This is a genomic window from Campylobacter concisus (assembly GCF_050447445.1).
Classification (GTDB): Bacteria; Campylobacterota; Campylobacteria; order Campylobacterales; family Campylobacteraceae; genus Campylobacter_A; species Campylobacter_A concisus_BI.
This window is the reverse complement of sequence record NZ_JALMFW010000001.1, coordinates 1-115343: the sequence shown is the minus strand read 5'-3', so window position 1 is coordinate 115343 and position 115343 is coordinate 1. Positions and strand designations below refer to the sequence as shown.

General features: G+C 37.3%; 107 protein-coding genes, 1 tRNA gene and 1 pseudogene (1 of these 109 running past the window's edge). 31 read left to right on the top strand and 78 right to left on the bottom strand.

Annotated features, from left to right (window positions below; genetic code table 11):
* From MTT30_RS00545 to ileS, 6 genes are all read right to left on the bottom strand, one after another.
* A protein-coding gene (locus tag MTT30_RS00545) for a carbon-nitrogen hydrolase family protein (RefSeq protein ID WP_429800624.1) crosses the window boundary here: on the bottom strand, positions 1 to 322 show its start. 473 nt of this gene lie to the left of the window's left edge; 322 of the gene's 795 nt are visible here — the first part of the coding sequence; its start codon is at positions 320 to 322; the stop codon falls past the left edge of the window.
* Positions 315 to 506, bottom strand: coding sequence for an exodeoxyribonuclease VII small subunit (gene xseB, locus MTT30_RS00540; RefSeq protein WP_004317712.1), 192 nt, complete (start codon positions 504 to 506; stop codon positions 315 to 317). Before xseB ends, MTT30_RS00545 begins: the two co-directional genes overlap by 8 nt.
* 3 nt (positions 507 to 509) lie before the next feature.
* Entirely contained in the window at positions 510 to 1616 is a 1107-nt protein-coding gene (gene metX / locus MTT30_RS00535) for a homoserine O-acetyltransferase MetX (protein ID WP_429800623.1), read from the bottom strand.
* A complete protein-coding gene (guaB, locus tag MTT30_RS00530) occupies positions 1616 to 3064 on the bottom strand; it encodes an IMP dehydrogenase (RefSeq protein WP_429800622.1) in 1449 nt (482 codons plus the stop codon). The genes metX and guaB overlap by 1 nt, the downstream gene beginning before the upstream one ends.
* Positions 3065 to 3068: 4 nt before the next feature.
* Positions 3069 to 4427, bottom strand: coding sequence for an Asp-tRNA(Asn)/Glu-tRNA(Gln) amidotransferase subunit GatA (gene gatA, locus MTT30_RS00525; protein WP_429800621.1), 1359 nt, complete (start codon positions 4425 to 4427; stop codon positions 3069 to 3071).
* Positions 4428 to 4526: 99 nt separating this feature from the next.
* Entirely contained in the window at positions 4527 to 7283 is a 2757-nt protein-coding gene (gene ileS / locus MTT30_RS00520) for an isoleucine--tRNA ligase (protein WP_429800620.1), read from the bottom strand.
* 95 nt (positions 7284 to 7378) lie between these two features.
* On the opposite strand from ileS, the gene MTT30_RS00515 reads away from it, so the two are divergent.
* From MTT30_RS00515 to MTT30_RS00505, 3 genes are all read left to right on the top strand, one after another.
* Entirely contained in the window at positions 7379 to 8476 is a 1098-nt protein-coding gene (locus MTT30_RS00515) for a CinA family protein (protein ID WP_429800619.1), read from the top strand.
* A gap of 89 nt (positions 8477 to 8565) precedes the next feature.
* Complete coding sequence (locus MTT30_RS00510) at positions 8566 to 8781, top strand: hypothetical protein (RefSeq protein WP_429800618.1); 216 nt, start codon at positions 8566 to 8568, stop codon at positions 8779 to 8781.
* A 155-nt stretch (positions 8782 to 8936) separates the two neighbouring features.
* The gene (locus MTT30_RS00505) at positions 8937 to 9098 is read left to right on the top strand and encodes a hypothetical protein (protein ID WP_429800617.1); all 162 of its coding nucleotides are present in this window, start codon (positions 8937 to 8939) and stop codon (positions 9096 to 9098) included.
* On the opposite strand, the gene MTT30_RS00500 is transcribed toward MTT30_RS00505, so the two are convergent.
* The 15 genes from MTT30_RS00500 to MTT30_RS00430 all read right to left on the bottom strand — a co-directional run bounded on the left by MTT30_RS00500 (position 9088) and on the right by MTT30_RS00430 (position 24749).
* Positions 9088 to 9753 carry a hypothetical protein gene (locus MTT30_RS00500; RefSeq protein ID WP_429800616.1) on the bottom strand — a complete coding sequence of 222 codons (666 nt, stop codon included), beginning with the start codon at positions 9751 to 9753 and terminating at the stop codon, positions 9088 to 9090. The genes MTT30_RS00505 and MTT30_RS00500 overlap by 11 nt on opposite strands.
* Positions 9734 to 10414: a sulfate ABC transporter ATP-binding protein gene (locus MTT30_RS00495; protein WP_314540026.1), complete on the bottom strand. Its 681-nt coding sequence runs from the start codon at positions 10412 to 10414 to the stop codon at positions 9734 to 9736. The genes MTT30_RS00500 and MTT30_RS00495 overlap by 20 nt, the downstream gene beginning before the upstream one ends.
* A 65-nt stretch (positions 10415 to 10479) precedes the next feature.
* Positions 10480 to 11334, bottom strand: coding sequence for a TPM domain-containing protein (locus MTT30_RS00490; protein ID WP_429800615.1), 855 nt, complete (start codon positions 11332 to 11334; stop codon positions 10480 to 10482).
* A complete protein-coding gene (locus MTT30_RS00485) occupies positions 11331 to 11927 on the bottom strand; it encodes a LemA family protein (RefSeq protein ID WP_158333369.1) in 597 nt (198 codons plus the stop codon). The genes MTT30_RS00490 and MTT30_RS00485 overlap by 4 nt, the downstream gene beginning before the upstream one ends.
* Before the next feature lie 100 nt (positions 11928 to 12027).
* On the bottom strand, positions 12028 to 17061 hold the full coding sequence (locus MTT30_RS00480) for a retention module-containing protein (protein WP_429800614.1): 5034 nt from the start codon (positions 17059 to 17061) through the stop codon (positions 12028 to 12030).
* Positions 17062 to 17555: 494 nt separating this feature from the next.
* Positions 17556 to 17646, bottom strand: a tRNA-Ser gene (locus MTT30_RS00475).
* A gap of 143 nt (positions 17647 to 17789) precedes the next feature.
* Positions 17790 to 18032, bottom strand: a complete 243-nt coding sequence (locus tag MTT30_RS00470) for a helix-hairpin-helix domain-containing protein (protein ID WP_149724622.1) — start codon at positions 18030 to 18032, stop codon at positions 17790 to 17792.
* Positions 18033 to 18133: 101 nt separating this feature from the next.
* A complete protein-coding gene (gene pyrF / locus MTT30_RS00465; RefSeq protein WP_429800613.1) occupies positions 18134 to 18814 on the bottom strand; it encodes an orotidine-5'-phosphate decarboxylase in 681 nt (226 codons plus the stop codon).
* The gene (gene nusB, locus MTT30_RS00460; protein ID WP_087585156.1) at positions 18811 to 19206 is read right to left on the bottom strand and encodes a transcription antitermination factor NusB; all 396 of its coding nucleotides are present in this window, start codon (positions 19204 to 19206) and stop codon (positions 18811 to 18813) included. The genes pyrF and nusB overlap by 4 nt, the downstream gene beginning before the upstream one ends.
* A 1-nt stretch (position 19207) precedes the next feature.
* Positions 19208 to 19678 (bottom strand): 6,7-dimethyl-8-ribityllumazine synthase, encoded by a 471-nt coding sequence (gene ribH, locus MTT30_RS00455; RefSeq protein ID WP_429800612.1) that lies wholly within the window; start codon positions 19676 to 19678, stop codon positions 19208 to 19210.
* A gap of 53 nt (positions 19679 to 19731) precedes the next feature.
* Positions 19732 to 22164, bottom strand: coding sequence for a TonB-dependent hemoglobin/transferrin/lactoferrin family receptor (locus MTT30_RS00450; protein ID WP_429800611.1), 2433 nt, complete (start codon positions 22162 to 22164; stop codon positions 19732 to 19734).
* A gap of 238 nt (positions 22165 to 22402) precedes the next feature.
* Positions 22403 to 22726: a DMT family transporter gene (locus MTT30_RS00445; protein ID WP_429800610.1), complete on the bottom strand. Its 324-nt coding sequence runs from the start codon at positions 22724 to 22726 to the stop codon at positions 22403 to 22405.
* Positions 22723 to 23052, bottom strand: a complete 330-nt coding sequence (locus MTT30_RS00440) for a DMT family transporter (RefSeq protein WP_429800609.1) — start codon at positions 23050 to 23052, stop codon at positions 22723 to 22725. Before MTT30_RS00440 ends, MTT30_RS00445 begins: the two co-directional genes overlap by 4 nt.
* Positions 23042 to 23848, bottom strand: coding sequence for a 3-deoxy-8-phosphooctulonate synthase (gene kdsA, locus MTT30_RS00435; RefSeq protein ID WP_429800608.1), 807 nt, complete (start codon positions 23846 to 23848; stop codon positions 23042 to 23044). The genes MTT30_RS00440 and kdsA overlap by 11 nt, the downstream gene beginning before the upstream one ends.
* 10 nt (positions 23849 to 23858) lie before the next feature.
* On the bottom strand, positions 23859 to 24749 hold the full coding sequence (locus tag MTT30_RS00430) for a DMT family transporter (protein WP_429800607.1): 891 nt from the start codon (positions 24747 to 24749) through the stop codon (positions 23859 to 23861).
* A 152-nt stretch (positions 24750 to 24901) separates the two neighbouring features.
* Here MTT30_RS00430 and der point away from each other — a divergent pair, with 152 nt between their 5' ends.
* From der to MTT30_RS00400, 6 genes are all read left to right on the top strand, one after another.
* A complete protein-coding gene (gene der / locus MTT30_RS00425) occupies positions 24902 to 26290 on the top strand; it encodes a ribosome biogenesis GTPase Der (RefSeq protein WP_429800606.1) in 1389 nt (462 codons plus the stop codon).
* Entirely contained in the window at positions 26271 to 26792 is a 522-nt protein-coding gene (locus MTT30_RS00420) for a shikimate kinase (RefSeq protein ID WP_054196151.1), read from the top strand. The genes der and MTT30_RS00420 overlap by 20 nt, the downstream gene beginning before the upstream one ends.
* A gap of 564 nt (positions 26793 to 27356) precedes the next feature.
* A complete protein-coding gene (trpS, locus tag MTT30_RS00415; protein WP_429800605.1) occupies positions 27357 to 28319 on the top strand; it encodes a tryptophan--tRNA ligase in 963 nt (320 codons plus the stop codon).
* 12 nt (positions 28320 to 28331) lie between these two features.
* Positions 28332 to 28772: a copper resistance protein CopD gene (locus MTT30_RS00410; RefSeq protein WP_429800604.1), complete on the top strand. Its 441-nt coding sequence runs from the start codon at positions 28332 to 28334 to the stop codon at positions 28770 to 28772.
* A gap of 9 nt (positions 28773 to 28781) precedes the next feature.
* Entirely contained in the window at positions 28782 to 30026 is a 1245-nt protein-coding gene (gene serS / locus MTT30_RS00405) for a serine--tRNA ligase (RefSeq protein WP_429800603.1), read from the top strand.
* A complete protein-coding gene (locus MTT30_RS00400; RefSeq protein ID WP_429800602.1) occupies positions 30026 to 32398 on the top strand; it encodes a tetratricopeptide repeat protein in 2373 nt (790 codons plus the stop codon). The genes serS and MTT30_RS00400 overlap by 1 nt, the downstream gene beginning before the upstream one ends.
* A gap of 44 nt (positions 32399 to 32442) precedes the next feature.
* Here MTT30_RS00400 and MTT30_RS00395 read toward each other — a convergent pair whose 3' ends face one another.
* The 15 genes and pseudogenes from MTT30_RS00395 to selA form a co-directional block, all read right to left on the bottom strand.
* On the bottom strand, positions 32443 to 33690 hold the full coding sequence (locus tag MTT30_RS00395; protein WP_429800601.1) for a DUF2920 family protein: 1248 nt from the start codon (positions 33688 to 33690) through the stop codon (positions 32443 to 32445).
* Between the two features lie 29 nt (positions 33691 to 33719).
* Positions 33720 to 34295 (bottom strand): hypothetical protein, encoded by a 576-nt coding sequence (locus MTT30_RS00390; RefSeq protein WP_429800600.1) that lies wholly within the window; start codon positions 34293 to 34295, stop codon positions 33720 to 33722.
* 8 nt (positions 34296 to 34303) lie between these two features.
* The gene (locus MTT30_RS00385; RefSeq protein ID WP_021090806.1) at positions 34304 to 34798 is read right to left on the bottom strand and encodes a TlpA family protein disulfide reductase; all 495 of its coding nucleotides are present in this window, start codon (positions 34796 to 34798) and stop codon (positions 34304 to 34306) included.
* Positions 34788 to 35477 (bottom strand): ABC transporter ATP-binding protein, encoded by a 690-nt coding sequence (locus MTT30_RS00380; RefSeq protein WP_054196145.1) that lies wholly within the window; start codon positions 35475 to 35477, stop codon positions 34788 to 34790. Before MTT30_RS00380 ends, MTT30_RS00385 begins: the two co-directional genes overlap by 11 nt.
* Before the next feature lies 1 nt (position 35478).
* Positions 35479 to 36621 (bottom strand): ABC transporter permease, encoded by a 1143-nt coding sequence (locus MTT30_RS00375; protein WP_429800599.1) that lies wholly within the window; start codon positions 36619 to 36621, stop codon positions 35479 to 35481.
* Positions 36608 to 37900, bottom strand: coding sequence for an ABC transporter permease (locus tag MTT30_RS00370; protein ID WP_429800598.1), 1293 nt, complete (start codon positions 37898 to 37900; stop codon positions 36608 to 36610). The genes MTT30_RS00375 and MTT30_RS00370 overlap by 14 nt, the downstream gene beginning before the upstream one ends.
* A complete protein-coding gene (locus MTT30_RS00365; protein ID WP_429800597.1) occupies positions 37897 to 39276 on the bottom strand; it encodes a Fe-S-containing protein in 1380 nt (459 codons plus the stop codon). The genes MTT30_RS00370 and MTT30_RS00365 overlap by 4 nt, the downstream gene beginning before the upstream one ends.
* 50 nt (positions 39277 to 39326) lie before the next feature.
* Positions 39327 to 39848 (bottom strand): iron transporter, encoded by a 522-nt coding sequence (locus MTT30_RS00360; protein ID WP_084041674.1) that lies wholly within the window; start codon positions 39846 to 39848, stop codon positions 39327 to 39329.
* Positions 39849 to 39868: 20 nt separating this feature from the next.
* Positions 39869 to 41809: an FTR1 family iron permease gene (locus MTT30_RS00355; protein WP_149717299.1), complete on the bottom strand. Its 1941-nt coding sequence runs from the start codon at positions 41807 to 41809 to the stop codon at positions 39869 to 39871.
* A gap of 267 nt (positions 41810 to 42076) precedes the next feature.
* A complete protein-coding gene (gene fdh3B, locus MTT30_RS00350) occupies positions 42077 to 42637 on the bottom strand; it encodes a formate dehydrogenase FDH3 subunit beta (protein WP_149717298.1) in 561 nt (186 codons plus the stop codon).
* Positions 42638 to 42717: 80 nt separating this feature from the next.
* A pseudogene (locus MTT30_RS00345) lies at positions 42718 to 45624 on the bottom strand (formate dehydrogenase subunit alpha); the annotation flags it as partial.
* A gap of 11 nt (positions 45625 to 45635) precedes the next feature.
* Positions 45636 to 45842: a twin-arginine translocation signal domain-containing protein gene (locus tag MTT30_RS00340; protein ID WP_009294906.1), complete on the bottom strand. Its 207-nt coding sequence runs from the start codon at positions 45840 to 45842 to the stop codon at positions 45636 to 45638.
* 304 nt (positions 45843 to 46146) lie between these two features.
* Positions 46147 to 46887 carry a histidine kinase gene (locus MTT30_RS00335; protein WP_429800596.1) on the bottom strand — a complete coding sequence of 247 codons (741 nt, stop codon included), beginning with the start codon at positions 46885 to 46887 and terminating at the stop codon, positions 46147 to 46149.
* Between the two features lie 53 nt (positions 46888 to 46940).
* On the bottom strand, positions 46941 to 48761 hold the full coding sequence (gene selB / locus MTT30_RS00330; protein ID WP_429800595.1) for a selenocysteine-specific translation elongation factor: 1821 nt from the start codon (positions 48759 to 48761) through the stop codon (positions 46941 to 46943).
* Positions 48758 to 50083 (bottom strand): L-seryl-tRNA(Sec) selenium transferase, encoded by a 1326-nt coding sequence (gene selA, locus MTT30_RS00325; RefSeq protein WP_429800594.1) that lies wholly within the window; start codon positions 50081 to 50083, stop codon positions 48758 to 48760. Before selA ends, selB begins: the two co-directional genes overlap by 4 nt.
* 154 nt (positions 50084 to 50237) lie before the next feature.
* Between selA and MTT30_RS00320 the strand changes: the two genes are divergently transcribed.
* The 3 genes from MTT30_RS00320 (at position 50238) to MTT30_RS00310 (ending at position 53028) form a co-directional block, all read left to right on the top strand.
* The gene (locus tag MTT30_RS00320; protein WP_429800593.1) at positions 50238 to 51911 is read left to right on the top strand and encodes a 4Fe-4S binding protein; all 1674 of its coding nucleotides are present in this window, start codon (positions 50238 to 50240) and stop codon (positions 51909 to 51911) included.
* On the top strand, positions 51904 to 52617 hold the full coding sequence (locus MTT30_RS00315) for a formate dehydrogenase-specific chaperone (protein WP_429800592.1): 714 nt from the start codon (positions 51904 to 51906) through the stop codon (positions 52615 to 52617). Before MTT30_RS00320 ends, MTT30_RS00315 begins: the two co-directional genes overlap by 8 nt.
* Before the next feature lie 99 nt (positions 52618 to 52716).
* Entirely contained in the window at positions 52717 to 53028 is a 312-nt protein-coding gene (locus tag MTT30_RS00310; RefSeq protein WP_307772223.1) for a DUF6803 family protein, read from the top strand.
* Between the two features lie 41 nt (positions 53029 to 53069).
* Here MTT30_RS00310 and MTT30_RS00305 read toward each other — a convergent pair whose 3' ends face one another.
* The 6 genes from MTT30_RS00305 to gltX all read right to left on the bottom strand — a co-directional run bounded on the left by MTT30_RS00305 (position 53070) and on the right by gltX (position 57872).
* A complete protein-coding gene (locus tag MTT30_RS00305; protein WP_429800591.1) occupies positions 53070 to 53750 on the bottom strand; it encodes an MqnA/MqnD/SBP family protein in 681 nt (226 codons plus the stop codon).
* Positions 53747 to 54019: a barstar family protein gene (locus MTT30_RS00300; RefSeq protein ID WP_429800590.1), complete on the bottom strand. Its 273-nt coding sequence runs from the start codon at positions 54017 to 54019 to the stop codon at positions 53747 to 53749. The genes MTT30_RS00305 and MTT30_RS00300 overlap by 4 nt, the downstream gene beginning before the upstream one ends.
* A complete protein-coding gene (locus MTT30_RS00295; protein WP_429800589.1) occupies positions 54016 to 54522 on the bottom strand; it encodes a ribonuclease domain-containing protein in 507 nt (168 codons plus the stop codon). The genes MTT30_RS00300 and MTT30_RS00295 overlap by 4 nt, the downstream gene beginning before the upstream one ends.
* Before the next feature lie 9 nt (positions 54523 to 54531).
* Positions 54532 to 55158 carry a uracil phosphoribosyltransferase gene (gene upp, locus MTT30_RS00290; RefSeq protein ID WP_429800588.1) on the bottom strand — a complete coding sequence of 209 codons (627 nt, stop codon included), beginning with the start codon at positions 55156 to 55158 and terminating at the stop codon, positions 54532 to 54534.
* An 84-nt stretch (positions 55159 to 55242) separates the two neighbouring features.
* A complete protein-coding gene (locus tag MTT30_RS00285; RefSeq protein ID WP_087585442.1) occupies positions 55243 to 56496 on the bottom strand; it encodes a malic enzyme-like NAD(P)-binding protein in 1254 nt (417 codons plus the stop codon).
* The gene (gene gltX / locus MTT30_RS00280) at positions 56493 to 57872 is read right to left on the bottom strand and encodes a glutamate--tRNA ligase (RefSeq protein WP_429800587.1); all 1380 of its coding nucleotides are present in this window, start codon (positions 57870 to 57872) and stop codon (positions 56493 to 56495) included. The genes MTT30_RS00285 and gltX overlap by 4 nt, the downstream gene beginning before the upstream one ends.
* A gap of 70 nt (positions 57873 to 57942) precedes the next feature.
* Here gltX and MTT30_RS00275 point away from each other — a divergent pair, with 70 nt between their 5' ends.
* Positions 57943 to 58773: a peptidylprolyl isomerase gene (locus MTT30_RS00275; protein ID WP_429800586.1), complete on the top strand. Its 831-nt coding sequence runs from the start codon at positions 57943 to 57945 to the stop codon at positions 58771 to 58773.
* 92 nt (positions 58774 to 58865) lie between these two features.
* Here the strand turns inward: MTT30_RS00275 and MTT30_RS00270 are convergent, their stop codons facing one another.
* On the bottom strand, positions 58866 to 60461 hold the full coding sequence (locus MTT30_RS00270; RefSeq protein WP_429800585.1) for a TonB-dependent receptor: 1596 nt from the start codon (positions 60459 to 60461) through the stop codon (positions 58866 to 58868).
* A 120-nt stretch (positions 60462 to 60581) separates the two neighbouring features.
* A complete protein-coding gene (locus MTT30_RS00265) occupies positions 60582 to 60962 on the bottom strand; it encodes a TonB-dependent receptor plug domain-containing protein (protein ID WP_429800584.1) in 381 nt (126 codons plus the stop codon).
* 507 nt (positions 60963 to 61469) lie between these two features.
* Here MTT30_RS00265 and MTT30_RS00260 point away from each other — a divergent pair.
* Both MTT30_RS00260 and MTT30_RS00255 read left to right on the top strand, forming a co-directional pair.
* Positions 61470 to 63776 carry a TonB-dependent siderophore receptor gene (locus tag MTT30_RS00260; protein ID WP_429800583.1) on the top strand — a complete coding sequence of 769 codons (2307 nt, stop codon included), beginning with the start codon at positions 61470 to 61472 and terminating at the stop codon, positions 63774 to 63776.
* 53 nt (positions 63777 to 63829) lie between these two features.
* Positions 63830 to 65485 carry an ABC transporter ATP-binding protein/permease gene (locus tag MTT30_RS00255; RefSeq protein WP_429800582.1) on the top strand — a complete coding sequence of 552 codons (1656 nt, stop codon included), beginning with the start codon at positions 63830 to 63832 and terminating at the stop codon, positions 65483 to 65485.
* Between the two features lie 29 nt (positions 65486 to 65514).
* On the opposite strand, the gene yedE is transcribed toward MTT30_RS00255, so the two are convergent.
* Positions 65515 to 66573 carry a YedE family putative selenium transporter gene (gene yedE / locus MTT30_RS00250; protein ID WP_429800581.1) on the bottom strand — a complete coding sequence of 353 codons (1059 nt, stop codon included), beginning with the start codon at positions 66571 to 66573 and terminating at the stop codon, positions 65515 to 65517.
* Between the two features lie 135 nt (positions 66574 to 66708).
* Between yedE and MTT30_RS00245 the strand changes: the two genes are divergently transcribed.
* Positions 66709 to 67908: a molybdopterin molybdotransferase MoeA gene (locus tag MTT30_RS00245; RefSeq protein ID WP_429800580.1), complete on the top strand. Its 1200-nt coding sequence runs from the start codon at positions 66709 to 66711 to the stop codon at positions 67906 to 67908.
* 18 nt (positions 67909 to 67926) lie between these two features.
* Positions 67927 to 68928, top strand: coding sequence for a TerC/Alx family metal homeostasis membrane protein (locus tag MTT30_RS00240; RefSeq protein ID WP_429800579.1), 1002 nt, complete (start codon positions 67927 to 67929; stop codon positions 68926 to 68928).
* Positions 68929 to 69049: 121 nt separating this feature from the next.
* Here the strand turns inward: MTT30_RS00240 and MTT30_RS00235 are convergent, their stop codons facing one another.
* The 9 genes from MTT30_RS00235 to MTT30_RS00195 all read right to left on the bottom strand — a co-directional run bounded on the left by MTT30_RS00235 (position 69050) and on the right by MTT30_RS00195 (position 79833).
* Positions 69050 to 69613: a MotE family protein gene (locus tag MTT30_RS00235; RefSeq protein WP_429800578.1), complete on the bottom strand. Its 564-nt coding sequence runs from the start codon at positions 69611 to 69613 to the stop codon at positions 69050 to 69052.
* Positions 69613 to 70035, bottom strand: a complete 423-nt coding sequence (locus MTT30_RS00230) for a flagellar export protein FliJ (protein WP_429800577.1) — start codon at positions 70033 to 70035, stop codon at positions 69613 to 69615. The genes MTT30_RS00235 and MTT30_RS00230 overlap by 1 nt, the downstream gene beginning before the upstream one ends.
* Complete coding sequence (locus MTT30_RS00225; RefSeq protein ID WP_429800576.1) at positions 70032 to 71282, bottom strand: adenylosuccinate synthase; 1251 nt, start codon at positions 71280 to 71282, stop codon at positions 70032 to 70034. The genes MTT30_RS00230 and MTT30_RS00225 overlap by 4 nt, the downstream gene beginning before the upstream one ends.
* A gap of 2 nt (positions 71283 to 71284) precedes the next feature.
* Positions 71285 to 72151, bottom strand: coding sequence for an ATP phosphoribosyltransferase regulatory subunit (locus MTT30_RS00220; RefSeq protein ID WP_021090725.1), 867 nt, complete (start codon positions 72149 to 72151; stop codon positions 71285 to 71287).
* Positions 72151 to 76245 carry a diguanylate cyclase domain-containing protein gene (locus tag MTT30_RS00215; protein ID WP_429800575.1) on the bottom strand — a complete coding sequence of 1365 codons (4095 nt, stop codon included), beginning with the start codon at positions 76243 to 76245 and terminating at the stop codon, positions 72151 to 72153. Before MTT30_RS00215 ends, MTT30_RS00220 begins: the two co-directional genes overlap by 1 nt.
* Before the next feature lie 146 nt (positions 76246 to 76391).
* Positions 76392 to 77021: an NAD(P)H-dependent oxidoreductase gene (locus MTT30_RS00210; RefSeq protein WP_429800574.1), complete on the bottom strand. Its 630-nt coding sequence runs from the start codon at positions 77019 to 77021 to the stop codon at positions 76392 to 76394.
* 94 nt (positions 77022 to 77115) lie between these two features.
* Positions 77116 to 78138, bottom strand: a complete 1023-nt coding sequence (selD, locus tag MTT30_RS00205) for a selenide, water dikinase SelD (RefSeq protein ID WP_429800573.1) — start codon at positions 78136 to 78138, stop codon at positions 77116 to 77118.
* Entirely contained in the window at positions 78135 to 78734 is a 600-nt protein-coding gene (yedF, locus tag MTT30_RS00200; RefSeq protein WP_107709236.1) for a sulfurtransferase-like selenium metabolism protein YedF, read from the bottom strand. Before yedF ends, selD begins: the two co-directional genes overlap by 4 nt.
* Positions 78735 to 78885: 151 nt before the next feature.
* On the bottom strand, positions 78886 to 79833 hold the full coding sequence (locus tag MTT30_RS00195; RefSeq protein WP_429800572.1) for a formate dehydrogenase subunit gamma: 948 nt from the start codon (positions 79831 to 79833) through the stop codon (positions 78886 to 78888).
* 341 nt (positions 79834 to 80174) lie between these two features.
* Between MTT30_RS00195 and MTT30_RS00190 the strand changes: the two genes are divergently transcribed.
* Positions 80175 to 80558 (top strand): DJ-1/PfpI family protein, encoded by a 384-nt coding sequence (locus MTT30_RS00190; RefSeq protein ID WP_429800571.1) that lies wholly within the window; start codon positions 80175 to 80177, stop codon positions 80556 to 80558.
* Positions 80559 to 80842: 284 nt separating this feature from the next.
* On the opposite strand, the gene nspC is transcribed toward MTT30_RS00190, so the two are convergent.
* On the bottom strand, positions 80843 to 81982 hold the full coding sequence (gene nspC / locus MTT30_RS00185) for a carboxynorspermidine decarboxylase (protein WP_429800570.1): 1140 nt from the start codon (positions 81980 to 81982) through the stop codon (positions 80843 to 80845).
* A gap of 83 nt (positions 81983 to 82065) precedes the next feature.
* Between nspC and MTT30_RS00180 the strand changes: the two genes are divergently transcribed.
* The 9 genes from MTT30_RS00180 (at position 82066) to MTT30_RS00140 (ending at position 89505) form a co-directional block, all read left to right on the top strand.
* Positions 82066 to 82287 (top strand): MoaD/ThiS family protein, encoded by a 222-nt coding sequence (locus tag MTT30_RS00180; RefSeq protein ID WP_429800569.1) that lies wholly within the window; start codon positions 82066 to 82068, stop codon positions 82285 to 82287.
* Between the two features lies 1 nt (position 82288).
* Entirely contained in the window at positions 82289 to 82723 is a 435-nt protein-coding gene (locus MTT30_RS00175; protein WP_149717986.1) for a molybdopterin synthase catalytic subunit, read from the top strand.
* Positions 82724 to 82735: 12 nt separating this feature from the next.
* A complete protein-coding gene (locus tag MTT30_RS00170) occupies positions 82736 to 83197 on the top strand; it encodes a molybdate transport repressor (protein ID WP_429800568.1) in 462 nt (153 codons plus the stop codon).
* 241 nt (positions 83198 to 83438) lie between these two features.
* Positions 83439 to 85289, top strand: a complete 1851-nt coding sequence (locus tag MTT30_RS00165; protein ID WP_429800567.1) for a TonB-dependent receptor domain-containing protein — start codon at positions 83439 to 83441, stop codon at positions 85287 to 85289.
* Positions 85290 to 85300: 11 nt separating this feature from the next.
* Entirely contained in the window at positions 85301 to 86266 is a 966-nt protein-coding gene (locus MTT30_RS00160; protein ID WP_429800566.1) for an ABC transporter substrate-binding protein, read from the top strand.
* Positions 86263 to 87060, top strand: a complete 798-nt coding sequence (locus tag MTT30_RS00155; RefSeq protein ID WP_103624604.1) for an ABC transporter permease — start codon at positions 86263 to 86265, stop codon at positions 87058 to 87060. Before MTT30_RS00160 ends, MTT30_RS00155 begins: the two co-directional genes overlap by 4 nt.
* A complete protein-coding gene (locus MTT30_RS00150; RefSeq protein ID WP_429800565.1) occupies positions 87060 to 87749 on the top strand; it encodes an ABC transporter ATP-binding protein in 690 nt (229 codons plus the stop codon). The genes MTT30_RS00155 and MTT30_RS00150 overlap by 1 nt, the downstream gene beginning before the upstream one ends.
* Positions 87742 to 88848 (top strand): NnrS family protein, encoded by a 1107-nt coding sequence (locus MTT30_RS00145; RefSeq protein ID WP_429800564.1) that lies wholly within the window; start codon positions 87742 to 87744, stop codon positions 88846 to 88848. Before MTT30_RS00150 ends, MTT30_RS00145 begins: the two co-directional genes overlap by 8 nt.
* Before the next feature lie 111 nt (positions 88849 to 88959).
* On the top strand, positions 88960 to 89505 hold the full coding sequence (locus MTT30_RS00140; RefSeq protein ID WP_429800563.1) for a hypothetical protein: 546 nt from the start codon (positions 88960 to 88962) through the stop codon (positions 89503 to 89505).
* Positions 89506 to 90235: 730 nt separating this feature from the next.
* Here MTT30_RS00140 and MTT30_RS00135 read toward each other — a convergent pair.
* Together MTT30_RS00135 and MTT30_RS00130 are read right to left on the bottom strand one after the other, a co-directional pair.
* Positions 90236 to 91360, bottom strand: coding sequence for a toll/interleukin-1 receptor domain-containing protein (locus MTT30_RS00135; protein ID WP_429800562.1), 1125 nt, complete (start codon positions 91358 to 91360; stop codon positions 90236 to 90238).
* 60 nt (positions 91361 to 91420) lie between these two features.
* Positions 91421 to 92635, bottom strand: a complete 1215-nt coding sequence (locus MTT30_RS00130) for a saccharopine dehydrogenase family protein (RefSeq protein WP_429800561.1) — start codon at positions 92633 to 92635, stop codon at positions 91421 to 91423.
* A gap of 94 nt (positions 92636 to 92729) precedes the next feature.
* Here MTT30_RS00130 and MTT30_RS00125 point away from each other — a divergent pair, with 94 nt between their 5' ends.
* On the top strand, positions 92730 to 93452 hold the full coding sequence (locus MTT30_RS00125) for a tetratricopeptide repeat protein (RefSeq protein ID WP_085657816.1): 723 nt from the start codon (positions 92730 to 92732) through the stop codon (positions 93450 to 93452).
* On the opposite strand, the gene MTT30_RS00120 is transcribed toward MTT30_RS00125, so the two are convergent.
* Positions 93445 to 94086 (bottom strand): non-canonical purine NTP pyrophosphatase, encoded by a 642-nt coding sequence (locus MTT30_RS00120; RefSeq protein WP_429800560.1) that lies wholly within the window; start codon positions 94084 to 94086, stop codon positions 93445 to 93447. The genes MTT30_RS00125 and MTT30_RS00120 overlap by 8 nt on opposite strands.
* A 113-nt stretch (positions 94087 to 94199) precedes the next feature.
* On the opposite strand from MTT30_RS00120, the gene MTT30_RS00115 reads away from it, so the two are divergent.
* Entirely contained in the window at positions 94200 to 95501 is a 1302-nt protein-coding gene (locus MTT30_RS00115) for an MFS transporter (protein WP_429800559.1), read from the top strand.
* Positions 95498 to 96634, top strand: coding sequence for an NAD(P)/FAD-dependent oxidoreductase (locus tag MTT30_RS00110; protein ID WP_429800558.1), 1137 nt, complete (start codon positions 95498 to 95500; stop codon positions 96632 to 96634). The genes MTT30_RS00115 and MTT30_RS00110 overlap by 4 nt, the downstream gene beginning before the upstream one ends.
* A gap of 230 nt (positions 96635 to 96864) precedes the next feature.
* Here MTT30_RS00110 and MTT30_RS00105 read toward each other — a convergent pair whose 3' ends face one another.
* The 6 genes from MTT30_RS00105 to MTT30_RS00080 form a co-directional block, all read right to left on the bottom strand.
* Complete coding sequence (locus MTT30_RS00105; RefSeq protein ID WP_429800557.1) at positions 96865 to 97503, bottom strand: HAD family hydrolase; 639 nt, start codon at positions 97501 to 97503, stop codon at positions 96865 to 96867.
* 74 nt (positions 97504 to 97577) lie between these two features.
* Positions 97578 to 98594, bottom strand: coding sequence for an OmpA family protein (locus MTT30_RS00100; RefSeq protein WP_084041636.1), 1017 nt, complete (start codon positions 98592 to 98594; stop codon positions 97578 to 97580).
* 153 nt (positions 98595 to 98747) lie between these two features.
* Entirely contained in the window at positions 98748 to 99137 is a 390-nt protein-coding gene (rpsI, locus tag MTT30_RS00095) for a 30S ribosomal protein S9 (RefSeq protein ID WP_021084780.1), read from the bottom strand.
* Between the two features lie 2 nt (positions 99138 to 99139).
* On the bottom strand, positions 99140 to 99568 hold the full coding sequence (gene rplM / locus MTT30_RS00090; protein ID WP_002939292.1) for a 50S ribosomal protein L13: 429 nt from the start codon (positions 99566 to 99568) through the stop codon (positions 99140 to 99142).
* 80 nt (positions 99569 to 99648) lie between these two features.
* Positions 99649 to 102468 carry a RecB-like helicase gene (locus MTT30_RS00085; protein ID WP_429800556.1) on the bottom strand — a complete coding sequence of 940 codons (2820 nt, stop codon included), beginning with the start codon at positions 102466 to 102468 and terminating at the stop codon, positions 99649 to 99651.
* Positions 102465 to 104810, bottom strand: a complete 2346-nt coding sequence (locus MTT30_RS00080) for a PD-(D/E)XK nuclease family protein (RefSeq protein WP_429800555.1) — start codon at positions 104808 to 104810, stop codon at positions 102465 to 102467. Before MTT30_RS00080 ends, MTT30_RS00085 begins: the two co-directional genes overlap by 4 nt.
* Positions 104811 to 104961: 151 nt before the next feature.
* On the opposite strand from MTT30_RS00080, the gene MTT30_RS00075 reads away from it, so the two are divergent.
* Complete coding sequence (locus MTT30_RS00075; RefSeq protein WP_429800554.1) at positions 104962 to 105549, top strand: flavin reductase; 588 nt, start codon at positions 104962 to 104964, stop codon at positions 105547 to 105549.
* A 123-nt stretch (positions 105550 to 105672) separates the two neighbouring features.
* On the opposite strand, the gene MTT30_RS00070 is transcribed toward MTT30_RS00075, so the two are convergent.
* From MTT30_RS00070 to MTT30_RS00005, 14 genes are all read right to left on the bottom strand, one after another.
* Positions 105673 to 106143 carry a FixH family protein gene (locus MTT30_RS00070; protein ID WP_429800553.1) on the bottom strand — a complete coding sequence of 157 codons (471 nt, stop codon included), beginning with the start codon at positions 106141 to 106143 and terminating at the stop codon, positions 105673 to 105675.
* A complete protein-coding gene (locus MTT30_RS00065; protein ID WP_103651220.1) occupies positions 106136 to 106705 on the bottom strand; it encodes a hypothetical protein in 570 nt (189 codons plus the stop codon). Before MTT30_RS00065 ends, MTT30_RS00070 begins: the two co-directional genes overlap by 8 nt.
* Positions 106706 to 106811: 106 nt before the next feature.
* Entirely contained in the window at positions 106812 to 107024 is a 213-nt protein-coding gene (locus tag MTT30_RS00060) for a DUF4006 family protein (RefSeq protein WP_021090794.1), read from the bottom strand.
* Positions 107024 to 107887 (bottom strand): cbb3-type cytochrome c oxidase N-terminal domain-containing protein, encoded by an 864-nt coding sequence (locus MTT30_RS00055; protein WP_087578301.1) that lies wholly within the window; start codon positions 107885 to 107887, stop codon positions 107024 to 107026. Before MTT30_RS00055 ends, MTT30_RS00060 begins: the two co-directional genes overlap by 1 nt.
* Positions 107875 to 108087, bottom strand: coding sequence for a cytochrome c oxidase, cbb3-type, CcoQ subunit (locus MTT30_RS00050; RefSeq protein WP_081004420.1), 213 nt, complete (start codon positions 108085 to 108087; stop codon positions 107875 to 107877). Before MTT30_RS00050 ends, MTT30_RS00055 begins: the two co-directional genes overlap by 13 nt.
* A 6-nt stretch (positions 108088 to 108093) precedes the next feature.
* Positions 108094 to 108759 (bottom strand): cytochrome-c oxidase, cbb3-type subunit II, encoded by a 666-nt coding sequence (gene ccoO, locus MTT30_RS00045; protein WP_429800552.1) that lies wholly within the window; start codon positions 108757 to 108759, stop codon positions 108094 to 108096.
* On the bottom strand, positions 108759 to 110246 hold the full coding sequence (gene ccoN, locus MTT30_RS00040) for a cytochrome-c oxidase, cbb3-type subunit I (protein WP_035167282.1): 1488 nt from the start codon (positions 110244 to 110246) through the stop codon (positions 108759 to 108761). Before ccoN ends, ccoO begins: the two co-directional genes overlap by 1 nt.
* Positions 110247 to 110338: 92 nt before the next feature.
* The gene (locus MTT30_RS00035; protein ID WP_021090989.1) at positions 110339 to 111022 is read right to left on the bottom strand and encodes a response regulator transcription factor; all 684 of its coding nucleotides are present in this window, start codon (positions 111020 to 111022) and stop codon (positions 110339 to 110341) included.
* Between the two features lie 81 nt (positions 111023 to 111103).
* The gene (locus MTT30_RS00030; RefSeq protein WP_429800551.1) at positions 111104 to 111769 is read right to left on the bottom strand and encodes a sulfite exporter TauE/SafE family protein; all 666 of its coding nucleotides are present in this window, start codon (positions 111767 to 111769) and stop codon (positions 111104 to 111106) included.
* Position 111770: 1 nt separating this feature from the next.
* Positions 111771 to 112889 (bottom strand): glutamine-hydrolyzing carbamoyl-phosphate synthase small subunit, encoded by a 1119-nt coding sequence (gene carA / locus MTT30_RS00025; RefSeq protein WP_429800550.1) that lies wholly within the window; start codon positions 112887 to 112889, stop codon positions 111771 to 111773.
* Positions 112889 to 113440 (bottom strand): DUF507 family protein, encoded by a 552-nt coding sequence (locus tag MTT30_RS00020; protein ID WP_087578297.1) that lies wholly within the window; start codon positions 113438 to 113440, stop codon positions 112889 to 112891. The genes carA and MTT30_RS00020 overlap by 1 nt, the downstream gene beginning before the upstream one ends.
* Positions 113441 to 113489: 49 nt before the next feature.
* Positions 113490 to 113930, bottom strand: a complete 441-nt coding sequence (locus MTT30_RS00015) for an isoleucyl-tRNA synthetase (protein ID WP_429800549.1) — start codon at positions 113928 to 113930, stop codon at positions 113490 to 113492.
* 286 nt (positions 113931 to 114216) lie between these two features.
* Positions 114217 to 115020: a DNA-methyltransferase gene (locus MTT30_RS00010; protein WP_429800548.1), complete on the bottom strand. Its 804-nt coding sequence runs from the start codon at positions 115018 to 115020 to the stop codon at positions 114217 to 114219.
* Positions 115013 to 115343: DpnII family type II restriction endonuclease (locus MTT30_RS00005; protein ID WP_429800547.1), on the bottom strand; the 331-nt coding region annotated here is incomplete at its 5' end. The genes MTT30_RS00005 and MTT30_RS00010, both read right to left, overlap by 8 nt.

Below are 115343 nucleotides of genomic sequence, written 5' to 3'. Positions count from 1 at the left end.
GCTGATCATATAGCTTTACTTGTGTTGAGGTAAATTTAGCTAGACTTTTAAAAATTTCCTTGCCTTTTAGATTTACAATGGGTGCAACGATATTTAGATCATACTTTTTTGCCATTGCAAAAAGAGCCTCTTTTTTGCGCTCGCTTTGCTCTTTTATAAGGCTTTTTGGCATGCTAATGAGCTCTTTAAAAAAACTATTTAGCACATATTCACCAAGCACAACAAGTCTTGCATTTTCGTCCGCACAAATTTTTAGATAATAATCAAGCCTTGCCTCGCTTAGCGGCTGAGTTGGTAGCTGAAGAGCACAAATTCTACTCATCGTCCACCTGCTTTATACTAAGTTTTGCATTTTCTAAAATTTCTCTTGCTTCATTTAAGAGCTTTTTGCCCTGCTCATGCAGCTTTATGCTGTTTTCTAGGCTCACATCATCTTTGTTTAGATCGTTTAAAATTTTATCTGCTAGGGCTAATTTTTCTTCAAAGCTTTGCTCTTTTTGCTCCATTCTCTATCCTTTTAATATATTTTTTATATATCCATCAAATTTTTCTATCTCGACCAAAAATGCGTCGTGGCCGTAGTTGCTATCTATCTCAACAAAATTTGTCTTTGCGCCTCGACCCATTTCGCAAAGTGCGTCATAAATTTCTCTCATGCAGCTTGGTGGAAAGAGCAGATCGCCTTTAAAAGCGACTAGATGCAAATTTGCTTTGATCGGCGCAAGGGCGTCTTTTAGGTTGTCATAGTGTCTTGTGCAGTCAAAGATATTCATCATCTTCACGATGTATAGGTAGCTTAGCGGATCAAACCTCTTTGGGAAGTTGTAGCCGTTGTACTCCATATAGCGGTCCACCTGAAAGCGCCCAAAAAGCTCATAAAGACCGTCAGTTTCTACGTAGTTTCGTCCAAATTTCTCATCCATGCTATCAGGGCTTAAGAAGCTGATATGCCCTGCCATTCTGCCAAAAGCCATACCTTTTAGCCCATTTTTTCTTATAAATTCTGCGTCATATTCGCCATTTTTGAAATTTTCATCGTTTAAAATGGCTTCGATGGCTATTTTGTTAAAAGCTATCGCCCAAGGCTTAGTCTGATAGGTGCTTGCAAGCATGATGATATCTTGCGCAAATTCTGGAAACTCGATAGCGTAGCAAAGTGCTTGCATACCGCCAAGACTGCCACCTATCACGGCTCTTGCTCTTGTGATGCCTAGCTCGCTAAATAACCTCATTTGCGCCTTTACTACGTCGCTTATGGCAAGGACTGGGAAATTTAGCCTATACTCTTTACCACTGCTTCTATCTACACTTAGTGGCGAAGTCGAGCCAAAGCATGAGCCTAAGATATTTACGCAAATAACGTAAAATTTATCGGTATCAACAGCTTTTTTGCTGCCTATTAGCCCATCCCACCAGCCAGCTTTCTCATCGCCTGCGTAGGTGCCAGCAGCATGGTGTGAGCCAGTTAGGGCGTGGCAGATCACGATAACGTTGCTTTTATCGGAATTTAACGTGCCGTAAGTCTCATAAATAAGCTTAAAATTTGATAGCATACGGCCACTCTCAAGATAGAGTGGCTCGTTAAATTTAATAGTTCTAGTTTGCAGGTCTAACACTAATTAACTTTGTAGTTTGGTGCCTCGTGAGTAATAACTACGTCGTGAACGTGGCTCTCTTTTAGTCCTGCGCTTGTTATCTCGACAAATTCAGCTCTTTCTTGAAGAGTTGGGATATCTTTTGCACCGACATAGCCCATAGCGCTTCTTAGGCCGCCTATTAGCTGATGTATCACATCTTTTATGCTACCAGCAAATGGCACACGACCCTCGATACCTTCAGGCACAAGCTTGTCTTGAGCGGTGCCTTCTTGGAAGTAGCGATCCGAGCTACCCTTTGTCATAGCGCCTATTGAGCCCATGCCGCGATATACTTTGTACTGGCGACCCTGAAATGTTATAAGCTCGCCTGGGCTCTCCTCGCAACCTGCAAGCAAGCTTCCCGCCATAACGCAAGCTGCCCCTGCTGCAAGGGCTTTTGCCACGTCGCCTGAGTATTTTAAACCACCATCTGCGATAACTGGGATGCCATATTTTGCTGCTTCGCTTGCGCAGTCGTCAATGGCAGAAATTTGCGGTACACCAACACCAGCAACGATCCTTGTGGTGCATATTGATCCTGGTCCAATACCTACTTTTATGCCGTCCGCTCCTGCTTCTGCTAGGTCTTTTACAGCCGCTGGGTTTGCAATATTGCCAGCTACGACATCAACTTTGAATTTTGCCTTTACCTCTCTTAAAGTATCGATAATACCCTTTGAGTGGCCGTGAGCCGAATCGATAACGATGACGTCTACGCCAGCATCAACTAGTGCTTTAGCACGCTCTATCTGACCCACACCAATAGCCGCAGCCACGCGAAGTCTGCCGTAGCTGTCTTTGTTTGCGTTTGGATACTCTTTGCGTTTTTTTAGATCTTTTATGGTGATAAGCCCGTCAAGTCTGCCATCTTTATCAACGATAGGTAGCTTCTCAACCCTATTTTGAGAGAAAATTTTCTCCGCATCATCAAGTGTGCAGCCCTTTGGTGCAGTGATAAGCGGTGCTTTTGTCATGCGGTCTTTTACCAAAGTGCTCATATTTGTTTCAAATCTAAGATCTCGATTTGTTAAAATTCCTATTAGTTTGCGGTCCTTATCTATAACTGGAACGCCTGAAATATGAAGATCTGACATAAGGCTTAAAGCTTCAGCCACGGTCGCTTCTGGATTTATAAAGATAGGATCGATGATGACGCCACTTTCGCTTTTCTTGACACGTTTGACCTCTTTTGCTTGGCTTTCGATGTCCATATTTTTGTGGATGACACCGATACCACCGAGCCTTGCCATCATGATAGCAGTTCTATGCTCAGTCACCGTATCCATCGCAGCAGAGACGATCGGGATATTTAGCGTGACGTTTTTGCTGATCCTGGTTTTTACATCAACTTGCTTTGGCAAAATTTCAGAGTATTGCGGCACAAGAAGCACATCCTCAAAAGTTAAAGCTCTCTTTACTATCTTCATATTTTTATCCTTTTATTAAATTTTCTAGGCTCTTAGCACCATTTATCAAGGTCTGTTCGTCCCACGCTTTTGCGATGAGCTGGGCGCTCACGTTTAAATTTTGATCATCTTTTCCAACTGGCACAGAGATAGCTGGTAGGCCTGCTAAATTTACGCTAATCGTGTAGATATCGCTTAGATAGGCTTGAAGCGGATCGCTGTGTGCTCCAAATTTATAAGCTGTGCTTGGAGCAACTGGCATGAATATGAGATCATTTTCTTCTAAAATTTTCTCGTACTGAGCTTTTATATGCGCTCTTGCTTTTTGCGCTTTGATGTAGTAAGCATCGTAATATCCGCTACTTAGCACGAATGTACCAAGCAAAATTCTTCTTTTTACCTCTTCGCCAAAGCCCTCTGAGCGTGAATTTACATATAGCTCTTTTAAATTTTTAGCATCTGCGCGTCTGCCATATCTTATGCCATCATAGCGGCTTAAATTTGCGCTTGCCTCTGCGGTTGCGATGATGTAGTAGGCTGCGACGTCATATTTTGAGTCTTCAAAATTTGTGTAAGTTACGCTGTGTCCGTGTGATTTTAGCTTTTCTATAGCTAAATTTAAAGCAGCTTTTGTCTGCTCGCTTGCGTTTTCGACGTAGTTTTTTACAACGCAAATTTTTAGTTTCTTCTCGCTATCTATCTTGTCACTAATGCTCACAAACGGTACATCTGCACTTGTACTATCTCTTTCGTCATGCCCAGCGATCACGTCATATAAAATGGCTGCATCTTCTACATTTTGAGCGATAGGTCCTATTTGATCAAGGCTGCTTGAGTAAGCACCAAGACCGTATCTGCTCACTCTGCCGTAGGTTGGCTTAAATCCCACACATCCACAAAATGCCGCTGGTTGGCGGATCGAGCCACCAGTATCGCTACCAAGTGCTGCTACTGCAATGCCAGCTGCAACTGCTGCTGCCGAACCGCCGCTACTGCCGCCTGGGACGTGAGCGTGATTTAGTGGGTTTAGTGTTTTGCCGTAAAATGAGCTCTCAGTCGTGCTTCCCATCGCAAATTCATCCATATTTGTACGGCCAAATGGAGCTAAATTTTTATCAAGTAGCTTTTCGATGACAGTTGCGCTATAAGGTGCTACGTAGCCTTGTAAAATTTTTGAGGCACTTGTTACATTCCAGCCTTTTACTTGGATGTTGTCTTTTATAGCGATAGGCACACCCTCGCCTAGTTTTGCGATATCCAAATTTGCTAGCTGCTCGACATAAGCACCAAGCTCTTTTTCTTTTATTATCTTAGCCTCAAGCTCAGCTCTTAAATTTTTTATCTCTTCAGCTGAAAATTTTAAAGCTTCTTTTAAAGTTACCACTATTTTTATCCTTTAAATTTATTAACCAAAAATATGCCAAACAAGCTAACAACGACCACTACAGCGATAGTTATCGCTATGATAGTTGCGCTTACTGGCTCACTTAGCACTTATGACCTCTTCGCATCTTGGGCAAAGTGCGTCTTCTTTGCTAGCGTTAAATTTCCAGCATCTTGGGCATTTATGAAGCTCACTTGCCATGATCTTAAATTTATCACCCTCGAGCTCAAACTCAACTAGTGGCTCTCTATCATCGTAAGGTCTAACTGAGCTTACCATATAAAGATCAGCCACTTCGCGCTCGTCGTAGCTTGTGATGTTGTGGTTGGTGGTCTCCAGGCTTAGCTCTAGAGTTGATTTTATCTTCTTGTCTTTTTTAAGAACGTCCACGATCTCGTTAAATTTCTCCCTGCTGGCAAAAAGCAGCTCATCTTCAAAGCTAAGGTCAAACTTGATCGGCTCATAGACTAAGTCAAATGCGTCTTTTGCCTCGCCTTTGATGATCTTTGGAGCATAGTCCATCACCTCATCGACTGTGTAAGTAAGTGTTGGAGCGATGAGTGGAAGCAATGTCTTTGTGATGATTGCCATTGTGCTTTGAGCTGATCTTCTTCTTGGGGTGTCTTTTGCGTCGCAGTAGAGTCTATCTTTGCAAACATCAAGATATACGCCGCTAAGATCGGCTGATAGGAAATTTAAAAGGATATTAAAGCCCTTTGAAAAGTCGTAGTTTCTAAAGCAAGCGCTTGCCTCGTCAAAAACTTTTTTAGCGCGTGCTAGTATCCATTTATCAAGGATGTTAAACTCCGTATTTAAGCTCTCAAGGTCATTTACGTTTGCTAGCAAGAAGCGTATAGTGTTGCGGATTTTGCGGTACTGCTCACTTATTTGTTTTAATATATCTTCACTTATTTTTAGGTCACTTGAATAATCACTCATGCCAACCCAAAGGCGCAAAATTTCGATGCCGTGAGTTTTAGCTACGTCTTGTGGAGCGATGACGTTGCCCTTGCTCTTACTCATCTTCTCGCCCTTAGCATCGACGGTAAAGCCATGAGTTAGTATGCTCTCATAAGGTGCGTGAGAATTTACAGCTGTGCTTACTAGAAGCGAGCTTTGAAACCAGCCTCTGTGCTGATCTGAGCCCTCAAGATACATGCTTGCAGGGTATTTGCCAGCGTCGTAGTTGTCGCTTTGCAAGACCGCATGCCATGTCGAGCCACTATCAAACCAAACGTCAAGGATATCCATCACTTTTTCTAAATTTTCAGCCTTGTATTTTGAGCCTTTTGGCAAGAGCTCATCAACACTTAGCGCCCACCACGCATCAGCACCCTTTTCTTTAAATATGGCTGTGATGTGGTCTAAAATTTCACTATCAAATATAACTTCTTTTGTCGCTTTGTCTCTGAAAAACGCGATCGGCACGCCCCAGTCACGCTGACGAGAGATACACCAGTCTGGGCGATTTTCTATCATCGAGCCTATTCTTTTTATGCCCACGCTTGGGTAAAATTTAACCTTTTCAAGCTCTTTTAGCGCTGTTTGTCTAAGCGTTTTGCCACCTAGTTTTGGCTCGTCCATAGCTATAAACCACTGCTTTGTAGCTCTATAAATGACAGGCTTATGTGTTCTCCAGCAAAATGGATAAGAATGTCTAAATTTAGTGACGCTAAGTAAATTTTTGCCAAGTAGCTCTAAAATTTTCTCATTTGCTTTAAAGATGTGCATACCGACAAACTCGTCTACCACGTCGCTTCTAAATAGTCCGTGGTGCTTCAAGCTCTCATCGTAGCAGCCACCATCATCAACCGGCATTAAAATTTCGCTAAAGCCATATTTTAAGCAAACGTAGTAGTCGTCCTCGCCGTGTCCTGGAGCTGTGTGAACAAGTCCAGTGCCGCCGTCCATCATAACGTGATCGCCTAGTAAAAATTTAGATTGTCTGCCGTTTAGCGGATTTATCGCGTGCGTGTTTTCAAGCAGGCTTGCTTTAAACTCTTTTTTGACCCCACCCTTGCTTAGGCCGCTCTCTACGATACTCTCAAGCAGAGGCCTTGCAAAGATCAAATTTTCAGCCGTTAGGACGTAAATTTCATCTGGATTTAGGCTTATAGCTTGATTTGCTGGAAGTGTCCAAGGCGTGGTCGTCCAGATGACTGCGCTCGCCTCTTTTACGCCAAGCTTTTCTAGCGCGTCGTTATCAAGCTCAAAGGCTACGTAAATAGAGTAGTCCTCTTTCTCCTCGTACTCGACCTCAGCTTCAGCCAACGCTGATCTAGCGGCCCAGCTCCAGTAAACCGGTTTGCTTCTCTCTATCAAAAGGCCTTTTTTAGCGATCTCACAAAGTGCTTTGTAGATGTCAGCTTCAAACTCAAATTTCATCGTCATGTATGGATTTTCAAAGTCGCCGATGATGCCAAGAGTCTTAAACTCGTCACGCTGAATATCTATAAATTCTCTCGCATGCTGCCTGCAAAGCTCCCTGATCTCGACCTTGCTAAGCTCTTTTTTCTTATCGCCAAGCTTAACTTCTACTTGCTGCTCGATCGGCAAGCCGTGGCAGTCCCAGCCTGGCACGTAGCGGACGTTTTCGCCGTAAAAATAGTGCGTTTTTGTGATGATATCTTTTAAAATTTTATTTAATGCGTGGCCGATGTGTAGGTGTCCGTTTGCATACGGAGGGCCGTCGTGGATGTTGAAGCTTTTAGCCGCATTTTGGCGGTTTTTCTTCATTTTTTCGTAAACCTTGCGCTCTTCGTACCATGATTTTAGTCTTTGTGGTTCATTTTGTGGGAGATTTCCGCGCATCGGGAAATTTGTCTCTGGGAGTAAAAGTGTCTCTTTGTAGTCCATTTTTTACCTTGATTTTAAAATTTGCTAATTTTACACCTGTGCTGGTTAAATCACACTGAAAAATAGTATAATGAGGCAAAAAAAGGAGCTTAAAAATGAGACAAAGTATCTTGATAATAGGCGAAGATCTTGAGATAAATAGAGAATTTCTAAACTACATTTTTCAAAGCTACGAGGATCATTTTGGTGAGCTTGGAGTGGTCAGTTTTGCTCCAAAAAATAGCAAAGAGCTACCTTTTATCATCGAAAATTTATCAAAAGATTACGACTTTGTAAGCATTTTTGGCTCGGATGAAAATTTTGCCATCGCCGCAAAGATCGTAGCGACGCTAACTGGGGGCTCACTAGAACTAAAAGACAGCACAACGCTTGCACTTAAAGATAGCTTAGACTACTCAAAAAATAGCTTTTTAGCTAGCCTAAATAACGCCCAGATAAATCTCATAAAAGCTAATCCAAATGAAGATCTAGGCGAGTTTTTAATCGAGTATGAGCCTGATTTTAGCTACTTTCACCTAATGGACATCGACGCAGATAGCGCGAGGATCCTCATGCTGCCACTTGCTAAAACTTATGAAGTCGATATCACTCTTGCACAGATCCTGCCAAATTTGATACTAGTAAGGGCAAAAAGCAATAAATTTGGCCAGATCGAGAGCTTTTTACAGGGAGTAAAAACGCTATTTTCGCAAAAATTTATCCCACAAAAAGACGTGATAGAATTTGTGGCAAAGAAGCTTATGCAAAAGGGGCTTAAAATTTCATTTGCCGAGTCTTGCACGGCTGGGCTGGCGGCAGCTAAATTTGCAAGATATGGCGGCATCTCAGCCAGCTTTGATGGCTCGCTAGTAACCTACGCAAATCACATAAAGCACGAGTGGCTGGGCGTTGAGGATGAAATTTTAGAAACTTACGGAGCCGTGAGCGAGTCTTGCGTAAAAGCGATGATAAAAGGCACACTAAGTACGACAAATGCGGACTTTGCGCTTGCTATTAGCGGTATCGCTGGACCGGGCGGGGGCACAGCTAGCAAGCCAGTTGGCACAGTATATGTCGCAGCTGGCGATAGAAACGGCAACATCGAGGTTGAAAGGCTTCTTTTAAAAGGAGATCGCAACTACATAAGAGAGCAAAGCGTGCTAAGCGCCTATCTATGCCTACTTTGCCTAAAAAGCGAGATATTTTTCGCGTAAATTTTGCCTTTTTAAAAATTGTACTAAATTTAACGGCGATATTCACAATAAAATATCAAGAATAAAAAGCCAAATTTGGGAGGCTAAAGATGTTTAAAAAGATATTGTTTCTCGCCGTTGGTGCGTTATTTGCATTTGGTGCTATAGCTCAAGCAGGCGAGATAAAAGCAAGCAACTTGCCTTTGGACACGTTGACGCAAAATTTTGGTGGATATGCCGATAAAGAGAGTAAAAAAGTTATCACAAAAGATAGACAAGAGCTCATAAAATACGCGACTATGTCATCTATGTGGATAACCTCATAGACCTTAGCGAAGGCAATATCCCGCAAAATGGCAAGAGCGAGGGTTAGATAAATTTATAAGCGAAATTAGCAGTGGTGAGTTTAGCTCTTATGCCAAATTTATGCAAGCTTAAGGCGCCTCATGCCGTGCAAATTTAGTAAGCCATAAGTGTATTTTTGAAAGCGGAAAATAAAGGTTTTAAAAAGGGCAGCGTTTGCAAAAAACTAGACAAATCGCTATTTAAGCTGCCATATAAATTTGATCTCATTTCAGCCTCAAACGTCCAAAACAAGGTAAATAAAAACGTAGCTACAGGCGAACTAGCCGCTACAAGATAAAAAAACAAAGCCCCAAGCAAGACAAAACGCTGGCACATAGCCCATATATCAGCACGCAAAGGCTAACGCTTAGTCCAAAGACGCTAAGAGCGGCGGTCTGGCTAAAAGAAAGAGTAAAAAACGAGATAAAACTCGTGATAAATGCGCAAAATATCCCATAAATTCGCTCTTTTTCACTAAGGCTCTCATTTAGCGCAAATATCATGTAATCAATCCCAACAGCACTTGCAAGTATGAGTCCAAAGACACCAAAAATGCTTAAATTTACACCAAAAATGGCAAAGATAAAGAGCGTAAGAAGCACCCTAAAGATGATGATGCCCATCACTAGTACCGATACAGCCGCGCTAAAATAAAACCACAGCAGCAAAAATGCGACAACAAGAGCTGCTATTTTTAGCTTTAGAGCAAGCTCTTTTGCCTGAGTTAAGCTCTCATTTAGCGAGTCAGTAAAATTTAGGCTATGAGAAAGACAGATTTTACCTCGCATCTTTGCTTTAAATTTTAAGTAGCGAGATATTTTAAATGAGTTTTGTTTTATTAAATTTGGATATTTTTTTACTCTTCTGCGATCTTTTTTATTTAGCATTTTTGGACTAAATTTCTCACCGCAAAAGCTGATTAAAAGATGAATTTCACCCCTTTTTATAGGCATTTAATCTCTTTTTATAATTTTCATCAAACTCTAATGCTTTTTCAAACTCAGCAGTAAATGCTCTAAGACAATCATTTTTTTGCTGGTTTTCATCGCCAAATGATCTAATACGTGACGTAAAAGTAATCTTATCTTTTCTAAGATCAGCCTCTTTTAGATCAAAACTTAAATTGCTCATTTTGCTATTTAAGATATGCAAGGCACATTTTCTTGGCCCAAAGATAAAATTTTGCCCGTTTAAGGGTTTTAGGCTTCTTACTAAAATGCCACCATAAAGCGATGGCTCGCTTTTAAAGGATATGTCAAAGCCAAAGTTGTGAAAGTAAATCTCTCCTGCCTCACACTGCCTTTTGTAGGTATTTGCGTCAAAACAAGTATAAATTTCAAGCTCGCTAAATTTATACTCTTTGCCAGAAACAATTAAAACTTTACTTTGCATAAGCTCGCATAAAAAGCTCTGAAATTTCTTATCAAAAAACTCTTTAAAACCAGCAGCCTCAACTATCTCTTGCTTTATATTTTTATCTAGAATTTTAAAGTTATTTTGTTTGAGCAGATCAAATTTTTCTTTATCAAAATGACTTTGCTCTAAAAATTTACTAAGCACTGCCATCAGATCAAATTTAGAAAAATGGCTTTTAAGTAGCTCGCCAGCTAGCATCTTTGCTCCTAATTTTTTTATATTTTAAAGGGTTTGAGCTTTACAAACTAATCTTTGATAAGAATTTACCAGCTGCCACTTGCTCCGCCTCCGCCAAAACCGCCTCCGCCGCCACTAAAGCCACCACCTCTTGAACTGCTTGAATGGCCGCTGCCACTGCTATTTGAGTCTGATCTATCGCGCCTAAAGTCACTGTGTGTATTTTTGCTTTGAGTATTTTTTTTAAAGGCATTTTTTAAAATAATAAAAAATATTACAAACACAACGGCAAAGACAATGAAGTAATTTTGCACGCCAAAAAATTGCTCAAATACCGTAGATATCAGTCCTGCAAAACACGCGCTAAAGCCAATTCGCATAAAAAATTTACCTAAAAAGCCAGAGACAAAACACGAGATCATGCCAGCAAAAAAGGCAACTAGTCCAAATGGTATCTCTTCATCATCACTCATGCTTTCAAATTCTTCGCCACTAGCTACCTTTATGATGGCTCTTATGCCATCTATCACACCGCCGCCCATATCTCCTTGCTTAAATTTAGGCACTATCACATCATTTATGATCTGGCTTGATATAGCGTCAGTTAGCACACCTTCAAGCCCATAGCCAACTTCTATACGTACTTTTCTCTCGTTTGGAGCGATTATTAAAAGCACTCCATTGCTGCTTTGTTTTTGTCCAAGCTTGTAGCCTCTAACTACCTCAAGAGAGATCTCTTCTATGCTTTTATTTTCTAGTGATTTAAGAGTCACGATAGCAATTTGTGTCGTACTATTTTGCTCGTAATTTTGCACTAAGTTTAAAAGCTCAGCTTTCTCATTTTTAGAGAAAATTTGAGCCTCGTCATTTATCTGCTCGTTAAAATTTATGGCAAAACAAAAGCAAAATGTAAAAAATAAAAGAGCAAAAATTTTCTTCATCTTTTCTCAAATGAAACTTTTGGATTTATCTTCTCTTCGCTACTTATTTCAAGATTTTGTTTTGGCTTTAGCTCAGGATAAAAAGTACTTGCTATAAATTTATTTGGAAAGCTTCTAAGGGCTACGTTATACTCTTTTACAGCTTCGATATAATCATGCATTGCCACGCTTATGCGGTTTTGCGTACCTTCAAGCTGACTCTGAAGAGATAAGAAATTTTGATTTGCTTTTAGCTCTGGATAGTTCTCACTAACTGCCATAAGCCTGCCAAGTGCCAAGCCAAATGAGCTTTGTGCTGTCATAAATTCTTTCATCTTAGCTTCATCGCTAAGACCACTTGCATCAACGCTTACTTGCATGCTCTTGCTTCTAGCATTTGCCACATCTTCAAAAATTTTTTGCTCATGAGCTGCGTAGCCTTTTACAGTTTCAACCAAATTTGGTACAAGTTCGGCTCTTCTTTTATATTGATTTAACACCTGCGACCACTTTGCATTTACATTTTCATCAAGTGCAACAAATAAATTTATATACTTAAAAGCACCAAAAGCAAGTGCAGCAATAACTATAATAACGGATATTAAATTTTTCATATTTTCTCCTTTAAGGAGCAAATATTAGTAAAACAAGACTTAAAAAATAATGTGAGTTTGAGTTTGAAATGAGTGCGAATTTACGCACTCATTTTGGGGATTAAAGATCGGTGTGGATTTTGTCGTCTATTTGGATATGGATAGTTTTGCCATTTACTTGATCTATACTTGAATAGCCTTTAAATCCAGCAGTATCATATGAATGATCTGCTGTCCATTTATGAACTAGATCAACTTTTGTGATTTTATTGCCATTAGCATCAACATCACCACCTTTTATCTTGAGCACAGTGTCAGGATTATCAGTGATATCAAGGATGTTTTGTGCATTAAATTTGATCTTTGTTTCTCCTTTAAGCTCAAGGTTTTCAAAGCTTTCCACTTTTGAATCAAGATTAGCAATGCCTCTAAGATCAACTATTTGCTTATCAAACACCAAAGTATCATGACCTTCGCCACCTTTCATATCTTTGCTTGCGTCAAATTTAACCGTATAGTTTTCAACGCCTATATGAAGTGGTTTATAAGGCTCATAAGATTTAGACTCTAAGCCATCTGAATCCGAGGTCTTAAGAGTAGCTTTGACTTCCAAATCATAAGCTGATCTAGCATTAATATCTAATGATTGCTCGAATACACCTTTTGTTATATCTTCAGCCGATAAAGTATGTGTTGCAGTCTTGGTTAGTGCATGGTGGTTGTCTGGATCAGTGTATTTAAACTCTACCGTATCTCCATTTCTAGCATCTTCATTAAGATAAACTTTAACCGTAGTAGATCTCTCACCACTTTCTGAGGTTTTTATATCTTTATTAAACATGATACCTCTTATAGCATCGATCTCAGCATGTGCTGTATCGCTTACTGTTTTGCTCTCACCAAATGTGTCAGTTAGAGTAACTTCAGCTTTTGTTTCTTTATCAACTGCGATAGTAGCATTGAGATCAAGTGGTTTATCTCTATCAAGCGTTTGTTGAGAATTATCATCTAAATTTTTTAGTGTAATTTTTCCGTTTACATCTTTTCCCATAACTTCATAATGTTTAGTTAAGATAGACCCATTAGGATTTGTTATCTTAACATCTATCTTATCGCCAGCTATAACGCTTCCTGGAATAGAAACATAAACCTTTGAAATTTTACTACCTGACTCATCTCTTGAGATAATGCCATTATCATTTTTATCAGCAACTATGCTTACACTTAATCCCGCTTCACTTAAAGGTGCAAGTTTAGCTTTTGCTTCGCTACTGGTTGTAGTCTCAGCACCATTTGTTATAGTAGCTACTGCACTAGTTTCACGACCCGGAAGCATAGCAACGCCAGGAATTTTTATAGTGTTATTTTCTAGTTCATGTGGAGTATGAGTAGTATCACTATCATCTGTTAATGAAATTTTACCATTAGCAGTTTTTGACACTGTATAAGTTATGGTTCTAGACCCTGTTGTGCCATTAGCTTGAGGTTCTTTTATTGTTACTGCTACCTTATCGCCATTTGTGACATTATGTGGCACCTGAACACTTATAATTGTCTTTTTTATATCATTGTCCAAAATAGCTTCATCTCTGTCTATTACATTGTCTCTACTTGCATTATCTTCAACAAATTCAATCTTTAAATTTTTAGTATCTACTGACTCCAATGTAGCTTTAGCTGTCTTTGTTACTCCATTTATAGTAGCTTCAACCACTGCTGGATGATCTTTATCTATATGAACATCAGAAATTTTTAGCTTATTATCTGTTGGAAGTAATTCAGTGTGATTATCTGGAAATTTTAGAGTAATGCGATTGCCGACATTTGAAACAATAGTATATTCTTGTTCTGCTCCACCATTTACCTTGACTTTTATAATATCGCCACTATTTACAGTGGTTGGGATTTGAAGTATTGCCGAAGTGGTATTTAAATTTCCATCCTTCATAGCTTCATCTCTACTTAGAACTCCGTTTCTATCTTTATCCTCATCAATAAATAGCCTAAAGCCTGTTCCAGAACCGCTACCTTGAGCATCAAGCGTAATATCGCTATTTGTCTCAACCTTATCAGCGCCAGTATTATCAGTAACCTTGGCATTAATGATAGTTTTATGATCTTCTGCTAAGCCAAGTGTGTATTTGACCACCTTATTGCTATCAGCATCATCGGTAATATCAAGCTCTTCACTACCATTTTTGGCTATTAATTTGCCGTTATTGTCTTTTACTATCTCATATGTCTTGGTCGTTTTATTATTTGGTGTGTCTTCGTTGTGTGACTCTACTATTAATTTATCACCTAAAACAAAATTTGAAGGAAGCTTGATAGTTGCTATAGTAGTCGCTCCAGTTGCCTCTGCACTACCCAAAATACCATCATTATTGGTATCTTTTTCAAAAGTTATCTCCATGTCTTCATGAAGCTTTTCAAGAGTATTATGATTTTGTGCTTCAGCTTTTTTACCACCGCTTGCATCGGTAGTCTCAGTAGTTACATTGATGGTCTTGCCAGCAATGATCTCTACGCCAGGAATTTCTATCTCATTTTTATCACTTGCAGTTATAGAAGTATGAGTAGAAGTATCTTCTAGTATGATTTTACCGCTTGGATCTCTACCTGTAACCTTATAAGTTTTAGGTGAAGTGCCATTATCTATTTTTATAGTTACCACATCACCAGCTATAACGTTATTTGGCACTTTTACTACTACTGTCGTTTTGTGTAGGTCACCATCTGGGTCCTTACTCTCTGCTCTCGTTAAAGATACGTTACGGTCAGCATCCTCTTTGAAATATACTGCCATATCGTTTATATTTGAGATAGTAACCGTGCTTGTATCTTCTGCATGCTGAATACCATCTTTATCTTTTATCTCAGCTGTTACTTTAGTTTCTAGACCAGTTGCTGTTTTAATGCCAGAAATTTTAAAGCTTCTACCATCTGTATCTGTATCTATTTTATTGCCATCGCTATCTTTTACAAAGAACTTACCATTATTATCTTTTCCAATAGTATATTTTATTTCTCTAGCAGTAGCCTCATTTGGCTCTTTTATAGTTACAGTTAGTTTATCTCCACTTACTGCATTTTTAGGAAGCTTTATAGTGACTGTTGTGCTATTAAGATCATGATCACTCATAGCTTGCTCTCTGCTCATACTCCTAGTGCCATTAGCCTCTCCAAAGATAACTTCAGGTTTTTTTACATGCTCTAAACTAGCCGATACTTCTGACTCATTTATGGATGTATGTCTATTTGGATTTAAATTTGTAACTTTGGCCTTAATAGTCGTATCTTCTCCATGCTTTAGTTGGATACCAGAAACATCAATGGTATATTTATTGTCACCTGATTTTATAGGTGTTAAAACATTAGAAGTTCCGTTTTCTGTTACACTAGTCACAGCACCTTTACTATCCATATGTATAGTAAATTCTCTTGTATAAGTTTTAGATGGATTATTTACAGGATCATCAGGATCAGGTCCAGTAATAGTTAGCGTAAGCTTATCGCCATTATCAATTTTATTTGGCAGAGTAATCCTTGCTGTGGTTTTATTTACTTCATTGTCATCAGTACTTTCTTGTCTTGAAATTTCATGAAGAGTCTTTTCTTCTGGTAATGTCATTTCTAAATTTCTACCAATAGGCATTACACTATCTTGATCTGACTCTTCACTTTTTCGAACATTGTTTTTATCTACCACATGAGCACTAGCTGATGTTCTTACATCTGGAAATATCGGAAGAGATGTATTTACTTTTTGATTATCAATCATCTCTTGTGTAAGAGAAATTTCTTTTGTTGTATCTTGCTTAGTTAGTGGATCGGTATAAGTTATAACGATTTTATCGCCAATAACTACATCTTTTGGTAGAGTTATTTCTACTGTTGTGCTTCTAAAGTCGTTATCTTGCTTATTTTCATTATCATATAGATAGATATTATCATCTGTATCTTCAGTAAATTTCAAAGTCGGTTTTACATCAAGAGTAGTAGAGTCGCTTGCAGCTGCACTTCTCATCGTATTTGTGCTATCTGCTACGTAAGCTTCTACTTTTGAAGGCTTGCCATGTTCAACTGGCATATTGTCTATCTTATATCCATTGTCTATTATGTTTTGATTGATAGTTACATTTTTAGACTCGGTTGTTCCATCAGGTTTTGTCAAAGTCACATGAAGCACATCTCCTACAATCACATCTTTTACAGTTATAAGTACTGGAGTTTCATTTAATTTGCCATCTTTAGCATTTTCAGTATATGTTAATAGATTATTATCAGGGCTGTTATCTTCTGTAAATTTAACCTCTGGAGCACTAAAGCCACTTGAAGTTACGCTATCTTCACTTCTACCACTAACATTTCCTTGAAAATTTGTAATAGTTGCATCAACTTTTGAAATTTTGCCAGTCTGTATTGGTGCATCAAACTGATAACCATTGCTTATGATAGTTGGAGTGATAGGAATTGTTTTATTTTCAGTATTACCATCTGGCTTAGTTATAGTGATATTTAGTATATCTCCGGCCCTTACTGTGCCATCATTTGGAATTGTAATAAGAACTTTTGATGTATTTAAATTTGTATCACGTGCATGCTCAACCCTACTTAAAGTACCATCGTTATTAAGATCGCTTATAAAAGTTACAAGAGGATTGCTTGGGATTATAGTATCATCTCCGCCATTGTATCCGCTTATTGGGCTGTCGTATGATGCAAAAGCTCTGTTTGTATCACTTAAATTTCTATATGTTGCATTAACGTTTGAGTAGTGACCGCCCTCAGCAAATTTAGCATCACCTAGGCTAACACCATCTCCACCACCAGCAGCAGTGTTTCCACCAGCAGCAGTCTCTTCAAGTTTTGTTAAATCTCCACCATTTAAAATAGCATTTTGCAAATCACTAATATCTGCCAAACCTTCCGCGCCTATGGTGCTTTGATTTAAAGCAAGCGTATCATTGCCTACAATCGTAATCTCTTTTCCATTATTTGAAACGATTGTTATTTTATCAGCTGCATCACTTGTCTTGATGCTCTCTCCCATATAAAGGATGTCGCCTACTTTTAGCTCTCTCTCATTTCCGTTTTGATCGATAGCAACTGCCTTGCCACTAATAAATTTTACTACTCCAGCTTCTTTAGCCAAGATTACTCCTTATTATTTTTTGTATTATTTAAATTTTTAAGTAATTATATACTATCTTTATAAGATATAACTTTATATGAGAAATTTTATCTTTTAAGAAAAAAATATATTAATTAAATATATAAATTCCAAATGTCAATAGTTTGTAAAAAGCGAATTCTGAGCTTTTATCAAAAAATAGCTTTTTGATTGTCAATATAATTAATCAAGCAAAATATAATGCTTTTTATAATAAAAACTTAATTTAAGATATTTTTAATTAGTTTGAAACAACAATATAACCAAAAAAATCATATTTTTTAAAAAATGTGTGATCACTATAAAATTTTTACTTATAAATTTCACAAAAAATCATCAGTCTAAAATCTACAAACTTATAGTTAAGTTTTACTAGGTAAGCAATTTTCTAACGCGGAAATAATTTAATTTTATATAAAGATATTCAAAAAATAATATGAAATAATAATAAAAAATTTATGATTATTTATAAGCAGTGGCGGACAGAGAGGGATTTGAACCCTCGAGCCCCGATTAAGAGCTGCACCCTTAGCAGGGGTGTGGTTTCAGCCGCTCACCCATCTGTCCATAAAAAAGAAATCGCATTATAATTGAATGCTGCTGATATCTTGCTTAAATTTGCATTTTCGCGCCTGCCACTCTCCCATAGAAAAATAGCCGTGCAAAACTACTCAAATTTAAACGACTCGCCACAAGTCAAATTTGTAAATTTAATCCTTCCAAAGCCACCATTTTAGTTTTGCTTTGTCTGGGTGCGGCGTATTTGCATAGTAGCAAACCATACGGTAAACATAGAGGATACACCTATCACTGCCACGTCCGAGCGCCTTTGTGCGCTCAAACATCTCGTCTGGATCCGCGCCCTTTAATGAAGCAATGTCTGTGTAGCCGAGCGCCAGCAGATCGGCCTGCGTCGCTTCGCCGACATAGGGGATTTTCTTAAAATCACTCAAATTTAGCTCTCCACTTCGCTTTGATGTCGTCTTCACGCAACATTTTGTAAAAATTTTAACATAGAAGCTCTGATTAAAACAACTTTAGACAAACTCAAATATTAAATTTGCTCCAAAATTCGTTCACAAATTTCTCTTGGATTTGCATTTTCATAAATCGGCCTGCCAACAACTATAAAGTCACTATCCTCTTGTTTTGAACTTACTAAATTTGCTACTCTTTTTTGATCTCCAGCGCTCTCGCCAAAAGGCCTAACGCCAGGGCAAAGAGTGATAAATTTCTCATTTGTTACATCTTTGATGAGTTTGCTTTCAAAAACAGAACAGACCATTCCATCAAGTCCTGATTTAAAGCTCATCTGGCTAAATTTTCTAACTGAGCGAGCAAGCGTATCGTTATAAACCATTTCAAATTCACTCTCGTTAAAGCTAGTCAGTGCCGATACTGCGAGCACCAAAGGACGGTTCCCAAGACCAGCTAGCCTATCCATAACTGTCTTCATCGCGTGCTCACCAGCGCTAGCATGCACATTTATCATATCTACGCCGATTTTTGAGACTACTTCAGCAGCATCTGCCATCGTATTTGGTATGTCATAAAGTTTTAGATCGAGGAAAATTTTAAAACCTTCAATCCCTTTTAGCTCTTCTATAAATTTTGCCCCATCCCTAAGGTAGCTTCTAAGCCCTACTTTTAGCCAAAGATCAAGCCCTTTTAGCTCTCTAGCAAGAGCCAAATTCTCTTCACGGCTAGCCATATCAAGTGCAACACAGAGCCTCACAGATCGTCCTTTAGCTTATCAAGTACGCCATTTATAAATTTTGGCGCCTGATCACTTCCAAGTTCTTTCGCAAGCTCGATCGCTTCGTTTATGATGACAGCCTTATCAGTTTGGCTAAATTTCATCTCATAAAGCCCAAGTCTAAGAATGGCAAGCTCAGTCGCACCAACTTTGCTAAAATCGCCGTCTTTTAGATATGGCTTTAAAATTTCATCTAGTTTTTCTTTGTTTGCGAGCACCTCTTTAAAAGTCTGCTGCGCCTCATGTTTACGCTCGTTTCTTATCTTTTTCTCTTCTAGAAATTCCTCTTCAAATGCAGCGGTTACCGGATTTATCTCATTTGAGTAGAGCAGCGAAACGACGGCCTGCCTAACCTGATGACGAGTCGCCATTTCACGCCTCCAAATTTTTATATAAGTTTAGCATCTCTATCACGCCCGTCATCGCTTCAAAGCCCTTGTTTCCGGCCTTTGAGCCAGCTCGCTCGATGGCTTGCTCGATGTTATCTACCGTTAGCACGCCAAATGTCACCGGTTTGCCGTATTTTAGCGTGACGTTTGCGATGCCCTTGGTAGTCTCGGCGCTAACATAGTCAAAGTGAGGCGTAGAGCCGCGGATCACCGCTCCCACGCAGCAAACGGCGTCAAATTTACCGCTGGCTAGCGCCTTTTCTAGCGCCATCGGTATCTCAAACGCACCCGGCACCAAAATGAGGCTCAAATTCGCCTCGTCGCCGCCGTGACGCAAAAACGCGTCCCTCGCGCCCTCGACCAGCCTATCGGTGATGATGTGGTTAAACCTCGCGCCCACTATGGCGACCTTCTCGCCACCTTTTAGAGCCAAATTTCCTTCGATTATTTTCATTAATTTCTCCTTAGATTTTTGCCTAGTTTATCAAAATCTTATTTAAACTAAAGCTAATATCTAATCTCAAAAGAAACGCTAAAATTTCTACCAGGAGCAGTATATCGCTCAAGTCCGGTACCATCAAATTTAACATAGCTTTGGTTACCGTTATATCTAAGCTGTCTTAAATTTTCCCAAGTGGAATACTCTTTGTTAAAAATATTAAACACGCCTGCATTGATGCTGAAATTTTTACTGATCTTATAACCCATAGTTAAGTCAAAGACAAAATAGCTTTTACTTAGGAATTTATGTGCTTCTGGCTGAGTTGTACCAGTCACTTTACCTGTATCTCTATCAACGATTATCTGAGAAAAATTTGGTGGTATTTTTGAAACCGCATCTTTTGCTTTTTTAGCTACTACAAATTTGCTAGTTAATAAGAGATCAAATTTATTATCACTATACCCAAGTCCAGCTATTGCAGTAAACGGCTGAATAGCCATAAGTGAAGTCCCGTCATTTTTTTTGCCCCGCGCATAAGTCGCCTTTAAGCTTGCATATAAATTTTTATTTAAATTTAGCGCATCACCATTTACACGCGAATTTAGTTCCAAACCTTTGACGGTTGCCCTACCAACATTTACATGCTTAAAGTCGAGACTTTTTTTACTGTATTTTTTTACAAGCTCCCATGTATCAAAATCAAGTTCTTCTATCTCATCAATACCAACATCATAATCAGTATCAATAAAATCTCTATATTTAGAATAAAAAGCACTAAGAGCAAATGCATAACTCTGACCTGATGACAATAAACTTACCTCATGATTAAAGGCTTTTTCTGGTTTTAACTCTAAATTTCTAACATATCTTGTACTATCCCTAGGCGTATCAAAATACATCTCCTCGACTCTTGGTGCACGAAAACCAGTACTAAACGCATAGTTAATGCTCACATTGTTATTTATATTATATTCAGCTCCTGCATTGTAAGTAATAGCTTTAAATTTGCTATTTTTAAGATATGGCGTAGTCAACATTTTATATCCTGCACCAGAGGCAATATTTGCTTGCTCTGGTTTATAGACATATCTATCAAGCCTAACTCCATAGTTTAGACTTAAGGCTTCATTTAAACTCATATCGTCACCCAAAAAAACATATTCAAGAGTGCTTTTTACTGGCTGAGCAAAGGTTACGTCCGTTGCTTTAACCGGCTTAAAAGGATTTGCTGGATCTACGATAAAACCGCTAGCGCTCCATTTTGTATTAAAACTTTGTCTAAGTTGTAAATTTCTATTTTTAAAGGTAGAGATGTGTCTGCCAAGACCAAAACTCAATATGTGAGAAAATTTACCTGCATTAATGTCGCCACTCATGCCGCTTATATCGAACTGTTTTTTGTCTTGAAAAAATTCATAGCTATCTTTTTGATCAAAACTTGAGTTGTATTGCATATCGTTTGGATAGTTTGCATGATATCTTGTGAAATTTGACCTCTGCTGCACTCTTTGCTTATAAAAGCTTATCTTTAAATTACTTAGTAAAGCATCATGGTCTGGCACAAACTCATAGTAAATTCCATATCTTTTGTAAGGGATGCTATCTCTTGTTTGCTTTCTATTAAGTGTTGCGGTGCTATTACTCTTCTCTTCGGTAAAATAGTTTTGCCTAAAGTCTTCATAGGATGTATTTAAAAAATGTGAGTCAAACCTATAGCCAAATTTCATCAAATTTGAGTGCGTGCGAAATCTCACATCATCAGGCAAAATTCTACCAAAAGAGCAAAGTTCTGGGTACTTTTCTGCTAAATATGAACCCTCCACACTGGTTCCCATTCCACAAAATGGCACATCATCTAACTTGCCGCTGTAAAAATTCTTTGTCTGTTTACCACGCTTATACGTATGCTGAAACAGTGCTTCGATACCGCCTGCTTTTACGCCTGCACCTGCAACTTGCCTAAATTCACTATTTTTTGATGCATATGCGCTTTTGCTATAAAAACCAACATTTTGTCCATCCCTTACAAAGTCATCAACATTTTTTGTCTGCATACTAACGCTACCACCGATCGCACCGCTACCTTTGTTTAATGAATTTGCACCTTTTACAAATTCTACACTGCTTATGTTTTCAAGCTCGGTGCTGTTTCGGTTGCCATTTAATATCCCTAAAATATTGTAAGAGCGGGGCATAAAACTCTCAACGGCTTCCATTCCGTCTATTTTTAAAGAAACCCTATCGCTATCTACACCTCGTATGGCATACCCATTATTTCCGCTTCTACCGCCTTCTGTAACAGTTACGCCAGTTTCGTTTCGCACAAGATCTCGCTCGGAGAAAATTTGACCCTTTTTTAACTCGCTTTTGCTAAGCTCTGTCTTTTTCGTTGAAATACCACTTGCACTTACTACAACACCTTCTAATAGCACGTCTTGGGATGAAAAGACAAAGCTGGACGCCACACCAGAGATAAACAAAATTCTACAAATTTGCACAATGTCTCCTTAAATTTGAAAAATAACTTGAAAGTGTAGTGTTATTTATATAAATTTATTTTGAATTTAAAAATCAATATTTCAAAAAACAATATTTAGTATGAAAACTTTTAAAAATTGGTTTTGATATTATTTTTTTTAGAATATATTAAGTAAATAAATTTTGAAGTTATATATTTTAAAAATCTGTCTTTATCTTGCCAAATTAACTTAATATTTATGCTTCTAAATTTAGCACTTAAGCGATCTTTAACATCGCCGCGCTAATGATGATGAGCGATAAAAAGAGGGCTTTTTCTAAATTTACCTTTTCGTTGTTAAATACCACGCCAACCAGCACCGCCCCAACAGCTCCGATGCCCGTCCAGATCGCGTACGCTACCGACATCGGCATCGCCTGCATCGCGTAGCTCAAAAGCCAAAGCGAAATGGCGAAATTTGCGACCAAAATCAAAAAATTCGCCACCTTTTTCACGCCGAAGCTTTTTTGAAATTTGGTTAGAAAAAACACGCCCGAGACCTCGCAGAACCCGGCCGTCAAAAGAGCCAAAACATGCGTCAAGATTTTAGCCTTTTTAATCCCAGCACGCCCGCGATCAGTGTCACTATGAAAAATAGCCGCAACAAATCCGGTGTCTGGCCGCTTGCGCGAAATTCGCTCACGATCTCGGCGATCACGACGAAAAACGCCCCAAGCCCCACAAACACGGTGTATGTAATACTAATGGGCAAATATTTCATCGCCATGATAAAGGACGTGAAGCTAACGCAAACTAGCATCGCAGTGAGTGCGATCTCTGGCGCGCTTGATGCGTGCTTTAGCCCATACGCCCAGCCGCACTCGGCGACCGCGCCGCCTAATACCCACAAAAAGCCTTTAGTTTGCATCGCCTAGGGCGTCTTTTATCTTAAAAATTTGAGCGATATTTGCGTCTAGTTCGTCCAAATTTAGCATATTCGGCCCGTCGCAAAGCGCCTCGCAAGGATTTACGTGCGTCTCATAAAAAAATCCATCCACGCCCGCAGCTGCCGCGGCTCGCGCTAGGTACGGCACAAATTTCGCATCTCCGCCGCTTTTCTCGCCAAGGGCTGATGGCATCTGCACGCTGTGAGTAGCGTCGAAAATCACGGGCGCAAATTCTCTCATCAGCACCAAATTTCGCATATCTACGACTAAATTTCCGTAGCCAAAGGTACTACCTCGCTCGGTTAGCCACACACCGTTTTGTTTGGCGACCTCGTATCCATCGCCCTTTACGCCGCGCGTTTCTAGCACTTTTTTAACAGAGTGCTTCATCGCAGAGGCTGCCAAAAACTGCCCTTTTTTGATATTTACCACGGCTTTTGTCTTAGCCGCAGCGACAAGTAGATCGGTCTGGCGACACAAAAACGCAGGTATTTGCAGTACGTCCGCCACCTCGCCCACGGGCCCAGCCTGATAGCTCTCGTGGATATCGGTCAAAATTTTAAAACCGAATTCCTTTTTTACCTTGGCTAAAATTTCGCATCCTTTTTCAAGTCCGGGTCCGCGAAACGAGCTTATACTCGTGCGATTTGCCTTGTCAAAGCTTGATTTGAAATAAAAATCTATCCGCTTATCTTCGTTAAATTTAACCAGCCTTTTTGCCACGTCAAAAACGAGCTGTTCGCTCTCGATGACGCAAGGCCCTGCTATTAGTATCATTTTTTCTCCTTTATTTTTCTCTCACAACTAAAATTCCACTCACTACAACAAGCACGATGCCCATAAGTGCTAGGTGATTTGGCAACGCATCGCCCATAAAATAGCCAATTATCAGCGTAAAGATGACGTCCGCGTAGCTAACCGCAGCGATCACGCCCGCCTTTTTACCAACCGCAAATGCCTTTGTCATAAAAGCCTGAAAATAGTAACCACTAAGTCCCATTAACAAAATAAAAACAATGTTATTCCAACTTGGCATACTAAATTTTGAAAACAAAAAATCAAGTGGCTCGTAAGTAAAAATTTCTGCCAAACCCATACAAATAAGCGGTAAAAACGAACCCCAAAGCATGAAGCTTAACACAATAATATTTGTGCCGTAACTTTTGTTTAGCTCCTTTACACTTGTGTATGCGATCGCCGCACCAAGGCCACTCCAAACACCGATAATATCAGTCTTGCTTATGCCTAAATTTGGCTGGATGACAAGCAAAATTCCACCAAATCCCAAAAATACAGCAAACCAGCCAAGTGAGCTTAGACGCTCTTTGAAAATAAAAGCTGCGAGGATGGCTGTAAAGATTGGATTTGTCTTTTGAAATGTAAAAGCTGTGGCCAAATTTACATGAGCGACATTGTAAAAAAAAGCAAAAAGTGCGACCGTGCCCACAAAACCACGAAACATCAGTAAGAAAAAATGTCCGCCGGCTTGCTTAAATGGAAATCTATAAATGGCATAAATGACGATAAAAAGACCTATTAAATTTCTAAAAAATACAACTTCGATAGATGGCATATCCTTGCTAAGATACTTTGCAAATGCGCCAGTAACAGCAAACATAAAGCAAGCAAAGAGCATATAAAAAATGCCAAGATGCGAAATATAAAACCTTTTTAACATCACAAGACCTTTAAATTTAAAGTAGCCATTTTAATGAAAAGTGGCTTAAATTTTGGTTGATTTTTTCTTTTATTTTGGCGCTTTTAAGCAAATTTTTATACTTTATATAAGTCAAAAATTTGTATAATCAGCCATCACGAAAAGGACAAAATTTGCAAAAAGTAATATTAGTAGGCAAGCCAAATGTCGGCAAAAGCTCACTTTTTAACCGCTTAGCTGGTCGTCGTATCGCTATAACAAGCGATGTTAGCGGCACGACAAGAGATACGAACAAAGCTAAGATCGAGGTTGAGGGTAAAGAGTGCATATTAATCGACAGTGGCGGCCTTGATGATAGTAGCGAGCTTTTTAAAAATGTAAAAGCAAAGACCTTGGCAGAGGCTAGAAATTCAGACGTCATCTTATACATGGTCGATGGCAAAATGATGCCAGATGACGAGGATAGAGCCATTTTTTACGAGCTTAGCAAGCTAAATTTACCAATCGCTCTAGTCATCAATAAAATAGACAGCAAAAAAGATGAGCAAAGGGAGTGGGAATTTGTAAGCTTTGGCGCGAAAAATTCCTTTGGAATTTCTGTAAGCCACAACACAGGCATAGATGAGCTTAGCATGTGGTTAGCAAAGCACTTAGAAAACAAAGTGCAGATAAAGGCCGATACGAGCGAAGATTTTGATAATTTTTTAGAAAACTATAACGACGAGGGCGAGCTAAGCGACGAGATAGACTACGAGAACAAAAACATCAGAGTTGGCATCATAGGCCGCGTAAATGTCGGCAAAAGCTCACTTCTGAACGCACTTGTAAAAGAGAGTCGCGCCGTTGTTAGCGACGTGGCAGGCACTACGATCGACCCAGTAAATGAAATTTATGAGCATGATGGCAGGGTTTTTGAATTTGTCGATACTGCTGGTATTAGAAAGCGTGGCAAGATCGAGGGCATCGAGAGATACGCGCTAAATAGAACTGAGAAAATTTTAGAAGAGACAGACGTTGCACTACTTGTACTTGATAGCTCTGAGCCACTAACCGAGCTTGATGAGCGTATCGCTGGTATCGCCTCTAAATTTGAGCTCGGCGTCATCATCGTGCTAAACAAATGGGATAAAAACAGCGAAGAATTTGACGAGCTTTGCAAAGAGATAAAAGATAGGTTTAAATTTCTCTCATACGCACCGATCATTAGCGTTTCGGCACTTGGTGGCAAAAGAGTGCATAAAATTTACCCACTCATAGTTGAAATTTATAAAAACTACACCCAAAAAATCCAAACTTCAAAGCTAAACGAAGTGATCGGCGAAGCGACCAAGGCACACCCACTGCCACGAGATAAAGGCAGAGTTGTGAAAATTTACTACGCAGTGCAGTTTAAGACTGCACCCATCATGATAGCGCTTATCATGAACCGCCCAAAATGCCTGCACTTTAGCTACAAACGCTACCTAACAAACAAGCTTAGAGAGAGTTTTAATCTAACTGGCGTGCCTATCGTGCTAATCCCTAAGAAACGTGGAGAGAGCGATGAAAACAAAGAACAATAATATCGTTTTGATAGGATTTATGGGCGTTGGCAAGGGCACGACTGCAAGGGCGTTAAGCAAGGCGCTAAAGACGATGAACCTTGACTGCGACGACCTACTGGAGAGCTCACAAAACATGAAGATAAAGGCTATCTTTGAAGAGTACGGAGAGGAGCATTTTAGGCAGCTTGAAAAGGATCTGGCTAAATTTCTAGCAACAAATGTCAAAAATGCAATCATCTCAACTGGCGGAGGCTTTGCGAAGGTTAAAAATTTAAAGAAAATTGGCACCGTGATCTATCTAAAAGCAAGCTTTGATGCGATCATGCAAAGGCTAAAAAATAGCAAAAATAGCGAGAAAAAGCTCGCCAAACGTCCACTTTTAAGCGATCTAAAAAGAGCTGAGGCGTTACATCTGGAGCGAGAGGAGCTTTATGAGAAAAAGGCTGATTACATCGTCGAAGTCGAGGGTAAAACTCCAAAGCAGATCGTAAAAGAGATAAGGATGCTTTTAAAAATTTAGTTGTAAAGTAGCGTGATTGCTGCTTGCAACGATAAATTTTTAAGATCAGGCTAGATGGCTATCTGGCGTGGTGTTAAAATTTGAAATGTTTGAGCTAAATTTAACGTTTTGTAGTTAGAAATTTTAGCGAAGTATCGTAAGATGATTTTTTTGCTTCACTTTGTTCGCAACGCTAAAGCGACGAGAGTTGTGTGATAAAAATTTTAAGATTAAGCTAGACTAAAAAGTCTAACCTGATGTTAAATTTTAAACGTTTTGGCAAAGATTTTTTATTTAGGCGAGGCAAAATTTTGTTTTTAAGCGAAGGCTAGACACATGGTCTGCTAGTTAAATTTTAAGATTAGATTAGATACAAAAACTCTAATGTAACGTTAAAATTTAAAAAGTATTTTTAGCGAAGTATCGTGAGATGATTTTTTGCTTCTCTTTGTTCGCAACGCTAAAGCGACGAGAGTTGTGTAGAAATTTTAAGCCGAGGCTAGACACATAGTCTGCCGAAAGCTTAAAATTTTAAATCTCTATCAAAAGCGCTCACGAGAAAAAGCCAAAATTTGAAAGGATAAGATGAGAGTATTAACCGGCCTCCAACCCTCCGGCAAACTACACCTTGGCAACTATTTTGCCTCGATAAAGCAGATGGTTGATATGCAAGAGCAAAATGAGATGTTTATGTTTATAGCAAACTACCACGCGATGACAAGCCTTAGCGAGGCCAAAGCCCTAAAGCAAAACACTTTTGAGGCTGCGTGTGCGTTTTTGGCACTTGGGTTCGATCCAAATAAAAGTATATTTTGGGTGCAAAGTGACGTTAAAGACGTTCTTGAGCTTTACTGGGTGCTAAGTCAGCACACGCCTATGGGGCTTCTTGAGCGCGCACATAGTTACAAAGACAAAGTCGCAAAAGGCCTTAGTTCGCACCACGGACTCTTTAGCTATCCAGTTTTGATGGCAGCTGACATTTTGCTTTATAATGCGCAGGTCGTGCCTGTAGGCAAGGATCAGATCCAGCACGTAGAAATCGCACGTGATATAGCTATTAAATTTAACAACGAGCATGGAGAAATTTTTACATTGCCTGAGGCCAAGATCGATGAAAATGTCGCCACCGTGCCTGGTACAAACGGCGAAAAGATGAGCAAAAGCTATGGCAATACAATCGACATCTTTGCCGATGCTAAAACGCTTAAAAAGCAAATTTCTAGCATCGTGACAGATGGCACGCCACTTGAAGAGCCAAAGCAGTGGCAAAACTGCAACGTCTATAATATCGCCAAACTTTTCTTAGACGAGAGTGGACAAAAAGAGCTTCAAGCTAGATATGAGCGTGGTGGCGAGGGTCATGGGCACTTTAAAGCTTATCTAAATGAGCTTATTTGGGACTATTTTAAAGATGCGAGAGAGAAATTTGAGCATTATCAAAATAATCCTGGCGAAGTATCTGAAATTTTAGAAATAGGAGCCAAAAAGGCAAGTAATGTTGCTCAAACAACAATAAAAAAAGTTCGTGAAGCAGTCGGAATTTATTAATAAAGGAAAAATATGCAAAATTTATATCCATACGCACAGATAGTTCATCTTTTTTGTGCAATCATCTTTGTTGGTTACCTCTTTTTTGATGTAATCATTTTTAAGGCAGCTTATAAAAAAATGCCACCTGAGCTTGCTCAAAAGGCAAAACAAGCTATCGGTTCAGTTGCTATTAAGATAATGCCACTTTGTATCTTGCTTTTGGTATTAACTGGAGGCATGATGATGAGTAACTGGGTCGGATCAAAGGCTGGTGGCTACTTTGAGACAAATTTACAAATCATTTTTATGATCAAATTTTTCTTAGCAATGCTAATCGTAGCTGCGGTTATAACAAATTTAAGCTGCAAATTTATATTTAAACGTCCTAGCCCACTTGGCAACATTCACCCATTTGCGCTAACAGCGGCAGTTTTTATCGTACTTTTTGCAAAAGTTATGTTTATGGTTTAAGGATGCGGAATGATTAATTTAAAACTACTCGAGACAAATTACGATGAATTTGTAAAAAAACTTGAGGGCAAAAATGTAAAAGCTGGGCTACTTGACGAGCTTTTACAAACTTTTAACGAGCTAAAACAAAAGCGCAAAGCACTTGAAAATTTCCAAGCGATCCAAAACTCAAAGAGTAAAGAGCTTGGCATAAAGGCAAGGGCTGGCGAAGATGTAAGCGAGCTAAAAAATGAGCTAAATTTAAACAAAGCTGCCCTTGCTGACGCTGATGAGATCGTTAAACAATATGAAGAAAAGCTTGAGCAAATTTCATTTAACGTGCCAAATATCACCGACGATGACGTGCCATTTGGTAAGGACGAGGACGATAATGTCTGCATAAAAACGGTGCTTGAGCCAACTAAATTTAGCTTTACACCAAAAGAGCACTGGGAGCTAGGTGAGAGCCTTGGTTGGCTTGACTTTGAAAGGGGCGCAAAGCTCTCAGGATCTCGCTTTACCGTGCTTCGTGGCATGGGAGCAAGGCTAAGTAGAGCGCTTGTTAATTACATGATCGACTTTAATAGCTCACGTGGCTTCGAGCTTGTAAATGTCCCTTATCTAGTAAGTTCAAATACACTTTTTGGTACTGGTCAGCTGCCTAAATTTGAAGAAGATCTTTACAAAGTGCGCGACGAGGACCTTTATCTCATCCCGACTAGCGAAGTACCTGTGACAAATTTATACAATGACACGATCATTGAAGCTGAGCAGTTACCTATAAAGATGACTTGCTACTCAGCATGCTTCCGCCAAGAGGCAGGCTCAGCAGGACGTGACACTAGAGGTATGATCCGCCAGCACCAGTTTGAAAAGGTCGAGCTGGTAAGCATCACAAAGCCTGATCAAAGCGAAGACGTGCTAAATGAAATGGTAGCGTGCGCAAGTAATCTACTAACTAGCCTTGGGCTTCCTCACCGCCATATGCTTCTTTGCAGTGGCGACCTTGGCTTTAGCGCGGCAAAGACGATAGACCTTGAGGTTTGGTTGCCTGGTCAAGGTAAATATAGAGAGATTAGCTCTATTTCCAACACTCGTGATTTTCAAGCAAGGCGTGCAAAAATTCGCTTTAAAGATGGCAAGAAAAATATGCTTGTAAATACACTAAATGGCTCAAGTCTAGCTGTGGGCAGGACTCTTATTGCTATCATGGAAAACTATCAAAAAGCAGATGGCACTATCGAAATTCCAGAAGTTCTTAAGAGGTATATGTAGTGGCTGAAGAAGAGGTTGTAGTTTTAAAACCACCTGGCGAGCAAGCAGAGCAGGAAGCACCTGAAGAGGCAAAAACCGAAGCGCCTGAAGAGATCGTCTCACTTGAGAGTATCGCAAGTGAGGGTGTGCTGCAAGACGAGAGCATCCCGGAGCCAATCCCTGTAAAAAAGAGCAATAAAAAGCTCTTTATAATAGCAGGCGTGGTCGCTCTAGTGCTTATTATCTTGATAGTGGTTTTGCTAGTTATCTTGCTAAAGAAAGACAAAAAAGAGAACATAGATGCTGCAAGTATCGTAAAAAATATAGAAAACAACTACCAAACGCAAAATTTTGGCGCTTCAAAGATCGATGAAATGATAAATAAAGCCAATCAGCTTTATGAGCGTGGCAATAAATTTGAGGCGTTAAAAATTTATGAAAACGTAGCTGTTTATAACCAGTCTCTCTCAAACTACAACCTCGGTGTTTCGCAGATGAAACAAGAAAGATGTGATGAGGCGATCATATCTTTTAATAAAGCAATAACTGATAGAGAAAACACGGCGGTTAGTGCGATAAACGCTGCTATTTGCTCACTTGAGCTAAATAACACTAAAAATTTTAACTACTATATAGGACTTGCTGATTCATTTTTGCAGTATGAAAACAACTCGCCACTTTATAGCTATTACTACGCGCTTATAAACTATTATAAAGGCAACTATTACGAGGCGCTTCAAGCACTTTCTCATCCAAATACCGCAGATTATAAAAATGAATATGCGTATTTAAGTGCAAAAATTTTATCACTTCTTGGAGATGATGAGAGAGCAATAGCCAAACTTGAGAGCCAAAAGGCGTTTAAGGCCGACTTCACGCTAGCACAGCTCTATGCAAGACTTGGCAAATACGACAAGGCAAGGGATTATTTAACAAAAGCTTCTAAGAATACGCCAAATATCGATCTTATCAAGATGACTGAGGCACTAATTGATCTAAAAACTGCTGACTACGGCGACGCGGCTGCATTTATCAAAGATGTTTACGACTACAACGCTTCTTTGCCAAGCAAAATTTACAAGATAAAAACGATACTAAAGCCTGATCTTTTTGATGTCAGCCTAGCTCAGGCATACTTTAGCGATGATATGTTTTTTGATAGAACAAGGCGCTATGAGACGCTTTTTTACTTCGCACCTTACAAGGTCTTTGATGCAAAACAGAGTATTGAGCAGATAAGAAAAGGCGGTGTTAGCGTCTTTTTAGACGATACATCAGCAGCAAATGACTATCTTAGCCAAAGTGCAGCTGCTTCAAAAGTAAATGCAAAACTTAGCGAAGCTATCGCAAAAGCACTAAGCTACCGCTTAAAAGAAGCGAATAAAGAGTTTGAAGAGCTAGCTAGCACTTATCCAAATCACTCTATCTTACAATACAACCTCGCCCTAAGTTACGCTCAGCTTGGAAATTTTAGCCTTGCTGCAAAGCACTTCATAGCAAGCTACCACCAGGATGTAAATAACCATCTTGCAGGTATTTTTGGGGCGATTTGTCTAGATATAAATAGAAATTTAAACCCAAAACTCATTGAAGAGATAGGCGAAAATTTAGAAAACGATAAGAGTTTAAAGCCTGTAAATTTATATGCCTCGCTTCTAAGCCTTGTTAGCGGCAACCAAAGTGCGATGATAAGGTGGCTTGAAGAGCCAAAAGAGCAGACAATGCTAAATTTAGCCTTTGATATCATCATCGCAAAAGTAACAAACAATGATGAGCTAATGGCAAAGAAAGCTGATGAACTACTAAAAATTTTGCCAAATGATATTATTGCAAATATCTTAAATTTCATCTCGAAAAACAAAGAGCAAAATGTCAAAGAGTATGCAAAAGCGATACAAATTCACTTTAATGGCAAGCAGCTTGATTCAAACGCTTTCTATCACGGTGCTGATATCATCAAAAAACAATACATCAAGCTACTTCAAATTTCGGGCTTACTTACAAGAGAGCGTGATAAATTAAGAGCTGAGCTAAAAAATACTCCAAAGAATATAAATTTAATCCAAACTCTGGCCTATGTCGATATCTTTACAAACGATTTTGAAGAAAGTTATAAACTTTACAATCAGGCAATCGATGAGTTTAAAGTAAATGACGCTAGCACATTATTTTTAGCATCTGTGGCTGCAACAGGAGCTGGAAAAGTATCAAACGCGATCGCACTTTTAGAGCTAACAAAACTAAATGATGCTAATGCTATCGAAAATAGAATAGCTCTTGGCCTAATGTATCAGCAGATAGATAATATAAAAGCAGCTCTTATACAATACAGCAAAATAGGAAATGTTGAGTATGAAAGCGAATTTTACGACTTTGAGATAGATAATGACTGATAAAAACCAGGTCTTTATGCGCCTAGTTTTAACTATTTTAAATACTAAGCAATATCTAAAATTTCAAGATTTATTTGATCTAAGACTTCACTAAATTTATAGATCGTATCGCCGCATTTATACTCAATACTCTTGCTGCTCTTCTTGTTTTTTTGAGATAAAATTTTCTCCATCATACTGGGAAGCTCTTTTTGTAAAAGTAGTTTATAAGACATCCCCATTCCATGCGTTAGAGACTTTATAAATTTGCCATCAACCTCACTCTCATCTTTTATCATATGTAGTGTTGCGTCAAATTTAAGTTTCTTAAGAGCCTCGTAAAGCTCGGTTTTATCCTTTGCTGGAGCTATTTCTTTATCGCAAATACAGTGATAGCTCACGTAAATTGGCTTTTCATAGCCGCTTTGAACATTTAAATGATCTAAATTTAGGATGTTTCTTATTTTCTTTCTTGCGTCACTAAAATAATACGGTGAACTTTTATTAAGAGTCCAATAAGTTTTATCACAGAAGTAAAGATTTAAATTTTTATATAAAACTCTAGTGCCACAGCCAGCAAATCTAGTAAAGTCAATCTCTTTACCAAAACCAATAAGTCGCCACAAAAATATAGCATAAGAGCTATTATCTATCACGGCATCAACTAGCCATGGAGCAATCTTAGCACACATGTGTGCCAAATATCCACCATGTGAGCTACCTACCATTATGACTGGTAGATACTCAAACCTACCATTATTTATATATTTTTTTGTATAAAGTAGAGCATTTAGCACGTCTAGTGCTTGCATAAGACCAAAATTTTGATATTCGTTTTTTATTGGCATCATAGTTATGCTAATATCTAAGCTAAAATCACATGGCAAGACTCCACTCTCTTTTTGCATAGTGATCTCTTCGCTAAGGCTTTTAAGCAAAACACAAGTTTTATCATAATTATTAACTATTTTTAAATCAATAGGTAATGTTATACCAATCTTTGCTAGCTCCCTTATTAATATTGATCGATCTATATCATCAAGTCCAAATTTCGCCCCAAGCTGTGGGCGGTTGCCTATGCAGTGATAATCCACGCTAATGCATGCAACATCATAAGTCTCTGCCATAGTCCGAATAAGATTAGCTCTATATCCAAGGTCAGAGTCTTCTCCAAGCCCAGGGATAATTACCAAAAGAGCTTTTGCATCCTTGGCATTGTCATAACAGGAATAAAAGGAGAGAGGAGAGCTTCTTTTTATACCAAGTTCAATATCATCACAAGATAAAATTTCATAGCTTTCATCAACTAGCATTTAAATCCTTTTAAATTTACTAATTTCTCCTATTTTTGCGAGACATTATAAAAAAAGCTAACGATCTGTTTTGCTAGGCGTTCTTTAAAAAACGGCCAAATGTAGCTTGGCGAATAGACATTGCCAGCTTGCATAAGTGAGATATTTGTCGCCTTTTCGCCACCATTTTTTGGACGCACTAGCACGCTTACTTGCATATGATAAGTATAGCTATTCGTACTAAAATCATCATCGTAATAGCCAAATGGGAAAAACATCGAGTAGCCAAAACCAAAGCTTGGTCTACCAAAGCCATATCCCATGCCCATTGAAAATCTAGGATCTCTTTTTATTATCCTAGAAAAGCTTTGCACATCACCAAGGATGATGAAATCGGCGTTTTTGATATTTGGCTCGTTTCTAAAGCCAGCCTTTGCAAACTCGCTTAAAATTTCAGCATTTACATCTTGTCCAGTCGCACTATTTTTAAAATTTACATAGACGCTTTTATTTGTTTCATTAAGCGTAAAAAATATAGGCTCGCTCGTTTTGACCGAGATGTTTGGAGTGCTACTAGCACATCCAACAAAAAATACCGCTAAGACAAATAAAAAGAAATTTTTCATATTCACTCCTACAAGAGCGATCTTATAGCACTTTCAAGTACGCTTTTTGGTGTAAGACCGATAAATTTTGATCGCATCTTACCATCTTTATCAAAAAAATAGATAACTGGCACGCCCATGACGCCACCAACTGCCTTGCTAAAGTAATCAACTGAAACCTTGTCGCTCGTAGTTTTAAAGGTGATGTTGTGCTCTTTTAAAAGCTCAATATCTTTATCAAAGCCTTTACTAGGTCCTAAAACACCAATGAATTGAACCTCTTTACCATACTCTTTTTCAAGCGTATTTAGATCAGGTATAGCGGCCTTGCACACTCCGCAGTCAGTGCCAAAGAAAAATAGCATATATGGCTTATCGCCTATCTTTAGCCTCTTTTCTGTTGGAAAAAACTGCGTATCAATGCCACTTGAGTCATTTAGCGTAATGTGATGCTTCTCATACTGCTTGACGCAGCCCATAACTAGGGCTGAAACTAGACATAAAAATAAAATTTTATATCTCATTTGGTACCTTTGGGTTTTCAATAGTGCGAATTTTCTCTAATTTGCCATGTCTTAGATAGACAATCTTATCACCATACTCGCCAAGATCAGGGTTGTGAGTTACTAGAAGAATAGTTTTTCCATCTTTCCTTAGCTTGCAAAATAGATCAAGTATAACTCTTTCATTTGCTTCATCAAGGTTACCAGTTGGCTCATCTGCTATTAAAATTTCAGGATCGTTTATGAGCGAGCGTGCGATACAAAGGCGTTGTTGCTCACCACCACTTAGCTGACTTGGTCTGTGTGTTAGTCTGTGAGAAAGACCAACTGCCTCAAGTGCCTTTTTAGCGTCCTCTTCATCAACTGAGCTGTGATAGTACTGAGCGATCATCACATTTTCAAGTGCGCTAAGATATGGCACTAAGTGAAACTGCTGAAAAATAAGACCGATCTTTTCACGTCTAAATTTAAGCGTATCATCGGCATTTAGATTGCTCGCGTCATCCCCACCGAGCATATAAGTACCACTGCTTGGAGTATCCATTAGAGAAAGGATATTTACAAGCGTACTCTTACCACTACCACTTGGTCCCATTACGCTGACCCACTCACCTTTTTTAACCTCAAAATTTATATCATCAAGTGCTTTAACATCGCCAAAAATTTTACAAATATTTTTTAATTCTAGTGCATTTTGCATATCATTCTCCTCTTAATGTATCTGCCATTTTATTATTAAGTGCCCGTTTGATCGGATAAAATGCTGCGATCGCTGCAAATAAAAGCGATATTATCACAGCTACTGGGATGCTTAAAATTCTAAAATCAATACTAGAATCAAATATCGCATAACCTAAAATTTGAGCTAGTAAATATCCTAAAAATGCACCAACTAATGCTGAGATGAGTGCTGTCACAAATGTCTCAAAGCCAAATAGCTTTAGTACATCTTTTTTGCTTGCACCTATGGCTCTTAGAAGTGCGATCTCCTTTGAGCGAGAGAGCAAGATAGCACTAAGCGTTGTGTTTACGCACATTGAAGTAATGAGCAAAATAACAAGGCTAACAAGTGCCATTAATAGCTTGATCTTTTCCAAGATATAGCCCTCAGACTTTGAGACCTTTGCCACTGGTTTTGCAGCTATTTCTTCATTGCTTATAGTCTTTGCAAGCGATGTTATCTCATCAAAGTTACCAAGCACAACAGCTTCAGCATAGTTTATTTTGCCAGCTTTATTTGAAATTTTTTGGGCCAAAGATAGTGACGTGATCAAAAGAGCATCCTCTTTGTCACCACTTGCAACTACGCCTTTTATCTTTACATTTATGCTCTCATTTGAGCCAATGGCACGAATTTCTATATCATCGCCTGCTTTAAAGCCAGCCTGACGAGCTAGATCGACGCCTATTAGCACGTTTTTATCGTCAAAATCGACATTTATCATCCCTCCATCTCTAACATCTAAAAATGGTTTAACTTTTTTTAGATTGCTAAATTTTGTTCCCATGACGATAGCGTTTGTTGGACCGATATTTGCCTGAGCAAAGAGATAACCGCTCTCACCAAGAAGCTTGTCTTTTGGCACTTTAGCGATCATTTCATTGTAAGTTTTTTCACTCATATCATCACTTGTCGCCATATCTTTTGGAGCAAAGATCATATTTGCACCATAAGTTTTTAGCTCGCGTGAGACCTTTGAGTCGATGTCAAGATAGACATTTACAAATGCCGCGCACACGCATGCTCCAAGCAAGATAGAGATCACGATGACCATTACTCTTGATGAGCCATTTTTTAAACTTTTATAAATTGTATTGTAAAAGAATTTGCTATTTGCGGTCATATAGCACCTCCGCAGGTAGTAAATTTATGACGTTTCTCATTGGCATTAGCGAGCCAACGACTGAGATAAGTAGGGCAAATGCCACGCTAATTGGTAGCACGATCCAAGCTATGCCTATACCGTGTGAGAAGATAATGTAAGACATCACGTAGCTTAGCGCGTATCCTAAAAATGCTCCAGTGATACCTGCAAAAAAGGCAACCACAAGGCTCTCGCTCGCAAAAAGGGCGTAAATTTCAAAGTTACTTGCGCCTATGGCTTTTAAAAGGCCGATCTCTTTTTTACGGCGGTAAATTTCACTTGTCATTAGCGATGTTATGCCAATGGCTGAAACCACAAGAGCGATAATGCTAACAATGCCCATTAGGCTTTGGATTTTCTTTACGATATTACTCTCTGCATCGCTTACTTGAAGGCTAGCTTTTGCGCTAACGTTTGGTAAATTTTCTTCTATCTGAAATGCGATCGAGCCTGCGTAAGCCGAGCAATACCATTTGTCGTACTCTGCACTATCAAGGTTGTCTAAATTTCTTCTTGCCTTTAACGATAGGTCATTTTCTGGGATCGTCATAGCTGAGACTTCAGCCTTTGTGTATGAGTTTGAATGTCCTGAAAGATCTCCAGCAAGCTTTAGTGAGCCAACTAGCTTATGCGTCTCGTCACTAGCTCCTTTTAAAATTCCAACTATTTTAACCTCTCTTGTGCCATTTTTGCCCACAAGGCTAAGCTTGTCGCCAACTTTTAAATTTTTAGCCTTTGCAAGCTCATCTCCCACTAAAATTTCATCCATACTTTCATCTTTTGGCCAAACACCCTCAACGCCCCAAAATCCATACAAGCTCTTAACGCCTGTGTTAAATTCTGGCTCGTCTTTTAAGCCGATATTTTTGTCAAAATATGTTCCCTCAAAGCTAAATTCATTACCTTTTTCATCTTTGACCTTTGTCTCTAGAAACGGCGCAAAAGCAACGATATTATTTCTCCAAAAGATCTCTTTTATCTTATAAAGATCAGCCTCTGGGAGTAAATTTTGCGACTTAAGCGGAGTAAAATTTTTACCCTCGATCTCAATGCTTAAGCTCTCACCTCGTGGCAAAACAACGATATTTGAGCCATATCCTCTAAGCTCGGTTGCTACTTGATCGCCGATTTTTAGCGTGATATTTAGCATGCAAGCTATCAAAAGAGCAGCTAGCAAGATAGTGATAAAGGCCATCGTCTTTTGCACCTTTGAGCCCGTGATCGAGCTTTTTATCATTCTTAGTTGCATATTTTTCATTTTAACGTTCCATTTGTTTCTACATATTTTTCTGGATTTGCTTCAAATTTCGCCTGAGTTTCGTTATTTTCAAAGAAATATGTGCGTCCATAATATAAATATGATCTTGACTCAAGGTTGCTCACCTTTTTGCGACTAACTGGGTCAAGCACCATTTTTTCGACAACCTTACTAAAGAAATTTGCTCCATCTGTAATAGTTTTATAATCAACTATGATATTTTTGCCATCGAAGATAAATGGCATTGGTATCGGATTGCAACCACCTTCTTTGCCAACTGATGGCAAGAAAATTCTAACATTACAAGAGATACAAATAAGGTCATTTCCTCTTTTTATATAGCCCATATCGCCGCAAATCATACAAGAGTCAAAGACGATAACAGGCGATACACGGTCACTAAAGCGGTTTAATAAGAAGAATCTTATCTGTTTGCCCTCGTCTGTTATATAAGCAAATCTGTGAAGTTCATTATCTTTTAGCATATCAACATCAAATATAAATTTATCTCCCACTGGCTCAACCAAGACTGGCTCTGAAATTTCAGGTGGACGAGATGCGTAAAGATCATAATAGAGCGAAAATCCAAGTGCTATCAAAATACTACAAAATGCAAATTTTGCATTATCAGAAACATTTTCTCTAATGGCTTTTGTAAAGCGGTATTTGATAGAACCAAATTTATTTTTATCAATACTTTTTGGCATAAAGAAAAGCGCGGTGATGCATAAAAGTAAGATCACAAAGATATAAAAATAAGTACCAAATTCTGATACGTAAATACCTTTTGCACTGGCAGATAAAATCTGAGAGTTTAACTCACTACTTATCTTTAAAGCCCCAGCACGCAAAAGCTCAAGTGCTGTCTGAGAGCTCCTATCGATTAGTAAGAAAACTAAAGTGATAATAGCTAAAATTTTAGCTATTAATGGAGAAATGCTAGATTTTAAATTCGAAATAAAAAAGAATAAAAATACGAGCAAAATCATTGCAAATATCATTAGAAAGAAGCTAATGACCGAAAGCGTATCTAGTAGCTCACCACCAAATAGTGGAAATAATACACTGCTTGAACTATAACCAAAGCCAAAGCCGATGCCTAAAACAAAAAACGTTACAATTTTTGCTATCTTAAGCTCAAGAAATATCCATAAAACGCTAATTAGTAGAAAAACTAGCGTCACTGAATCGATGAAAATTTTAAACTGATCATCTATAAGTGCGTGACGAACGACTTTAAAAATAAATACGCCAGCTACGACTCCAAAAAGTGACGGTAAAAAGAGTGTTTTTAAACTTTTATCCTTGTTATTTAAGGCAGCAAAAAGCGTAAATCCAAGGAGGGCTAAAAAGACCTGATAGAAATAAATTGACATAACTAAATCCTGTGAGAATTTTTTAAAAGGGGCGAGAACGCCCCTGGTGATTATTTAACAGGACCACCTGTCCATTGAAATTTATAAGTTGTTGTGAAAGGCTCAAACCATTTACCAACACCGCTCTCTTTGTCAGCGTGACGGCCAAAACCTTGTTTTTCTGGATTATCAATGTGGAATTTAAGCTCATAGTTGCCTACGCCTGTATCCATTTTTACGTTAGCACCATAGTGTGGGCCATCGCTTGCAACCATTGGCATAAAGGTACCTTTTTTAACTTTGCCGTTATCAAGGTTTTTTAGCTCGTAGTTAATCTTTAGGTATGGGATCCACTCACCTTCGCCAAAGCCGTTTTTATTACCAGCAATAGCGTGTATGTCAGCTTCTAGGTGAAAATCAGCTAGGCTTGGAGCTAGGTCAATACCCTTTGGTTCCATGTCGATTGGTTGCAAATAAACTGCAGCTATCTCCATACCATTAGCCTCTACAGGCTCGCCGATTGGGTGCTCACCAGCAAGTGCAAAACCAGCTGCTAGGCTAAGTGCTAGAGCTGAACTAAGAATTTTATTCATATTCTCTCCTTTAAATAAGATTAATTTTTATTTTGTTTTGATTTCATGATAACGATGCCTATAACTAGGGCAAGCACCATAATGATTTGAGGTACTAAGCTCTCATAATATGGCTGAAGTCCTAGCCAGTCTCTCATCCAGTCAGGGAAGCTAAGTCCTTTTATGATAGTTGGGATGAAAATTTTGCCCTCAACTAGTTCGCCAACACCCTTGCCAACAAAGACGATCGACATGTAAAAGATGATCGCTGACGTAAATATAAAAAATGGTTTAATAGGAATTTTAACAGCAAAAATTTTAAATAAGAAATAGACTATTAAAAGAACGATAAGACCTACGACAAAGCCAGCTGCAATCATTGAGTAGCCAGCTGAGTCTTTTGCGTCAAAGATAAGTGCCTGATAAAATAGCACTGTCTCAGCGCCCTCTCTAAATACGGCTAAAAATACAGTCCACCAAAGCGCTGTGCTTGAGCCACTTGAGATAGACTCAGATACGTGAGATTTGATGTAGTCGTTCCATTTTTTAGCACCAGCATTTGAAAGAAGCCAGAAGCCAACATAAAATAGAAGTCCCACTGCAACAAGCATCGTGATGCCTTCCATAAGCTCTCTTTTTTGACCTGCTGCCTCGCCAAAGATGACGTTCATGATCCACGCCATAACAAAGCTTAAGATGACAGCCACGCCAACTGAGCTATATACGACCTTACCCATAGCTTTTGCATTGCCAGTTTTTACAAGGTATGCAACGACGGCTGCAACGATGATAAGAGCCTCAAAGCCCTCTCTTAAGATGATAGTTAGTGCCCAGATAAATAGCGTCCAAGGTGAGCTTGAACCGCTAGTTTTTTCAAGTGCGGCTGCTAGCTGAGATGACATCTTGCTTGCGCTTTCTTGAAGAGTTTTTTCGTCTACACCTGATTTCATAAGGGCTACAAGATTGCCAAATGTAGCTTCAATAGCTGTTTTTAAATTTACATCTATTGCGCCTACTTTATTCTCCATACCGCTACCTTCAAACTCATCAAAGTAGATGTCTTGGATATCGCCCATAGCTTTTTTTACATCACCATTTTTATAAAGTGTGATAGCAACTTGAATTTTGTCGTTTATGTTTTGAACGACTTTGGTATAATCTGCACCACTATCTTCTTCAGAAGCTGCTTCTACATCACTCATATCAACTTTTGCTAGTTTTGCAGTATCAGCTGGGAGTTTTGAGACAGCGTCATAAGCTAGCTTTTTGATCTCTTCTAGCTTTACTTTAAAGTCATCTTTTGTTATGCCATTTGTGATGCCGCTTATTGCTTCACCCATCTTTCTTTGGATGTCAGCATCTATGCTTTTACCATTTTCTATATGCTGACGAATAGCGATTTCAAGTTGAGTATTTCTGTAATCTGTAAATTTAGCATCTTGAATAGCACTTTTGGCGTCATCTTGCTTATCGCTCTCATAGCTTGCTATTGCTTTATCTAGATCGGCTGATAAATTTGCAAATGCCACCTTCCACTCAGGGATAAATTTAGAAGTATCATAATCAGTTGTAGCAGCTTGAGCTGGGCTGTCTGAATACTCACCAACTAGTCTATGTCCTTTTAAGATAACTGGTAGAACTTCAGCGATCTCGCTATTTATCTGATCTATTCTTTTTTGCACATCATCTGGCGCTTCGCCTGCTTTTATCGCCTTTCTGATCTCGCCAAACTGCTTCTCCATAGAGTAAGCTTTTTTCTGACCTAAATTTATTCTGATGCCAGCTTCAACATCTTCAAACAAGCCAAAATAAGCATTTTGAGTATCACTGACCGCTTGTTCAACATTGCCCGCTCTATACTCTGTTATTACTTTTTGTAGCGACTCTTTTATCTGAGCTGCGACCTGCTCATAGTCGTCATTTTTTGCCATAAGCCAAATAGGCAACAACATAATTAGCATAAATTTTAAGAATTTATTCATTAAATAAACCACCTGTGAGATTTTTTGAAGTGAATATTATCAAGGCTTTACTTTGATTAAAATAAAAACGATTATCATAAAATAGAGCAAATTGAGATAATAAAAAGAAATTTGTCTTCAAATAGCCAATTTTAAATGGTTTTAGAAATTTTCTAATGTAAATTTAAAATTTATCTTTTGAATAAAAAATAGTCGCTTTATAAAAAATGAAAAGGTTTTTAAGTTTAAAATTTAGAATTTAAAGGGGAGCAAATGCTCTCCTTCTTGTTAGGCATTTAGCCCGGTGTTTCTTAGCATAACGCGTTTGCGGTATACATTTGACACATCAGCTGCATCACCAACCAAAAGTGCATTTGTAGCACAAACTGCTGCACACATAGGCACTTTACCCTCAGCCATTCTATTTTGGCCATAAAGCTCTCTCTCTTCGTGTGAGTTTGTTGGCTCTGGACCACCTGCACACATAGTACATTTATCCATTACGCCTTTTACGCCAAATGCTCCATCTTTAGGGAACTGTGGTGCACCAAACGGACAAGCATATAAGCAGTAACCACAGCCTATACATATATTTTTATCATGAAGCACGATACCATCAGCTCTAATGTAGAAACAATCAACTGGGCAAACTTGCTCACAAGGTGCATCAGTACAGTGTTGGCATGCAATAGTAGTTGAAACCTCTTTGCCTTCGATACCATCGTGAAGTGTAATGACCTTTCTTCTGTAAATTCCCACTGGAAGTTCATGAGCAGAAGAGCAAGCAACTTGGCAACCATAACAACTAATACATCTATCAGTATCTACGAAAAATTTCATTCTTGCCATTTTATTCCTCCTTACTCTTTACCCATGGCGTCTCTCTCGCCATATTCATGGAAAAACGATGTTTTAAATGTATTTTCCTCAGCTTTTTCTATACGACAAAGACCTGCGTTAAACTCTGAAATTTGAGTAACTGGGTCAAATCCGTAGTTAGTAACTGTGTTAAAGCTCTCACCGATAACATAAGGCTTAGTGCCCTCTGGATAGCGAGCTGAAAGATCAACGCCTTGCATAATACCAGCGAAGTTGTATGGCATACAAATTCTATCTGGAGTTACCATCTGGCTGTGATAGCATCTTACTTTGATCTTTGTGCCTTGTGGGCTGTGAATCCACATCATATCGCGGTCTTTTATGCCGTATTGTAAAGCTAGCTCTGGGTTAACATTAGCAAACATCTCTGGCGTAATAGCTGATAGATATTTGCTGGTTCTTTCGATCATACCTGCACCACTTAAGTTTACGACGCGTTGCGTGCTAAACACAATTGGAAATTCTTTTGACCAATCTTTTGCTTGTTGCTCTGACTTAAACTTAGTAGAAACACGGAAATTTCTAGCTTGATCATCAAATGTCGGATACTTTTGAACAAGATCCCAGCGTGGTGAGTGAATAGGCTCTCTATGTTTTGGAATAGGATCGAGGAATTCCCAAACGATAGCTCTCGCCCTTGCATTACCATAAGGCACAACACCTTTTTCACGGCATTTTTCAAAGATAATACCACTATAATCCATGCTCCAGCTTGGTCCCATCTTAGCTTTCTCTTCTTCAGTTAGAGTTATGCCCAAGACTTTTTCTATATTCTCTTTTGTGATTTGTGGATAGCCACCTTTTATAGCTGAGCCAACAAGTGTTGTCTCTTCGCTAGCTAGCTGACTAACGCCATTATGCTCTAGACCAAAACGATTTCTAAAGCCAGAACCACCCTCTGCATAAGGTTTGCTCATATCATATAGTATTGGTGTTCCAGGGTGTTTTTCATCCCATGCTGGCCATGGTTTACCGTAATACTCGCCTTTAACTTCACCACCAATACCTATTAACGTATCTGGATCAAATTTATCCCAGTTTGCTTGATGGCGTCTAAACATCTCAGCTGTTCTACCACCATAACCTATAGAATTTCCAATTCTTGCTATCTCATTTGTCGCATCATCAGGCCATACAAAATCATCTTTTACTTGTTTTATTTCACGATCTACGATACCCATTTTCATGCCTCTTACGTATTCATCGTAAAAGCCAAATTTCTTAGCAAACAAGAACATTACTTCATGATCGCCCTTACTCTCATAAAGTGGATCAACAACTTTTGTTCTCCATTGACCTGAGCGGTTTGTTGCACTTAAGTGACCTTCATTTTCAAATGCAGTCGCTACTGGCAAGATATAAACGCCATCTTTTCTGTCTGAAAGGATAGAAATTTCATTCACAAATGGCTCAGCCACAACGATCATATCTAGTTTTGAAGCCGCTTCTTGAATTTTAGCTAGGTGCGCCATAGATGTTAGACCAGTTCCTTGAACCCAAAGAACTCTTAATGCGCCACTACTAAATGTATTCTCCTCTTTCAAGACGCCTTGCCACCATTTTGAAAGTGACCAGCCTTTTTCGTTTCTCCAGTTTCTATCTTCTGGATGTTTAGGATCGTGGTAATAATACTCTTCAAAGACTGTATTTTTAACAGGAGTACCGCCTTGTTTTGGCTCTTTTGTTGAGACTGCAAAGCGTTTAATAAATTCATCATAATCAACGCCCCAGCCTTTGCAGTAATATTTCCATGCTGCATCAGTTAAGCCATAATACATTGGCAAGCTATCTGAAAGGTTACACATATCAGTTGAGCCTTGAACGTTGTCGTGACCACGAATGATATTACAGCCGCCGCCTGCTTTACCCATATTTCCTAGAATTAGTTGAAGGATAGGTAAAATTCTTGTATTTGATGTACCAACTGAGTGTTGAGTGATGCCAAGTGCCCAAACAACAGTACCCGGTTTTGTATGAGCTAGGATATCTGCAGCTTTTAGTAGCTTATCAACTGGTACTCCAGTAACATCAGATGTAACCTCTGGTGTCCAGTGCTCAGCCTCTTTTCTTATCTCATCAATACCGTAAGTTCTATTTTCTATAAATTCTTTATCTTCCCAACCATTTTTAAGAATGATATGAATAAGACCATAAACAAGCGCAATATCAGTTCCTGATCTTTGTCTCAAATAAAGATCAGCATGTGCAGCTGTCTTTGTAAAATTTGGATCAGCTACAATTACTTTTGCATTGTTTCTATCTTTTGCTTGTAAAGTGTGCTTCATGCCACCAACTGGGTTTGCCACAGCTGGGTTCGCTCCAATGATAAATATACATTTTGAGTTCGCAGCCATATCTCCAAAGTGGTTTGTCATCGCGCCATAACCCCAAGTATTCGCCACACCGGCGACTGTTGCGCTATGTCAAATTCTTGCTACGTGATCGTTACTGTTTGTACCCCAAAATGCACAAAATTTTCTAAAGTAGTAAGACTGTTCGTTGTTAAATTTAGCCGATCCTAAGAAAACAACACTATCAGGGCCATCTTCTTTGCGGATCTGAAGCATCTTATCGCCGATCTCATTTACAGCTTGATCCCATGAAATTCTTTGCCATTTACCATCAACTTTTTTCATAGGATATTTGATGCGTTGTTTGCTGTGTGTAAGATCGATCTGATCGATACCTTTTGAGCAGTGTGAGCCCTGAGATATCGGATGGTGCATCGCCATATCTTGACGAACCCAAACACCATCTTTTACCTCGGCCTCGATACCACAGCCTGCTGAGCAAATAGAACAAATCGTTCTAACCTTTTTTGAGCCAGGGAAAGGATTTTTTATCTCCTCATCACTTGCTTTTCTTATCGTTTCATTTTCTCCAAAAGCCATTGTACTTCCAGCACCAAGTGCGGCTAGCTTTAAAAATGAACGTCTTCCTATACGTGCATCACTCATGGTTTTCTCCCTTAGTAAGCGATTTTATAGTAGGTTTCCCAGTTCTTGCTTTTTTTATAAAGCACCTCTTTTTTGTTTGACTTGCCAACGACGACACCATTGTCATCAGGAGCTAAGTCGTCACTAGTCACTTTTGCTACGGCTGAGACTGCGAGTACACCGCCGGCAGCACCGACTTTTAGAGATTTTTTTAGAAAATCTCTTCTTGATCCTTGCATTTTTTCTCCTTAGCTCTCAAACTTAAAAATTTGAGAATTTGGTTTGATTGGTCTTCATGATTTGCAATATTTTAGAATTTCTAAAATATTGCAAAAGCCTATTTCAGGGCTTTTAGAGCCTAGAATTAAACTGTGTAAATTTAGCATATTTATAAAATAATAAAAGTAAATATAAAGCTTTAATTAAATATGTTAAGTTATTGTTAAAAATATAAGAAAATATATTTAATATTTTAACTTTTATGAATTTTGAGAGAAAGGCTAATTTAAAGTATAAATTCTAGGGAGAGCTCCCTAGAAAAGATTATTTTAAATCACTTTTATTTATTATAAATGGCACTGATCTAACGCCAGCTGAGAAATATTTTTTACGTAAAGTATCGATCTTGTCGCTCTCTTCTTTGCTAACATTTTTTTCATCTACGTTATAATCTTCAGAAAAATACTTTCTTAAAATTTTAACCTTATCGCTATCACTTTTTGCATTTTTTATATCTTTATAGATCAAAGCACTTTTTTGCAAAGACGATAGTTCATGCACTGGAGTTAGGATGATTTCAACGTTATTGTCTTTTAATGTCGTTTCGACCTTTGCTAGCTCGGCTCTACAATATGGGCATTCAGGATCTGAAAACATAATAAGAGTTGGCTTTTTGCTATCATTGCCAAGAGTTACAACATTTGCCTTGTCTTCATTTTTATAAATTTTAGCTAGTGATTTTACTAAATCAAGTGCTGCTTTTTCTGCGATTACCTTTTTTTCTTCAGCTAAATAAGACTTCTGCTCCTTTAAATTTACAACATCAGGAAACATAAGATCGCCCTTAACAAAAGTCACATCTTCTTGAGACATATCCCCTTTGCTAAATTTTAAGCTTACTTTTTCTATATCATCTAAAATTTTAGTGCGTTCTACGACTTTTACATTAACACCATCGATATTTTGATTTTTAAAAACTTCTGAGTAAAAATCTTCTATTTGCTTATCGCTTGCTGCCATTAGGCTAGTTGCCGCTATTATTGAGGCCAAAACCACTTTTTTCATTTTTTTCCTTTTTAAAAATTTGGCGGATTATATTTACTTTTTGTAAATGAATACTAACCACGAAAGACTCTATCATTTCCTTGCTTCATTATGTCACTCTCAAGATCAAGTTGCTCAAGGTAGGCGATAATATATTTTCTACTTAAATTTAGCGCATCCTTAGCGTTTGTGACATTTACAAAGCCTTGATTTTTTATGATCTCTCTTAGCTTATCAAGCGCCATTTTTAGAGAATTTCTAGTGATAAAAAGGTTATGCTCTAGCCTTATGACCCTACCCATTGCGGTTAGTTTTTTTAGGGCATTATCGCCACTAACTCTATCGATCTCAAGATCATCATATATATTATATGGCGCTGCTGGAGCGAGCTTACCACTTTCTAAAATTTCATAAATTTTCTCTTCGAGCCTAACTTTTAGCTTGCTTAGATCAACGCCTTTTTTGGTATAGACGCCACTATCTTTTGAGATCAAATTTATACTTTCAAGCTCATCAAGTGCTTTTTGAGCCAAATTTTGACTAGCCCAAGCAAGCTTTAAGCTTATACTTTGAGCTGAGAAAACGGCAAATTCATTTTTTTCTATCATAAATTTAACTACAGACTTTATCCGCTCAACCGCGCTTATATCGTAGATATTTAAAGCCTTTTCATCGACAAAGACGTTTGAGACTTTTTTAGCCACATTTACGGCCTCTTCGTGACTTAGTCCAAATCTTTGATAAGACGAGATGATGCCAAAGCCATTTTTGTGTGCTTCTTTAAGTATAGAAAATGCCCCAACGAAATCATGCTTTAAAAGTGCAGCCAAAAAGAGAATTTTGCCAGCTTTTTTTAGTGGCTCAAGCACAGGATTTAGCACTCTGCCACCTCCTATCACGCGTGCATCTGAGATGAGAACAAATGCCTCATCAAATTTCAAAAACATATCGCTTTGAAATTTAAAGGTAACAAAGTAGCTATCATCTTTTTGGCTTAGTATTAGCACCTTTGCAGGCACATTTTTAGCACCAACGCAAAAGGTTACGCTTTGCGAGTGAATGAGATTTTTAGCAGTTACGACCGCATCAATCTCTCTAAATCCCCTAAAAAAGCCCTTTTTGCTAAGTAGCTGACCCTTTTTTAGCTCATTAAGCTCAATGCCAGTTAGATTTAGCGCCACACGGCTGCTAACCCCTGCATTATCTACAAATTTATCATGGCTTTGCACACTTCTTACTAGCACCTCTTTACCAGCGTCGTAGTTAAAAAGCTTCTCATTTTTACTAACGCTTCCCTCTATAACTGTGCCGGTTACAACATTTCCAATACCTTTTAGGCTAAAAACCCTATCGATGTAGTATCTAAAAACGCCGTCTTCATCGCGCTTTTTAGCTCTTAGCGTAAAGAGGTAGTTTCTAAGCTCGTCAATGCTTGCCTTATCCTTTATACTAACGGCAAAAATTTCTAAAATTTGCAGGTTTTTAAATTTAGAAATTTCATCTCTTATCTCTTTTTTTCTTAAATTTATAGTCGCTTCATCTACGAGGTCACACTTTGTAAGTGCCACGATCAAAGACTTCACACCAAGAAGATTTAAAATTTCAAGGTGCTCCAAGCTTTGAGGCATAAGGCCGTCATTTGCTGCCACCACAAATAAACACGCATCAAAGCCATACGCGCCACTTATCATCGTTTTTATGAGATTTTCATGTCCTGGCACGTCGATAAATGCGATGTTCTCATCATTTTTACTTAAATTTGAAAAGCTTAGATCGATCGTTATGCCACGCTTTTTCTCCTCTTCGAGATTGTCCCCCTCAAAGCCGTTTAGCTCCTTTATAAGCGCGGTTTTTCCGTGGTCGATATGCCCTGCTGTTCCTATTATTAAACTCATTTTTCTTCCGTTTCATTTATTATTTTTATTAGTTCATTTACATCGTCATCTAAAAGCGTTCTTAAATCAAGCAAAAATTTATCATTTTCTATGCGGCCGATCACCTTTTTTTGCCTAAATTTCTGCTCATTTAAAACTGCGTCACCACTAAACGCCAAAGCCACGCTTGGGATCTTTTTGTTTGGCATCGCCCCGCCTCCTACAAAGGTTTGTGTGCGAATGATTTCTAGTGGCACTTTTAAATTTTTATTTATAAAATTTGCTAAATTTTCAAGCTCTTTTACACTTTTGTGAAGCAGTTTTTGCGTTGTGATTAGCTCAAATTCTTTGTTTAGATAAGCTTTCATACTCTCAGCCAAAAGCGAGATGATCACCTTATCAACACGAAGCATTCTTAAAAGCTGATTTTTCCTAAGCTTTGCTATGAGTTCTTTTTTGCCGACAACTATACCGCACTGCACCGTGCCAAGGAGCTTGTCGCCGCTAAAACTAACTAGCGAAACGTCTTTTAAATGCTTTAAGTCTGGCTCATTTTTGTCTAAGTTAAACGGCAAATTTCCGTAAAATCCACTACCAAGATCAAAATAATCTATCAAATTTTGCTCGCATGCCAATTTACTTAGTTCATTTGCTGTAACCTCTTCGCTAAAGCCCACGATGTCGAAATTTGAGCGGTGCACTTTTACAAGCATTGCAGTATCTTCACAAATAGCCGACTCATAGTCTTTAAGTCTAGTTTTATTTGTCGTGCCGACCTCTTTTAAAAAGCAACCTGCATTTGCCATCACCTCAGGCACCCTAAAACTACCGCCTATCTCGACAAGCTCGCCTCTACTAACGACTACCTCCCTGCCCTTTGCAAAGGTGTTTAACACCAAAAATACAGCACTTGCGTTATTATTTACGACGATGGCGTCTTCAAAACCAAAAGCTCTTGCTATGAGTGAGCCTATATAGTCATATCTGTTGCCACGACTACCCGTTTCTAGGTTATATTCAAGATTAGAATAACCTGTGATAACAGGTGTCGCTCGGCTTAAAATTTCTTTATCTATAACGCTTCTAGCGAGGTTTGTATGTATGGCAACGCCGGTTAAATTTAGCACCCTTTGAAGGCTGGCTTCGTTAAATTTATCATACTCATCTAGGATCAAATTTATTATCTCTTCGCCACTAAAGCTTGCGTTTTCATTTAAAATTTTAGCCCTTACTTTGTCTAAAATTTGTCTTGCTAGCATTGTGACTAAACTCACATCAAGCCCCGAAAATGCTTCGTTTTTTATGATCTTATCAACTTGTGGGATATTTCTTAAATCGTTCAATTTGTGCTCCTAGTAAGTTAGTTTTACCAAGCCGTGATTTTAACATAAAAAATATTATAAATTAAACCTTAGAGCAAAAAGGAACATATAAAATTCAGAGTCCATTAATCCCATTAATATTAAAATAAGCCTGTTTTTGATAATAGGAGAAACAATGAAAGAATTTGGCTTTTATAACGATTTTGACGATGCTTTGATGCTAAATGAACAAATAGAGATCAACAACGAAAATGGCGACTATCTTGTCTCTAACTCGCCAAAGCTAAAAGCAAATGTCATCGCACCTGAGATAAATTTTTACCTTAAAAATACAACCGCAAGCGTCTTAGAAAAAGCCAAAAACACGCTTTTGCTCTACGAGGCAAGAGCTAGTGCCTTTGACATGGCAAAGGATGTCGACTACGAAAAAGAAGTCGGCAAAAATGTCGTAATAGTAAGCAACTCAGGCCGCGAAGAGCTAGCAAATTTACTAAAAGAAAATGGTTACAAAGTCATTGAGCTAACGCACTTTGAAGTAAAATTTTTATACGGTGCGGCTGGCGAGTTAAGTGTTTTGGTGCTTAGAGCAAACGACGAATTTGAAGTTGATTGCGACTTTTTCTTGGTTGAAAACGCAAGGGACTATATGCTAAAACAAAGTGGCTGTTACGAGATAGCAGGGCTTAAAGATGAAAAAGTGCTTGAAATTTTAAATGCAAAAAGCCCAAAATTTAGATACAAAAGCTTTACACAGTACGACTCGTCAATATGCCAGTATCACGAGCGCAGGACTGAAATTTGTGGGCGTTGTGCCGAAGTTTGCCCAACGGTTGCGATATTAAAAGAGGACGAGACAAAGCACCTTGTCTTTTCGCAGATAGACTGCACAAACTGCGGAAACTGTATCAGCGTCTGCCCTAGCGGCGCACTTGATTATACTCTAATGCCACAAAGCTCATTTACCGCTGTGGCAAAGCTTTATAAAGGCAAGATTGCACTCATTGTGCCTGAAGAGATAAATTTAGAAGATCTTAGAGTTAGCCTACCAGAAAATGTCCTACCTTTTGCCATTTCAGCTGCACATTTTCTAAGCCAAACGCACTTTTTGACACTCCTTCAAGAAAGTGGTGCGAGTGTGATTTTATTTAGCAAAACTCTTGGCAAAGGCGAAAAAGACGCCATTAGCATCTTAAATCAAATTTATGAGCTTAAATTTAAAGAGACGGCGATCTATCACGCTAAAGATAAAAATGAACTTGAAGATGCGCTCAAAAAAGCAAAATTTATAGCTGACTCACAACACACAATAAACGAATATGCCTTACCAAAAAGAGAAATTTTTGCAAAAAGGCTCGAGTTTTTAGTAGGTAGCGAAGATCTTGGCGTAGTAAAAAGCGGCGAGATGATAAGATACGGCGATGTCAAGATAAACACTGATAGCTGTACACTTTGTCTAAGTTGCGTTGGCGCTTGTAACGTAAGCGCGCTAGTGGCTGATAAAAAGACAAATTCGATTTTATTTAATCCAAGCGTCTGTACAGCTTGCGGATACTGCGAACTAAGCTGTGCTGAAAAAGATACCATAAGCCTTGAGGTTGGAAAAATTTCTCTTAAGCCTGAGTTTTTTACATATAATGAGCTGGCACGAGATGAGCTTTTTGCCTGTGTTGAGTGCGGAAAAGAGTTTGCGACTAAAAAAGCGGTCGAAAAGATCGCAACTATAATGCAACCAAGATTTGGCAACGATAGGGTTAAAATAAAAGCACTTTACTGCTGTGCTGACTGCAAAGCCAAACTAATGGTTCAAGCCCAAATAAACGCAATGAAAGAGGATTTATTGAATGGATAAAAACATCATAAAAGCAAGATCATATTTTTACGAATTTCTAGCATATCCTATGTTTTTTTACACAAATGATGAGAAATTTTCAAGGTGGAAAGAGCAGTTAAGATACTTAAGTGCAAATCCTTTGAGCGAGGATAGTGATGCTGCGTTTAAAAATTTAGATAAATTTAGCTTTGAAGAATTTTCAAAAGAACAAAATGATGTTCTTTTTGGCTTTACAAACATCCCTTTAAGCGCCTCATTTTATGAAGAGGGCAGAGATAACGGAGCAGCTAGGCTTAGGGTTATTGAATGTTTAAAACTAAGCCCATATAGACGTGATAGCGAGCTTTGCAAAGACAGCGAGGACTACGTTGGATTTATATTTTTAGCGATGGCTACATTTTTAAAAGATGAGTTTAATGATGCAAAAAATATTAGCAATAAGCTATTTTCTGAGACCTTAAATTTATTTGTAGATGAGTTTGGCTCGCTACTTTTGGCTCACAAAGAGGCAAATTTCTTTAAATCATATACTATTATTTTAAAAGATTTCATTGATCTTGAACGCTCTATACTAAACGTAGAAGCACCGGCTAAGCCAAAAGGCGATAGTGTCGCTATGGCAGCTCTTAAGAAAGAGCCATTTCAAAGCAAGATGCCAACATTTAAAACAAAGCTTCATTGGGAAGAATTTTCTCCAGTCATCTCACACGAGTTTAAAGACTAGCTTAAATTTACTCTTAGCCTGGCTAGGAGTAAATTTATATCTTCTTAAATTTTGTAGTTATTTTTGGCGTTTTTAGCTATTTTGGTCATCTATGTGTAAATTTTTTATCTTATCGGCGTCATCCCGCTTCTTGGCATCGCACTTTTAGAGCTAAATTTGATCTATAAAAACGCAAACGAAAGAGTAAAGCTAAAGCTTCACTTTTGCCTGCTCATCTTCTTTTTGATCGTCGGACACGTTGCGATGATATTTAGCATGATTGATCCTACCACAACAGGCTACAAGGCTAATGAGGGCGCGATGAATATGCAGATGAATATGCCAGCAGATATGCCGATGCACGATCACCACAAGATGATGATGCAAAATATGAGCTATGATAACTCAACTAATATGCATATGCGCCACTAATTTTTATAGCTTCTTGGCAACTGCTAAGAAGCTATAAAAATTTAATTCTTTTTTGCTGCTTTTAATAATCTATTTTCTTTAAAAAATTTTCGAAGTGATTTTTGCTCTTTTGGACCTATTTTGTAGCTTATAAATTTAAGATACCACTTGATATCTTGCTCGCTTATGTCGCGGCTTTTGGCATACTGGGCTAAGATATAGTTTGGAATCTTTACATTTTTTTGTAGAAATTTTGCGACAAGCCTTTTGTAAAACGAGCCATTTTTTACGTAAGAAAATCTACCAAAAACAAAGGACAAATTTGTCTTTTCGTGCCAAATTTGACCAAGGTCATAAAAGCACTCTTTGCCCTCGCTTAAGTATGCCTTTAGCGCCCTGTCGCCTATGATCACCTCGCCATTTAGCTTAAGCACCTTAGCTAGGGCGTTTGAGCTGGCTGAGGCAGGATCTGGCTTTGAGGCTGAGTTCTTGCGCACAAGCACGCTTTTTACATCTTTTTTGGCGACTATTCCAAAATTTAGCTTCTTTAAATTTGCCTTTTTGCTAGCTATGCTTGAGATCACCGCAGCATCGATCTTTCTGGCATTTAGTGCCCTATTTAGCTTGCTTGGTACACCCTTTTTAAACTCGATCGCCTTTTTTATCTGAGAGTTTAGTGGGGCTGATTTTAAAAAAACGTGAAATGGGAGTAAATTTAGATAATCAATCTTTCCAAATATCATTTTTCATCTTTTACAAGCTCAAATTTAACTAGCTCATTTTCGCTGCAAACGTCGCGAAATAGCTGGGTTAAGCTCTCTTTTATGGCACTATCCAAAGCATTTTCGTTTTTTAGCTTTATAAGCGTTGGCTCATTTATCTCACAAAGACAGTCAAAGAGCGCGTCTAAATTTCTGCCGTAGTACTCTGGCAGGTCAAATTTCTTTGCAAAATACTCATGTATTTTTTCTTTTTCAGCCATCTTTTTGGCATCTAAGATCACGCTTTTCATTGCATCCTCTTTTCATAAAGCAGGTAAAAATGCTCGTAGTGATCAGGCGTGTAGTAGATAAGTCCGTCGTTTGAGTATAAAATTCTCTCAGCGCCGCGCCTGCCACCATTATAATTCACATCGCACTCAAACCACTTTCTACCATCAGCCTCAGGCAGCCTCTTTTCTCGGTTTGAAAATCTATCTCCACCGATGCTTTTGCCGCCGCTTATCTGCCATAAATTTCCGCTTTTTGCGTCCCAGCCAAGTTCAAGTGCCTCTTTTTTGGTTATGAAATTCTTTGGCAGCTTGTTAAATTTATAGATATAAAGAGCGACCTCATCTTTTGAGGTGTATGAGCCGTTTTCTACAAGATTTTGGCTCTTTTGCCCCTCTTTGTTTAGCTGCTCAAGTAAAATTTGAGCGTTTTTATTTGCCTCACTACCATTATTTGAGAAAAAGAAAGTGCCAACAATAATAGCAATGACAAAGGCGACTAAGGCTGGCAAAAGTCTTTTGTTCAAATTTAACCCTTAAAGTGTGTTAAAAACTCTATCTCCAGCATCGCCTAGGCCTGGAACGATATAGTTTTTCTCGTTTAGTTTCTCATCGATCGAAGCTGTATAGACCTCAACATCTGGGTAAATTTCACTAAACCTTTTAAGTCCTTCAGGCGCAGCGATGATAGATATAAATTTGATCTCTTTAACGCCCTTTTTACACAAGAATTTGACCGCATCTATCGCCGTGCCGCCAGTTGCAAACATAGGGTCAATGATGATCGCCATGCGCTCTTTTGCATCTTTTGGAAGCTTTGCGTAGAAAAACTCAGCCTGTGCTGTCTCTTCGTTTCGCTGAAAGCCCAAAAAGCCAACACTCGCATCTGGGATGATGGTAAAGACACTATCAAGCATGCCAAGTGCGGCCCTTAAAATAGGGCATATCATCACTTTTGTAGTAAGCTTTTTTGCATCTGCCACCGCAACTGGTGTTTGGACTTTGACATCTTTTACCTTTAAATTTCTAGTCGCCTCAAATATCATAAGATAACTGATCTCATCAACTAGCATGCGAAACTGAAAAGGTTGGGTGTTTTTATCACGTAAGATTGTTAATTTATGCTCGATCAGTGGGTGTGAGATGAGCTTCACGTTTTGCATTTTTTATCCTTAAATTTACTATTTTTACAGGGTTTATCTTTACAAAATGCCAAAAAGAGTTTAGCCCAAAATTTGGGCTAAATTTTAAAATCCTTTTGCAAGTTTGGCTCTATAAGCCTCAACATCAAAGTCTTTTACTCTCGCTACGCCATCTTCAACCGCAGCTTTTGCAACTGCTGGAGCGACTGCTGTTAGCACGCGTTTGTCAAATGGTTTTGGGATGATGTACTCTTTGCCAAATTTTAGCTCGCTAACGCCACTTGCTTTTAAAACTTCAGCTGGCACTGGCTCTTTTGCAAGCTGCGCAAGCGCTCTAGCTGCAGCCATTTTCATATTTTCAGTGATCTTTTTAGCTCTAACGTCAAGCGCGCCTCTAAAGATAAAAGGAAAACCTAAAACGTTATTTACTTGGTTAGGATAGTCGCTTCTGCCTGTACCCATCATAACGTCGCTTCTTACAGCCTCAACATCCTCTGGATAAATTTCAGGCACTGGGTTTGCAAGAGCAAAAATTATAGGCTCTTTATTCATTGAAGCAACCATCTCTTTTGTAAGTACGCCAGGCTTAGAAAGGCCTAAAAACATATCAGCGCCCCTCATCGCATCAGCCAAAGTTCTATCCTCAGTTTCAAGCGCAAACTCTACCTTTTCAGGTGTAAGATCTGTTCTTTTTGAGTGGATGACGCCTTTACTATCTATCATCACGATGTGTTTTGCACCAAGTGCTTTATACATCTTCGCACAAGCGATACCAGCCGCACCAGCACCACTAACTACAATTTTGATTTTAGAGATATCTTTACCAGAAATTTCCATCGCATTTATCATACCAGCGCTTGTTATCATCGCAGTGCCGTGCTGATCGTCATGCATGACTGGGATATCAACTGCTTCTTGAAGCTTCCTTTCGATCTCAAAGCACTTTGGAGCACGGATATCTTCTAAATTTATGCCACCAAATGTTGGAGCAAGAGCCTTGCAAATCTCAACGATCTTATCAGGATCGTGCTCGTCTAGCTCAATGTCAAAGGCATCAACATTTGCAAATTTTTTAAATAAGACTGACTTTCCTTCCATAACTGGCTTACCAGCGATGGCACCGATGTCGCCAAGTCCAAGAACAGCTGTGCCATCAGTGATGACGGCTACCAGATTTGCTTTATTTGTATATTTATAAGCTAGCTCATTGTCAGCTTCTATCTCTTTGCAAGGCTCTGCAACGCCAGGCGTATAGGCCATTGAAAGGTCTCTTGACGTCTCGCAAGGCGTCTTTACCTTTATCTCGATCTTGCCGCCTATGTGGTAGTTTAGTGCTTCTTCTTTAGTTACATGTGTCATTTTTCTTCCTTTAATAAATTTTGTATTCTATTTTTCGTCTCGCTACTGCCTACTACTTCAAGCACCTCAAATATGCTTGGGCTCACGCTTGAGCCAGTTAGCGCTATCCTTAAGGCCTGAGCTAGGTCTTTTAGCTTTAAGCCATTTTGCTCTAAAAATTTATTTGTTAGCTCCTCGTAGCCCTTTGCGTCAAGGTCACGATCTAAAATTTGAGCAAATTTAGCCAAAATTTCTTTGCTATTTTCATTTATAAATTTAGCCCAAGCTTTCTCATCATAGCTTTTTGGAGCGTTGATTATCGCGTTTGCGCTATTTGCCATTTCAATTAATGTCTTTGATCTCTCGCGGAGCGAATTTAGAAGTAGCTCACCCTTTACCAAAGCCTTAAAATCCACACCAAACTCAAGCATATCGTGCGCTAGCCTCTCGTAAGGCAGGGTCTTAATGTAGTGAGAATTTAGCCAGTCAAGCTTTTGAGCGTTGTAGGTGCTTGAGCTTTTGTTGATGTCGTTTGGATTAAAGTATTTAAGCATATCCTCAATAGTAAAAATCTCATCATCGCCGTGGCTCCAGCCAAGACGAACGAGAAAATTTAAGAGCGCTTCAGGCAAGTAGCCCATCTTTTTATACTCCATAACATCGGTTGCGCCGTGTCTTTTGCTAAGCTTTTTGCCGTCCTCGCCGTTTATCATCGCGACATGATAAAATTTTGGTGTTTTAAAGCCAAGCGCCTCGTAAAGGACGATCTGTTTTGGGGTATTTGAGAGATGGTCATCACCGCGGATAACGTCTGTTACACCCATTAGCGCGTCGTCTATCACAACTGTGAAGTTATATGTTGGCGTGCCGTCGCTTCTAGCGATGATGAAGTCGTCCAAGATGTCTTCAACCTTAAATTTAACCTCGCCTTTTATGCCATCATGTATGACGATCTCGCCGCTAAGCGGGGCTTTTATACGGATGACTGGCTCGATGCCAGCTGGAGGCGTGCCAGTAAAATCTCTATATCTATTATCATATTTTGGGCGCTCTTTTCTAGCCTCTTGGCTGGCTCTAAGCTCCTCAAGCTCATCCTTGCTCATATAGCATTTATATGCTTTGCCTTCTTCAAGAAGCTTTTTAACATACTCTTTGTAAAGATCAAACCTCTTTGACTGATATGTCACTTCGCCGTCGTGATCAAGCTTACACCAAGCAAATGCCTCTTTTATGGCTTGCGTGGCCTCTTCTGAGTTTCGTTTTAGGTCAGTATCTTCGATACGAAGTAAAAATTTTCCATTATTAGCTCTTGCATATAAATAATTATAAAGGGCTGTCCTAAGTCCGCCTATATGTAGGTATCCAGTAGGCGACGGAGCAAATCTAGTAACTATCATTTTGTGCCTTATTTTTATGTTATAATTGCCCAAAATTATATTTACTAAATACTTAAATAAAGGTTTTATTATGAAAAAATTGCTCTTTTTGGCTGCTGGCATGCTAAGTGCTTTAAATTTATATTCAGCTCAGATGATAAACGGTATCGCAGCTATTGTAGAGAACGAACCAATCACGCTTTATGAAGTTTATAGCTTGAAAGAGCAGCTAAGAGCTAGTGAACAAGATGCTTTAAATTTACTCATAAGAGATAGACTCGAAGATGCTCAGATAAAAAATTTAAACATTAGCGTAACACCATTTGAGCTAAACGATAGAATCGAATCGATCGCAAAGCAAAATGGCATGACAAATTCGCAGTTTAGAAGCTCTATCCAAGCTCAAGGCATGGACTTTTTGGACTTTAAAAACAACATAGAAAAAAAGATGCTTCAAGAAAAGCTTTATAAAAGCATCTTGGCTGAAGCTGGCAAAAATGTAAATGAGCAAAAAGCAAAGATGTATTTTGACGCTAATCCTGATAAATTTAAGGTCTTTAGCACCGCTAAAGTGGTCCTTTATAGGGCAAAAAATCCTGAAGAACTAGAAGCTCAAAAAACAAGTCCATCACTACTTAATAGCGTGCAAACGCAAGAGCTAAGTTTAGACTATCAAAGCATAGATCCAAGACTAGCTGCCATCATAGCCGGTACAAATAATGGCGAATTTACCCAAATACTACAAGGCGCTGATAGTTTTGATATGTTTTATGTAAAAGAGAAAATTGGCTCATACACTCCAAGCTTTGCAGATGTTAAGGATAATGTTATAAACGAGCTTTATCAAGGCGAGCAAGAAAAACTTATGGCTGATTATTTTGATAAACTCCGTGCAAAAGCAAAGATTCAAATTTTAAGATAACTTCAAATTTAGCCATCCTTGGCGGTTAAATTTCTCCAAATTTCACATGACAAAAGATTACACCGCCAAAGAGAAGGCGGTGTAAATTTTAGTTAAAAAGTGTAGTGCATATTTAGCATAAACGATCTCTCGTCGCCCGGTCTTGAATCAGAACGCCAGTATTTTTTATTTAGGATATTATTTATCGCTAGTGTTATTTGAGCGTGTTCATTAAAGTTATATCCAGCACTTGCATCAAGCCTTACAAAGCCGGGCAAGTGTTGATCGGTTACGCTTGTTTTAGTTACTTGGTAGCTATATCTTTTAGAGTATCCAGTCACGCCACTTTCGACATACCATTTATCGTTTTTAGCATATCTTAAAAAAACATTGCCCTGCCAGTTAGTTGTATTTTTTAGACTAAGTTTTTCGTTTAATGGATTTGACTTATCACTTACGATGATGGCTCTCATGTATCCAAGCGAGCTGCGCAGGTATAAATTCTCGTAAATTTGCCCTAGCACGTTTAGCTCGATACCGCGGCTGCGCTCCTTGCCGCGAACTGCCCATGTATATGGATCATTGTCAGGATCTGGTCTATATCTTATATTATTATGCTCGATCTGAAATATAGCTAGGTTTGAGCTAAATTTATTATCAGCCCATGTACTTTTTAAGCCGATTTCGTATTGCTCATTATTCTGCGGTTTTAGATCAAGCATTGCTGTATCGTCTGTACTTATGGCTATATTTCCACGACCGCCATATGGTGCAAAGCTCTTTGAGTATGAAGCGTATGCGGTATGCTCTGGCAAAAAATCCCACAATAGGCCAACTCTTGGACTAAAAGAATCCCCTTTATAGCTATTTGTTTTACCATTTATGTCTCTTGTCTTAAACTCATAAAAGTCAAACCTGCCACCAAGAAGTAGCCTATATTTATCATCTAGGCTTATTAGATCTTCTAAAAATACTCCATTATTTATAGCTTTGTGTTTGTTGTCTGTCGTAAGCGGCATGTAGCCTACACTACCCCAACTTGATCTTGATGCGTATGGGTTTATGGTCACACTTTTGGCTTTATCATACCAAAGCCTTGGATGGCGAGTTTCTACGCTGTTGTCATATCCAAAAGTAAGATTATACTTAAATCTTGTAAATTCAAGCTCTTTTGTAAGTGTTATAGCATTTGAGAGTGTGTCATTATCGGTTTGTTGTTTAGCATAGTTTTGCTTTAGTCTATTGCCGGGCATGATGGTACCACTAAAATAATGGTCAAAATTTTGACTAGCTTTTCTATAACCAAAAACCCATTTTAAATTCATATCCTTCACCAACTCTGCATTTAGCTCGGTACGAAAGAAATGAAGCTTATCTTCAACAAAGTCTCCATCATGAGAAAAGCCCTTTGTATAGTCGATACCAAGCTTATCATAGACACTTTTTGTTGGCATTCTATCAGGTACACGCCAAGCATTATCATATGTGTATTGCGTCTCAAAGCTCACTGTTCCACCATCATTTGTCACAATAATACTTGGACTTATCATAAAATTTTTATATTTTATACCATCTCTCCATGATTTTCCACGCTCCATATCAGTCGTTAGCCTTGCAGCTAGTTGATTATTTACTACGTGATTTATATCGATACCACCACCATATCTACTCCAGCTACCAACTCTTCCTGAGAGCTTATAAACAGGCATAAAATTTGCCTTTTTACTAACTAAATTTACAACTGCGCCGCCATCGCTTCTTCCATATAATATCGAAGCTGGCCCTTTTAAAATTTCAACTCTCTCAACATTTGCTGTACTGCGTCTTATCTAACCAGAGTCTCTAACACCATCTCTATATATATCACCGCCATCAACACTAAAGCCTCTTATCCTGATGTTCTCGCCTCTCATATCATAGCCTGCATCAATACCAGCATTTCCTTCTAGGATACTTGAGAGATCATTTGTACCGTAGTTTCTGTTCTTTTGTATATCTATATTTTCGATAGTTTGTGGCGTCTCTTTGTTACTGAGTCCATTTCTATTGATATCCGCGCTATCATACGCGATATAACCTTTTAGGGTATTTTGCTCCGAGATACCTTCCACCTCGATAGTTGGTAAAACAACTGAATAATCACTGTTATTTGTATCTAAAGCCCACAGCGAGCTAAAGATCAGTGATGAAGCGAGTATACTAAACTTCATAGAATTCCTTTAGATAAAATTAAAATCGATATTCTATATCAAAATATCTTAAAAATTTATGTTGTATTAATGCTTGTTAGATTTTGTCCATTTAGCGTTAAATTTTCAACTACATTAAATTTATGAAAATAAAATTTTCATAAATTTATTTATTGTATTTAATATCATCTTTACATATTTTATAAATAATAATTTTCAAAATATAAATATATTACGAGGTATAAGTTATAAAAAGCGCTTCTCTTAGGAGAACAAGAGAAATTAATGAGTGATTACTTCGAAAAACTCCGCGCAAAAGCAAAGATTCAAATTTTAAGATAACTTCTCTTAGCCGTCATTTGACGGCTAAAATACACTAACTTACGAAATTTAATTTTTAAAATTATTATTTAAATCTCTTCAAAATTTATAAAGAAATTGTAAATTATAAGCAAAAATTTTATCATTTCTTAATCTCTGATTTATATAATTCCAGAACAATAATGATTATTAAAATAGGAGTATATTATGAGATATAAGCTATCCATTGCACTTGCGGTAGCTCTTAGTGTAAATACACTGTGTGCAGCAAATAGCACCGATCTAAACAAGACAAACGATGCATCCACTACCCAAAATAGCACTAGTCCAAACGACCAAAATTTAGTAAATGACGCTAGTCTTTCAGAGGTGCAAGTAGTGGGTGATCTTTCAAAGACTGAAGGTACTGGCTCATATACAGCCGACAGGATGAACACCGCAACTGGATTAGGTCTAAGCATAAAAGAGACACCACAATCAGTCTCTGTCATTTCAAATCAACTTATAAAAGATCTAAATTTAAAAGATGTAAATTCAGCCTTGCAATATGCTCCTGGTATCGCCGTTAGAAACGATAGTGGGCGCCTTAGGATAAATTCGCGTGGCTTTGATGTAGATAACATCCAAGAAGATGGTATCGCCTCGTCTGTATCCTCATCAGTCCAAGGACCACTTGGCTATTCTAAAGAATTTACAGATCTTGAGTTTTACGATAGAGTAGAGGTTTTAAGAGGTGCAGCAGGCCTTACACAAAGTAATGGTGAGCCAGGCGGCACTGTAAATTTAGTCCGCAAACGTCCAACAAGCGAATTTGCCTTCAACACAAGCCTAAATTTAGGTAGCTGGGATAACTACCGAGGCACATTTGATATTAGCAACTCACTAAATGAATCTGGTTCAGTACGTGGAAGACTCATTGGTGTTTTAAGCAAAAATGGTACATATAAGTACTACCGCAATGGTTGGCGTGGAGCGCTGGGCGGGATATTTGAGTTTGATTTAACCGATAAAACACTGCTTACTGCTGGACTTATCTGGCAAAAGACAAGCGAAGTGTATGATATATACGGCGTACCTGCGCTTGATAAAGATGGTAATAATTTAAATTTAGATAGAAAGAGCTATTTTGGAGCAAACTGGAACAATAGCATCTATGAAAAATATAATGCCTTTACAGAAATTTCTCATCAGTTTAATGATGATTACAAAGCCTATGCAAAGCTAAACTATACAAAAAGTGATGGCATAATAAAATTTGGCTCAATGGGAGGGGTCAATCCATATAATCCAGCCACTCCGACTCATGATATTCGCTTACAAAAATACGATAATGGCTCAAAAGAGGTCAATCTAAAGCTTGGAGTAGATGGAAAGTATGAGCTTTTTGGACAAAAACATGATATCTTCGTAAATGGCTCACTTAGTAAGGAGAAATTTGTAGAGCATGATATCAGAATGCCAAGTATATCCTTAGCATCACTTGGACTTGGCATATATAACTGGAATTCTTCAGCCATAGCCGAGCCAAACTGGGGTGGAACAAATGCAACTTTAAATAAAACATTTACAAATACAATTTACCAGCAAGCTCTAACAGCTGGCACTAGATATAACTTTAGTGATGATTGGCATATGATCCTTGGTGGAAGATTTGCTAGGGTAAAATATGACAGCTTTAATGAAAATCATAAAACTGGTGCAAGATCTGCAGACACCTATATCACAAAGTCAAAATTTTCACCTTATGCAGGTTTAACGTGGGACTTTTTAAAAGATCATAGCTGGTACGTAAGCTATGCTGAAATTTTTAAGCCTCAAAGCGCAACTGATGCAAATAAAAATGTCCTTGAACCAGTCGTAGGATATAACATTGAGACAGGCGTGAAGTCTGAGTTTTTAGGTGGTGCTTTAAATACAGCCGTAGCACTCTTTCAAATAATCCAAGAAAATAGAGCCATAACAGATCCAAACAATTCAAACTACTCTATCGCAGAGGGAAAGGTACGAAGCAGAGGCATAGACGCTGAAATTTCAGGCTCAATAACTGAGAGATGGAGCGTGATGGCTGGATATACATTTAATAAAAGCGAATATCAAAAAAGTGAAAGAAAAACGTCATCAAATGTTGATTACAACAAAGGAGCTGATGCTAAAAAATATATCCCAAGACATATGTTAAAGCTCTATACAAGCTATGAAATACCACTTGTTGGTACTCAAAAACTAAGCATCGGCACGGGCGTTAGATACCAAAGCAAAACAAGTGGTATATATATGAAAGATAATATGAGTTCAGGCTCAGCTATAAGCTACTACGTACCAGAACAAAAAGGCTACGCACTTTGGGATGCAAATATCAACTACTTGATAAACGACAACTTTAGTGTGGGACTGATCGTTAAAAACATAACTGACAAGAAGTATTTTTACAATACACACAATAGAACCGCTGGTATAAACAATTTCTACGGCGAGCCAAGAAGCTTTACACTAAGCTTTAACTACAAATACTAAATTTAATCCCAAGGCCTTTTTGGCTCTTGGGCCTTTAATTTTAAAGGAAAAATTTGAGAATTTTAAGACAATTTTTTGAAATTTCATCTTGGTTTTGGCTAAATAAAAAGGCTTTTAAAGCATGGGTGGTTCTAGCTTTGATGATATTTGCAAGTCTTGGCGTGACAGAAATAGCAGTTTTGATGAATGAGTGGGAGAAGCGTTTTTACGACGCACTAAGCACATTTAGCAAGGGTGTGATCTTGTCTCTTGTGGGAGAATTTTTACTATACACGTTATTTATTGTTATTTTCATAGTTTGTGGCAGTTATTTAAAGAAATTTCTCATCATTTCCTGGCGAGAGAGTCTAAGCTCAAAACTAGAAAATCTATGGCTTGAAAACTCTAGTTTTTATAAAGCAAGCTTTACAAGTACAATTTTTGATAACCCCGATCAAAGGATCGCTGAAGATAGCTTTTTATTTGTCGAGCGAAGTGTAAATTTAGTAAAGTCCTTTGTTTATAATGTCGCAAATTTAATAGCATTCGTCTTTATTCTTTGGCAAGCTTCTAAAATTTTAAAAATTGAACTTGCTGGAATAAATTTAGAGATAAGTGGCTTTTTGGTCTACATAGCTATCATCTATACACTCATTTGTTCACTCGTCACTCACCTTATTGGCAAAAAGCTAAAACCACTAAATTTTGAAAAACAACATCTTGAAGCCAACTATAGAGCAGACCTACTAATCCTTAGAGAAAATGCAGAAGCGGCCGCATTCTTAAACGGAGAAAAGAGAGAAAAAACGAGATTTAGAGATGATTTCTTAAAAATAGTCAAAAATTATAAGCATATTATTAATACCGAATTTAGACTTGAGTGCTTTAGCGCAAGCTACCTAAAAATAACAAACCTCATCCCAATCTTTGCCTCGTTGCCACTTTATCTAGCTGGCACTATGAGCTTTGGTGATATGATGCAGGCAAGAACAGCATTTTATAAAGTTCAAGATGGTCTTGCGTGGTTTATGGACTATTATAAGCAGATAATGGAATTTGCCGCTAGCGTAGAGCGTATATATACCTTTGTGAGTATGCTCAGTGAAATAAAAAAGGCTCACGAATTTAGTCAAAATGACGAAGCTGTGATTTGTAAAAATTTAACACTAAATACACCAAATGATGAAATTTTATTTAAGAACTTGAGCTTTAGTTTAACACCAAAAAAATGGTTGGTATTAAGTGCAAAGAGTGGAGCTGGTAAAAGTACGGCTTTTAGATACCTAGCAAATCTCTGGCAGTATGGCAAAGCAGAAGTATCGATGCCAAAAGATGGAGTGATGTTCATACCTCAAAAGCCTTATTTGGTCAGATCTAGCCTAAGAGAACTCATCTCCTATCCGAACAAAAATGAGCAAAATGATAGTGAAATTTATAAAATTTTAGCCAGAGTTGGCCTTAGCAAATTTAAAAATTTAGATGAAATTTTAGACTATCCTAAGATCATGAGTGGAGGCGAGGCTCAGAGGCTAAATTTCGCCAGAGTCTATCTTGCAAAGCCTAAATTTTTATTCTTAGACGAGGCAACCTCAGCACTGGATAATGCTTCAGCGGCTGAAATTTTGAAAAATTTAAAGAGCAATTTTAAGGAACTTGGCGTGATGATGATCACACACCAACGTGAGCTTTTTGGACTTTTTGATGAGGTGATAGATATAAAAAGTGAGTAAATTTGACTGCAAAAGCAGCCAAATTTATATTATGCTTTTTTAGTAAAAACTCCGACATAAATAGCATAGATAAAGCCGATCGCTACGGCACATGGAGCATAAGGAGTGATGCCAGCTCCAGAGCTTGCAAGTATGAAGTTGTGGCTTATCGCAGCGCCTGCTCCCATGCCTAAAACAAATACAGCTGAGCTTAAATTTCCAGCTCCCATTTGCACTAAATGTTTGCCTGGGCAGCCATAACTTAGGCTAAAGCAAAGACCAGCCAAGCTCATGCCAAGGAAATTCCAAAGGACGTCATTATGAGCGATAGGTTGAGTTTCAAAGCCAAATTTATATTGTCCAAGAGCTAAATTTGTGATACTTGCAAAAACGATGATAGATACAATGCCATAAAACATTGAAAGATCACGCTCAAAAACTTTGCTAATCGCACCAACCGAGCAAAATTTGCTTCTTTGCATAAAAATGCCAATAACAATAGCGCAAATAAGTGAGATAAAGATATTTGCATGCTGTGAGCCTGGACCTTTTTCTGAGCTAAATAATGCACCATTATCGCCAAGTTTTAAGCCAAAAACAAGGGCTATTAAAAGCAAAATAGCAATGATTAATGGCAAAAACGCAACTGGTTTTGTAGTGGCATCATTTTCAGGTATAACGTAACCATTTTTCTTGAAAAATCGTCCAACAAAAACGCCAGCAAATAGACCAACAAGGCCAGCAATAGCAGTCATATCTCCGCCGCCAAGGCGCAAAAACGCCCTCCATGGACAACCCAAAAAGATAAGGCAACCAATCATAGCAAACACACCTAGAAAAAATCTAGAAAATGCTGCACTGCCAGATACTGGAGTGAAATTTCTGCTCCAAAGCATGCTTGCTAAAAAGCCTCCGATAATAAGCCCTAAAATTTCAGGCCTTAGATACTGTACTACTTTGGCTTGATGAAAGCCAAAAGCGCCTACGCTATCTCTTAAAAAGCAAGCCGCACAAACGCCCATGTTTGCTGGGTTGCCAAAATAAACAAGCACTGGGCCAAGAATGCCTAAGCTTGCACCTGCGATGATGTAAAGCACTGTTTTATTCATGAATATTCCTGTGTATAGGGTAAAATCAAACTGATTTCTTAAATGGCATTTTAATAATCATTAAATAAAACAAAGATTAATTTTTTTAAGAGCAAAGTAGATAAAATATGCAAAAATTTCATAAAAGGGATAAAAATGAAAGATTTTATGAGCTACGCAGATAGCCTAAAAATTTTAAAAGATACTATAAACGAGTGGGATAAGATAGAAAAAGTGGCCATCACAGACGCACTTGATAGAAATATAGCCTACGATATTACAGCCGCTGAAAATTACCCAGCAAAGCCGGTTTCAGCGATGGATGGATACGCTTTTGCCTTTAAAGATGGTCTAAGCGAGCTTGAGCTCATCACAGACCTGCCTGCTGGAAGCGACAAAGGACTAGTCATAGAGGACAGTAAATGTGTAAAAACTTTCACTGGCTCACTAATGAGCGAAGGCACTGATACACTTGTACCGGTAGAAAATGTCGAAGTTAGCGGCTCAAAAATAATCATCAAAAAGAGCGTGCCAAAGGGTTTTGCCGTGCGCGAAGTAGGAGAAAGCTACAAAAAAGGTGAAATTTTGATCAAAAAAGGCACACGTCTAACCTACGCCGAGATAGCACTTCTTGCTGAGCTTGGTGTCTTTCATGTAAGCGTTTTCATACGCCCAAGAGTGGCGATACTAGCGACTGGAAGCGAGATAAAAGACCTTGGCGAGCCATTAGAAAATCCAGCACAAATTCACAGCTCAAATCACGTAGGCATCGCTATGCAGATACGCAAAATGGGTGCAGAGCCGATCCTTTGCGAGATCGTAAGAGATAAGGCCGAGCTTGTCGAAAAAGCGATCATAAACGCACTAAAATCAGCTGATATATTAGTGACGACTGGTGGCATAAGCATGGGGGACTATGACTTCGTAAAAGGTGCTTTAAATGAAAATTTTAGCCTTATCATCGAAGGTGCCGCCATAAAACCGGGTCGTCACATCAGAGTGGCAAAGTCAGGCGATAAATATATCTTTGCACTGCCTGGATTTCCGTACTCGGCAATGGTTATGTGTGTGCTTTACGTGAGGGTCCTAATAAATGCATGGTTTGGTCAAGAAGAGCCAAAGATCACGGCGATAATGGACGAAGACTATAAAAAACGCTCACCATTTTTAGAATTTACAGCTGTAAATTTAGAAAATCGTGAAGGAAAAAATTTTGTAAATCTAAATGGCAAAAAGCTTGGCAGTTCAGCGATCGTAAATAATTTAACAAACAAAGCCGCACTTTTAATGATCCCAATGGATAAAGAAATTCTTAAAAAAGGCGGAATAGTAGAAGTCTTGATGATGCCTTACTAAAAATTTTAAGGATAAAAGTTGAACGCGTCAGAAATTCAAACAATTATAGTTTTTCTTATAATGGCATCACTTGCCTTTGGAATAGATCTTTTTGCTCATAAACATGATGAGAAAATTTCACTAAAACAAGCTGGCATTTGGTCTATCTTTTGGATAGGAGTTTCGGTACTTTTTGGCATATATCTATATTTTGAGCGAGGCAGTGAAATAGCAAGTCTTTATTTTGCAGGATATGCGCTAGAAAAGTCACTCTCAGTAGATAATCTTTTTGTGATGATGGCAATTTTTTCATGGTTTAAGATACCTGAAATTTACCGACACAGAGTGCTTTATTTTGGCGTTATAGGAGCTATGATATTTAGGCTCATCTTTGTAACCGTAGGTACAATACTTTTTGCCATTTCGCCTTGGATGGAGCTAATATTTGCAGCAATAGTCGCATATAGTGCCGTAATGATGATAAAAAAAGATAAGTGCGATGAGGATATAAAAGATTATTCAAACCATATAGCTTATAGGGCAGTTTATCGCTTCTTTCCGGTTTTACCACAACTTTTTGGACATAGTTTTTTTGTTAAATTTAGCAAAATTTCTAAGCAAATTTCAGATAGTCAAAAAACTACTCTTAACGATCAAATTTTAAGGCTAAAAGCCACTTGGATAGCAACACCATTATTTTTGTGTCTTTGCGTGATTGAGCTAAGCGATGTGATATTTGCTTTTGATAGCGTTCCGGCTGTCATTGCTGTGAGCAAAGATCCTGTGATTGTTTATTCAGCGATGATATTTGCGATACTTGGGCTAAGAACGCTTTATTTTGTGCTTGAAGCACTCAAAAATTTTTTAAAGTATTTAGAAATTTCTGTGATCGTGCTTTTGTTTTTTATCGCAGCAAAGCTAGCTGTAAATGCGACTGCTCATATCTTTCATCATGGTTTTGAAATTTCTGCACAAATTAGCCTTTTTATCATTCTAGCCATCCTTGGAGTTGGTGTCCTAGCAAGCTTGGTTAAAAAATAACTACCATAAAAAGTATACAAGCTAAAGTTAGGTGAGCTTAAAATTAAAAATTTATAAGCATAGAGCTTTATATTTTGGTGTCTAAATTCTTTAAAATTTTGCTTGCTTATGTAAAGATTGATTACTGTATATTTATGCTACCGGCTGGAGTTGGCATATCGCCTTTTTCATCAGCAAATGGTGGTCCTTTTTGAAGCAAAGTGGTGATCTCGGATGCTACTTTTGGATCCATTTTTACCATGATAGTTGATATCTTTTTGGCATCAAGAGCATAAAGTATGGTGGCTGCATTTGATCTAGGCATTTTAGAGAGCACCTCAGCTGCCGCGCCATCTTTCATCTTAGAATACGACTCATTGACTTTATCACTAGTCATTGTGCGAAGTTCTTTTAAAATTTTCTCATTTTTGGCGACCACTTCATCGATCTCTTTGCGTTTTTGCTCGATCACTTTCATTGTCGCATTTAGATCAGCTTCTTTTTTGGCAAGCTTTTTATTATTTTCTTCATAGGCTGCTGCTGAGCTTGCGCGAAATACCTCTAAAGCTTGGCGCTGTTCATCTATAATTTCAAGTTCCTTTGAAATTTCTTCTTTTCTAGCTTCAAAAATTTGCGTACAGTCAACTGGTACTTCAAAACAAAATGCAAAATTTAAAATAGTTAAGAGTAATAAAACTGCTCTCATCACAACTCGCTCTTAGCTGTAAATTTCATCACCGCAAACTCATCAAGTGCAAGTGCTTCGGCCTTTTGTATGCGTTTTATCTCTTTTTTAAACTCTTCTTTTTCTAGATATTTCATCTTTTCGTACTCTAAATTTGCATTTTTATATTTATGTTCGTAATGCGAAACCTCTTTTTTAGCTATTTCAAGGCTCTCTTTGCAGGCATTTAGCTCTTGCCTTACTATCTTTATAAACTCTAAATTTTCCTTTAGCTCGCCTATATTGCCACTTTTTGGCAAGCAAAATTCCTCAAGCCTTGCTCTTAAATGCACTAAATTTTCTTCAAAATTTCTTACATTAAGCCTAGCAACGGCGAGCTTCGCCTCTACTTTATTCATCTCTTGTTTTTTTACGCGGACGATAGAGGTAAATTTGCTTTTCATCTAATGATCGTATCGCTTCTTTCAGGGCTTGTTGAGATGTAGCCGATCTTTACGCCAGTTAGCTCTTCTATTCTCTCGATATAAGCTCTTGCATTTGCTGGCAGATATTCATATTTGCTTATACCTTTTACGCTATCCCAGCCTGCAAGTTCTTCATAGATAGGAGTTGCATTTTCAAGATCTGTCGGCATATAATCGATAGTTTCACCATTATATTGATAAGCTTTGCAAATTTTTACCACCTCAAATCCATCAAGTACATCAAGCTTCATAAGCGCATAAGTATCGACACCGTCAAGTCTTGAAGCATATTTTACACTCACAGCATCAAACCAACCACAACGTCTGCGGCGGCCTGTTGTTGTGCCAAATTCCTTACCAATATCGCACATCTTATCGCCACTTGTGCCTTTGTCTTCTGTTGGGAAAGGACCAAAGCCAACACGAGTCGTATATGCCTTTATGACGCCTATTACTTCACCGATTTCTTTTGGATTTAGTCCAAGACCTGTGCAAGCACCTGCACTTATGGTATTTGAGCTAGTTACGTATGGATATGTGCCATGGTCGATATCTAAAAGCGTGCCCTGAGCGCCTTCAAGTAATACCTTTTTATTTTCATCAAGTGCCTTCCACACTAGGTTTGTAGTATTTGCGATAAATGGAGCTAAAACCTCTTTATATCTTTTTAGCTCTTCAAGTAATTCATTCTCATTAGGAATTTTTACGCCAAGTGCGTCAAATACGCATTTATTTGTCTCAAAATCATGCATCAAAGCATCGCACAAACGCTCCGGCTCAAGTAGCTCGCCTACTCTGTGGCCACTTCTACTTATTTTATCAGCATAAGTTGGTCCTATGCCTTTGCCAGTGGTACCGATTGCTTTTTCGCCTTTTAGTCTCTCTTTTGCTTGATCGATTTGGCTGTGATAGCTTAGATTTAAATGTGCTTTATCGCTAATATAAAGCCTTCCCTCTAAATTTTCAAACTGTGCCATTTCAGTGATTAACACTTCTGGACAAACAACAACGCCATTGCCAATGATGTTTATGATATTTTTATGCAAAATTCCACTTGGAACAAGGTGAAGCGCGTATCTAACGCCATCAACCCAGATCGTATGACCGGCATTATGGCCGCCTTGTGAGCGACAGATCATGTCATAGTTTAGTCCTAGCATATCAACTATCTTGCCCTTGCCCTCATCACCCCATTGAACTCCAACTACTAAATCAGCCTTTCTCATTCTTACTTCCTTAAATTAATTTTTTCTTCTATCAATGCATCTGTATAAACAGCAAAACCACTATTTATTTTTCCGTCTATTTCGTAGCTGCCGCCACTTGCTATTATGCTGTTATTTCTTAAAAATCTAAAAAATAAACTATCGTAATATCTCATTTTCGAGTAATATAGCGGAACTATTCTTAAATTTTTATATTCTAAAGCACTGGCTAAATTTCTCAAATTTTCAAGCGGTTCTTTTAGTTTGCTTGGAGAAATTTTAATCACTTCATCCAGTTCATCAACTGACTTTAAAAGAGCAAGAGCGCTTAGCCATGGAACATTTTGAGATAAAATTTTCTCCATTTGTCCATTTTCAAAAATTTCAATAGGCACGCTTAAAATTTCACAAATCACTCTTGGAATTTGTATATTGCTCACTTGCAAAAATGTATCCATTTTTAGCTCATTAAGAAGCTTTGCTACGATATTTATGCTTTTTAAAACATCATTTTCACCGATTAGCTCGGCTCCAATTTGATAAATTTCTTGACTTGGATAGCGAAAGACTGGCTGGATATAAAACCATCTTTTTGATTCATTTGCCTTTAGCCTTCTAAGCACGATCCTTACAGTATCTACCGTACTATCAGCTCTTAGACTTATTTCGTGATTTAGGCTATCGCTAAAACGTAAAAGATTTGTCGCATCTACACTTAAATGCTGGTGATATGAGAAAAATGGCGTTACGATCTCGCTAAAGCCTTCATTTTCTAAAATTTCACTAGCTTTTTGCTCGATTTGCCTCTTTAGCTTTGCACTACTGGCAAAGTACAGCTTGCTTCCATTTGGGATTTCATGCTCATAAACATTTAAAGCATTTTCATTCATTATTTATTCGCTCCACTCAAATTTAGATCATTATCGCATAACAAAATTGCCTCATTAGCTAAATTTATTACGTTCTCTTTGTCTATTTTTACAAGGATCGTATCTAAAATTTCAGCTAATTTTTCATTTATTATTCTGATATCATCTACTTGATTTGCTATTTCGATTTTTAATTTTTCGCTTACTTTTTCATCGCATTTAAGCAAATTTATCAAACGAGTCATAAGCTCTTTTGCACCTACTATTTTGCAAAGCATATTGTAGTTCTCATCATCTTGAAAATTTCTTACATTTAGCGGAGATGATAGAGCAAATTTAAATTTGAGCACATCATCCAGGCTAAGCTCTGGCGCAAAAAGCCGTCCTTGAAATCTACTAAAGCCAAATCCAACAAAAATTTCAAGCATGCTTTTATCTTCTAAATTTTTTATCATGACATCAAAATCAAATGTATCTGATACATACTTTATCATGCGTATGGTCTTTAGCGCTTCTACTGAATCAAAAATCTGTTTGCAAAATCTTTTATCTATATTGAATCTGTTTGTTTTTAACATGCCTAAAGCTTCTACCGAGCCTGAATAAGATGCAAAATCATCAAGCGAAAAGCTAACGCCTAACTCCTTATAAGCATCAATATATCTAACAATATCATCTAAATTTACGCCACTTGCGGAGTCAACAATATCTATGATTAGCCCATTTGCATCTAGCTGCTCATCTTCTAAAAGCTTTTTAAATTTCTCAAAAAACTCAGAAGTCATTAGCTTTTTAATGCACAAATTTACTCTAACTTTTGCATTTATTCCCTCTTTTAGCCATACAGCCCTAGCTTTTAAAGCATCTTTTAGTGTAAATAGTGCGATAGCAACAACTGCTTTTGAGCCTTTTGCAAGAGGTAAGAAGTCTGATGGCCTTAATATCTTATCGCCATTTTTCCATCTAATAAATGCCTCAAAGCTGCTAACTTCCCCGCTTTTTATATCAATCTCAGGCTGATATAGTAAAAACATCTCGCCAGCATCGATAGCTTCAATGATCTTTGAGTCATCTCTATATTCATTTTTAAAGTATGTATCTTTTTTCGAATTAAATACATAATATTTATTTTTTCCATTAAGCTTTGCTTGATACATAGCCCAATCGGCTCTTTCAATTAGATCATCAACGCTAAGCGCATCGCTACTTAAGCTAATACCAATACTTACGCTAAGTTTTTTCTCATCATCATCAATAGAAATTTTACTCTGGCCCACTCTTAAGATGTTCTCAGCAGTTTCGTAAATTTCTCCCAAATTTTCATAAGGCATAGCACCTATAAACTCGTCTCCGCCTATTCTTGCAAATATTCCTTGTTTTGGGAAAATTTCATCTATTTTTTTTGAAATTTCTATTAGGATTTTATCGCCTACTTGATGTCCGTATCCGTCATTTATCGATTTAAAATTATCAAAATCGACATAAAAAGCTGCTATTTTTAAGCTTTTTTTCGCTTGTTTTAGTAGATTTTCTAGCTTATTAAAAAGTAAAAATCTATTTGGTAGCCCAGTCAGTGTATCGTGATATGCGATAAATTCGAGATACTCTTTATTGTAGCAGTCATCATTTGCGCTTGAAGCTAACAAAATATATCCCTCTTGATCGCCAAATGCGTTTAAAAGCTTGCTTATACTTATGACTTCGAGTCTATTTCTGCTTCGAACATCATGAATAAGACCTTGCCAAAAGCCAGTTATTTTAAGTGAATTTAAAATTTCATCTTTAATATCTTTTAGTCCGTTTTTAAAATTTATTATATCTTTTGAGTAAATTTTCTCTATAAAATTTTTATCTCTAGAAATGTCAAGCGTATCGAAAAAAGCGTCATTAGCATCTATGATTCTAAACTCATCATCAAGCATAATAATCTGCTCTTTTGCGTATGAGAAAATTTTTGCTAAAAGGTCTTGATAAGAAAAAAAGCTATTTTGCACACTAAGATCTTGCATTGTGCCCTTTATAACGCTTGCTTCACCATCATAAAAAGCTATTGCTTTTGCTCTAATCCTTACATAAATAATCTCTTTATCAGCCCTATAAAAACGAACTTCGCCATCATATACTTCATCTTTTTTTATAAGATCAAAAAAGTCCTTAAAGCTTACAAATTCATCTACAAATATAGTTTTCGCACGTTCAAAATTTATACTCATATCCCCATTTAATGCATATCCGAGCGACTTGGCGATAGCATTTGGGATATAAAGGGTGTCGCTTTTTTTATCCCATGAAAAGACAAGCGCTTGGCTTGCCCAAAGTATGCTTTGAAAATATTTTAATTCAGCATCGTATTTTTCTTGCAACTTTGCTATATCACTTAAGTCATTAAAAAAGTAGATGATCTTTCGCTCTTTATCAGCACCATTATCAATAAATTTTACTTTTATCTTAAATGGCGTTTTGTTGTTTTCATTTGTTTGCATATTGGCTACGAGATTTATCTCGCTATTTTTGCTACCTTTTTCAAAGAATTTTTTAGATTCATTAGAAATATTTACAGCAAACTCATCTAAACTTTCAGGGCTTATTAGATCTTTTAAATTTATAAGCTTCTTATCTTGTGCGACTTTAAAGACGCTATCGATATTTTGCGTACTTCTTACGATAGAAAATGGATCGCTGCTTAATGCTTCTGCTATTACATTTGGCGATAAAAACGAATAATCATTTATTGCTTCGTTATCCATTTTCGTAAATTTTTCATCGTCAAGCTCGTGTATAAGCATAAAATTTAGCCTAGAATCCCTTAGCTCGATCTGCGACTCTTGTAAAAATCCCTCTTTAGTGCCGCCATCTTTTGTTTTTAGCTTGATTTTAAAACTCATATCGCTATTTTGAGCATCTTGTTTCATTTGCATAAACAATGCAAAATCGTCATCTATTAAATCATTTAAATTTAGCTCTATAATCTCATCTTTTGTGTAGCCAATGGAAGACAAAAATGCATTACTAGCATCAATAATATCGCCGCTATAAGCATCATAAACTACTATTTTCAAAAAGCTTTGCTCAAAAATATAGCCAAATCTACTTTTGTATTCTTCTAGTCCGTCAGTTGCTTTTTTGGTTTCTATCTTTAGCTTGTTTATTCCATTTTTTATATCTTCAAATTCTGTTACATTAAGGCTTCGTCTTATCTCGTATTCATCACCATCTAAAGTATCTCTTACCTCTTTTAAAGCTGGCATTATTCTATTTTTTATAAATTTTACATCTCTAACCCATAAAATTAAAGAAGATATAAAACAAAAGATTGATAGCCAAAATAACACAAACTGCATAAAGATATGAAAATGCTTCGTTGAAGCTGTAATAACAAAAATTTTATACTCTGGCATATAGCTTATGAGATAAAAGCTCATATGGCTTAAAGAAAATATTATTTTATCCTCTTTAAACTCGTCGCCAAGACTCACATAAGGCAAAAACATCGATTCATCAAATTTTTTATAAAACTCATCTCTTGATAAATTTCCATATTTATCTACCAGATAAGCATAAGTTTTGCTTTTATCATCGTAATCTACATTAGTGTAGTTTTGCAAAAATTTTATATCAATTTGAACTAAAATGCTGCCTCCATTTTTTAGTCCATAAGATGCATAAATGTCTCTAAAACGACTGTTTTTATAAACTCGATCCGATACTGTAAATTTTCCAGCATCTGTCTCGTTTAAACTAAGCTGAGATAGATCATTTTCGGCTATGTCATTAGCACCTAAAAATCTCTTTGAATAGAGTAAATTTCTATTTTTATCAAAAACATAAAAAGCTATATAAAGATCGTTTTTTGTTGAATTTTTATCAAATAGCATATCGCTAAGACCTGCTTCAATCATTTTTGATTTTAAAAATAGATCGTTTTTTATTATAAAAAAGCTATTTGAGATTGATGATTTTATATTTGAATTCGTTGAGCTAAGATCATACTTTATATCGTTCGTGCCGGCACAAACTACAAATAATGCTAAAAATATAAATGAGAGTAGAAGTAAAATAGCCTTTGTATAAAACATTTTTACTATTTGAAGGCTGGTTTTTTGTTTCTCAAGCACGATAGACACCTCGTTAGTTTAGGTTTTGGCTCTGATTTTATCCCATTTTTACTTGATTTGGGTTTATAAAGGTAAGTATTTATTTAGAATTTATTGATTTATTTAAAATTGAGCCAAAAATTTATTTAAAATTTGGCTCAAATATCTTAATAGATCCAAGTAACGATATCAGAAATTTCTCTACGAAGTTTTTTTGGTTGTGGATTTAGGCGGTAGCCAAATGGCACCATAATAGCCACTCTTTGAAAGCTCTCATCAAGCCCCAAAAGTTCATTTAACGCGTGTCTGTCAAAGCCTTCTATCGGGCAACTATCAATGCCCAAACTTGCAGCTGCATTCATCATATTTGTGGCAATTATCATGCATTGTTCATGTGACCACTGAAATGTTAGCTCATCATCATTTTTAAAATTTGCAAGCAAAAAGTCATGATAAAATTTTTGCCTTGCAGCAATGGCTTCAGGATCTTTATTGGTATTTCTAGCGATCATTTTATTAACGTATGTGCTTCCAAATTTCACCTCTTTGATCTTAGCTAAAACGACAACTAAATGCGAGCAAGATGTGATCTGCACTTGGTTCCACGAAACGGCTTTTATTTTCTCTCTAAGCTCCTTATTTTGCACGACCAAAAAGTCCCACTGCTCAAGGCCAGTTGAGCTTGGGCTTAGTCTGCCAGCCTCTAGGATAAAGTCAAACTCGCCAGCGCTGATCTTTTTGCTCTCATCAAAAATTTTGCAAGCATGACGAAATTTTAAAATTTCAAGATAGTTCATTATCTCTCCTTTATAAATTTTTGACATTATAGGGCGGTTAGGTAAATTAAAAGATTTTTCTAACGCAATGAGATAGCATGCTATTTTTAAAAATTTATCTTAAAAATATACCAAACTCGCTCTTTGGCACCGCAGAGCCAACAATAGCCGAGCTTTCATAACCTACTTCTTTTAAGCGTTTTACTGCAAGCATCGCGTCCTTTTCACCAACTGCAAGCAAAAGCCCACCAGAAGTTTGTGCGTCAAATAGTAAAATATCAGCTTCCTTGTCTATAAAATGCTTTGCAAATTCGCGGTTTTTATAGCTTCCCTCTGGAATGATGCCCATATCTGCAAATTCCTTTGCACTTGCAATGATTGGCACATTTTTTTCATAAATTTCAAAACTGATCTTTTCATTTAGCATTTCGCTTAAATGCCCCAAAAAGCCAAATCCAGTCACATCAGTAGCGCCGTAAACTTTGATGTCATCAAGTGCCTTTAATGCATAAAAATTTAGCTGTGCCATGATAGTTGCAGCCTCTTTTATTTGCTCCATGCTTAATAAATCAGACTTTATTGCTGTGCTTAAAATGCCGCTTCCAAGAGGCTTTGTAAGTATCAAAACATTGCCATTTATGGCTGTATTATTTGCCCAAAATTTATCAGGATGCACCCTTCCAGTGACGCTAAGCCCATAATACATCTGCTGTGTCTCGATCGTATGTCCGCCAACGATAATGCCGCCACACTCTTTTACTTTATCGGCTCCACCTTGTAAAATTTCGCCTAAAATTTCAGGTGCCAAGTTACAACTATCAAAGCCTACGATATTTAGAGCATTTATCACCTCACCACCCATTGCAAAGACGTCGCTTAGGCTATTTGCAGCAGCGATTTGACCGTAAATAAAAGGATCATTTACCACAGGCGTTATAAAGTCAAGCGTTTGAACAAGTGCAAGATCATTTGAAATTTTAAAGACACTCGCATCCTCATTAGAATTGGTGCTTGAGAGCAGATTTGGATGAGATAAATTTAAACTACTAATCGTTTTGTTTAGACCCGACGGGTCAAGCTTAGCAGCTCAACCAGCGGCTCTAACGAACTGCGTAAGCTTTTTGTCGTGATAGATCATAATTTGATTTGCTCGTGAGTTGAGAGTATGTCGATGATCTCATAAGCATTTGAAATTTCGCCAATCGCAAGATCGCTTACTAGCTTATAAGCCTCCAAGCAGCTTCCGCAGCTTAAAATTTTAACACCAGCAGCTTCAAGATCTTTAAGCGGCTTAAAGCTTGGATGTGAGCGATTTGTAGTCATCTTTACAGCGTTATTTACGCAGATTATTATCTTTGGTTTTTTCTCAACTTGAAGAAAAGCTCCCAGGAATTTTGATAGTAAATTTATTCCTACTTCGCCACTTCCCGCGCGCTCTTCATTTAGATAGAGTACTTTATTATTTTTTGGTGTTATGTCGCAGACAAACTCATCAAAATTTGTAAGCTCAAGCACATTTTTGCCTTTTGTAGCTAAAATTTTAGTCTCATTGCCATTGCTTTCTAGGCTAAATTCTATATTTTGATTTTTTAAAAATCTTGAAATATTTTCTTTTGAGGCTAGTGCATTTACCAAAATTTCTAAGCTTTCACCTTCACTTAAGCCATCAAGTGCATTTTTTGTCATTATGACTGGTTTTGGACACTCTAAATTTCTACAATCAATTGTTGTCATGATTTTTCCTTTTGCAATTAGTATTTCAAACCTTGAAACTAGTTTGGATTATAGCCAAAAAAATATTAATTATTTTAAAAATTTTAATGTATAAATTTGAGATAAAAGAGGGCTTTGACCTCGCTTACTAGCAAGGTCAAAGTAAAGTTAATTATTTTAAATTTGTATAAGACTTTTCATAATCAGATACTGGAATTTTATTCTCTCTAACGAGCTCTTGATACCAGTAGTGGTGAAGCACATAAACTTCTTCTTCCTCTTTGTATCCAGTAATCATCGACCAGATCGCACCGTGGATAGCGATAGCAGCCATATAGATATGAACTAGGAAAAATACTGCACAGACTATACCAAGGCAGTTGTGTATAACTACGCTATATCTTAAAAGGTCGATCTGTGTTATGCCAAGCCATGTAGCAACTGCTGGCTCTTTGAAGTCTAAGAAATACATAATCGCACCAGTGATGATCATCACGATACCACCAGGAATAGCGATCCAATACCATGCTTTTTGTCCAGCGTTAAATTTACCAGCAGGGACTGGTTTTTTCTTCTTTGATAGATAGCCACCAACTATCATCATCCATCTTATGTCATAAACAGCTGGAAGCATTCTGATAGTCCAAGCAAATAACATAGGAAGCACAGAAATAGCAAATATAATAGTTGCTATATCGTGCAAGTATCTACAGAAACGCACAAATGTGCCACCACCAAGCTCTGCACCCCACATGATGATGATGCCAGTTGGCACTAAGATGATCCAAGAGATCGCAGCTAAGCCGTGAGCTATACGTTCGATCAGTGAAAACGCAAATACTTTTTTGCCATCGTGACTAAAGTGTTTTGGTCCGATGATCAAGAAGTGTAGCACGAACGCACCGATGACCGCAAGGATAATACAGAGCGCACCTATGGCAAAGTAGTCGTTACCTTGGATAAAAGTAAATATCGGACCCCAGCTATGCTCATAAGGCTTGATATTTTCTATCCTCTGTGCTGCCCAAATGGTGCTGTCAAATTGATTGACGCCAGTTGGTCCCTCAATGGCCATTGCCGCAACAGACAATGTAAAAAGTAGAGTAAGAATTCTCGTCATTTTATTCCTTTATTTGCATAAAACTTAATGATTTGAGCTTTTAGTTAAATATGCTAAAATCACATAGTTATGCTGTTTTAGTTGCTATTATATCAGAGCTAATCACAAGTAAACCTTAGTAAAAAAAATTACTAATAATTTGATAAAATATATTTAAGTTTTGTTAATTTTTTACTAGAATATACCTAAAAATTTATTATCTAAATTTTAAAAACAATTTTCAGTTATCTCAATTTTTTAGATAAAAATTCTTTCAAAATTTATATTTTCCCCTTTATTTCTTAAAAATTTAAACTAAAATATCAAAGTATTTTTGAAATTTCTATCCAAAAGGCAGAGCGATGAATCTATTTTGTCTTCTTTTTGATGATTACGAGACACTTGATCTCATGGGTCCTGTAGAGTTTTTAGTAAGAGTACCTGGAATAAATCTAAATTTTGTATCGTTTAATGGTAAAGCAATAAAAAGTAAGCAAGGCTTTGAAGTAAAAACAAAAAAGCTGGTCACTTTACCAAAAAATAGTATTTTGCTGGTACCTGGTGGTCAGGGCACAAGGATTTTAGTAAATGACAACGAGTTTATATCATATCTTAAAGAGTGTGTTTTAGCTTCAAATTTTTGCCTTAGTGTTTGCACTGGCTCAGCTTTGCTAGCTCGTGCTGGAGTGCTTGACGGCTTAAAGGCTACCTCAAATAAAAGATCACTTGGGTCGATAAAAGGATAAGGCGAGACAGTAGAGTAACAAGAGTATGCCAAGTGATAAAAGATGATAAATTTTGCACGGCTTCAGGCGTGGCCACTGGTATGGATATGACTTTTGGCTTTTATAAGTGATCATTTCGCTAAAGAATTAGCTCAAAATATCGCAAATGAAACCGAATACAACTGGCAAAAGAGTGCAAAGATAGATAAATTTGCCAAAATTTATGGATACTAATCTGTAAAAAAATTATAGACATAAATACAAATGAGCTTTTAGCTGCCAAAAAATAGCCAAAACACCAGTGATTAGTTTCTGCGTTTATACTCTTCATATCCGAATTCGCGGATCATTTTAATCTCGCCATTTTCTTTTAAAAGCACTAAATCAGGCAGTTTAATGCCGTTAAATGTCGTATTTTTCACGATGGTGTAATGAATTTGGTCTTCAAAGATGACGCGGTCACCGATTTTTAGCTCACTATCAAATTTATACTCCGCATCGCCCGCTTCAAGCCCTACTATATCGCCAGCTAGGCAGGTATTACCGCCAAATCTATAAGCAAATTTGCCATTTTTACTCTCACCTCTAACGGCTGGGCGGTAAGGCATGAGCACGGTATCAGGCATGTGCGCCTCGGCCGAGGTGTCAAGGATAGCGATATCTTTTTCGTTATGCACGATATCAAGCACGCTGCTTATCAAAAAGCCGGTCTGCCAGCCAACTGCCTCTCCAGGCTCCAGATAGATATCAACGCCGTACTTCTCGCGGAAGCGCCTAACTATCTTTATAAGTAGCTCCACGTCATAATCAGCCCTCGTGATGTGATGTCCTCCGCCCATGTTTATCCATTTCATCTTTGGGATAAACTCGCCAAATTTCTCCTCAAATGCCTCTAGCACTGTCTGCAAGCTACTCGCACTCTCTTCGCAAAGCGCGTGAAAATGAAGCCCGCTAATGCCATCAAGAAGCTCAGGCTTAAAATTTGTCCTCGTGATGCCAAGCCTGCTAAATTTACCGCATGGATTGTAGCTGTCGGTCGGTGCTAGCGAGACCTCTGGATTTACGCGTAGGCCGCAGATGATGCCATTTTGCAGGGCAATACCCTTGAATTTTTGCCACTGTGCAAAAGAGTTAAATGTAATGTGCTTTGAAATTTTTAAAATTTCATCAAAATCCTCCTCTTTAAACGCTGGGCTATACGTGTGGATCTCGCCTTTTACGTATTCGCTTGTAAATTTTGCCTCATGAAGCCCACTGCAAGTCGCTCCGTCAAGATACGAGCCCACCATATCCATCACGCCGCTAAATGCAAAGCCTTTAAGTGCCACTAAAATTTTAGCTCCGCTTTGCTCTTTGACATATTTTAAAAGCTCTAAATTTTTACGTACTTTTGCTTCTTCACAAACGTAGGCTGGGGTTTTTATGCTCTTTAAAATTTCGTTCATTTTTGCTCGCTTTTTAAATTTTTAAATAAGTATATCTAAATTTATTTTTAAGTAAAATCAGCAAAAATCTCAAAGGATAAAACGTGATAGAGATCGAATTTCTTGGGCCTATCGGGCTTGAAAATATAAAAGTAGAAGCAAAAAATTTAGGCGAAGTAAAAGCAGCTTTAAGTAAGAAAGAAGAGCTTAAAAAATGGCTAAATATCTGTGCGGTTGCCGTAAATGACGAGATCGTAAGCGATATAAATTTTGCTCTAAAAACGGGCGATAAAATTTCTATATTACCGCCAGTTTGTGGGGGCTAAGATGCAAATTTATAATGGAAGCTTGGATGTTCAAAGCATCACAAACGAGTGGTATGAACGCTTTAAAGATAAAAACTGCGGTGCGCTCATCACTTTTGTTGGAATCGTAAGAGAGGAAGGCGGCATTTCGGCGCTTAGCTTTGATATCTATGAGCCAATACTTAAAAAATGGCTAGAAGCCTGGGAAGAGCGAGCCAAAAAAGAAAATACCTACGTACTCTTTGCTCATTCAAAAGGCGATGTAGCCGTGCATACGAGCTCTTATGTAGCAGGCGTTGTGAGCCCTCAAAGAAAGGTTGCGCTAAGGCTAATCAATGAGTTTGTCGAGGACTTTAAGGCAAATGCGCCGATCTGGAAATATGACGTGATAAATGGCGAGAGAATTTATGCAAAAGAGCGCAGCCAAGCGATAAATGGTGCTGGAATTTTAGCTTAAAAGGGAAAAATGATGATAACAAAAGAGAGTAAAAAAGATGTTTTTTGGGCGCTAGCCTTTGGACTTGGGCTTTTTGCCTTTAGCATCGTTGGCTACTTTTATCTAGCTCTTGGCACAGCGTCTCTCTTTGGCATCATCATTGGTGCTCTCTCAGTGTTCTTTTGTGTTAGAAAAATTTTTCAAAACAACTTTTTACGTATTGAAGATGATGGATTTATCATCAATAAAGGCTCAAAAAGCATAAAATTTTACTTTAAGGATATCGACGAAATCGCCATTAAAAGCTTTGGCGATAAGAAAAAAGTTGAAACTTTGAGTGTAAAATTTAAGAAAAACCGTCTTGATAGAGATGCTTGCTTTGGGTTAGTGCAACCACTAGGTGATGATTTGATCATCATTTTTGATAAATATGAACTCTCAAAATTTACCATTTCAAAAGAGCTAAGAGATAGGCTTAATAATTTTAGAGCATAATTAAATCAACCTATGATCTAAAAATTTTTATATAACAATTATCAAAATTTTATACATTTTTCACATTAAATTTACACCATTTAGCTACTCTTACAAAAATAAAATTAAGCATTTTATCTACAATAAGCTCGTAATTATGGATTAAAAATTTAAAAGATGACTTACATCAACTTTTATAAAGGCTTTTACTACTACAATTCTGATAAAAGAAATCATAATTATATCTTTAAAAGGAGTTTACATGAGGCCCATTTTAAGCCTAGCAGTTCTTTCATCACTGCTTCTAGCAAATGAAGCAAATTTAGACATTATAAAGCCTATTAGAGAATTTGCTCCGCCGCCAGTCATCACGCCAAACGTTGCACAAAGCGCCTTTGTGGAAAATCAATTTGACCGCACTCAAAGAAGCGAATATCCATTTGTTACAAATTTGCTTGATAACTCAGCTGATATGTTTCATATTTCGGCTGGAATGTATGGCAAAAGCTTTTACAACTCATCGCTTTTTAAATATCGTGGCGCAAATTTTTATACCATTTTAAATGCAAATTTCACCAAAGCAAATAATTATAAAGATGGAAGTGGCAAAAGATGGGACTATGGCTACAATAGGCAAGGCCAAAGCGCTATCTTAGGCTTCGTGCCAAATGATCTTAGCGAGCTTAGGCTTACGTTTTTAAGGGATAATATCGATAAAGACAAGCAGCCAGAGCACGTGATGGATGCCTTTAAAACGACAAGAAAAGTCGGCAAGCTAAATATTAGATTAGGCGAGGAAGATCTTTCAAATACGCTAAATTTCGAATTTATCCTAAAAAAAGTTGAGCGAAAAGCTGATAATTTTCATCTAAGAGATGCCACTCCAAATGTGAAAGTGGATTTAAAGAGAAATATATTTGAGGCAAATTTAAAATATGACGCTGACTTTGCAAGCTTTCACAATCAAATAGGCGCTGGCTTTGAAAAAGATAAACATGACGGCAAAAGATACATGAAGCAAGGCAACAGCTGGATCTTTAACGGATACAGATTTGCCGATGTTAGAAATGATAAATTTATGCTTTTTGACACACTTGCTTATAAATTTAATGAAGCAAATGAAGCCTCACTTGCCTTAAAATATGAAGAGCAAAGAAGTAAGCTTAACGGACTTGATACTAAATTTTTTGCACCAAATCCAGCTATTAGCACGACTCGCGGACTGCTTCGTCAAATTTATGGTGAGGACGTAAGCGATAAGATCAAAAAAGACGCTTTTAGTGCAAGCCTAAAATATAAATTTACACCAAACGACAAGGATAGCTACTTTGCAAAGCTTGAAAGCTTATCTCGCTTGCCAAGTAATATGGAGCGTTTTAACGCACTTTATGGCGCAGGCGATAACGGCTGGATAGCAAATCCAAATTTAGAGCCAGAAAGACACAATAGAGCGGTTCTTGGCTTTAAATTTGGTAGCGAGTTTTACAAAGAGTATCTAAACTCGCTTCAAAACAAAAATGCATTTAGTCTTAGTGGACATTTCATCGCTGATAGCGTTAAAAATTTGATTATTTTTGATAGACGCCACTCAAAAGCTGCGATGCAACTAAATAAAAACGCAGTCATCTCAAGAAACGTTGATGCAACACTTTATAGTGTAAATTTAAACTCAGAATATAGCTTTGCAAGGCACTTTGGCTTAAAAAGCTCACTTTACTACAACTACGGACAAAACAAAACCGATGGCAGACCGCTTTATCAAATAAGGCCTTTTGAGGCAAATTTTGCATTTGACTACAAAGACTATGCAAGCTTTGGCAGCTATAATCTTGGTACTGCACTAAGACTAGTTTCAAAGCAAACTAGAGGCGATTTTAGCAAGCAAAATGGTCTAGGCATCGACAAAAAAGAAGCCGCAAAAGGTTTTGGCTTACTTGATCTTTATGGCGGCGTAGAGCTTAAAAACAAAGTCGGCATAAGATTTGGCGTAGCAAATTTATTTAATAAAGATTATGCGGAATTTATTAGCGGTGATCACGTAGCAGCACTTGATCCAGTAGTCGTTCATGCCCCTGGCAGGACATTTTTCATTAGCTTTCACAGCAGTTTTTAAAGGAGAAAAAGATGTTAGATAGAAGAAAATTTTTAGGACTTAGCACAGCTTTAGGCGTTAGCGCATTTGCGCCAAATTTATTTGCAAAAGATAGCTTTACTATGTGGGGTGCGCCAGCAATCCCAAGCGTTATCATGGCAGTTGCTGCACTGCAAGGGGAGTTAAATAAAACTTATGATGTAAGCCTAAATATCTGGAAAACACCAGATCAGCTTCGTGCAGGCGTGGCTAGTGGGGATATTAAAGTCACGATGTCACCATCAAATGTTGCTGCAAATTTAAGAAATCAAGGGCTTGATTTTGCTATGTTAAATTTACTAACTCTTGGCGTAATGAACACTATGGTTAAGGATGAAAAGATCAAAAATTTAGAGGATTTTGTAGGCAAAAAGCTAGTCATGCCGTTTCGTGGCGATATGCCTGATCTTGTCCTAAGGGCACTTTGCAAGAAGCGAGGTATAGACGTTAGCAAGATAGATATCACATACACAGCAACGCCTCCAGAGGCACTGCTTTTATTTTTACAAAAAGATTTTGACATTTTAATAGTTCCACAACCTCTTGGCGAAGCAACTATTTTACGTGGTAAAAAAGCAGGTGTTAGCGTGCATTACTCAGTTGATTTTCCAAAAATTTGGGGCGAGAGCTTTGGTACAAAACCGATAATCCCAATGGCTGGCATTATCGTAGAAAGAGGCTTTTACGAGAAAAACTTAAATCTATTTGATACGCTTCATAGCGATCTTAAAAATGCACTTTCATGGATACTTGAGAACAAACAAAGTGCAGCAAAGATAGGCTCAAGCTACTTGCCAGCTCCAGAAGTGGCACTCGCAAATGCTTTTGATAAGGCAAATTTAACAGTAACAAAAGCAAATGAACTACAAAATGAGATCATGGCGTTTTTTGAAGAAATTTATCAGTTTAATCCAAAATTTCTAGGCGGCAAGATGCCAGATAAAGGTCTATTTTTATGATACTAATTGATGGCATCAAAAAAGATCGCTCAAGCTTTTTAAAAATAATTGACTATTTTTGGGGCGGATTTAGCGGATTTGCCGTAGTTTTTTTGATCTTAGCCATTTGGCAAGTGGGAAGCGAGTTTAGCTCCCCACTCTTGCTTCCGCCACCAAAAGATGTATTTTTAAAAGCCTGTGAAATTTTAAAAGATTATAAAAACAGCGAGATAAATATAACGCTTTGCAGATCACTGATTGGAGTTTGCTCGGCAACATTTTTTGGTATATTTTTAGGGCTAATAGCAGGTAGTTTTAAAAGTTTTGCAGCCTTTTTAAAGCCTGTTATCACCTTGCTTTTGTCAATGCCACCAATTATTTGGATAGTACTTGCTATTTTTTGGTTTGGATTTGGAAATTTTAGCACCGTTTTTACTATCTTTATAACCGTTTTACCGCTTACTTTTGCAAGCTCGGCAGTTGCTATGAGCAGTGTAGATGAGGAGCTAAAAGAGATGTTTGATGCCTATCATTTAGGCTTTTTAAAAAAGATAAAACACCTTTATATCCCACATCTTACAAGTTATATCATAAGCTCTGTTAGTGTAGCTGTTGCAATGGGTGTAAAAATAGTCATAATGGCTGAACTGCTAGGTGCAAATAACGGCATGGGAGCAAAGATAGCAAATGCAAGGGCGATGCTTGAAACAACCGAGGTAATGGCGTATGTTCTTTTAAGTATCACTCTTATAATGCTTTTTGAGTACCTCATCATCGAGCCATTAAAAATAGCTTTGATGCCTTGGAGAAGATGATGCTTGAACTTAAAAATGTAGAGTATGAAATTTTAAGAGATAAGGTCGTAAGGAATTTTAGCCTAAATGTAAAAGGTGGCGAGGTAGTGACGCTTTTTGGGCCATCAGGATGTGGCAAGACAACGATACTTCGGCTTATTAGCGGACTAAATGAGCCTAGAAAAGGAAAAATTTTTAATAACTTTAAAAAGACTACATATTTTTTTCAAGAAAATCGTCTACTAACATGGAAAAATGCTCTTGAAAATGTGCTTTTGGTTATGGATAAACCAGATGTTAACGCCATTTTAGAGCTTTTTAAAAAGGTTGGGTTAAGCCAAAAGGACACTTTAAAATACCCAAGTGAGCTAAGCGGCGGCATGAGACAAAGGGTAGCTTTCGTAAGAGCGGTCGTGACAAAACCTGATCTACTTTTGATGGATGAGCCTTTTTCTGGACTTGATTATGATATGAAAGAAATTTTGATCGATATCATTAGCCAAAGAGTAAGCGAAGGTATGAGCGTAGTTCTCGTCACACACGATAGAATGGAAGCTGTGAAGATGTCAAATAGAATTTATTTCCTATCAAGTAAAGGTGCAGTCATACAAAGAGAACTTGAAATAGACAAAGATTTCAAAGAGCGCGATTTTGCGTTTATTAGCAAGATGATAGATGAAAATTTCAAAGGGCAAATTTATTATGATTAATAATTTTTTTACTCATCCTATGAGGATATTTTTCTTAATGAGTGCCGCCTGTGCGGTGCTTGGTGCTAGTGTGTTTTTTACTCCAACTGATTTTGTGAGTTTGCATAAATTTATATTTTTGCAACTTTTCTTAGCGCTTGCTTATGCTGGATTTTTGCTAACTGGACTAACTGATTGGACAAATTTTCAAGCATCTTTAAAAATACATGCTTATATATTATTTTCACTCTTTTTTATAAGCTTTATCTTGGCATTTTTTAGCCTATTTTTAGCACACTGCTTTATCGCTCTTTTTTGGCTATATTTGGTTTTGCTTTGTGTTTATATGATCTGGCGAGATAAAAACGATGATCAATTTGGCGTACTTGGCTTTTTGTTTGGCATTTTAGACTTTGAAATTTATTATCTAATAAGTGACAATGAAAAATTTCTAAATTTACAAGTTTTTATCCACGTAATCGCTATCTTACTCATCTCATACCGCGTTAGTGTCGTGCTTGGTAAAGAAGCGCTAAAAAGAGAAAAAGGCATGGATGAAGCTGTTTTTGTGCCAAATTTTATCTATAAAAATATCGCTATCTGCTGCGTTTGTGCCTTTTTACTTTTAAATATATTTTTTGAGGAAAGCATGGGTGTCTATTATGCTGCGATAGCTTGCGGAAGTGCGGTACTTGCAAAGCTTAAAGAGTGGCACTATAAAGAGCTTTTTAAACATAGTTTTGTGCTTTTATACTATTTTATGCAACTATTTTTAGCGGTTGGATTTTTGGGAATTGGCTTTAGTGGTATTTTTGGGCTCCATCTTGAAACAAATTTTATGCATCTAATAGCGATAAATGCAGTAATTTTTAGCGTAATGCTTATATTTAATGTCGCAGGACTTCGTCACAGCGGACAAGAGCTTGAGTTTTTACGCCTTAGTAAGGTTGCTTTTATTTTGGTTCTTTTAGCTGGTGTTAGCAGAGGAATTTTGGCTTATTTTTGGAGTGGCTTTTACATTCATTTGCCCGCAATGCTCATAGCAATCGCTTTTGTTTTTTGGCTCATAAATTTTTATACGATCTTTAGGGATAACGATTTTAGTGATGATCCAGAATAAAAAGATATTAAAAATTTATTCATTAATTAAAAAGAGTTTTTAAGTCTTTTTTGAAGTAAGTGGATATATAATTTGCGATATTTATTATCAATATTATAAAAAGGATTCTTTATGAATAAACTTACTTCTGTTGCTTTAGCAGCTTCATTTTTTGCAGTTTCAGCTCTTGCATTTAGCGTAGAAGGTGAACCAAAGGTAACATTTACTGGTTACAAGCTAGCAAATAAAACAGCCGTACCAGGTACTTTTAAAACGATAAATTTTAAAAGTCAAGAAAATGCAAATTTTGCTGATTTTTTAAAGAGCTTTGAATTTAAGCTTGAGCCAAAAGATATCGACACAAAGCTACCTGACCGCGATAAAAGGATTGGCATTATTTTCGATGGCAAGGCAGTAGATGGCAAGATCGTAGCAGTAAATGGCGACTATAAGGCTGGAGAAATGGATGTTGAGCTTAGCATAAATGGAAATTCAAAAATTTTTAAAACAAAATATGAAGTGCAAAATAGCAAGCTAGTAGCAAAATTTTCAGTTGATCTTGTAAATGATTTGAAGCTAAATGAAAGCTTTGATAAATTTGCCGCTGCTGCCAAACCATTTCATGGCGGGAAGAGCTATCCAGATGTAGATGTTGGATTTGAGGCAGCGATAAAATAACTTTCAATTTCGGCGCCAGTAAGTTAGCTTGCGCCGAAGTTACCTCTTTATCCTCATTTCTTATTCTGTGATGCCGAAAAATCGAAGACGACGGATTTTTCATACAAAAAGGCGGTAAGAATGCAAAATTTTATTTTAAAGACATCGATGAAATCGGCATCCGCGAGATAGACGCCAAGCGCAAAATTAGCGTTTTAAACATGAGATTTAAACGGGGTAAACTAGACCGCGACACGGCTGATTGCCTCATGTAACCTATCGGCGGCGACGATGCCGTGATATACGACAAATACGAGCTATCCAAGCACGAGATTTTTAAAATTTAAAGCAGAAATTTGAGGCGCTAAGCGCGCAAAAAAAGCGAAAATAAGAAAAAGTAAAATTTGGCTAGGCCTGCCAGCGCTAAATTTGATTTTTGGCTTTGGCGACCGAAATTTTACGAATTTGACCAAAATTTGAGTCAAACCCGCAAGGCTAAATTTATTTATTAAAATACGCCGCGAGTGCGCTTAGCCAAACAAACAACGCTATTGTCCAAGACATCGTCCACGGCGTACCCGCAGAAAACGTCCGCGAGTATCATGCAAAAAATAGCAAAAAGCAAAGATGCCACTACTGTATTGAAGAGCCTATAAGGGCAGCGTATTCGAGCGTAAGGTGTTTTTTTGGGGGGGCGCTAGTTGTGTAAAAAAAGTAGCTAAATTTTGTTGCTATGAACCTCAAATTCCTTTTAATCCAAATAAATTATATCAGTTGTCTTGAAACGACTTGCCCAATTTTCTATGGTTTTTGGAATTTTATTTTTATATCTTTGTTCTGTTGTAAAGTAATATATTTTATCTACATCAGAAAAAGCACCCCAAATTTCTTTATTGTCATCCACCATTAAAATTGCAGCATATTCACTATAAAATCCTGGAGCATATGCTTCAATTATAGTTGCTTTGAAATTGTCAAGATTATCGCTAGGCATGTCATAGCCGAAGCATTTTAAAAAATCGTCCCATTTGGATTCTGGACTATAATTTTCTAAACCATGTTTTTCATCTTTAGTGATTAGTGTATATATTTTTGATAAAACAAAATCATCTATGATGTCATCATAAAATGTAAAAATATCCTTTTGAAATTCATAAATACCGTCGAAATATGCACCTATGCCACACAAATTTTGACAGTTTATCGGCTCTATTTGAATTCCATCTTTTATTTTCACGAATTTAATTTTACTTTCACCTTCTTCAAATACAGCTTCATTTTTTGATATAAATTTGGCATATTCATTTTCCAATATACCTAAATATGCTCCATTTTGAACCGTTAAATCAAAAATAAAACCATTTTGTTTTACGTCTTTTATAAATAAAGAGCCTGTATTACTAAGCACAATACTATTTCGCTCCCATTTGCCCCACCATCTTTGATTAAAAATTAATCCAATTTTCTTAATAAAAAAATCCGCTATCTCTTTTGCTGTTTTGTTTTTAGCGCTTATATATGCCAAATTTTCATTAAGACCAGGCAATTCTGTATCATCAAATTTAATAGGAAGTATGTATTCTTGTTCTATTTCGTTTAGTGCTCTTACTTGAACAGATCGATACTCATGCCTGGTCCACTTTTTATTTTTATATTGCTCGGAAATAAAAACTATTGTGTATTTAGCCTTATTTTTATAAATATCTTGAAGGTATTCAAATAAATTTTTCCCCCAAATTTCATCTTGTTTAAAATCATCATAAAATACTTTTACACCAAAGTTTTTAAGAAAAATAGCAACCTCTTCTACATACTCTCTATTTTCTCCAGCAAATGAGAGTGCGACATCATACTCGTATATTTTATTTTGTTTCATATTTTCCCTTTAGAGTTTATATAGTTCAAAAAATTAAATTACAAGTATATTATAAGAATCTTACCTTACCTCATACCTCTCGCCTGGCTTCATTTCGATTATCTCCCACGGCAACCCCTGCTTATTTAGCTCGTCCATGAAAGGCTTGGCGTCAAAATTTTCCATATTAAAGACGCCTTTGCCGCTCCAAATGCCTTTTGCGACCATCATCGAGCCGATCATCGCAGGTACGCCCGTCGTGTAGCTCACCGCCTGTGCGCCCGTCTCGGCGTAGCAAGCCTCGTGATCGCAGACGTTATAGATATAGACCTGGCGCTCTTTGCCGTCTTTTAAGCCTCGGATCACGCAGCCGATGTTGGTCTTGCCCTTCGTGCGCGGGCCAAGGCTCGCAGGGTCAGGCAGTAGAGTTTTTAGAAACTGTATCGGCACGATTTTTACGCCGTTATGCTCGACCTCGTCGATGCGCAGCATGCCGACGTTTTCTAGACACTTCATGTGAGTTAGATAGCTCTGTCCGAACGTCATAAAAAAGCGGATTCGCTTTAGCCCCTTGATGTTTTTAACTAAGCTTTCTAGCTCCTCGTGGTAGAGCAGGTAGCTGTCCTTGACGCCGACTTTCGGATAGTCCCATTTAAACATGATCTGCATCGGCTCGGTTTCTTTCCACTCGCCGCGCTCCCAGTAGCGGCCCTTTGCGCTCACTTCGCGCAGATTGATTTCTGGGTTGAAATTCGTAGCAAACGGATAGCCGTGATCTCCTGCGTTGCAGTCTAGGATGTCGATCTCGTGGATCTCGTCAAAGAGATTTTGCTGCGCGTAGGCGCAAAATACGTTCGTCACGCCCGGATCAAAGCCGCTTCCCAGCAGCGCCATCGTGTTTGCGGCTTTAAACTCGCCGTCCTTTGCCCACTGCAGCTTGTATTCAAATTTGGCGGTGTCCGGGTGCTCGTAGTTTGCGGTGTCGATGTATGGGATGCCGGCGCGAGAGCACGCGTCCATGAGGGTTAGGTCTTGATACGGCAGTGCCACATTTAAAAGCAAATCGGCGCCCGTTTTTTTGATGAGCGCGACTACGGCATCGGTATCGTCCGCGTAGATCTGGGCGGTGTCAATAACGACGCCTAGGCGGTCTTTGATAAATTTAGCGATCGCGTCGCACTTGCTTTTGGTGCGGCTAGCAAGGGTGATCTTACTAAAAACGTCCGCGTTCATCGCGCATTTTACGGTTGCGACTTGGCTCACGCCACCTGCTCCGATGATTAAGATATTTGACATTTTTGGCTCCTTAAAATTTTAGTGATTTTAGCAAAGTTAATATAAATTTCTCGCTTTAAAAGGTAAAATAAGGCAAAAATTTAAAGGTAAAAAGATGAAGAAAATTTTGCCATTTTTAGCGCCTATTTGCCTCTTTGCAAGTAGCTGTGACGAGCTAATACAAGAGAGTGTGAGGGAGTTTTATAAAAGCGATAGAAATTTGGAGAGAGCCATAAATTTAGCCGAGCAAGCGACTGATGTCTGCTTAAAAGAGGGCAACACCGAGCAGGCGATCACTTCGCTCATAAATAGCGCTAGCATTTGCATGGTAAATAAAGAGCCACAAAAGGCGTTAGAGCTCTCACAAAGAGCCCTAGAGCTTGCGGCAAACGTTAGCGACAAGCTGCTACTAGCTCGCTCTTATCACAGCCTAGGTGCGGCACAAAAGGCGCTAGGCAGATACGACGAAGCACTTGCTAATTTTCAAGAAGCTCTAAAAATTTATGACAACGCGCCAAATGCCCCAATGAACGACGAACTCATCTGTATAAAAGGCATCGCTAGCGCCTACTACCTAAAAAACGACTTTGACAAAGCCCACGAAAACCACCTTTTAGCGCTAAATTTACTTGATATCACGCCGGAGTTAAGTGGCAACGAGCTTGTGCGATCAGAGCTTTTAGTAGAGCTTGCTAACGACCTAGCAAAGCTTAATCAAAAGGACGAAGCTACCCAAAACTACAAAAAAGTGCTTGAAATTTTAAATGGAAAAGAGCAAAATCCTCGCGCACGGGATCTTTTAGAGAGAGCTAACAAAGGGCTAAATGGGCTTAACTAAAGTTTTTCTTTAGACTTTTTAGCACGAAATTTGCAAGCTCAAGTCCCTTTGAGCGGTGAGAAATTTCAAGCTTTGTCTCATTATCTAGCTCGCCAAGTGTCTTGTTAAAGCCATTTGGGATAAAAAGTGCGTCGTAACCAAAGCCATTTGTACCCCTCTCCTCGTTTATCGCTTCGCCGTACATGAAGCCGTGCGTCGTGTAGTCGCCAAATTTTGAGCTAATAGCGATACAGGCGGTGTAGTGAGCTGGTGAGCTCTCTAAATTTAGCGCCTTTAGCTTGCTAATTAACTTTGCTCTGTTGTTTGCGTCATCTGCGTTCTTGCCGCATACCTTGCCATTTTCATCAAGGTCAAAATAGCGCGCAGAGTAGATCCCGGGCTCGCCACCAAGTGCATCCACACTAATGCCACTATCATCGCTAAGTGCAATAAATTCGCCCTCAAGCCCCTGCTCTTTAAGCTTTGCAAAAACAGCTTTTGACTTTATGAGTGCATTTTGCTGAAAAGTACTGCCATCTTCAACGATCTCAAATGGCTTTACAACCTCGCTTAAGGCGTAAATTTCATAGCCTTTTAAAAACTCTTTTATCTCTTTTACTTTGTCTAAATTTGATGTCGCAAGCACGATCTTCATTGCAAGAGCTCCTTGATTTTTGGGCATATTTTACAAAAAAGTAGATTAAATTTTTAAATTTAAATTAGCGTTAAAATGATAAACTTAGTCCTTTTAAAAATAAGGAAAATTTTATGTTAAAAAGCATTTTACCACTATCTTTTATCATAGCAAGCAGATTTTTAGGTCTTTTTATAGTTTTGCCGGTGCTTAGCCTTTATGCCTTAAATTTACACGGAGCAAATGAGTTTTTAGTAGGGTTAATAGTAGGCGTATATGCGATCTCACAAATGATATTTCAAGTGCCTTTTGGAGCGCTCTCGGATAGGATAGGACGCAAAAAAACATTAACGATCGGACTTTTGGTTTTTATCATCGGCTCAATAATTTGTGCACTTACAAGCGATATTTTTACCATGCTATTTGGTAGATTTTTACAAGGCGTAGGTGCTATCGGAGCAGTTGCAACTGCGATGATAAGTGACTATATAACAGAAGAAAAACGCTCAAAAGCCATGGCGATAATGGGTGCTTTTATAGGACTTAGTTTCACGCTTTCTATGGTACTTGGGCCGCTTCTTGCCAAAGACTACGGACTTTCAAGTCTCTTTTATCTAAGCGCCGCTCTTAGCCTACTTTGCATTGTACTTCTTTACACCGTTGTGCCAAAAGAGATAAAAGTGAGTGCCAAAAGTGAAAAAGTGCCATTTGGTAAGCTGTTTTTGCAAAAAGACTACATGATCATAAATTTCACCTCTTTTATGCAAAAGATGCTAGCAAGCATCGCATTTTTGGTGATCCCTATCGTTTTGGTAAAAGAGTATGGTTACGAAAGTAGTGAGCTTTACAAGGTCTATACCCTTGGTGCCGTACTTGGCTTTTTGGCTATGGGGCTAGCTGGCGCCTTGGGCGATGGCAAGGGATTTAGCAAGGTTATCTTGATAGCTGGTACGCTACTTTTTGCCCTAACCTACACTATTTTTGCCATTAGCTTTACACTTTTTATCTTCGTTTTGGGAGTTGCTATATTTTTTATAGGATTTAACCTTCACGAGCCCATCATGCAATCAACCGCAACAAAATTTGTAAAATCCTCACAAAAAGGCTCAGCCCTTGGTGTCTTTAATTCATTTGGCTATCTAGGAAGCTTTGTTGGAGGTGCATTTGGCGGGTATATCTTGCACGCCTTTGGCTTTAAAGTACTCGCAATCATCTGCGTGGTGCTTTGCGTGATATGGCTTGTTTTGCTCTTTAGCCTAAGCGATCCAAGAATTTTTAAAAATATCTATTTAAGCCCTGAAGTAAGCTTAAATTTAGAGTTACTAAATAGCCAAAAAGGCGTGGTGGATTATTACAAAAACGAGAAAAATCAAGTAATCAAATTTGACTCTCGCCTAACAAGCGAGGCGGCTTTAAAAGAGAGTTTGAAATTTTGATCTACGACGTCATCATCGTTGGTGCCGGCGCTAGTGGGCTCTTTTTAGGGACAAATTTAAAGGGTAAAAAGGTTGCGATTTTAGAGAAAAATAGCAGCGCTGGCAAAAAGATCCTAGCAAGTGGTGGAGGCAGATGCAACATCACAAACCGCTTTATAAGCGCTAAAAACTACCTTGGTGAGCAAAAATTTATAGAGCAAATTTTAAAAGTACTGACTCCAGATCAAGTTTTAAATTTTTTTTGCGAACTTAAATTTAGCGAGCAAAAGCAAAATCAATTTTTCTGCGATAGCGGTGCAAAGAGCGTCTTGAGCGTACTTTTAAAAAGGCAAAATGCAGATATTTTTTACAACAAAGAAGTTCTTGGCGCTAAAAAAGTAGATGAAATTTTTGAAATTTTGACAAAAGATGAGAAATTTAGAGCTAGAAATTTAATCATCGCAAGTGGTGGACTAAGCTACAAAGCCCTTGGCGCAAGTGATATTGGCTATAAAATAGCAAATAATTTTGGCATTGAAACCTCGGCTCTTGCACCTGCGCTTGTTGGATTTAGCGTGCAAAAAGATGAGTTTTGGTTTAAAGAACTTAGTGGTGTTAGCCTAAACGCCAACGTAAAGATAAATAGCAAAAATGAGAGCCATAAATTTAGTGGTAATCTGCTTTTTACGCATAGGGGCATAAGCGGACCAGCGATACTAAACGCCTCGCTATTTTGGCAAAAGGGGCGAATTTGCATAAATTTTTTGTCCAAATTTAGTGAGAAAAATTTAATAAATGGCAAAAAGCAACTTAGCTCGGTTTTGCCACTACCAAAGAGATTTGTGCTAGAGTTTTTAAAAAATTTTAGCCTAAAAGATAGAGCTTTTTATGAATTTAGCGATGAAGAGAGACAAATTATAAAAAGGCTTTTTGCTTATGAATTTGCCCCAGCTGGGACATTTGGCTTTGAAAGAGCGGAAGTTACAAAAGGCGGCATAAAGAGTGAATTTTTAGATGAAAATTTACAAGCTTATAACGTTAAGGGACTTTATTTTGTTGGTGAAGTCTTGGACATCACTGGCATGCTTGGCGGATATAACTTACATTTTGCATTTGCAAGCGCTCTAAAGGTGGCTAGGGTCTTAAATCTATGATCTCCTAGAAGTTAACTAATTTTTAGACAAATTTTCTTTTCATATTTTAAATAAGATAAAATTATCATGGAAGTAGGTTTTTAAGCAAATTTATTTAGAATAATTTAGATATTAAAATATTTTACGCCAAACAAAGGTAATAAATTTTTGGAGTAAATTTTATAGCTAAGCAAGCTAAACGTTAGGTTAAATTTACTTTAAAGGATAAGTAGCTTGGGAATATTAGATTATTAAACCTCTTTTATAAAGCTAATAGCTTCAAATGGATTTGAAAAAATATGTTTACTAAATTTCTCTAAATCACTCTTTTGACCATATCCACAAGTTAGACCCACGCCTGTAATAAAAGCGGCTTGTGCAGCCATTAGATCCATAATGGTGTCACCTACCATAAATGCATTATTTTCATCTTTATTAAGTCTAGTTAAAGCCAAATTTATTGGCTCTGGATTTGGTTTTGGATTAGTAACATCGTCTCTTCCAATAACAGTTTTTATATATTTCATAACCCCTAAATGCTCAAGCAAGATAATAGAAAATTTTGAAGTTTTCGTAGTAACTATACCAACATCAGCAAAGCTACTTGCCTCCTTCAATGCTTCACTTGCATAATCTAAGAGTACCGTCTCATCAAGATAAATTTTTTCGTAGCAAGCTTTATATTCTTTTATATAGTTATCAATTAAATTTTTGCTTGCACCAAGTCTTTCAAACATTATTTCAAGCGGATGACCAACCAAAGACTTTAATGCATTATGGTCTGGCTCTTTTTTACCATGGGATAAAAAAGCTCTATCAAATCCTTTTAAAATAGCAGAAGTTGAATCAATAAGCGTACCGTCCAAATCAAAAAGTATGGTTTTTTTCATCATTTTCTCCGTAGAAATAAAAAAGGGCCTAGCCGAAGCTAAGCCCCCAAAAGAAGTAACCTTAAATAATAAGATTATTTATTGAAAGTAGCTTCAACGCGTCTATTTTGCGCGCGGCCTTCTTTAGTTTTATTTGTAGCAATTGGTTTAAGCTCACCGTAGCCAACTGTTGAAATTTTATCCTCACTTACGCCATAGCCAGCAAGAACATCAGCTACTGCTTTTGCTCTTTTTTCAGATAGTTTTTGGTTATAAGCTTCTGCGCCTACGCTATCAGTGTGACCAGCAAGTACAACTTTATAATCTGGGTGTTCGCCCATAAAGTCAGCTACTTTTTTAATCTCAGCTGCATATTTTGGTCCAACTTTATAGCTATCAAATGCAAAGTTAACATCTAAATCTCTAAGAACGATAACTTTTTCGCACCCTCTTTCATCAACAACTACGCCAGCTGGAGTGTTAGGGCATTGATCTATATCATTTGGCACGCCATCATTATCATCATCAAGAACTGGAGTTGCTGCTGGAGTTGCTGCTGCAACTGGAGCTGCTGCCACAACTGGAGCTGCTTTTGAATCAAGACCGATGCCAAAACCTAGTGAATAGAATAGGTTATGATCAGCATGTTCAAATTTGATAGCGTCTCTTGCTTCTGCTTTAAGAGCAAATCTATCAGTTACTTGATATCTTAAGCCAAAACCATATTGGCCAAAACCGCCATCTTCATTTTTAACAAAAATAGCTGGAACATCTTCATAACCAGCACCAACTAAGCCATATAGACTAACTGGTCCAAAATCAACTATGTCTTTTACAAGATTTGCATGATATCTAAGGACTCTTCCTTCTCTTGTTAAGCTACCTGTTTTTTCTTTTGCTTTTTGAGTGTAATCAACACCAAGCTCTACTTGATCAAAGAAAAAATCTTCAAGATTTCTAGCAGCTCTAACACCAACGAAGTTATGGTCTTTCACACGTAAATTTCCCTCTGGGTGAACGCCACCGATAGTTGGAGTAACTTCATAATTATATGCTGCGTTAGACGCAAAAACCGCTGTTGCGGCAACCATAGCTAAAGCAATCTTTTTCATATTTAGAATTCCTTTCTTAGGATTTATTTTAAAGTGGTTACATTTTAACTGAATAAAATTTAACCGACTCTAAATCATAATTTAATTAACAATGTAAATTTGGAATTTACACAACTTAAATTTTGCAAATGCAAAAGCAATTGCAAAAATTCATTAACGTTTAGAGAATTGTGGGCTTCTTCTAGCCTTTCTTCTACCAAATTTCTTACGTTCAACAACACGAGAATCTCTAGTTAGCAAGCCTTTTGGTTTAAGCGCTGCTCTAAAATCAGCATCCATGTCAGCTAAAGCACGTGAAATACCGTGTCTTAAAGCCTCTGCTTGTGCTGAATAACCACCACCTAAAGTTGTAGCTACTACATCTATTAAACTCTCTTGTTTAGTAACTAGAAGTGGCTGAATTACTTTAAGCTTTATAGCTTCATGTCCACCAAGCCAAGTATTAAGATCCATACCATTTACTACGATTTTACCGCTTCCAGCTTTTATCCAAACCTTTGCTACGGCAGTTTTTCTTTTACCAGTTGCATAAACTTTTGCCATAATTATTTTCCTTCTTTTTTAGCTATTTGTGCCGTATGAGGATGCTCACTGCCAGCATAAACTTTTAGTTTTTTTATCATCTCTCTTCCAAGTTTAGTTTTTGGAAGCATTCCACGAACAGCTAATTTAAATAGTTTTTCTGGCTTATTTGCTATCAAATCGCCAAATTTTTCGCTTTTTACGCTACCAAAGTATCCTGAGTGTCTGTGATAAAGTTTATCTTCAGCTTTGTTATTACCAGTAAATTCTACTTTTGAAGCATTTATGATGATAACATAGTCGCCACAATCTACGTTTGGCGTGAAGCATGGTTTGTTTTTGCCACGAAGTATAGTTGCTACCTCAGTTAGCAATCTACCAAAACGTTTACCAGCTGCATCAACAACGATCCAGTCTCGTTTAACTTCGTTTGGCTTTGTTATTTTTGTCATTTTCTTACCTTTGCCAAGTTAATTTTTGAGTTGTGATTGTATTTAAACAATGCTTTTATAAAGCTTAAATTAAGTAGCATTTAAACTTCAATATATGAAATTTTTCCATCAAGAGCGTAGAAGATGACGGCGATTATACTATGCTTTGGATAAAATTTACTTAACGCCTCTTTGTATTCTCCAACTTGTTTTTTATTTTCCTCGATATTTTTATCGGTCGTTTTATAGTCAATCACACGAATTTCACTCTCTCCGATACAAAATAAGTCCATCTGTTTTAGTTCATTTTTTACTTTAAATGGCTGCTCTTTGTAAATTTCTTTATCTTTTATGCACTCTATAAATTTTGGCTCATTTATTAGCATTTTTGCCCGTTTAAAGGTACCTTCAAGTCTATCAGGTGAGAGAAATTTATAAAATTTATTTAGCATTAAACTTTTGGCTTTTAAAAGCGAATTTTCATCAAATTTTTCACTCATCTCAAGCAAATAGTGAAACGCTAAACCAAAATAGATTGCCTCTAAATTTTTACCGCTCGTTTTTTGCTCTCTTGGCTCTACGTCTTGCCTTTCTATCTTTAAAATTTCAGGCATTTTTTCATCTTTTTTTGCCTCTTTTTGCTCACTCTTGCTAGGCAAAATTTTACCAAAGCTAAACTCTTTTAGATCAAGATAGTCGCTTACTTCGCTTTTATCACTTCTAGTATAAAAAGAAAAAAAGCTAGGGCTATTTCCACTTGGAGCGGCTTGTTTAATGATAATAAGCGACTTTGTAGCCCTAGTGAAAGCAACATAAATTTTATTGATATTTTCTTGCTTCTCAAGCTCTTTTATTTGCTCTAACACGCCAGCATACTCAGGATCAAAATTTTCTCTACCAGAAATTCTACTTTTTACTATCCACTCGCCTTTTTCGCTATATTCTGTTATAAAGTTTGAGTCATCGCCCCTGCCCTTACTCATCATATCGCAAACTATCACGTGAGAAAACTCTAGCCCTTTTGACTTATGAACGGTCATTATCTTTACGCCATCAGCATTTTTTGGACTGATTTTAGAACTAAAATTTTCAAGATTAAAAATAAAATCACTTAAATTTTTATAGCCACTGCTTAACTCAAAAAGCCTTAAAATATCAACATCAGCCATATTTATATATAAATTTTTTGCTAGATAAAATAGGCTTTTTGTCGCGCTATCTTCAGCTTTTATTTTTAATTTTTTAGGATTTATATTTACGAGTGCTTTTACATTTTTTTCATAAATTTCTTCACCAAAAAGACAAAATTTCGCATACTCGATGATCGCTGCAACAAATGGCGTTCGCTTTAGCTCCAAGGTGCCTTCATTTACGCTTTTTATTCCCTCACTGCTAAGCACCTCTGAGATGAGGCTGATGTCACTATTTTTCCAGCAAAGTACGGTTATCTCACTTACATTTACGCCAGCAGCAAGTAGCTCTTTTACTTGTGAAACTGCCGCACCCGCGATATCCTCGTCACTTAGCACACGCAAGTAGCCATAATCATCTTCCTCGGCTTCAAAATAAGGATGCTCGCCACTTACCTTGTAGTTTAGCTCCTTATCTTTTTTAGCTGGCTCTTGTGGCTCAAAACTAAGTCCATATCTATGATAAATTTCTTCAAAAATCGCATTGTTGAACTTCACCAAAACTTTTAAACTTCGATAATTGCTTGGCAAATTTTCTATTTGAATTTGCTTAAAATCCTCCCCAAGCTTGTCAAAAAGCTCTTTTTTTCCACCTCTAAATTTATAGATACTTTGCTTTGTATCACCCACATAAAAGAAGCTTCCAAGCCCGTTTTGTCCGTATCCTGAAACGATTTCAGTGATGAGCGGCAAGATGATCTCATATTGGATCACATTTGTATCTTGAAACTCATCTATCAAAAGGTGATTTATGCGGCCATCAAGCCTAAAATAGAGCACATCTTTATCAAAATTTTCAACCAAAAGCTTAAAGACCAGCTTATTTATATCAGCAAAGCTTAGAGAATTTATCTCTTTATTTAGCTCTAAATTTGAGTGTTTATAAACATTTAAGAGCTTGCTAAAACCGCTAATTCTATATCTTTCAACCTCCAAAATATACTCTTTTGCCGCCTCTTTTAGCTCGTTAAAGAGCCTATCAAGCTCACTTGTATAAATTTTGCTAAAAGTGCGGTAATCCAGGCTCTCTCTTTCAAAGACCTTATTTTTAAAAAGCTCAAACAAATTTTGCTCTTTAAATGTCTTTTTGGCCGTATCGCTAGCACCATTTTGCAAGGCTATATGCTCATTTATCTCCTTTTGCGCTGCTCTTACCTTGCTATCATCTGGATAGCTTGCACCACTATCTTTTAGCTCACCACCAAAGCTCTCATAAAATTTAGCCAAAGTCTGTGAAAAGCTCGCCTCTTTTTGGCTTGAAATGATCATCATGAGTGCAAGCTCGCTAAGAAGCTTTTGATCTTTACTTGCCTCTTTTACAAATTTTTTCCACGCCAGATCTTGTAGACTATCTTGCACGCTGTAATCAGGACTAAGCCCTAAATTTTGACTAAATTTCTTTAGGATTCCAGAGAAAAATGCATCAAATGTATAAATTTTTAGCTCACTTTGCAAAAACCTATCAAGCTTCTCATCGCGTCTTTTTATGACCTCATCTTGGCTCAAACTAAGCTCTTTGCAAAGCTTTTCAAGCTCGTCCTTTTTGTTTTGCAAGTCCAAAAAAGTTGTGATTATGCGCTCTTTCATCTCATTGGCCGCTTTTTTGGTAAAGGTTAGAGCGATGATCTCGTTTATATTTTCGCCTCTAAGCACCAAAGCGATATAACGAACGCTTAAAGCGAATGTTTTCCCGCTTCCAGCACTTGCTTTTAGGGCTAAAAAATCTTTCATAACTCTCTCCTACAAAGTATGGCATACTCGCAAAATTTACAAGCTCCGCTTTTTCTTTCAAAATTTATCTTAGTGTTATTTATACTCTTTAGATTTTCTATTTCGGCCTTTAGATCATCCACACTTTTTTTAGAGTTAATAAGTACTGGTTCATTCTTTAGAGCAAAATAAGCACTTTTTACCTTGCTACCATAAAGTGCTTCATAAAATGCAAGCTGAAGCGAGTTTGCATTTGCCTCACCAGTTTTATAATCAAGTATAAAAGGCTCACCATCAGGGCTAGCATCGATCCTATCGATAATGCCTTTTATCTTTACATCACAAAAATCACTCTCTATATCTTTTTCACACTCAAGCACTCTAAAGCCAGCACTTAAACGTTCATTTTCAAACTCTGCATATTCTTTAAATTTCTGCGACCAAATCTCAAGCTCAAGCGAAGAAAAATCTTGTTTTGCGAGTATTTCTTTAAAAATAGCCAAATCAAATATATTTTTTTGTCTATAAAAATCACTTGTGTAGTATTCATAAAGCGCCTTATGCACGCTATTTCCTTGCTTAGATCCTGGCTCAGTTGCTATGGCTTTTGCTCCTTTTATACCAGCTATCTTTGCGTAATAATACTTTCTTGGGCAAGTTAGAAATAAATTTAGTGTAGAAAATGATAGCGGTTTAGTAAAAAAATCATGCTCAAAAATGATCTCATCATCGCTTAAATTTAGGCTCGTATTTCCTTTTAAAAATAATTTTAAATACGCCTCGTCACTAAATTTCTCATCTTTTATTATTTTGAAATTTTTTAAAAATCTTGAAGGAATACTCTCTTCATTTAAAACACAGCTTATGGCGACCTTTTTGGCATTGTTTATAAGACTTTCGTAGTAAAATCTCTGCAAATTTTCACGCTCAAGGTAGCTTATAAGCCCTGCTTTTTGCCTCACTTTCGAGTTTAAAAACATCTCGTTTGTGCTTCTTGCTGGGATGAAGTTATCATTAAAATCAACTATGATCACACCATCAAATTTCATTCCACGGCTCTCAAGCATGCCCATGACACTGATCTTTCCGCCGCCCACATCATCGATGCTTAGTCGCGAGATATTTAGTAAGAAAATTTCACTTAACTGCTTTAAGCTAAAGCTAAAATACCTACATAAATTCTCAATCCTAAAAAGCTCAAGTGCGAGCTTATCTTCGCATCTTGGCTCATTTTCAAGCGTTAAAAGCTCGTCTATTAACTCTTTAAATTTAGCAAAGTCACAAAGTTCAAAGTAGCTTGATTTAAATTTATTAAAAAGCTCTTCATTTACACCAAGCGTGCTCAAGATAAAGCCGAGCTCCTCGTAGCTCTCACACTTATTTTGATCAAAAACCAGCCTTGCCTCTTCATTGATCGCTCTTGTAATGTAAAAAAGCGCCTCATAAAATTTTGTATCTTTAAAGCTCTCGCCCATAGCGTAGTTAAAAATTTTATCTCTATCATGAAGCCTTAAAATTTCACTAAAACTCTCATCTGGCAATATAACAGCGATGTTTTCAGGCTTTATTCCATCACGCACAAACTCGCTCGCCTTTGCCATAGCGTAGGCACATTGCAGGCTTCTAGTGGCAAATCGCTTCTCTAAGACTGGCTCAAATTTTTTGATATTTTCTAAGCAAATTAGCTCATTTGTCTTTAAATTTAGCTCATATTTTTTATAGTTTTCAATCTCGCTAATAGCTGAAATTTGCTTTATTTTATTGATTAGCTTTGTGTTGAAAACACTAGTTTGAAAGATAATTTTTAGCGTAGTTAGCTTTGAGATTTTCTCTAAAATTTCCCACTCAAACTCGCTTAAAATTCCATCTATATGTAGTGAAATTTCACTAAAGCTTTTGATGTAAGCTTCATTTATAGAGTAAATTTTTGGCAAGGTTATATCATCGTAGAGATTTTCTTGACCAAGCAAGCTCTCATACTCTTTTAAAACCGCTCCAAGTATGTTTAAATGCTCCTCAAAATTAGCGTAAATATCGTTAAATTTAATCTCAGCGATACTCTTTTTACTAATAGCTAGCTCTTTAAAAAATGAAAAAAGATAGTCATTATTTTTCAAAAACTCAAAAAACTCAGTTGGAATTTTAAGAACCGAGTTTGCCTTTTTGACACTGGCACAGGCTCTATTCATAAGTACTAAAGCATAGGTGCTATCAATCTCAAACCTACCATCTACATAAACTATCTTTTTATAAAACTCGGCAATGCTTAGGCTTTTTGGGATTAACTCATCATTAAAACTTGCATTAAATTCACGAATCTTACGCGAGTTCGTAAAGACAAAAAGTTGGTTTAGGTTATGCATTTTTCTCTCTTAAATTTTTAAGCAATGATAGCTAAATGCTGATAAAAGAGTGCTTTTTACGCTTAGCTAAAGCTTTAAATTTTTATCTAAATACATTAAAATTTTAAGCCTTAAAGAGCCAAAAGCTACAATCACAAAAAAAGGAGCAAAAATGCATAAAGAGTTAAACAGACAAGGTTTTTACTACGGCTTTCCGATTTTGCTGGCTACCACAAAAGATAAAAATGCAAACGATGATATCACGGTGCTTTCATCTTCTTGGACGTTAGGAAATACAGTGGTGCTTGGCATAGGCATTGAAAATCAAGGCTTTAAAAATATCAAAAATGGTTCAGATATCACGCTAAATTTGTGTGATGAAAGCCTGCTAGAAGCTGTGCAAAAAATGGAAAAACTAACTGGTGATAGTAACGTACCAGAAGAAAAAAAGAAACTTGGCTACACCTACGAGCACGACAAATTTAAAGTAGCAAATCTCAGCAAAGAGCCTGGCATAAATGCAAAAACCGTCAGGATAAAAGAGTGCAAGATACAGATAGAAACGGTTGTAGAAAAGATAGAGTTAAAAGAGTGGTTTAGCATCGTTACTTGTAAGATTACAGGCATTTTTGTAGATGAAAATTTACTAAATGATGAAAAGATAGATACGCAAAAATGGCATCCACTAATCTATAAATTTAAAGAATATGTCGGCACTTGCGAGCGTTTGGGATTAAATTTTGGATTTAAAGAGATTTGATTTATAGTTTTATTTGATAAAAACTTAGTATTTTGGTTTTAAATTTAGCCAAAAAGATTAGTTTGTTAAAATTTAAATCCAGCTTTGAAATCTTTCTTAGATACCAAAGCTACGATTTTAAGATCATTTTGTGACATTAAGATCAAATTTATAATACCTTGTATCATTAGTGTCACTTAGCCTTAAAAGTAGCTGCCACCTGCCTTCTTTTAGGCTTGTTTCTTCACTTACTAGATCATTTTCATGCCATGAAGCTCTTAAAATTTTATTTTCTTTATTTGTCTGTGGGCGGGTAAGTAAAATTTCATATTTTAGTCCTGAAATTTCTCCTTTTTTAGGAGTTAGATGAAATTTAAACTTAGCATTTAGAGCATTAAAATTTGGCTCAAATTTTAGATCAAATTTCTCATCAAAGCGTTTTTCACTCTCTTTGATAAAGGTTATGTTTTCATCGACATTTTGGTAGCTTTGCATATAAGAGCTATCCATCTCTACTGGATGTTTTAGTGCTATGATAATAGTTACTGCGCAAGCGATAATGATAGCAATGAAGCTAAGCACAATAGCATAAGGCCAAAAGGTTTTTTTATCCATTTTTTACCTTTTTATAAAAGATAACAATTATAAAAAATGCAACCAAGCCATAGATGAAAAATCTTAAAAAATTTAACGTAGTTTTGTTTGAATTTCCAACACTGCTCTCAAGCTGTAAATTTAAGCTAGATGCGATTTGCTCGGCAATATCAGCGTAGCCATTTAATATAGCAGCATTATAGACATCTTTGCCATTTTTAGAAACTAAAATAGGAATTATCGTTCCTGACTCTGGATTTACACTTAAAATTTGTTCTTGATTAAAAAGCTTTGAAGTATTAGAATCGGCAAAAATTTCTACTTTCTTTTTATCTTTTATAAGCAGTAAAAAAGCATAAGGCGAGCTAAGGTTTTGCTCTTTAAAAAGAGCTTCTAGCTCACCATCTTTATATACGCCAACTACTAAATTTATACCGCTTTTTGCATAAAGCTCACCGCCGATCTCATTTAGCTTTATACTTACTTTTTGGCTTAGAATTTCATCATTATTTATCACAAAATTTGCTCCCAAAGCCAAACTTTGTGAGAGCAAAAATATAAAAATGAGTATAAATTTTCTCACGCCTAGCCTACAAAAAGGTGGTTTGATGTAAGCACTGACCACGCACAAATAGCTCCTGCAACAACTATAAGCAAGATTATGGCTTTTTCTATTATGCCTAGCATCACTACTCCTTTATAATGACGTGTTTAGCGTTATCAACGCTCTTCATCTCAATGCTACTTGCGTCTTTTAATGAGTAAGGTTTGGTTGCTACATCTTTTTGCAAGCCAATACCAATATAAGTAAGTACGCCAAGGATAGATAGCAAAAGCAAAACCGCCACCAAATAACCGCTAATGCCATTTAAAGCAAAGATGTTTCTATTTTTATTTTCCATTATTCGCCCTTTGATAGCGATATGACATATTCGCCAACTGCTTTTTGTTGTATCTCGTTTAATCTGCCGTCATTAAATTTAGGCATAACACCGATGTTGCCGTTTTTACCACGATTTAGTACATCCACTATAAACTCACTTGAACCATATTTACTAAGATCAGCCGACATACCATCCATGCCTTTGCCATCATCTCCGTGACAAGCTGCACAAGCTACGTAAAGCTCTTTTCCCATAGCTACTAAATTTTCATTTTTTGTACTTTTTATAGCACTTATCTCTTTTGCGACATAAGCTGCGATAGCCTTTGCTCCATCAGCATCGGCTAATCCTGCTGGCATCTCGCCCATAGGATAATCAAGCCCTTTTGAGCCATTTAGTATCGTATCAACTATTCCTTGTTCGCTACCCCAAATTTGTAAATTTGCAGCTTTGCCACCAATACCATCACCTGTGATGCCATGACATGCTGAGCATTGCACCAAAAATACGCTCTCTCCCATAGCATGAAGTGTTTCTTTGCTTGGGTTTGCATACTCTTTTTCAAATTTAGCGTTTGCCTCTTTTACCTCTTTATTATATTCACCGATTTGTGAGTAAGAATTTAGTGGATAACCAAGTAAATAATACCAGATCGCCCAAACAAGAGTTAGTAAAAAAACTACTGCCCAACCAAATGGAACTGGATTTTTATACTCACCTATTCCGTCCCAGTTGTGCTCGCTAAGCTCTACGCTCTCATCTTTTTTAACTTTCATTTGACCAACATACTTGCCAGCTACAACGACAGTTAGTACAATAATTAAGATGGCACCTATTAACGCAAGTAAATTTATATTATCTTCTAAATTTAGCCATTGCATACGCTCTCCTTTGTAGCCTTTTGCTCTAAAATTTTACTACCAATCTCATCATCTAGGGCTAATTTCGAATATTTCTCATAATTTCTTCTACCTTGCTTTTCACTTTTGTAAAGGTGAAAAAAATAAGCGTACAAAGTGATAGCTAAAAATGCTGTCAAAATAAAATAGCCATAAGCTTGAAGTTCTCTAATATCCATTATTAACTCCTATTTTAGGCTATTTAGATAGGCGATAAGTGCCACGATCTGGCGAATTTCACCCTTTGCAAAAGCACTTTTTACTTGCTCATCTTTCATACTTTCAACGATACTTGAAGCCTGCTCTTTCACGTTAGCATTTGCTTGCTCAAAAGTGCCAAGAGCTGGCATATCTTTCTCATCATAAGGCGTATTAAAGACCTTTTTAACAGTTAGTGCTTCAGCGTAAGCAGTCTCTATGTCAGCATTTTTCTTAAATAAAAATGGATATGCCGGCATGATCGAGCCTGGCACAACAGAGGCTGGGTTTAACATATGATTTTCATGCCAATCTGTCGTTCTATAATTACCCACACGCATAAGATCTGGACCCGTTCTTTTTGAACCCCAAAGATGAGGACGATCATAAGCAAATTCGCCGCTTAACGAGTACATGCCGTATCTATCAGTCTCTGCTTTAAACGGACGTATCATCTGTGAGTGACAAGTGTTGCAACCATTTTGTATATATATATTTTTTCCAGCAAGCTCTAAAACCGTATAAGGCTTTGTGCCCTCAAGTGGCCTAGCTCTATTTACAAAGTCAGGTAAGATTTCTACCACGCCAGCATAAGCTATGACGATAAAGACGCAAACTGCAAAAAAGAATGGATTTTTTTCTAACCAAGCAAACATCACATCACCTCCGCATTGGCTTTAGCACCGCCCATAGGCGTTGCACTTTTTGGCTCTGCCAAAATAGCTTTAGCAGAAGTTGATTTGTAGATATTGTAAGCAAACATCAAAAAGCCAATCAAATACAAAAGCCCACCAATAGCTCTAATGTAATAATAAGGTATAAGCACTACAACAGTATCAATAAATGAGTAGAGTAAATTTCCATAGCTATCAGTCGCTCTCCACATCATACCTTGCGTAATACCAGCAATCCACATCGAAGCAAAGTATAAAACAATACCTGTTGTTTGTATCCAAAATTGAGCTTCCATTAAGGATTTTGAATAAATTTCACGCTTAAAGACACGTGGTGTCATATGATAAAGTGCTGCCATAGTCATAAAACCAACCCAGCCAAGTGCGCCATCATGTACGTGTCCTGGCACCCAGTCAGTATAGTGAGCTAGTGCATTTACAGATTTGATAGCCAAGATAGGGCCTTCAAGAGTTGAAAACATATAAAAAGTTGAAGCTAGAATCATAAATTTAATAAGCGGGCTCTCACGAAGTTGCGTCCATTCGCCTTTCATTGTAAGAAGCATATTAATAGCTGAACCCCAAGAAGGTAAAATCAAAACAATAGAAAAAACCGAACCCATAGTCTGCATCCAATCAGGCACAGCAGTATATATTAAGTGGTGACCGCCAGCCCAAAGATAGATAAACATAAGACCCCAGAATGAAAATAACGAAAGCTTATAAGAAAAAATAGGCTGTCCACTCTCTTTTGGTAAGAAGTAATAAATTTGGGCAATGATCGCTACTGTAAATACAAATGCAACTGCGTTGTGACCGTACCACCACTGAACCAAAGCATCATTTGAGCCAGCATACATCGAAACTGAGTGTAGCCATGAGCCATATCCACTAACTAGTCTTGTTGGAATTTCCATGTTATTAAATAGATAAAGCATAGCAACGCCAAGAAATGTAGCAATGTAATACCAAACCGAGATGTAAAGTGTTTTCTCACGGCGAATACCAATAAGTCCAAATATACTTACGCCCCAAAGCACCCAGACTACTACTACTGCAATATCTAGTGGCCACTCAAGCTCGGCATACTCCTTAGATGTACTCTCGCCCATAAAAAGCGTCACAACAGCTAGAATCATAACAAGTATATAAAGCCAGAAATGAAGCTTACCAATGAACATCAAAAACGGAGATTCACTCATTGATACCTTTAAAACACGCTGTCCTATGTAATACCAAGTGGCAAATATACCAGAGAGCATAAAACCAAAAATGATACCGTTAGTATGAAGAGGACGCAATCTACCAAATGCCGAATACTCACCAGCTATATAGTTTAGATCAGGACAGGCAAGCTGAAAAGCTACCAAAACACCAATAGCCATGCCAACAATACCAAAAAATATCGTGGAGAACATAAAGAGTTTTGCCACACTATAATCATAATGTAGCAACTGGGATGGTCGCATAAATTTTCCTCCTAGTTAAATTTATATTAATTTTCGGTTATTTTAGAGTAGAAAAACTATAAAAAGACTTAATTAATATAAATTCTCTTTTACTAGGAGAGTCTTCTATCTATTTTGTAACCAAGTCCGGGAACATTTTTTATAAAATTACTACCGACTTTATCCCTGACACGTTTAACAAAGGTCCTAATAGCAGCCTCTGTCACGCTCTCGCCAACCCAAACAACATTTTTTATTTCATCGTGAAGTACAAGCGTACCAAGTCTTTTTATGAGTAAGGATATAAAAGCAAGTTCTTTTTTTGTAAGAGAAATTTCAACACCATCTCTGATAAGCACACGTTTTATTTTATTAAAACTATATCCATTTGTAACCTGAATAATATTTGCTGTTTCTATCTTATTTTTAGCGACATTTTCTAACGTAACTAAAAAATCATCAAGATCAATCGGTTTTAAAACGTATTTATCAATACCAACATCTATCGCTTTTAGAAGTGTTTCTTTTTCACTATTTGTACTAAAAACTATAATAGGTGTATCTTTTGAAATTTCTTTAATACTTTTAGCCATATCAAGACCATTCATTATAGGCATAAAAACGTCTGTTATAACCATATTTGGATTATATTTTTTAAATTTCTTAAGTCCTTCATCGCCATTTTGAGCAGTGATAACTTTTTCGAATTTATCTCGCATAACTTCTTGTACTATTTTTTTACCATCTCCCTCATTCTCAACGATAAGAACAGTTAGATTATTAAGAATCTTGCTCATTTATTCTTCCTTTTTGGTTATATTTATCAAACATCATAAATTTTGACGCAATTAACAATTATCTCTCTTACTTTAACTATCTTAGGCATTTGCTCTATATCCTAAAAATGATAGATAAATTCCATTTATTATCATTATGCTAGCCGAAATCTTAAACATTATGTCTTTAAATTTTTCATTTAAGATCCCAAATACAAAGCTAGCTAAAAGCATAGCTGGCAATGTACAAAGACCAAATACAAGCATTATAAAAGCCGAATCAATAAAATTTGCACTTAAAATCCCAAGTGCCAAAAAATAATAAACCACACCACAAGGCAAAAAGCCATTTAAAAAACCAAGTAATAAAAAATTTGTTAAATTTTTCTTTTGAATCCTTGTTTTTGCAATTCTTACTACAAAATTAAGCGCCTTTTGATTCTCTACAAATTTTAAAAACTCACCTCTAAAAAGCAAGGCAATACCGATAAACGCGATCGCTAAGCCAACTATAAAAAATATCACACCTCTTGCTTGCATACTAAAGCTAATAACAGCTCCAAAGGCACCAAACAAAGCTCCTAAAACTACATAAGCAAAAATTCTAACTAGACTATAAAGTGTGCTTAGCATTAGAATTTCTCTCTTGCTTTTGCCTTTAAAAAATAGAGTCTGTAAGCTCAAGAATCCACTACACATACCTACACAATGACTAAAGCTACTTAAAAATGCAACTGAGACAATCATGTAAAGGTTTATGTTTTGCATCTTATAAAATTTCTAAAAACTGCTTAAATATATATTTGCTCTCGCTTGGACCGCCACTTGCTTCTGGGTGGTGCTGAACTGAAAAGATCGGATATTCTTTGTATCTCACACCTTCGATCGTGTTGTCAAATAAATTTCTATGCGTCACAACTGCTACTTCTGCGATACTTTCAGGTACGTTGTAGTTGTGATTTTGTGTTGTTATCTCGATCGCCTTTGTCTCTAAATTTAGCACTGGGTGATTTGCTCCATGCTGACCAAATTTAAGCTTGTATGTCTCGTACCCAAAGGCGTTTGATAGTAGCTGATGTCCAAGACAAATGCCAAATATAGGTATCCTAGCCTCAATCATCTTTTTGATCTCGCCTATTTCGGCCTTTAAATTTTTTGGCTCACCAGGACCATTTGATAAGAATACCCCATTTATCTCACCATTTTTAAATTTTTCTATTAAAATTTCAGCCTTAGTGTCGTGTGGTACGACAATAACTTCAAGACCAGTTTCACATAGCTCGTTTAAGATATTTCTCTTTACGCCAAAGTCAAAAACAGCTATCTTTTTGCCAATACTTTTTAGCGGCTTATATGACTTTAAATTTCTATCCCATGCACCTTTTTTGTGCTTATACTCATCCATCGCACTAACTGTTTTTACGTAGTTTATGTTTTCTATACGTCCGCTACTTTCAAGTCTACGTTTTAGCTCATCTTTATCACTTATTTGCGTTGAGATATAAGCCATCAAGGCACCTTCATCGCGTAACATCTTTGTGAGGTATCTAGTATCAACGTCATAAACGCCAAATTTACCTTGCTCTTCGAAAAATTTTCCCAAAGATTTTTGCGAGCGGTAGTTTGATGGAATTTCATTGTAGCTTCTCATTATAACGCCACTTGCATGAATCCTAAGACTCTCCATATCGTCTTCATTTATACCTACTATGCCTATTTCTGGCATCGTAAAGACGATAAACTGACCAGCATAGCTTGGATCGCTCATGATCTCTTCATAGCCAGTCATCGAGGTATTAAAAACGAGCTCACCTGCACACTCGCCGTGAGCACCAAAAGCTTTTGCTTCTAAAAAAACACCATTTTCAATATAAATGTAAGCTTTCATTAAAGCATGCCTCTTTTTTTAAGCTCATCTTGATACAAACGCTCAAAGACAAGATCATATTCATCAGTTCCTGGGATTAGCTTATGTTTATAATTTTGTATCATTTCATAAACATCATCTTCTATCTTCTCATAGCTTTTTAAGTACTCGTCTATTGAGTTATAAATCACATTTTTTACGCGATTTTCAGATACATTATAATCAACAAGACCGCTCTTCCAAATAGTTTCAAGCACTTTGTGAGCGATATTGCTAAATCTATCTTCGTGGGTTAAGATTACATCAAATTCACCTGCGAGCTTCTTTTTAACGAGCCAAAACATATTTTTGCGGTCAATTTGCATAGTTTGCATCTCGTCTTCATTTTTCTCCAAAAGCTCATTTACTCGCTCATCTAAAGCTCTTTCTTTTTGAATATCGACTGTTAAAATTTCACTTGTTTTTGCTACGATTGGCTCAATGCCTTTATTTAGTCTTACGAAACCACAATTTAGAAGATCTATTGCTATTTTATGTGAAATATACGGAACGTGTGGGAGTTTTAAACGCATTTTAAACCTTTAAATTTTTATGCCATTTTAACTAAATAAAGGTAAAACTTTACTTTGAAATTTTAACGACTTTATTATTATCGCTTCTTAAAAAATAAATTTCTCTTCGTCCTTCATAAAGTATTTTTCCATCAGTCTTTTGCTCATTTTCTAAATTTGATGAGATATCTAAAGATAGCGATTTGCTCATAAAATAATTCTCTCCTAAAGTGCGTCCAAAGTCAGGATACCAACTAAAAGCACAAACTATCAGCAAAACTAAATAAAAGGCTCTAAAAATTTTTCTAAAAGGCGCGTAAAAAAAGCAATACCCAAATATAAAAAATACGGGCAAAAGCCATAAGAAAGGCACGTTATCAACAAAAATAACATTAAAATACTCGTTTATGCCATAGTAAGAAAAGTAGTTGTTGTAAATTCCAACAAATAGCGTAAAAATAGGAGCAAGGACAAATATAATACCCGTAAAAAAAGCATTTAAAATTTTCATAATCTCTCCTTTTGAGTGAGATTATATTAAACATAAGCTTTAATATTACTAGATTGATGAAAGCTAGACTAAAATTCAAGGCAAAATGCCATACATAGACATCTACTGCTTCCAGCAATACTTTAAAAACAGTTTAGCTATAAGCCAAACTGCCTTAAATTTATTACTTTTTAGATAAATACTCTTGCAAGCTTTTTACTTCAAGTGCTTTGCCAGTTTGAACTGCACTTAGCGACTTAGCAGCAGCAAGTGCTGCACGGATCGTTGTAAAGTAAGGTATCTAAATCTAGACAAATTTTAAGCTCTCAAGCATTTTTATATCACTAAATTTATCTATAAAATTTATAAAATTTGCTTCTAGCTCAGCCTTTCGCTTAAGTGCAATATCTATAAATTCTGGTTCTTTTTCAATACCAACAAAATCTCTACCCAACAAATTTGCAGCTATGCCAGTTGTTGCAGAGCCTGCAAATGGATCACAAATGACACTATTTTCATTACTTGCCATCAAAATAAGCCTTATCAAAAGCGAAAGTGGTTTTTGCGTAGGGTGCTTACCGCATGCTTTCTCCCAAGGAGAAATCGCAGCAAAACTCCACACATCTTTCATCTGTTTATCTCCATTTATCCGCTTCATAAGCTCATAGTTAAAGATGTGTTTATGTCTCTCATCTTTTCTAGCCCAAATGATCTGCTCAGTACTATGCGTTAGATACCTACAGCTAAAATTTGGCGGAGGATTAGTCTTTTGCCATGTAATGATGTTTAAAATTTTATAATCAAGCTTTTGAAGCGCTCTACCTATAGAAAAGATGTTGTGATATGTCCCACTTATCATCACGCTACCGTTATTACTAAGTGCGTTTTTAGCGAGTTTGAGCCATTCTAGGTTAAACTCATCAATTTCATCGATATTTGTGCCCTCATCCCACTTGCCTTTATTTACGCTAACTATCTGCCCGTTTTGGATGCTAAGTCCGCCATTTGAAAGAAAATATGGTGGATCCGCAAAGATAAGATCAAACTCGCCTTTAAATTTAGCTAGTTCGCTAAAGCAGTCGCCATTTATAATCCTGAAATCATTACGCATCTTTAAGCTCATTTATAAAAAGGTGCAAATTTGCAAGGTTATAAATCCTTACACTCTTATAGGCTTCTTGTAGCTTATTTCTAGCATCGTGCCAACCCCAGCCATCAGTGATCCAGATAAATTTATACTCTGGCAAATATGAGATTTTTTTGGCTATTTCGATGTAGGCTCTTGCTACTTCGTTTAATTTCGAGCCACCGCCACTATAAAAATTTGCTTCGATTAGATAAGTGATATTTTGTATGCAAGTCGCAAAATCAAATACCTTCACATCACTACCTAAATTTAATGAAAAATTTGAGCTTGATACTTCAGCTTGAAAG

Coding starts and splice junctions, on each gene's coding strand:
- MTT30_RS00235 (WP_429800578.1), bottom strand. CDS start 69,613: ATGAGAGCAGTTTTATTACTCTTAACTATTTTAAATTTTGCATTTTGT.
- MTT30_RS00225 (WP_429800576.1), bottom strand. CDS start 71,282: ATGAGAAAGGCTGATTTAGTAGTTGGAGTTCAATGGGGTGATGAGGGC.
- MTT30_RS00210 (WP_429800574.1), bottom strand. CDS start 77,021: ATGAACTATCTTGAAATTTTAAAATTTCGTCATGCTTGCAAAATTTTT.
- selB (WP_429800595.1), bottom strand. CDS start 48,761: ATGAGTTTAATAATAGGAACAGCAGGGCATATCGACCACGGAAAAACC.
- MTT30_RS00085 (WP_429800556.1), bottom strand. CDS start 102,468: ATGAAAGATTTTTTAGCCCTAAAAGCAAGTGCTGGAAGCGGGAAAACA.
- MTT30_RS00360 (WP_084041674.1), bottom strand. CDS start 39,848: ATGAATAAAATTCTTAGTTCAGCTCTAGCACTTAGCCTAGCAGCTGGT.
- MTT30_RS00060 (WP_021090794.1), bottom strand. CDS start 107,024: ATGGAAAATAAAAATAGAAACATCTTTGCTTTAAATGGCATTAGCGGT.
- trpS (WP_429800605.1), top strand. CDS start 27,357: ATGAGAGTATTAACCGGCCTCCAACCCTCCGGCAAACTACACCTTGGC.
- MTT30_RS00175 (WP_149717986.1), top strand. CDS start 82,289: ATGCAAATTTATAATGGAAGCTTGGATGTTCAAAGCATCACAAACGAG.
- MTT30_RS00245 (WP_429800580.1), top strand. CDS start 66,709: ATGAAAGATTTTATGAGCTACGCAGATAGCCTAAAAATTTTAAAAGAT.
- MTT30_RS00385 (WP_021090806.1), bottom strand. CDS start 34,798: ATGAGATATAAAATTTTATTTTTATGTCTAGTTTCAGCCCTAGTTATG.
- upp (WP_429800588.1), bottom strand. CDS start 55,158: ATGCAAAACGTGAAGCTCATCTCACACCCACTGATCGAGCATAAATTA.
- MTT30_RS00395 (WP_429800601.1), bottom strand. CDS start 33,690: ATGCTAGTTGATGAAAGCTATGAAATTTTATCTTGTGATGATATTGAA.
- rplM (WP_002939292.1), bottom strand. CDS start 99,568: ATGACAAAAATAACAAAGCCAAACGAAGTTAAACGAGACTGGATCGTT.
- MTT30_RS00335 (WP_429800596.1), bottom strand. CDS start 46,887: ATGAAAAAAGTGGTTTTGGCCTCAATAATAGCGGCAACTAGCCTAATG.
- MTT30_RS00170 (WP_429800568.1), top strand. CDS start 82,736: ATGATAACAAAAGAGAGTAAAAAAGATGTTTTTTGGGCGCTAGCCTTT.
- MTT30_RS00440 (WP_429800609.1), bottom strand. CDS start 23,052: ATGCAAACTAAAGGCTTTTTGTGGGTATTAGGCGGCGCGGTCGCCGAG.
- MTT30_RS00275 (WP_429800586.1), top strand. CDS start 57,943: ATGAAAAAATTGCTCTTTTTGGCTGCTGGCATGCTAAGTGCTTTAAAT.
- nspC (WP_429800570.1), bottom strand. CDS start 81,982: ATGAACGAAATTTTAAAGAGCATAAAAACCCCAGCCTACGTTTGTGAA.
- MTT30_RS00485 (WP_158333369.1), bottom strand. CDS start 11,927: ATGAAAAATTTAATATCCGTTATTATAGTTATTGCTGCACTTGCTTTT.
- MTT30_RS00410 (WP_429800604.1), top strand. CDS start 28,332: ATGCAAAATTTATATCCATACGCACAGATAGTTCATCTTTTTTGTGCA.
- carA (WP_429800550.1), bottom strand. CDS start 112,889: ATGAAAGCTTACATTTATATTGAAAATGGTGTTTTTTTAGAAGCAAAA.
- MTT30_RS00420 (WP_054196151.1), top strand. CDS start 26,271: ATGAAAACAAAGAACAATAATATCGTTTTGATAGGATTTATGGGCGTT.
- MTT30_RS00430 (WP_429800607.1), bottom strand. CDS start 24,749: ATGTTAAAAAGGTTTTATATTTCGCATCTTGGCATTTTTTATATGCTC.
- fdh3B (WP_149717298.1), bottom strand. CDS start 42,637: ATGGCAAGAATGAAATTTTTCGTAGATACTGATAGATGTATTAGTTGT.
- MTT30_RS00150 (WP_429800565.1), top strand. CDS start 87,060: ATGCTTGAACTTAAAAATGTAGAGTATGAAATTTTAAGAGATAAGGTC.
- MTT30_RS00260 (WP_429800583.1), top strand. CDS start 61,470: ATGAGATATAAGCTATCCATTGCACTTGCGGTAGCTCTTAGTGTAAAT.
- MTT30_RS00115 (WP_429800559.1), top strand. CDS start 94,200: ATGTTAAAAAGCATTTTACCACTATCTTTTATCATAGCAAGCAGATTT.
- ccoN (WP_035167282.1), bottom strand. CDS start 110,246: ATGCGACCATCCCAGTTGCTACATTATGATTATAGTGTGGCAAAACTC.
- MTT30_RS00320 (WP_429800593.1), top strand. CDS start 50,238: ATGAAAGAATTTGGCTTTTATAACGATTTTGACGATGCTTTGATGCTA.
- MTT30_RS00190 (WP_429800571.1), top strand. CDS start 80,175: ATGAATCTATTTTGTCTTCTTTTTGATGATTACGAGACACTTGATCTC.
- MTT30_RS00515 (WP_429800619.1), top strand. CDS start 7,379: ATGAGACAAAGTATCTTGATAATAGGCGAAGATCTTGAGATAAATAGA.
- MTT30_RS00130 (WP_429800561.1), bottom strand. CDS start 92,635: ATGTCAAATATCTTAATCATCGGAGCAGGTGGCGTGAGCCAAGTCGCA.
- MTT30_RS00365 (WP_429800597.1), bottom strand. CDS start 39,276: ATGTCAATTTATTTCTATCAGGTCTTTTTAGCCCTCCTTGGATTTACG.
- MTT30_RS00510 (WP_429800618.1), top strand. CDS start 8,566: ATGTTTAAAAAGATATTGTTTCTCGCCGTTGGTGCGTTATTTGCATTT.
- MTT30_RS00195 (WP_429800572.1), bottom strand. CDS start 79,833: ATGACGAGAATTCTTACTCTACTTTTTACATTGTCTGTTGCGGCAATG.
- yedF (WP_107709236.1), bottom strand. CDS start 78,734: ATGACAACAATTGATTGTAGAAATTTAGAGTGTCCAAAACCAGTCATA.
- yedE (WP_429800581.1), bottom strand. CDS start 66,573: ATGAATAAAACAGTGCTTTACATCATCGCAGGTGCAAGCTTAGGCATT.
- MTT30_RS00030 (WP_429800551.1), bottom strand. CDS start 111,769: ATGCAAAACATAAACCTTTACATGATTGTCTCAGTTGCATTTTTAAGT.
- MTT30_RS00265 (WP_429800584.1), bottom strand. CDS start 60,962: ATGAAGTTTAGTATACTCGCTTCATCACTGATCTTTAGCTCGCTGTGG.
- MTT30_RS00495 (WP_314540026.1), bottom strand. CDS start 10,414: ATGCTAGCTGGCGAGCTACTTAAAAGCCATTTTTCTAAATTTGATCTG.
- MTT30_RS00155 (WP_103624604.1), top strand. CDS start 86,263: ATGATACTAATTGATGGCATCAAAAAAGATCGCTCAAGCTTTTTAAAA.
- MTT30_RS00370 (WP_429800598.1), bottom strand. CDS start 37,900: ATGAAAAATATGCAACTAAGAATGATAAAAAGCTCGATCACGGGCTCA.
- gltX (WP_429800587.1), bottom strand. CDS start 57,872: ATGATAGTTACTAGATTTGCTCCGTCGCCTACTGGATACCTACATATA.
- MTT30_RS00015 (WP_429800549.1), bottom strand. CDS start 113,930: ATGAAAATTTTAAATGCTTTTTTTACGGGTATTATATTTGTCCTTGCT.
- MTT30_RS00100 (WP_084041636.1), bottom strand. CDS start 98,594: ATGAAAAAGATTGCTTTAGCTATGGTTGCCGCAACAGCGGTTTTTGCG.
- xseB (WP_004317712.1), bottom strand. CDS start 506: ATGGAGCAAAAAGAGCAAAGCTTTGAAGAAAAATTAGCCCTAGCAGAT.
- MTT30_RS00140 (WP_429800563.1), top strand. CDS start 88,960: ATGAATAAACTTACTTCTGTTGCTTTAGCAGCTTCATTTTTTGCAGTT.
- rpsI (WP_021084780.1), bottom strand. CDS start 99,137: ATGGCAAAAGTTTATGCAACTGGTAAAAGAAAAACTGCCGTAGCAAAG.
- MTT30_RS00020 (WP_087578297.1), bottom strand. CDS start 113,440: ATGCGTTTAAAACTCCCACACGTTCCGTATATTTCACATAAAATAGCA.
- MTT30_RS00300 (WP_429800590.1), bottom strand. CDS start 54,019: ATGAAAAGCGTGATCTTAGATGCCAAAAAGATGGCTGAAAAAGAAAAA.
- MTT30_RS00375 (WP_429800599.1), bottom strand. CDS start 36,621: ATGACCGCAAATAGCAAATTCTTTTACAATACAATTTATAAAAGTTTA.
- MTT30_RS00230 (WP_429800577.1), bottom strand. CDS start 70,035: ATGAAAAGCAAATTTACCTCTATCGTCCGCGTAAAAAAACAAGAGATG.
- MTT30_RS00315 (WP_429800592.1), top strand. CDS start 51,904: ATGGATAAAAACATCATAAAAGCAAGATCATATTTTTACGAATTTCTA.
- MTT30_RS00160 (WP_429800566.1), top strand. CDS start 85,301: ATGTTAGATAGAAGAAAATTTTTAGGACTTAGCACAGCTTTAGGCGTT.
- MTT30_RS00010 (WP_429800548.1), bottom strand. CDS start 115,020: ATGCGTAATGATTTCAGGATTATAAATGGCGACTGCTTTAGCGAACTA.
- ccoO (WP_429800552.1), bottom strand. CDS start 108,759: ATGTTTGCTTGGTTAGAAAAAAATCCATTCTTTTTTGCAGTTTGCGTC.
- MTT30_RS00070 (WP_429800553.1), bottom strand. CDS start 106,143: ATGGATAAAAAAACCTTTTGGCCTTATGCTATTGTGCTTAGCTTCATT.
- MTT30_RS00380 (WP_054196145.1), bottom strand. CDS start 35,477: ATGCAAAATGCACTAGAATTAAAAAATATTTGTAAAATTTTTGGCGAT.
- MTT30_RS00075 (WP_429800554.1), top strand. CDS start 104,962: ATGCATAAAGAGTTAAACAGACAAGGTTTTTACTACGGCTTTCCGATT.
- MTT30_RS00120 (WP_429800560.1), bottom strand. CDS start 94,086: ATGAAGATCGTGCTTGCGACATCAAATTTAGACAAAGTAAAAGAGATA.
- ribH (WP_429800612.1), bottom strand. CDS start 19,678: ATGAAAATAATCGAAGGAAATTTGGCTCTAAAAGGTGGCGAGAAGGTC.
- ileS (WP_429800620.1), bottom strand. CDS start 7,283: ATGGACTACAAAGAGACACTTTTACTCCCAGAGACAAATTTCCCGATG.
- MTT30_RS00270 (WP_429800585.1), bottom strand. CDS start 60,461: ATGCCTGTTTATAAGCTCTCAGGAAGAGTTGGTAGCTGGAGTAGATAT.
- MTT30_RS00080 (WP_429800555.1), bottom strand. CDS start 104,810: ATGCATAACCTAAACCAACTTTTTGTCTTTACGAACTCGCGTAAGATT.
- MTT30_RS00340 (WP_009294906.1), bottom strand. CDS start 45,842: ATGCAAGGATCAAGAAGAGATTTTCTAAAAAAATCTCTAAAAGTCGGT.
- MTT30_RS00390 (WP_429800600.1), bottom strand. CDS start 34,295: ATGAAAAATTTCTTTTTATTTGTCTTAGCGGTATTTTTTGTTGGATGT.
- MTT30_RS00125 (WP_085657816.1), top strand. CDS start 92,730: ATGAAGAAAATTTTGCCATTTTTAGCGCCTATTTGCCTCTTTGCAAGT.
- MTT30_RS00165 (WP_429800567.1), top strand. CDS start 83,439: ATGAGGCCCATTTTAAGCCTAGCAGTTCTTTCATCACTGCTTCTAGCA.
- MTT30_RS00305 (WP_429800591.1), bottom strand. CDS start 53,750: ATGATATTTGGAAAGATTGATTATCTAAATTTACTCCCATTTCACGTT.
- MTT30_RS00490 (WP_429800615.1), bottom strand. CDS start 11,334: ATGAAGAAAATTTTTGCTCTTTTATTTTTTACATTTTGCTTTTGTTTT.
- kdsA (WP_429800608.1), bottom strand. CDS start 23,848: ATGATACTAATAGCAGGGCCTTGCGTCATCGAGAGCGAACAGCTCGTT.
- MTT30_RS00145 (WP_429800564.1), top strand. CDS start 87,742: ATGATTAATAATTTTTTTACTCATCCTATGAGGATATTTTTCTTAATG.
- MTT30_RS00135 (WP_429800562.1), bottom strand. CDS start 91,360: ATGAAACAAAATAAAATATACGAGTATGATGTCGCACTCTCATTTGCT.
- MTT30_RS00055 (WP_087578301.1), bottom strand. CDS start 107,887: ATGCAATGGCTAAATTTAGAAGATAATATAAATTTACTTGCGTTAATA.
- MTT30_RS00285 (WP_087585442.1), bottom strand. CDS start 56,496: ATGACACATGTAACTAAAGAAGAAGCACTAAACTACCACATAGGCGGC.
- MTT30_RS00035 (WP_021090989.1), bottom strand. CDS start 111,022: ATGAGCAAGATTCTTAATAATCTAACTGTTCTTATCGTTGAGAATGAG.
- guaB (WP_429800622.1), bottom strand. CDS start 3,064: ATGAAGATAGTAAAGAGAGCTTTAACTTTTGAGGATGTGCTTCTTGTG.
- MTT30_RS00355 (WP_149717299.1), bottom strand. CDS start 41,809: ATGAATAAATTCTTAAAATTTATGCTAATTATGTTGTTGCCTATTTGG.
- nusB (WP_087585156.1), bottom strand. CDS start 19,206: ATGGCGACTCGTCATCAGGTTAGGCAGGCCGTCGTTTCGCTGCTCTAC.
- MTT30_RS00220 (WP_021090725.1), bottom strand. CDS start 72,151: ATGAATGAAAATGCTTTAAATGTTTATGAGCATGAAATCCCAAATGGA.
- serS (WP_429800603.1), top strand. CDS start 28,782: ATGATTAATTTAAAACTACTCGAGACAAATTACGATGAATTTGTAAAA.
- MTT30_RS00500 (WP_429800616.1), bottom strand. CDS start 9,753: ATGCCTATAAAAAGGGGTGAAATTCATCTTTTAATCAGCTTTTGCGGT.
- MTT30_RS00105 (WP_429800557.1), bottom strand. CDS start 97,503: ATGAAAAAAACCATACTTTTTGATTTGGACGGTACGCTTATTGATTCA.